The following is a 115,343-nucleotide window of genomic DNA, read 5'->3' as shown; positions in this document are numbered from 1 at the left end:
ACCGGCCCATCGTCGTGCTGTCGGACAACGATCTCGAACACCTGCAGGTGGCGCTGGGCGCCATGCTGGCGGGCGTGCCCTACGCCCCCATCTCGGCCGCCTATTCGCTGGTGTCGCAGGACTTCGCCAAGCTGGAACACACGCTCAAGGTGCTGACGCCGGGCCTGGTGTTCGTCTCGGACGCCACGGCCTATGCGCGCGCCATCGCCGCCAAGGTGCCCGCCGACGTCGAAGTCGTGGCCGTGCGCGGCGAGGTTCCCGGCCGCCGGCTCACCCGCTACGACGAACTGCTGGCCACCCCGGCCACGGACGCGGTCGATGCCGCGCATGCCCGCGTCACGCCCGACACCATCGTCAAGTTCCTGTTCACCTCGGGCTCGACCCAGTTGCCCAAGGCGGTCATCAACACGCAGCGCATGCTGTGCGCCAACCAGCAGATGCTGGTGCAGTGCCTGCGCTTCCTGGCCGAGGAACCGCCCGTGCTGGTGGACTGGCTGCCGTGGAACCACACTTTCGGCGGCAACCACAATATCGGCATCGCCCTGTACAACGGCGGCACGCTGTACATCGACGAAGGCAAGCCCACGCCGCAGGGCATGGCCGAGACGCTGCGCAACCTGCGCGAGATCTCGCCCACCATCTACTTCAACGTGCCCAAGGGCTTCGAGGAAATCGTCGCCGCCATCGAACGCGACGAAGCCCTGGGCCGCACTTTCCTGGCCCGGGTCAAGGCCTTCTTCTTCTCGGGCGCGGGCCTCTCGCCCCAGGTCTGGGAACGCCTGGACCTGGCCGCGCAGCGCCTGTGCGGCGAGCGCATCCGCATGCTGACCGGCCTGGGCATGACCGAGACCGCGCCGTTCGCGCTGTGCGCCAATTCGGATCTGGTGTTTTCCGGCGTCATCGGCCTGCCGGCGCCGGGACTCGAGGTCAAGCTCGTTCCGGTGCAGGGCAAGCTCGAGGTCCGCTATCGCGGCCCCACCGTCACGCCCGGCTACTGGCGCGCCCCGCAGCAGACGGCCGAGTCCTTCGACGAGGATGGCTATTTCCGCTCGGGCGACGCGGCCCGCCCCATCGATCCCGAGCGGCTGGAGCTGGGCCTGGCCTTCGACGGCCGCATCTCGGAAGATTTCAAGCTGTCCACCGGCACCTTCGTCTCGACCGGACCGCTGCGGGCACGCATCATCGCCGCCGGCGAACCGTATGTGCAGGACGTGGTCATCGCCGGCCTCAATCGCAACGACGTCGGTGTCCTGATCTTCCCTCGCATGGCCGAATGCCGCCAGCTCGCGGGCCTTGCGGCCGACGCCGCGCCCGCGCAGGTGCTGGCCGCGCCCGCGGTGCGCGAGATGTTCCAGGAACTGGTGGACCGGCTCTGGGCCTCGGGCACCGGCAGCGCGACCCGCGTGGCCCGCGCGCTGGTTCTCGACGCGCCGCCGTCCATCGATCTGGGGGAGGCCACCGACAAGGGCTCCATCAACCAGCGCAACGTGCTCAAGCACCGCGCCGACGCGGTCGAACTGATGTACGCCGGCACCGATCCGCGCGTCATTCTTCCCCATACCTCCCCCGGGAGCCCATCATGAAGATCGAAGGAATGGCCGCACTGGTCACCGGCGGCGCCTCCGGGCTGGGGGCGCAGACCGCGCGACTGCTGGCCGCGCGCGGCGCCCGGGTCGCGGTCCTGGACCGCAACGCCGCGCAGGCCCAGGCAGTGGCCGCCGACATCGGGGGCCTGGCGCTGCCCTGCGACGTGGCCGATGCCGACAGCGTGCAGCAGGCGCTGGACGCGGCGCGCGGGCAACACGGCCCCGCGCGCGTCCTGGTCAATTGCGCCGGGGTCGGCGGCGCGCACCGGATAACGGGAAAACAGGGGCCGATGCCGCTGGCCGATTTCAGCCGGATCGTGCAGATCAACCTGATCGGCACGTTCAACGTCATGCGCCTGGCCGCGGCCGAAATGACCGCCCTCGGCCCCCTGGACGACGGCGAACGCGGCGTCATCGTCAACACGACCTCCATCGCCGCCTACGACGGCCAGATGGGGCAGACCGCCTATGCCGCCTCCAAGGGCGGCATCGCCGCGCTGACCCTGCCGGCGGCGCGCGACCTGGCCCAGTTCGGCGTGCGCGTCATGGCCATCGCCCCGGGCCTGTTCCGGACGCCGCTGCTGGACGAATTGCCGCCGGAGGTCCAGACCGGCCTGGGCGGTTCGGTCCCTTTCCCCAAACGGCTGGGCCAGCCCGCCGAGTTCGCCGCGCTGGTGGCGCACATCGTCGAGAACGCCTACCTGAACGGCGAGGTAATCCGCCTGGACGGCGCGCTGCGCATGCCGCCGCGATGAGGCCCAGGCACCTGTAGTCGAACCGGCGCAAGGGCGTCCCAGACACGCCTCCCGCCTCATGCAAAACCCCAGAGGAGACATCATGAACCTACGCAAGCTGCTTCTTCCCGCGGTCGTCGCATTGCTGTTCCAACCCGCCGCTCGGGCCGAGATCATCATAGGCGTCAGCCTGCCGCTGACCGGCCCCGCCTCGGGCCTGGGCATCCCGTGCAACAACGGCCTGGCGCTGTGGCCCAAGTCCATAGGCGGCGAAACCCTGCGCGTCATCGTGCTCGACGATGCCTCCGATCCCACCGTGGGCGTCAAGAACGCGCGCCGCTTCGTGTCCGAGGACAAGGTCGACCTGATCGTCGGCTCGGCGGCAACGCCCGTCGCGCTGGCGATGTCGGACGTCGCCGCCCAGGCCAAAACGGTGCAGCTGGCGGCCTCGCCCATCGTGACCGCCCCGGGCAAGGACGAATGGTCGTTCCGGCTGGCCCAGTCCAACGCGGTCATGGCCATCCCCGTCGTTGCCCACATGAAGAAGCATGGCGTCAAGACGGTCGGCTTCCTGGGCTACTCCGACACCTACGGCGAAAGCTGGCTCAACGACTTCACCAAGGAAGCCAAGGCCGCCGGCATCACGGTGGTCGGCGCCGAGCGCTTCGCCCGGACCGACACCAGCGTGACCGCCCAGGCGCTGAAGCTGACCTCGGCCAACCCCGACGCCATCCTGATCGCCGCCTCGGGCAGCGGCGCGGCCATGCCCCACAAGGCGGTGGTCGACCGCGGCTATCGCGGCAAGATCTACCAGACCCACTCGGCCGCCTCGCGCGACCTGATGCGGGTGGGCGGCAAGGACGTCGAAGGCGCCTTCGTCGTGTCCGGCCCCGCCACGGTGGCGGATCAACTGCCCGACAGCAATCCGTCCAAGAAATTCGGCGTGGACTACATCGCCCGCTACGAGAAGATCCATGGCGCCGGTTCGCGCAACCAGTTCGCCGCGCACATGTACGACGCCGCCATCCTGCTCGAGAAGGCGGTGCCCGTCGCGCTGAAAAAAGCCCGCCCGGGCACGCCGGAATTCCGCGCCGCGCTGAAGGAAGCGCTGGAGAACGGCGGCGTGACGCCGGTCTCGCAAGGCATCATCAACTACACGCCGCAGGACCATTGGGGCTTCACCAAGGAAACCGGGCTGATCATGAAGGTCGTCAACGGCGACTGGAAGGTCGAACAATAAGCCACCCCGGCCGGCGTGCGGGCGCCGGCCTTTTCCACCCCAGACCAAGAGCTTGCACATGGACTTGACGATAGCCGGCGTCTTGACGCTGGACGGCCTGACCAACGGCGCGATCTACGCGCTGCTGGGCATCGCCACTGTCCTGATCTTCACCGTTACGCGCATCCTGTTCATCCCCCAGGGGGAATTCGTCGCCTTCGGCGCGCTGACCCTCGCCCTGTTCCAGACCGGCCAGGTACCCGGCACGGTCTGGTTGCTGTTGGTGGCCTGCGCCGCGGCCTTCCTGCTCGACCTGCGCATCCTGCTGCGCACGCCCGCCGCGTCGGGCCGCGCGCGGGCCGTCCTGCGCCTGGCGCTGGGCCAACTGGCCCTGCCGGCCGCGATCGCCGCCGTTTCCGTCTGGGCCGCCCCCAGGGACCTGCCCATCCTGCTCCAGGGCCTGCTGACGCTGCTGATCGTCACCCCGCTGGGACCGCTGACCTATCGCCTCGCCTACCAGTCGATCGCCGAAGCCAGCGTGCTGGTCCTGCTGATCGTCTCGGTGGGCGTGCATTTCGTGCTGCTGGGCCTGGCGCTGTTCTTCTTCGGCGCCGAAGGGTTCCGCAACCCTCCCTTCATCGATGCCCGCTATGCGCTGGGGCCGCTCAACCTGTCCGGACAGGTCATCGCGATCTTCGCCGCCTTCGTGCTGCTGATGGCCCTGCTCAAGCTCTTCTTCGGCCGCACGCTGTACGGCAAGGCCCTGCGCGCCACCGCCGTCAACCGCCTGGGCGCCCGTCTGCTGGCGATCTCGGCCGATGCGGCCGGCAAGCTCGCGTTCGCGATGGCGGCCTTCATCGGCGCGCTGTCCGGACTGTTGATCGGCTCGACCACGACGGTCTTCTACGACTCGGGCTTCCTGATCGGCCTGAAGGGATTCATCGCCGCCGTCGGCGGCGGGCTCGCCAGCTATCCGGCCACCGCCGTGGGCGCGCTGCTGCTGGGCGTGGCCGAGTCCTTCGGTTCGTTCTGGGCCAGCTCGCTGAAGGAAGCCATCGTCTTCACGCTGATCCTGCCGGTGCTGTTGTGGCGCTCGCTCTACACCCCTCATCACGAAGAACACTGATGAAGCCCCATTCCGACACCCTGCGCGCGCCCGGCGCCGGCATCGCCGGCCGGTCCGGCGCCTACCCGGCGCGCACCGCGGTCCTCGCGCTGTTCGTCGCCGCGCTGCTGGCGTTGCCGCTGCTGCCCGTGCCCGAATTCTGGATCACCCAGCTCAACTACATCGGCCTGTACGCCATCGTCGTGGTCGGCGTCGTGCTGCTGACCGGCATGGCCGGCCTGACTTCCTTCGGACAGGCGGCCTTCGTCGGGCTGGGCGCCTATGCCACCGGCGTGCTGTCGGTCACCTACGGCGTCTCGCCCTGGCTGGGCCTGCTGGCGGGGCTGGCGGTCACCGCCTGCGCGGCGCTGCTGATCGGCCCGCTTACCCTGCGCATGTCGGGCCACTACCTGCCGGTGGCCACCATCGCGTGGGGCCTGGCGGTGTTCTACCTGCTCAGCAGCATCGACTGGCTGGGCAAGTACGACGGCCTGATGGGCATCTCCCCCGTATCCTTGGGCGGCCTGGTCTTCGACACCGGCCGCTCGCAGTTCTACCTGATCTGGGCCTTCGCGCTGGCCGCCATGCTGGTGGCCGCCTGGCTGCTGGATTCGCGCAGCGGACGGGCCATCCGCGCGCTGCGCGACGGCACCGTGCTGGCGGAGGCCATGGGCGTGAACACGCTGCGCTACAAGATCGGCGTGTTCGTCCTGGCCGCGCTGTTCGCCTCGGTCTCGGGCTGGCTGTTCGCCCACTTCCAGCGCAGCGTGAACCCCTCGCCCTTCGGGCTGAACATGGGCATCCAGTATCTTTTCATGGCGGTGCTGGGCGGATTGGGATCGGTCTGGGGCGCACTGACCGGAGCGGCGGCGGTCAAGCTGATCGAGGACCAGCTCCAGGTGCTGATTCCCGCGCTGCTGGGCCGCACCGGCAGCTTCGAGGTCATCGCCTTCGGCATCATCCTGGTGCTGGTGCTCAAGTATGCCCGGCAAGGCATCTGGTCCTTCCTGGACGGACTCGCGCCGCGCGCCCGCCGCAAGCGCGACTGGGCCGAGGCCGCGCCCCTGCCGGTGCGGCCCAAGCCCGAGCGCGGCGCCGTCGTGCTCGAGGGCAAGGGGCTGCGGCGCCAGTTCGGCGGCCTGGTCGCGGTCAACGACGTGGACCTGGCGGTGCGCGCCGGCGACATCGTCGGGCTGATCGGCCCCAACGGCGCCGGCAAATCCACCACCTTCCACCTGCTGAGCGGCGTGCTGGCGCTGAGCGCGGGCGAGATCCTGCTGCATGGCCGGCGCGTGGACGGCCTGCCCTCGCGCACGATCGCCAGCCGCGGCCTGGCCCGCACCTTCCAGCACGTCAAGATGATTCCCGACATGAGCGTGCTGGAGAACGTCGCGCTGGGCGCGCACCTGCGCGGCGGCACGGGCGCCCTGCGCTCCATGCTGCGGCTGGACCGCCCGCAGGAGCGCAGCCTGCTGCGGGAGGCCGAGGCGCAACTGGCGCGGGTGGGCCTGGGCGACCATCTGCATGAGCCCGCCGGCAACCTGGCCATGGGCCTGCAACGACTGATGGAGATCGCGCGGGCACTGTGCAGCGATCCCGCCGTGCTGCTGCTGGACGAGCCCGCGGCCGGCCTGCGCCACTTCGAAAAGCAGGCCCTGGCCAAGGTGCTGCGGCAGTTGCGCGGCGAAGGCATGGGCATCCTGCTGGTCGAGCACGACATGGACCTGATGATGAACGTGGCCGACCGCATCGTCGTGATGGAGTTCGGCACCCGGCTGATGGAAGGCACGCCCGCCGAAGTACGGGCCAGCCCCGCGGTGCGCGCGGCCTATCTGGGCACCGAACATTGAAGGAACAGCGCATGAACCAGGCATTGCTGGACGTCTCCGACCTGCACGCGGGCTACGGACGGGCCGAGGTCTTGCACGGCATCACCCTGCGGGCCGAACGAGGCTCGGTCGTGACCGTGATCGGCCCCAACGGCGCGGGCAAGTCGACCCTGCTCAACACGCTGATCGGCGCGGTGGGCGCGCGCGGCCGCATCCGGTACGAAGACCGGGACATCACCCACATGCGCCTGGAGGACCGGGCCATGCTGGGCATCTCGCTGGTACCCGAGAAGCGCGAGCTGTTCTCCAGCATGACGGTGGAAGACAACCTCGTCCTGGGCGCCTTTCGCCAGGTGCGGCTGCGCAACCGCGCGTGCATGGACACGCTGGACGAGATCTACGCCATGTTCGGCCGGCTGCACGAACGGCGCCGCCAGCTGGCCGGGACGCTGTCGGGCGGCGAACGCCAGATGCTGGCCGTGGGGCGCGCGCTGATGAGCCGTCCCGAACTGCTGATGCTGGACGAGCCCAGCCTGGGGCTGGCGCCGCGTATCGTCGCCGAGGTGTTCGAGGTGATCGAGCGCCTGCGCCGCACCGGCGTCACCATCCTGCTGGTCGAGCAGAACGCCCGTGCCGCGCTCGAGGTGGCCGACTACGGCTACGTGCTGGAGATGGGCGAGATCTCGCTGCACGGCCCGGCGCGGGAACTGGCCGGCGACGGCCGCGTGGTCGACAGCTACCTGGGGGCCGCGCCGGCCCCCGCCATGTGAAGGGGGAACCCGTGCGACGCTACGTGCCGCCCCTGCAAGACATGCAGTTCGTGATCGAACGCGTGCTGGGCGCCCCGGCGCAATGGCCGGACCTGCCCGCGTTGGCCGACCACGACATCGAGACGGCCCGGCACGTGCTGACCGAGGCCGGACGCTTCGCCGCCGACGTGCTGGCGCCGCTGAACGCGGTGGGCGACCGGGAAGGCTGCACATGGACCGACGGACAGGTCGCAACCCCCGCGGGCTTCGCCGGCGCCTATCGCGCCTATGTCGAGGCCGGCTGGCCCAGCCTGGGCTGCGCGCCCGAATGGGGCGGCCAGGGCCTGCCGCACCTGCTGGAGGCCGCGGTCCAGGAAATGCTGGTGTCGGCCAACCACGCGTGGTCCATGTATCCGGGCCTGCTGCACGGCGCCTACGCCTGCCTCGCGGCCCATGGCGACTCTGCATTGAAGGCGCTTTACCTGCCCAGGCTGGCCAGCGGCGAATGGCTGTGCACCATGTGCCTGACCGAACCCCAGGCCGGCTCCGACCTGGGGCGCATACGCACCCGCGCCACCGAACGCGACGGCGCCTACGCCATCGACGGCGGCAAGATCTTCATCTCGGGCGGCGAACACGACCTGACCGACAACATCGTGCATCTGGTCCTGGCCCGCCATCCCGGCGGCCCGCCCGGGCCGCGCGGACTGTCGCTGTTCCTCGTGCCCAAGGTCCTGCCCGATACCGGCGAGCGCAACGCCGTGTACTGCGACGGCGTGGAAAGCAAGCTCGGCATACGCGGCAGCGCCACCTGCTCGATGCGCTTCGAGGGCGCGCGCGGCTGGCTGCTGGGCGAGCCCTGCAAGGGCCTCGCGGCCATGTTCGTGATGATGAACGCCGCGCGGCTGGGCGTCGGGCTGCAAGGGGTGGCCCATGGCGAAGCCGCCTACAAGCACGCGCTGCGCTATGCCCGCGAACGCATCCAGGGACGCCCCGCGCCCGGCGCCGCCGAGGGCACGGAGCCGGTGCCGATCGCGCGCCATCCCGCGGTGCACGCCAACCTGGCGGCGCAGCGCTGCGCGGTCGAGGGGGCGCGCATGCTGGCCTACTGGACGGCGCAGTTGCTGGACGAGTCCGAGTACGCGCCCACCCCCGACCAGCGACGCGACGCCCACGAACGCCTGGCCCTGCTGACCCCCCTGGTCAAGGCCTGGTGCACGCGGGCGGGATTCGAGGTGGCCGACCAGGCCCTGCAGGTGTTCGGCGGACATGGCTATATCGAGGAGACCGGCGCGGCGCAGGCGCTGCGGGACAGCCGTATCCCGCTCCTCTACGAAGGTACGAACGAAATCCAGGCGGTGGACCTGCTGGTGCGCAAGATCGTCGCCGACGGCGGCGCCGCCTACGGCCACCTGCTGGACGACCTGGAAGCCGCGGCCCGCCACGACGGCCGGGGCCTGGAGCAGCAGGCCGTCCAGCTGGATGCGCTGGCCGCGCATCGCCGCCTGCTGGCCGGCCTGATCCGGGAGTCGGCCGAGGATCCCGGCTACCCCTATCGCGCCGCGGACGACTTCCTGCGCGCCGCCGCCCTGCTCTGCCTGGGCCGCTGGTGGCTGAAGGTGCTGGCGCTGTCCCGCGGGGACGGCGCGGCGCCGCGCGGCAAGGCCGCGACGGCCTGCCATTTCTTCGATACCGTATTGCCTGGGATAGCCCATGTCGAACATCGCATACGGTGCGCCCGGCGCGCCCTGCCCGACCTCGATGACTGCGATTGAAGCCCCGGCCGCCGCGGAACGGCCGCACGACGGGAAAAGCCGGCGCGGCGGCCTGGACCGGCGCCGCCTGGACCATCTGCTCGGCTTCATGACCTCGCTGGCGGACGCCACGCTGCGCAAGGCCTTCGTCGCGCACATGGGCGACCTGAAACTGCGTCCGGTCGAGTTCTCCATCCTGGCGCTGCTGGCGGTCAACCAGCGGGTCACGCAGAAAAAGCTCTGCCTGGCGCTGGACACGCCCGCCCCCAACCTGGTCGTGGTCCTGACCCGCCTGCAGGAGCGCGGCCTGCTGCGCCGCATACGCAGCGAGGAAGACCGGCGCGAACAGCACGTGGAACTGACCGACGAAGGCCGGCAACTGGCGGATCTCGCCCACGCGCGCTCCCAGGCCATGGAGGCCGGGGCCCTGTCGGTACTGACCGCGGGCGAACAACTGCTGCTGTTCGAGCTGCTGCGCAAGATCGCCACCGGCGGGCGCCCGGCGTAGGCGCGCGCCCCGCGTGGGCGGGCGCAGCAAGACCGGCCGGTTCGCGCTACATTTCGGTTTTCGCTTCTGGACGACCCCCGCGATGACCGCCACCCGTTTCCCCACCCTGGGCACCCCGCTCTCCCCCGCAGCCGTGCGCGTCATGCTCCTGGGCTCAGGCGAGCTCGGCAAGGAGGTCATCATCGCCCTCCAGCGGCTGGGCGTGGAAGTCATCGCGGTCGACCGCTATGCCGACGCCCCGGGCCACCAGGTCGCGCATCACGCCCGGACCGTCACCATGACCGACCGGGACGCGCTCAAGGCGCTGATCGAGGCCGAGCGCCCGGACATCATCGTTCCCGAGATCGAGGCCATCGCCACCGACCTGCTGGTCGAGCTGGAAGCGGCCGGCGTGGCGCGCGTCACGCCCACCGCCCGCGCCGCCCAGCTGACGATGAACCGCGAGGGCATACGGCGCCTGGCGGCCGAGACCCTGGGCCTGCCCACCTCGCCCTACCGCTTCGCCGCGACCCGTGAAGAATTGCAGGCGGCCATCGACCAGCACATCGGCTACCCGTGCATCGTCAAGCCGGTCATGTCGTCCTCCGGCAAGGGCCAGTCCAAGCTGGACGGCCCGCAGGACGTGGAACGCGCCTGGCGCTACGCGCAGGAAGGCGGCCGCGTGGGCGCCGGCCGGGTCATCGTCGAGGGCTTCGTGCGCTTCGACTACGAAATCACCCTGCTGACCGTCCGCTCGCGCGGCGCCGACGGCCAGGACCGCACCGATTTCTGCGAACCCATCGGCCATGTCCAGGTGGACGGCGACTACGTCGAGAGCTGGCAGCCCCACCCCATGTCCCCCGCCGCCCTGGCCCGGTCCCGCGAGATCGCCGCCAAGGTCACCGGCGAGCTGGGCGGCTACGGCATCTTCGGCGTCGAGTTGTTCGTGGCGGGCGACGAGGTCTGGTTCTCCGAGGTCAGCCCCCGCCCGCACGACACCGGCATGGTCACCATGATCTCGCAGGTGCAGAACGAATTCGAACTGCACGCCCGCGCCTTCCTGGGCCTGCCCGTGGACACCTCGCTGCGCCAGCCCGGTGCGAGCAGCGTCATCTATGGGGGCATCGAGGCGGGCGCGGTAGCCTTCGACGGCGTGGCTCAGGCCCTGGCCGAGCCCGGCACCGACCTGCGGCTGTTCGGCAAGCCGGAGTCCTTCGTCAAGCGCCGCATGGGCGTCGGGCTGGCCTCGGCGGCTTCCGTGGACGAGGCCCGGGCCAAGGCCAAGCGCGTCTCGTCGGCGGTCAAGCCGCGCGCTATATCCGGCTGAGCAGGCCGCTCAGGTCGAATTCCCGCCCCGAGTATTCGCGGCTCGGGGTGACCTCGCCCCGCAGCAGGGCCTGGCTCCACTCCTCCACGGCCTGCCGCGTGGACGGCGCGGCCAGCGGACTGAGCGCCAGCCGGACGTATTCGGGGCACTCCACGCCATGGTCGACACGGGTGCCGAAAGGCAGATTGCCCCCGGCATGATCCTGGATGGCCGCCGCGATGCAGCGGCCGGTGTCGGCAATGGCGGAACCCACGAACAGCTTCGGATCGGTCTCGGTCCAGTCGACGATTGCACCAATCTGGCGCAGCCGGAATTTCTGGCAGGCCAGCACCGCACCCGGCCGGCCCCCATCGATGGCCGCGAACACCACGTCCACGCCGCGCTTGGCCATGGCCTCGCAGGTCTCGAAGGCCAGGCCTTCGTCGTCCTGGCTGCCGCAGAAGGACGTCATCATGCCCATGCCCGGCGAATGCCGCATCGCCCCGTCCACATAGGCCGCCCGGGCCGACAGCGCCGCGTCGGTCTTGACCGCCGACAGGTGCCCCAGGCCGCCGGTGCGGCTCTCGGCGGCCGCCGCGACGCCGGCCAGGAAGGCCGATTGCTCTTGCCTGACGCCATAGACCGCGCAGTTCTCGGCCAGGTGCGACCCCTGGATCACGACGAAATGGATGTGGGGAAAGCGCTCGGCGGCCATGGCCACCGGATAGTCGCCGGCGCTGCCGTAGGCGATCACCAGGTCGGCGCCGCGATGGCAGACGTCGATCACCCGCGCCGCGCGTATGGCCGGGCCGGTGGATTCTATCCAGATCAGCTCGACCTGGCGCCCGGCGCCCCGGGCGATTTCCACGCCGGCCACGCCGCACTGGTTGAAACTGCCGTAGCCGGGGGAACCGAAGAGCAGGACCTTGACGCGCATGGTTCAGCCCGCCGCGCCGGGGGCCCCCGGCGCCATGAGGGGGGCGATAGACAAAGATTTCCGCATCGTCTTCTCCTTGGCGGTGGAACGGATGCCACCGGACTCGAAGCAGACCAAGCAATCTTCGTGCCGTTCCGCCCCGGTCAGTCCTCGATGCCGCGCGAGGCCAGGTACTCGTCGTACGTGCCCTTGTAGTCGATCAGCTGGCCGTCGGGCAGTATTTCAATGATACGGCTGGCCAGGCCCGATACGAACTCGCGGTCGTGCGACACGAAGAACAGCGTACCCTGGAACTTCTCGAGCGCCAGTTGCAGCGACTCGATCGATTCCATGTCCAGATGGTTGGTGGGCTCGTCCAGCAGCAGCACATTGTGCTTGCGCAGCATGAGCTTGCCGAACATCATCCGGTTCTTCTCGCCGCCCGACAGCACGCCCACGGCCTTGCCGATGTCGTCGCTGGAAAACAGGAGGCGCCCCAGCACCGAGCGGATGGCCTGGTCGTCGTCGCCGGGCTGGCGCCACTGGCCCATCCAGTCGAAGACGTTGTCGTCGGTCTGGAAGTTGTCGGACACGTCCTGCGCCATGTAGCCCAGGTTGGCGTTCTCGGACCACTTGATCGTTCCCTGGTCGGGCGCCAGGTCGCCGGCCAGCATCCGCAGCAGCGTCGTCTTGCCCACGCCGTTGGCGCCGATGATGGCGATCTTCTCGCCGGCCTCGACCATGGCGGAATACTTCGGGATGACCGGGTGGTCGTAGGATTTGACGACGCCCTCGATCTCGACCGCCTGGCGGTGCATGACCTTGGCCAGCTCGAAGCGGATGTAGGGATTCTGGCGCGACGACGGCTTGACCTCGACGGTATCGGCCTTGAGCTTGTCGATCTGTTTCAGGCGCGAGGTGGCCTGGCGGGCCTTGGACTTGTTGGCCGAGAAGCGCCGCACGAAGTCCTGCAGCTCGGTGATGCGCTCCTTGGCCTTGGCGTTCGAGCTCATCAGGCGCTCGCGCGCCTGGGCCGAGGCCAGCATGTAGTCGTCGTAGTTGCCGGGGTAGATGCGCACCTCGCGGTAGTCCAGGTCGGCCATGTGGGTGCAGACCTGGTTCAGGAAGTGGCGGTCGTGGCTGATGATGATCATCGTCGACTGGTACTGGTTCAGGACCGTTTCCAGCCAGCGGATGGTGTTGATGTCGAGGTTGTTGGTGGGTTCGTCCAGCAGCAGCACGTCGGGGTTCGAGAACAGCGCCTGCGCCAGCAGCACCCGCAGCTTCCAGCCCGGCGCGATCTCGCGCATGGGCTGCTGGTGCTGCTCGACCGGGATTTCAAGGCCCAGCAGCAGCTCGCCGGCACGCGCTTCCGCAGTGTAGCCGTCGTATTCGGCGAACTTGGCCTCGAGATCGGCCGCCCGCATGTAGTCTTCGTCGGTGGCGTCGGGATTGGCGTAGATGGCGTCCCGGTCGCTCATGGCCTGCCACATTTCGGCGTGGCCCATCAGCACGACGTCCAGCACGCGCACGTCTTCAAAGGCGAACTGGTCCTGGCGCAGCTTGCCCAGGCGGGTATTGGGCTCGAGCGAGACGTTGCCGGCCGACGGCTCGAGATCGCCGCCGATGATCTTCATCAGCGTGGACTTGCCGCTGCCGTTCGCACCGATGAGGCCATAGCGGTTGCCTTCCCCGAACTTGACCGAGACATTCTCGAACAGGGGTTTGGGACCGAACTGGATGGTGAGGTTGGCGGTGGAAATCACGGCGGAAACGGGCTCGCAAGAAAAGATAAACGTCGCGCGCAGCCAGGGCGGAAGCGCAAAGATCAACCTATTAGTGTAACAGCCCTGATTCGGGTTGACCCGAATATTTACAGAATGGACATGGAGCGCCCGATGACCCACGCGCCCGCGCAGCATCGCACCGGCGTTTGTTACCATTGGGCGCATAGCCACGAAGCCGGAACTGCGGCCGGCCACGTGCGCAAGCCTCTCCCGGACACGATGGCGCAAGACCGAGCGCGGGATCCTGCCCGCCCCGTGGCCTGGCGAGGTTCGTTCTTTGTTGCTCGCTCCTGCGTTGCCCCACCCATACTTATATCAAAGAGAGTGACCGCCACCCATGTCCTTGCTGATTCTCCTAGCGCTTCCTTTCGCCGGCAGTGTCGTGGCGGCCTTGCTGCCCGCCAATGCCCGAAACCGCGAAGCATGGCTTGCTGGTTTGGTCGCATTGGCAGGGACGGTACAGGCCGCCCTGCTCTACCCCGAGATTTCGTACGGCGGCGTGGTCCGCTACGAGTTCGCCTGGCTGCCTTCGCTGGGACTGAATTTCGTCCTGCGCATGGACGGGCTGGCGTGGATATTCAGCCTGATGATCACCGGCATCGGCCTGCTCGTCGTGCTGTACGCGCGCTACTACATGTCGCCGGAAGATCCGGTGCCGCGCTTCTTCTCCTTCTTCCTCGCCTTCATGGGCGCCATGCTGGGCGTGGTCCTGTCCGGCAACCTGATCCAGCTCGCGCTGTTCTGGGAACTCACCAGCCTGGTGTCCTTCCTGCTGATCGGCTACTGGCACCACCGGCCCGACGCGCGGCGCGGGGCACGCATGGCGCTCACGGTCACGGCCGCCGGCGGCCTGTGCCTGTTCGCGGGCATCCTGGTGCTGGGCCACATCGTCGGCAGCTATGACCTGGAAACGGTGCTGTCCTCGGGCGACCTGATCCGTTCGCACCCCGTCTACGAGGTCGCGCTGGTCCTGATCGCGCTGGGCGCGCTGACCAAGAGCGCGCAATTTCCCTTTCATTTCTGGCTGCCCCACGCCATGGCGGCGCCCACCCCGGTGTCCGCCTACCTGCACTCGGCCACCATGGTCAAGGCCGGCGTCTTCCTGCTCGCCCGGCTGTGGCCGGTGCTGGCCGGCACCGAGGAATGGTTCTGGATCATCGGCGGCGCGGGCCTGTGCACCCTGCTGCTGGGGGCCTATACGGCCATCTTCCAGCAGGACCTGAAAGGGCTCCTGGCCTATTCCACCATCAGCCACCTCGGCCTGATCACGCTGCTGCTGGGGCTGGGCAGCCCGCTCGCGCTGGTGGCCGCGGTCTTCCACATCATGAACCACGCGACCTTCAAGGCCTCGCTGTTCATGGCGGCCGGCATCATCGACCACGAATGCGGCACCCGCGACATCCGCCGGCTCAGCGGGCTGGCCCAGGTCATGCCGATCACCGCCACGCTGGCCATGGTGGCCGGAGCCGCGATGGCCGGCGTGCCGCTGCTGAACGGCTTCATCTCGAAAGAGATGTTCTTCACCGAGGCCGTGGTGGTGGGCAACGCCGTCGGCATGAGCCATGCGCTGCCCATCGCCGCCACCGTGGCGGGCGCCTTCAGCGTGGCCTATTCGTGGCGCTTCCTGCACGACGTGTTCTTCGGACCGCCGCCGCACGACCTGCCCCGCACCCCGCACGAGGCTCCGCGCTGGATGCGCTTCCCCGCCGAGGTCCTGGCCTTCCTGTGCCTGGCCGTGGGGGTGGCGCCGGGCTATACCATCGCCCCCTTCCTGGCCACCGCCGTGCGCGCCATCCTGGGCGAAGCGGTGCCCAGCTACAGCCTGGCCATCTGGCACGGCTTCAACCTGCCGCTGGTCATGAGCTTCGTCGCGCTGGTGGGCGGATCGGCGCTGTACATGATCCTGCAGAAGACCCTGCGCCTGAGCACGGTCGAGCGCCTGCCGCTGTTCTACCGCTTCAACGGCAAGCGCGCCTTCGAGCGCATCATGACCCTCGCGACGGCGCTGGCGGACCGGCTCACCAACAGCCTGGGCGCGCGCGGCCTGCAATCGCAGCTGCTGGGCATCGTGGCCTTCGCCATCCTGGTGGCCGTCGTCACGCTGTACGGCCGGCCGCTGCTGATGCCCGCCGCTCAGACCTCGCCCATCGACCCGACCTTCGCCATCCTGTGGCTGATCGGCATCGCCTGCGCCATCGGCACCGCCTACCAGGCCAAGTACCACCGGCTGGCCTCGCTCATCATGATGGGCGGCGCCGGGCTGGTCACCTGCATCACCTTCGTCTGGTTCTCGGCCCCCGACCTGGCGCTGACGCAGTTGCTGGTCGAGGTGGTCACCACCATCCTGCTGCTGCTTGGCCTGCGCTGGCTGCCGCGCCGCAAGGAGCCCAGGGAACTGGGCATACGCGTGCCCGCCATCGCCTGGCTGCACCGGGTGCGCGACCTGGCCATCGCCGTGGCGGGTGGCGCCGGCATGGCGCTGCTGGCCTACGCCGTGCTGACGCGGCCCTATCCCGACACCATCTCCAACTACTTCCTGGAGCGGGCGCTGACCGAGGGCGGCGGCACCAACGTCGTCAACGTGCTGCTGGTGGATTTCCGCGGCTTCGACACGCTGGGCGAGATCTCGGTGCTGGGCATCGTCGCGCTGACCGTCTACGCGCTGCTGCGGCGCTTCCGTCCCGCGCCCGAGAGCATCGCCCTGCCGCACCAGCAGATCGACCAGGGCAAGACCGACGCCGCCGCGCGCGCGGGCGACGATCCGGCGGTGGGCTACCTGCTGATGCCGTCGGTGCTGATCCGGCTCGCGCTGCCCATCATCGCGCTGTTCGCCGTCTTCCTGTTCATGCGCGGGCACAATCTGCCCGGGGGCGGCTTCGTCGCCGGGCTGACGCTGTCGGTGGCCTTCATCCTGCAATACATGGTGGGCGGCACCGCCTGGGTCGAGTCCAAGATGCGGCTGCACCCGCAGCGCTGGATCGGCCTGGGCCTGCTGTTCGCGGTGCTGACGGGCATGGGAGCCTGGCTGTTCGGCTATCCCTTCCTGACCTCGCACGGTGCCCACCTGCACCTGCCCCTGGTGGGCGAGATCCACGTGCCCAGCGCCTTTCTTTTCGACCTGGGCGTGTTCAGCCTGGTCGTCGGAGCCACGATGCTTATCCTTACCGCCCTGGGCCACCAGTCCATACGCAGCCACCGCGCCGCGCAGCAGGCCGAGGCCGAGCTTCCCCGGGGAGGTGCCCGGTGGAAGTGATCATCGCCATCGCCATCGGCGCGCTGGGCGGCTCCGGCATCTGGCTGCTGCTGCGGCCCCGGACCTTCCAGGTCATCATGGGCATCTCGCTGGTGTCCTATGCCGTGAACCTGTTCATTTTCTCGATGGGCAAGCTGTCGCTGGACCAGATTCCCATCCTGCGGGCCAGCCGCGCCAGCGAGGTCGCCGACTACGCCGACCCGCTGCCCCAGGCGCTGGTGCTGACCGCCATCGTCATCGGCTTCGCCATGACCGCGCTCTTCCTGGTCCTCATGCTCGCCTCGCGCGGCCTGAGCGGCACCGACCACGTGGACGGCAGGGAGGGTGAATGATGCTGTCCTGGCATGACCATCTCATGATCGTCCCCATCGTCCTGCCCATGCTGGTGGCCGGCTTGATGCTGCTGCTGGGCGAGGGCCGCGCCACGGCCAAGGCCGTGGTCAACGTGGCTGCCACCGTCACCCTCCTGGCCGTGGCAATCGCGCTGCTGCGGCAGGCGGACGCCGGCCCGGTGCGCGTCGCGGTCTACCTGGCCGCCAACTGGCCGGCGCCGTTCGGCATCGCGCTGGCGCTGGACCGGCTGTCGGCCATCATGCTGCTGCTGACCGCCATCATGGCGCTGGGATCGCTGCTGTATTCGCTGGCACGGTGGCACCGTGCGGGCGTCCATTTCCATCCCCTGTTCCAGCTCCAGCTGATGGGGCTCAACGGCGCGTTCCTGACGGCGGACCTGTTCAACCTGTTCGTCTTCTTCGAGATCCTGCTGGCGGCCTCCTACGGGCTGCTGCTGCACGGCTCCGGGCCGCAGCGGGTCAAGGCAGGCCTGCACTACATCGCCGTCAACCTGGTCGGATCGTCGCTGTTCCTGATCGGCGTGGCGCTGATCTACGGCGTGACCGGCACGCTGAACATGGCCGACGTGGCCGTGCGCATCGGCCAGGTCGAGGCGTCCGACCGCATGCTGATGGAGGCCGGCGCCGCCATCCTGGGCGTGGCCTTCCTGACCAAGGCGGGCGCCTGGCCGCTGAACTTCTGGCTGCCGCCCTCGTACGCCGCCGCCTCGCCGCCCGCCGCCGCCCTGTTCTCCATCATGACCAAGGTGGGCGTGTACGTGATCCTGCGGCTGTCGCTGCTGATGTTCGGCGACCAGGCCGGCGAGTCCAGCGGCTTCGTCCAGCAATGGATCCTGTACATCGGGCTGGCGACGCTGACCTTCGGCACGCTGGGCATGCTGGCCTCGCAGAACACCGGACGGCTGGCCGGCTTCGCGGTCATCATCTCCTCGGGCACGCTGCTGTCGGCCATAGGCTTCGGCCGCGACAGCGTGACGGCCGCCGCCCTGTTCTACCTGGTCAGCTCGACGCTGGCGCTGGGCGCCTTCTTCCTGCTGCAGGAACTGATGGAGCGCAGCCGGACCTTCGGCGCCGACCTGCTGGCGGTCACGCTGGAAGCCTTCGGCCTGGACCGCCCGGTCGACGCCGAAGAGGACATGAGCACGACCGACATCGGCGTGGCCATCCCCGCCGCGATGGCCTTCCTGGGCCTGAGCTTCATCGCGTGCGCGCTGGTGCTGTCCGGCCTGCCGCCGCTGTCGGGCTTCGTCGCCAAGTTCGCGCTGCTGACCACCATCCTGAACCCCGATGGGCTTACGCCCGAGATCGGCAGCCCCGAGCCCGTGCTGGCCTGGGTGTTGCTGGGCCTGCTGGTGGTCTCGGGCCTGACCACCGTGGTGTCGCTGACCCGCATCGGCATACGCGCGTTCTGGGTGCCCTCCGGCCGCGCCCAGCCCCGGCTGCGCGTGATCGAGGTCTTTCCCATCGCCGCCATGCTGGTGCTGGGCATCGTGCTGATGGTCCAGGCCCAGCCCGCCATGCGCTATTTCACCGACACCGCCCGCGCCCTGCACCATCCCGACGACTACGTGCGCGGCATCATGTCGGCCCGGCAGGCCGGCCCAGGGGGCGCCACCCCATGATCCGACGCATCCTTCCCTGGCCGCTGACCTCGCTGTTCCTGCTGGCGATGTGGCTGCTGCTCAACCAGACGCTCTCGCTCGGCCATATCCTGCTGGGTGCACTGCTGGCCGTCGGCATACCGCTGTGGACCGCGCCGCTGCGGCCGGTCAGGGCGCGCCTGCGGCGGCCCGCGGTGGCCGTGAAGCTGTTGGGCGTCGTCATCCTGGACAGCATCAAGTCCAATTTCGACGTCGCCCGGGTCATCCTGGGCTCCAAGGCCAAACGCGACAACTCCGGTTTCATCCGGATGCCTCTGGCGCTTCAGGATCCGCACGGCCTGACCACCCTGGCGCTGATCCTGACCGCGATCCCGGGCACGGTCTGCATCGAACTGGCCGACGACAAGAGCTGGCTGCTGATCCACGTGCTGGACCTGAACGACGAGCAGTTCTGGATCGACACGATCCGGACCCGCTATGAACAACCGCTGATGGAGATCTTCGAATGAATGGCATGCTCGAATGGGCCAGCCTGTTCTCGCTGCTGTGCATCGCCGTCGCCATGCTGCTGGCCACGCTGCGGCTGCTGAAGGGCCCGGCCGCTCAGGACCGGGTGCTGGCGCTGGACACCATGTACATCTGCGCGATGCTGATGCTGCTGGTGCTGGGCATACGGACCGGCAGCACCGAGTATTTCGAGGCCGCGGTCACGATCGCGCTGCTGGGCTTCGTCAGTTCGGTGGCGCTGGCCAAGTTCCTGCTGCGCGGCGAGGTGATCGAATGACGGGCGAGATGATGCTGCCGCTATGGGCCGAGATCCTGGTCTCGCTGCTGCTGGCCGCGGGCGGCGTGCTGACCCTGGTCGGCTGCCTGGGGCTGTGGCGCTTCCATAGTTTCTACCAGCGCATGCACGGCCCGACGCTGGGCGCCACGATGGGGATGGTGTTCATCGTGCTGGCCTCGATGCTGTATTTCACGATGACCGACGAGGGGCCGGCGCTGCACGAGGTGCTGATCGCGGTGTTCCTGACCTTGACGGTGCCGGCGACGACGCTGATGCTGGCCCGGGCGGCCTTGTACCGGCATCGGCGCGCGGGCAAGGACGTGCCGCTTCCTGATGGAGCGACGACGGCCGCCCGGTTCCGTACGGACACGCTGGACGACGAACACTACTACTCCGTGGACGAAAAAAAGGGCCCTCCCCCCACGCCCTGACGGGCTTCACCTCGAGGGGGCGGCGCTGGGCGGACCGGCCAAGCCGGATCCGCGGCGCCCTGGCAAACTTCAATGTCCGTGCGGAAAAACCAGGTAGGCCATGCCGGCTTCGGTGGCCAGGCCGATCTTCGCTCCCACCGGAAGCGTCGCCTTGGTCTTCACGTGGCCGAACGGCAGGCCGGTCACGACCGGCACCTTCACTTCGCGGCGCAGCCATTGCACGACCGAGCGCAGGTCATAGCCGGCATCGTGCGGCGTGAGCTTGTAGTCGGTGAAGCTGCCCAGCACGATGGCCCTCTGGCGGGCCAGCACGCCGGCCTGGGCCAGCTGCACCAGCATGCGCTCGACCCGGTACGGGTGCTCGTTGATGTCCTCCAGGAACAGGATGCCCCGGGTGCGCGGGAAATACGGCGTGCCCAGCAGCGAGACCAGCACCGCCAGGTTGCCACCCCACAGCACGCCGCGGCAATCGACCGGGTCCGAATCCTCGGACTCGAAACTCAGGATCTCCAGTTCGCCGCGCAGGGTTTCGCCGAACATCGCCGCGGTCAGGTCGTCCACGCGCTTGCCGCCGAAGTCGAAGGCCGCCATGGGGCCGGCGTAGCTGACCGCGCCGGTCCTGGCCAGCAGGGCCAGCTGGAAAAAAGTGAAGTCGCTGTGCCCGACGAAGCGCTTGCCGCTGTCGGCCATGGCTCTCCAGTCTATGCGCGGCAGGATGCGCGACAGGCCGTAGCCGCCGCGCGTCGCCATCACGATGGGATGTTTCTGCGTGATCGCCCTTTCCAGCGCCGCCAGCCGCTGGTCGTCCGTGCCGGCGAAGCGTTCGTGGCGCAGCAGCGCGCCCCGGTCCGCCACCGGATGGAAGCCCTGGGCCTTCAGGTTGTTCCGCGCGCGCGCAATGACCTCGGAATCGGGCACCGCGCCCGAGGGCGAGACGAGGTAGACGCCGGGCCGGGTTCCCAGAGGCGGGAAATCCGTGCCGGAATCATGCTCGTGGTCATGATGATGCTCGCCGCCATCGTCGTGGTGGTGGCCGTGGTGCGCATCGTGGTCGTGGTGGGCGTCGGGGGAAGAGCGGCGTCGATTCATGCGGGCTCGGAAGGAAGTGGCGGGCCGCCGCGGGCGGCTTCGCGTTTCTGGCGGAAGAAGGCGCGGAGCAGTTCTCCGCATTCGGTGGCGAGCACGCCGCCCTCGACCCGGGTCTGGTGATTCAGCACGGCGATGGACGGCAGATCGAGAACGCCGCCGCAGGCCCCGGTCTTCGGGTCGGACGCACCATACACCACGCGCGCCAGCCGCGCGTGCAGCATGGCGCCCATGCACATGGCGCAGGGTTCGAGAGTGACGTAGAGCGTGGCGCCCGGCAGGCGGTAGTTGCCGGCGGCCAGGCAGGCCGCGCGCAGGGCCTGGATCTCGGCGTGGGCGGTGGGGTCGTGGCTGCCCACGGGGCGGTTGGCGCCCTCGCCCAGGATGCGGCCCGAAGCGTCGCAGACCACGGCGCCGACCGGCACCTCGCCGTCGCGCCAGGCTTGTTCGGCCAGCGCCAGGGCGCGCCGCATCAGGATGACATCGGGAGAGTCGGACATGGGAGGGAAGGAATGAACCGCCGCATTCTACCGCGCGGGGCGGCCCCGGTCGGCTTCGGGCGCCGCGCGGGCGGCCGGGAACCCTTACATATGACTGTCATGTTACTCCGCCATGATGCGGCGCTTGTCCAACCCACCCGACCGAACGATGACACTCGCCACCCAGCCCTCGCGCATGACGATCCTTGCCCGCAGCCTGTGCGCCCTGGCGGTCGCCCTTCCCCTTGCGGCCTGCCTGAGCGACGGCGGCGACGACGCGGCCCCCACCACGCCGCCCGTCACCCCGCCCCCCGTTGCCGAGCCGACGCCCAAGAGCATCAGCCTGAAAATGCTGGGTCGCTATTCCGCCGGACAATTCGGTGTCAGCGCCGCCGAAATCCCCGCGTTCGACGCGGCCAGCAAGCGCGGCTTCGTCGTCAACGCGCGCAACGGCGTGGTCGACGTGCTGGACCTGAGCACGCCCGCCAGCCCCAAGCATATCGGCACGATCGACGCCTCGACCATCTCGACCGGCGCCGAGATCAACAGCGTCGCCGTCCACAACGGGATCGTCGCGGTCGCCATCCAGGCGGCGAAAAAGACGGATCCGGGCTACGCCGCGTTGTACAAGGCCGACACGCTGGCCCTGCTGGGCAAGGTCGGCGTGGGCGCCCTGCCCGACATGCTGACCTTCACGCCCGACGGCAAGACCCTGCTGGTCGCCAACGAAGGCGAGCCCAGCGATGACTACCAGATCGATCCGGCCGGCTCGGTCAGCGTCATCGACGTCTCGAACCCCGCCGCGCCGTCGGCCCGGGTGGCCGGCTTCATCGCCTGGAACGGCAAGGAGGCCGAGCTGCGCGCCAAGGGCGTGCGCATCTTCGGCCCCCAGGCCAGCGCGTCGCAGGACTTCGAGCCCGAGTACATCGCCGTGTCCGCCGACGGCAAGACCGCCTGGGCCACGCTGCAGGAGAACAACGCCCTGGCGCGCATCGACATCGCCACCGCCACCGTGACCGACATCCTGCCTCTGGGCTACAAGGACCACGGCCTGGAAGCCAACGCGATGGACGCCAGCGACGAGCCCGCCAAGCTGGACATCCGCACCTTCCCCGGCGTGCGCGGCATGTACCTGCCCGACGCCATTGCCTCTTACACGGCCGGTGGCAAGACCTATCTCGTGACCGCCAACGAGGGTGACGCGCGCGCCTGGGGCGAAGACGACGACGCCTATTGGAATGGCGATGCCAGCAAAGGCTTCGTCGAGGAGTTCCGCGTCAAACACCTGGTCCATACCAGCGGCTTCGCCCGCCGCCGGGGCGACGACCTGCCGCCGCAGCTCGACGCGCTGGCCGCCGGCGCCCTGCTTAACCCCGAGACCTTCGCCTACTGCGGCGCCACGGCCGGCAAGCCGGGCGCCTGCCGCGACGACGACGTCCTGGGCCGCCTGCAGATATCGTGGACCATGGGCTATCGCCAGGACGCCACCGGCAAGCCGGTCAAGTTCAACGCCCAGGGCATCGAAGACCCCACGGGCGACCGCATCATGTACGACCACCTGTACGCCTACGGTGGCCGATCGTTCTCGATCTGGGACCAGGACGGCAAGCTGGTGTGGGATTCGGGCGCGCAGTTCGAGCGCATGCTGGCCAGCGACTCGTGCAAGCTCGGCCCCGACCGCGACGTGCCCTGCGCCACCTACTTCAACACCGGTCATGACGAAAAGGCCACCTTCGACAGCCGCAGCGACGCCAAGGGCCCCGAGCCCGAAGGCGTGGAAATCGGCGTGATGGGCAACAAGACCTTCGCCTTCATCGGCCTGGAGCGCATGGGCGGTGTAATGGTCTACGACATCACCGATCCCAAGGCGCCGGTTTTCATGGACTACTTCAACACCCGCGCCAACTGGACGGACGAGCCCTCGGACGAGAATCTCGCCAAGATGGGCGACCTCGGCCCCGAAGGCCTGAAGTTCGTGCCCGCCGCCAAGTCTCCCACCGGCCAGCCGCTGCTGCTGGTCGGCAACGAGGTCAGCGGCACGACCGCCATCTACGAAGTCGCGCGCGTGCTGGAGTAAACGGCACGCCGGGGCGCCGGCGTCAGGCGCCCCGGCGCGGCTCCCTGCCCATGCCGAACACGATGACGGCGAAAGAAAGGACGCAGGCGGCCAGGCCGGCCAGGAACGCCGCGCGGTAGCCGTAGGCGCCGATCAGCAGGCCCGCCAGCGGCCCGGTCACGCCCGAGGTGATGTCCACGAAGGCCAGGAATCCGCCCACCGCCACGCCCCGGCTCTCGGGCGGCACGCGGCGCATGGCTTCCACGCCCATGGCCGGGAACACCAGCGAGAATCCCACGCCCGTCAGGGTCGCGCCGGCCAGCGCGAAGCCGGGGCCGGGCGCCATCCACAGCAGGAACTGGCCCAGGGCCTCGATCACTAGCGATACCGCGGCGACCTTGCGCCCGCCCAGTTGATCGGGCAGCCGTCCGAAGAACAGCCGCACCAGGATGTAGCCCGCGGCGAAACCGGTCAGGGCCAGGCCCGCCCCTTCCCACCCGCGGCTGGCGAAATACAGCACGACGAAGGCCGTCAGCACGGCGAACGGCGCCGAAGCCAGCGACAGCGCGCCGCCCTGCCGCCAGATCATGCCGATCACGCGCAGGAACGGCACCTGTTTCCGGGCACCCGCGGCCACCGGCACGGGCGGCACGCGCGAGGCGATCGCCAGGCCCACCAGCGGGAAGGCCACCGTGGCCAGCCCCACCGCCAGGAAGTTCACGTTCTGCATGACCCATACGCCCAGGGGCGCGCCCAGGCCCAGCGCCGCGAACATGGCGATACCCTGCCAGGACATCACGATGCCCGTGCGCTGGGGCCCCACCCGGCCTATGCCCCAGGTCATGGTGCCGGTCAGGAACAGGCTTTCGGCCGGCCCCATCAGCACGCGGCCGGCAACCAGCACCGCCAGCGCGGCCGGCGGATGCGGGATCAGCGCCGAGGCCACATAGAGCAGGCCCGCCATGGCCGCCATGGGCAGGCCCATCATCACGGACTGGCGCGGGCCGTGCCGGTCGACGTAGGTACCGGCGAACTTGCGGGTAAGAATCGTGGTCAGCGGCTGCAGGCCGATGATCCAGCCCACCGCCAGCGGGCTGAAATCGAGCACGCCGTTCACGTAGAGCGGCAGCGCGGGCAGCGGCAGGCCTACGGCCAGGAAGCCGGAAAAGACGATCGCGACCAGCGGCAGCAGGCGTAGCGCGGATTCGTGGGAAGAGGGAGAAGAGACGGAAGGCGAGGCGTTGTTCATCATCGGACGTCGATAAGCGGCGCGCATGGACCCGGCGGGCCGGCGCGGCGTTCAGCGCGTTGGATGACGTTAACGCTTACGACTGCAAACAGGAAGACCGGGCCGCATCATACCACTGGCCCGAGGCCAGCATCCCTGTCGGGGCCGCCGCCTGGGGCGGATAGATCACGATGAAATCCGTCCGGAGCTCCCGCGCATTCAGCCAGACCAGGCAGAACGGCGCGGCCACGGCCGCGCACAGGATGAGTATCGCCAATAACCGTTCAGTCATTCGTACCACTGACTTCGTAAACAGCCCGCAGTCTACGCGCTCCCCTCGCCCGGCCCCGCCTGGGGTTCAGCCTTGTTTACCGTGGCAGGCAGCAGCAGCCGGAATTCGCTGCCCTGCCCCGGCGCGCTCTCGCACTCGATCCGGCCGCCATGCCGATCGACCACGGCCTTGACGAAAGCCAGGCCCAGTCCGAAACCCGGTTCGTCGCCGTCCTCGGCCCCGCCCACGCGCGAAAACTCCTGGAACAGGCGGGCCTGGTCGTCGGCGGCGATGCCCCGCCCCTGGTCCCGCACCGCGATGCACCACAGCTCGCCCCGGCGGACCAGGCGGCAGTCCACTCGCGTATGGGGCGGGCTGTACTTGATGGCGTTGCCGATCAGGTTGATCAGGGCGCGCGTCAGCTGCGAGCGGTCGCCGCGCAGCGGCGCGCCGTCGTCCGGCACGTCGGTGTCCAGCACGATGTGCCTGGCCTGGGCCAGGCTCCAGCACTCGTCGGCGGCGTCCAGGACCACGTCCGTGCCCTCGAGCAGGTCGTCGCGGACCGGCGCCGTTGCCACGCGCGCCAGCTCGACGAAGGACTCCGCCAGGGTCTGCGTGCGCAGCACGTAGCGCCGGATGCGAGCCAGCAGTTCGTCCTGCGCCAGCTCGCCGGGGTCGCTGCGATGCAGGTCCAGCAAGGCCAGGATGGCGCCCTGCGGCGATCGGATGTCGTGCGACAGGAAGCGCAGGGCCTGATCGCGCTTGCGCTCGGCCTCGCGCAGCGGATTGATGTCCACCAGGGTGGCGATCCAGGCCGTCTCGCCCCCCTCCTCGCCCGCGCATCGCGCGTACTCGAACAGGAAGGCCCGCCCGGCGGCATCGCGGCATTCGGCAAAATGTCCCGGCGCGACCGCCGCGGGCCAACTGAGCGGGCCGCCGCCCACCAGCGTGAAGCCGGCCAGCAGGCCCGCCATGTCCGCGCCCTTGGCGGCGGCCGCGCCGAACTGACGCACGGCCTGGCGGTTCGCCAGCAGGACCCGGCCGTCCTCGCCCACGGCCAGCGCCGCCTCGGGCAGGCTTCCTATCACCGACGACATGAAGGCCTGCACATCCAGCAAGCGCCCCGTGGCGCGGGACAAATCATGGATGCGCCGGTCGATGAGATCCCCGGCCTGCGCGGCCGCGTCCTGCGGCAGCACCGCGCCATGGCGTTTCAACCGGCCCAGCTCGTCGACCAGATAGCCGGCCGCGCGCTCCAGGCGCCGCCAGTTCCATGCCAGGTAGAAGGCCGCGATGGCCAGCACGGCCGCCCCGGGCGGCCACCACAGGCCATCGGCCAGCAGCAGGACGCCGCTGGCGGCTGCCGCCACGCCTATGCCCGCCACCGACGCGGCCAGCGCCCAGCCCGGCGCGAACAGCCACAGCGCCGGCAGCATCGCGGCCACCAGCAACGCCGTCAGCAGCGCGCCCGTCCACGGCGCGACGATGCGGCGCGCCGTGCCCGACATCAGGTTGTCGATCACGTTGGCCGAGATCTCGACGCCCGGCGTGAAGCGCTGGCGCGCCGACAAGGGCGTGGGATAGACGTCGCCCAGACCCGCGGCGGTGGATCCGACCAGTACGATGCGCCCGTCCAGCGCGCCGTCGGGCAGTTCGCCCGCCAGCACCTGGGCGGCCGGAATGGTGCGATAGGTACCGGCGGGCCCGGCATAGTCGATGTGTATCCAGAAATCGCGCCACCACGCGCCCGGCGCGGCCTCGCGGTCGGCCGGCGCGCGGTTCCCTGGCAGCGGATCGGCAACCGGCTGGCCGGCGACCTGCAGAAGCGCCAGCGCGAAATGGTTCCACTGGCGGTCCCGGGTGCCTTCGCGCAGGAAGACACTGCGCACCACGCCATCGGCGTCCGGCTCGACCGAGACATGCCCCAGCGCCCGCGCCGCGGAGGCCAGCGGCGGCACCGGCAGCATGGCCTGGACCCGCCCCGCCGTCTCGGCGGTGAACACGGGCAGCACCACGTTGCCGCTGCGGTGGATGGCCTCGGCCATGCGCAGGTCCACCGACGGATCGGCCGAAGGCTCGGACAGCAACAGGTCCAGGCCCAGCGCGGCCGGCGACTGCTGGGCGATGCGCTCGATCAGGTCGATCTGCTGGTCGCGGCTCCAGGGCCAGCGGCCCACCTTGGCCAGGCTGGCCTCGTCGATGGCCACCACCACGATGTCCTGGCTGGGCGCGGCGGGTTCCAGACGGCTGAAGAAGTCGTACAGGGCCGCATCCAGGCGGCCCAGGCCGTTCTGCCAGGCCAGCAACGCCGCCAGCAGCAAGCCTGCGACGACCGCGACGACCCGGGCCGCGGACCGCGTCCGCGCGGGCCCCGGACGCTGCGTGGCGGATGCTGCCTGACGGTCCATGCGCGTCAACGGGCCCTAGGGCAGCTGGATTTCCTGGCCGTCGCCCGAACGCAGCGAACCGTCTCCGCTGCGGACCGTGCGAGTGACGCGGAACCGCTGCGGACGCGTGAAATCGCGCACGTAACCGTCGCCGTCGGTGGCCTGGATGCGAACGAAATACTCGCCGGCGGGCAAGGATTCGAGCGCCCATTTGCGCTCCGCCGTGCGACGCTCGGCGGCGATGCCGGCAAAGCCGATGTCGCGCGCGACCTGGACGAGGTAGTTCTGGCCTTCCTCGCCGTCCCAGCTCAGCACGACTTCGTCGCCCTGCTGGCTCATGCCGAGCTTGCCGCCCACGGGCAGGCGCACCATGAAGCGGCGCGGATCGCTATAGGGCCCCGCGTCGGGCTTGCCGTCCTTGCCCTGGATGACCGTGCCCACGCGCCAGAAATAGTTGCCCGAGGCAAGCCCGCGCACGGCTTGGGAATCCGCGGACAGCATGCCTTCGTCGACCAAGGGCGCGGTGAACGCCTGGTCGCGCGACACCTGCAGGCGATAGCCGATGGCGCCTTCCGCCGCCGTCCAGCGCAGCACGGCCTCGGTCTGCTCGACCACGCCGCCGTCGGGCGGAGCGATGGTGACCGGGGGCTCGGGCCGGGCCTTGAGCCTGATCGGCCAGGTGACCGGACGGCCCTCGATGCCCTGCGCATCGACGCCATTGATCCGCACCACGTAGTCGCCATCCTCGAGTCCGGCGAAGCGCACGCGCGACGTGGCGGTCACGAGGTTGCTGGCCACCTGTTCGGCGGTATGGGCGGGCCAGATGAAGGCGCGATAGGAAACCGCGCCGGCCAGCGCGGGAAACGCCAGATCGATGATGGGACGCTGTTGCAGGGCCTGGACGCCGGACAGGTCCGGCGCCGCCAGCAGCGGCGTCAGCGTGGCCGTCGGCGCATCGGTGGCCACCGCGCCGCCCAGGCCCGCCGCGACCCGCGCGGTGGCACCCGAACGCGCCACCCGCAGTTCGACCTCCCCTTCCAGGACGTCGCTGGTGGCCGCGCTGCCTTCGCGCATCGACACGCCGAATTCCGTGCCGCGCACGCCGGCGGCCATCAGCGGCGTGTCGACCTGGAAGCGGCTGCGCGTGGGCCGCTGCGGCGATACGCGCGATTCGACGCGGCCCTTGTCCAGGACCAGCGAAGTGTCGGCGCGCTTCTTCGTCAGGTTGTATTTCAGGCGTTCCAGGCGCAGCTCGGAATCGCCTGCCACGCGCACCACCGAGCCGTCCGCCATCTCGAGCGTGGCGAAGCCGCCCGCATCGGTGCTCAGGCGATCGCCGTCGATCAGCCGCATGTCGCGCTCCAGCGCGCCGGTCGAGCCGCTGCGCGTGGTGTAGCGCACGCCTCCCGAGACGTGCACCACGCGCGCACCACCGGGTTTCTTGCGCAGCAGTGCGTCGGGCACCACGATGACGGAGCCGGGCTTGAGCCTGAGCGGATTGGGATTGCCGTTCTCGCGCGCCAGGGCCTGCCACTGGCCGGGATCTTCCAGGTAGGCCTGGGCGAGGTCATACAAGGTGTCGCCGTCGCGCACCAGGTGGCGCACCGGCTCGGCCTGCTGGGCATGGACGGCCGCCGCGCCGAACGCGCAGGCAGCGGCGACGGCCCACGCGGACAGCCGGATGCCGGCGCCCAGGCTGGGTAGATTCTTCATAGGGAGTCGTCGTTGGATTCGTTCGTGGCGGGCGGATCGGCCAGCATTTCGAAGCGGTAGCCCAGGCCGTAGACCGGCACGAGCCGCACGCCGTTATGGGGGCGCAGGTCGAGCTTGCGGCGCAGTTGGGACATGTGCGTGGTCACGGTGCGGGTATCGATGGCACTCGTGCCCCACAATTCTTCCAGCAGGTGTTCGTGCGTCAGCAGCCGTCCCAGGTTGCGGAACAGGTATAGCGCCAGTTCGTATTCCTTGGGCTTGAGTTCCACCGGTTCGCCCTTGACCCGGGCCTCCCGGCGGTGCAGGTCGAAGGTGTAGGCGCCAAAGCCCGGCTGGCTCGGGCGGGAGGCCTCGGGATAGGCCCGCCGCAGCAGCGCGGCCACGCGCGCCTGCAGCTCGATGGGCCGGATGGGCTTGGCCATGTAGTCGTCGGCGCCGGCCTGCAGGCCATCGACCACATCCTGTTCCTCGTCGCGGCTGGTAACGAACAGCACCGGCAGGTGCGGCGGCAGGTTGCGGCGGATCCAGCCCAGGATCTCGGGGCCCTCGATGTGCGGCACGTGCCAATCCAGCACGAAGAGGTCGTAGCTCTGGCGATGGAGGTCGCGCAACATCGCCCTGCCGTCCTCGAACAGATGGCAGTCGTGCCCCGCCTGCAGCAGCGTCTTTTCTATGATCCGGGCATGCGCCGGGTCGTCTTCCAGTATGGCGATGCGCACCTGGCCCCCCAAAGATCGATGTAAAGCCAGCACATTTTATAACGGGGCGCGCCGCGACGCCCGGAAAGCGCCACTTTCCGGTGAATTTCGCGGCAGATCAAGGGGGAGCTGCTACGGGAGGGGGGTCAGCGCATGCCCGGTCCGTCGCCGGGCCGGGGCATCGCCGGGCCCGGCGAGCCGGACGGCATGGCGGGAGAACCGGGCTCGGGCGTCACCACTTCCCGGTATTCCCGCAGCACGCCTCCGCCTTCCACGCTGCCGCTGACCGTCCCTCTTCCATCCACCCGGGCCATGCAGGCCGCGCGGTCGGCTTGCGGCAAGGCGTTGCAGCGCTGGGTGCGGTTCTGCTCGTAGGCCGAATCGCTGGCGCCGCGCAGGTTGCCTCGGCGCGACTCCTGCAAGGCCGCGCCGGCTTCCCGCCGGCATGTCGCCCTGTCCTGTCCGGATTGGCCGCTGTTGCAGCGGGCCAGTTCGTCCTGGTAGGTGGTGTCGGCGGCCGAAGCGGCCTGCGCCGAGGTAAACAGAACGGTGCCCAGGGCGACCGCGGCCAGTCCCAGGGCGCCATGCTTGGTCTTCGTGTTCATGCCTGACTCCTTTCGCGCAGGAAAGGCCCCGGCGCGCGGGGCCGGCGCGTCGATCCAGTGTAGGCGTGGCATGTCCGCCCGCGATGGGGGCGGATCGCGACTATGTAAGCGTTCCGTACAGCAAAGACCGCAGCCCCCGGGACCAGGGGGCTGCGGCCACGGCTTGTTACGAAGGTTGGCGCGCGGGCAACAGCGCCGCCGCGGGTGCCGGGGCCTGCCCCTCCCAGCCGCCGCCCAGCGCACGGATGAGGTTGACCGTGGAACGGGCCAGTTCCCCATCCAGGCGGGTCGCCACCCGGCGCTGCTGGAGCACGCTGCGATCGGCATCGATCACGTCCAGGTAGCTGACCGAGCCTTCGCGGTACTGGATCTGCGACAGCCGCGCCGCGCGCGCGGCGGACGCCACCGCCTCGTCCTGAGCGCGGTACTGGTCGGCCAGGATGCGCAGATTGGCCAGGTTGTCTTCCACCTCCTTGAAGGCGGTAAGCACCGTCTGCCGGTAGTTGGCGGCCTCTTCCTCGTAGGCCGCCCGCGCGGCCTGCAGCCCCGCCTCGCGCCGCCCGCCGTCGAAGATGGGCAGCGTCAGCATGGTGCCCACCAGCGGGCCCAGCAGGAAGGTGCGGCTGGACCAGTTGAACAAATCGCCCAGTTGCGCCGACTCGTAGCCCAACGCCCCGGTCAGCTCCAGCCTGGGAAAGAAGGCCGTGCGCGCGACGCCGACGCGGGCGTTGGCGGCGGCCATCGCGCGTTCGGCCGCGGCGATGTCGGGCCGGCGCTCCAGCAGCTCGGAGGGCAGCCCCGGGGGAACCGATACCGCCAGCCTGGCCAGCGGACGCGCGGGCAGGCTGAAGGTGGCGGGCGCCTGGCCCAGCAGGATGGCCAGCGCATGTTCGGCCGCGGCGCGCTGGCGGGCGATGTCCAGCGCCTCGGACCGTGCCGAGGCCAGCTCCGTGCGCGCCCGCGCCAGGTCCAGTTCGCTGATGTCGCCTTCGTCGTAGCGGCGCTGGATCAGCGCCAGCGTGCGTTCGCGCAGGGCCACCGTGCCGCCGTAGAGTTCCTGCCCCGCGTCCAGCTCCCGCACCAGGAAATAGGCCTGCGCGACGTCGGCCTGCACCGCCAGTTGCACCGAGCGCAGCAGGGCTTCGCCCTGTTCGGCCTGGGCCGACGCCGCCTCGACGCCGGCCGCGACCCGGCCGAACAGGTCCACTTCATAGGCCACCGAAGCCTGGGCCCGCCACAGCGTCGAGGGCGAGGTATTTGCCTCGGCGGGCAGCCCTCTCGAAGCCGGCGACGGCCGCTGCCGCGTGGGCCCCGCGCCTGCGTCCACCCGGGGATACAGATCGGCCCGCGCCTCGCCCAGCCGCGCCCGGGCCTGCGCCAGGCGCGCCACCGCGGCCTTGAGGTTCTGGTTCGCATCCGCGGCCCGCTCCTGCAACTGGTCCAGTACCGGATCGCCGAACACCGCCCACCAGCGTCCTCGATGGGCCGCCTCGGCCGGCTGGGCGGTCTTCCAGCTGCCGCCGGCCGCTTCCTTGAACGACGCCGGCACCTCGGCGCGGGGAGGATCGTAGGGCGGCGCCACCGCGCAGCCCGTCAACACGAGCAAGGCCGCCAGCGCCATGCCACGCAGACTTTTCTTCATGGAGTTCTCTTTCACTTCAGTGCCCCGCGTGATGGGGCGCCACGATGGGCGCCTCGTGCTGCGCGGCCGAGTGCAGCTTGCGCGCACCGCCGGCCAGCCGCAGCAATACATAGAAGACCGGTGTCAGGAACAGGCCGAACAGGGTCACGCCCAGCATGCCGAAGAACACCGCCACGCCCATGGCGTGCCGCATCTCCGAGCCTGCCCCGGTGGAGGTCACCAGCGGCACCACGCCCATGATGAAGGCGATGGACGTCATCAGGATGGGACGCAGGCGCAGCCGGCTGGCCTCGATGGCCGCCTCGACCACCGACCTGCCCTGCAGTTCGAGCTCGCGCGCGAACTCGACGATCAGGATGGCGTTCTTCGAGGCCAGGCCCACCAGCACCATCAGGCCGATCTGGGTGAAGATGTTGTTGTCGCCCCGCGTCAGCCACACGCCCGTCAGCGCGGCCAGGATGCTCATCGGCACGATCAGGATCACCGCCAGCGGCAGCGTCAGGCTTTCGTACAACGCGGCCAGCACCAGGAACACCAGCAGCACGCTGATCGGGAACACCCAGATGCCGGCATTGCCCGCCAGGATCTGCTGGTAGGTCAGGTCCGTCCAAGCCAGCTTCATGCCGCGCGGCAGGACCTGCTCGGCGATGCGCTCGGCGGCGGCCTGCGCCTGGTCCGAGGAATAGCCGGGCGCCGGCCCGCCGTTGATGTCGGCGGCGGTATAGCCGTTGTAGCGCACCACCATCTCCGGCCCGAAGGTCGGACGCACGTCCACCAGCGACGACAGCGGCACCATCTCGCCGGCGGCGTTGCGCGTCTTCAGCGCCAGGATGTCGTCCGGATGCGCGCGGAACGGCGCGTCGGCCTGCGCGCGGACCTGGTACACCCGCCCGAAGCGGTTGAAATCGTTCACGTACAGCGAACCCAGGTAGATCTGCATGGTGTCGAACACGTCGGTAACGGCAACACCCAGCTGCTTGGCCTTGACCCGGTCCAGCTGCACATCCAGCTGCGGCACGTTGATCTGGTAGCTGCTGAACGTCGGCCCGAGTTCCGGCGCCTTCTGCGCCGCCGCCACGAAGGCTTGCGCCGCCGCGTCGAGTTCGGCGTAGCCCAGCGCGCCCCGGTCTTCGATCTGCAGCTTGAATCCGCCCAGCGTGCCCAGCCCCATGACGGGCGGCGGCGGGAATACCGCGATGAACGATTCCTTGATGGCCGAGAACTGCTGGTTCAGCGCGTTCGAGATCGCTTCGGCCGAGACGTCCTTGCCCTTGCGCTCGTGGAAGTCCTTGAGCGACACGAAGACGATGCCGGCGCTCGAGCTGTTGGTGAAGCCGTTGATCGACAGTCCCGGGAACGCGATGGCGCTTTCCACGCCCGGCTGCTTGAGCGCGATGTCGGACATGCGGCGGATGACGTCCTCGGTCCGGTCCAGCGAGGCGCCGTTGGGCAGTTGCGCGAAGGCCACCAGGTATTGCTTGTCCTGCGCGGGCACGAAGCCCCCCGGCACGATGGACGAGACGCCCAGCGTCAGCGCCAGCAGCACGCCGTACACGCCCATGACCATGGCCTTGCGCGAGATGACGCCCGTGACCCCGGCGCCGTAGCGGTCGGAGGCCCGGCCGAACATGTCGTTGAAGCGGCGGAAGAACCCGCCGAACAGACGGTTCATCACGCGCGTCAGGCCATCGGGCCGGGCATCGTGCGACTTCAGCAGCAGGGCCGCCAGCGCCGGCGACAGCGTGAGCGAGTTGAACGCCGAGATCACCGTGGAGATGGCGATGGTCATGGCGAACTGCTTGTAGAACTGGCCGCTCAGGCCGGTCATGAAGGCCAGGGGCACGAACACCGCGACCAGCGTCAGCGCGATGGCGATGATGGGGCCGCTGACCTCGCGCATAGCGCGGTACGTGGCCTCGCGCGGCGTGAGCCCGGCCGCGATGTTGCGCTCGACGTTCTCCACCACCACGATGGCGTCGTCCACCACGATGCCTATGGCCAGCACCATGCCGAACAGGGACAGCGCGTTGATCGAATAGCCGAAGCCCAGCATCAGCGAGAACGTGCCGATGATGGAAACCGGCACCGCCAGCAGCGGAATGATGGACGCCCGCCAGGTCTGCAGGAACACGATCACCACCAGCACGACCAGGGCCACCGCTTCCAGCAGCGTGACCACCACCGCCTTGATGCTGGCGCGCACGAACTGCGTCGGGTCGTAGACGATGCGGTAGTCCACCGAGGGCGGGAAATCCTTGGCCATGTCCTTCATGGCCGCCCGCACCTGGTCAGACACCGCCAGCGCGTTGGCGCCGGGCGACTGCATGATGGCCAGCGCCACCGCCGGCTTGTTGTCCAGCAGCGAACGCAGGCCGTACTCGGCCGCCGCCAGCTCGATGCGCGCCACGTCCGACAGGCGCGTCACGCCGCCGTCGGGCGAGGTCTTGAGCACGATGTTGGCGAAGTCCGATTCGGTCTGCAGCCGCCCTTGCGTGTTCACCGACAATTGCAGCGACACGTCGGACGCGCTGGGCGAGGCGCCGATCACGCCCGCCGCGACCTGCACGTTCTGTTCGCGTATCGCCGCCACCACGTCCGAGGCCGTCAGCCCGCGCTGCGCGACCTTCTGCGGATCCAGCCAGACGCGCATCGAATAGTTGCCGGCGCCCCACAGCTGCACCTCGCCCACGCCGGGTATGCGCGCCAGGCGGTCCTTGACGTTGATCAGCGCGTAGTTGCGCAGGTAGGTGATGTCGTAGCGGTCGTCCGGCGAGATCAGGTGCGTCACCATCGTCAGCGTGGGCGAGCTCTTGATGGTCGTGACGCCCAGCCGCTGCACGTCCTCGGGCAGGCGCGGCAAGGCCTGCGACACCCGGTTCTGCACCAGTTGCTGCGCCTTGTCCGGGTCCATGCCCAGGCGGAAAGTGACGGTAACGGCCAGGTTGCCGTCGCTGTTGGCCTGGGACTGCATGTACAGCATGTCCTCGACGCCGTTGATGGACTCCTCCAGCGGCGAGGCCACCGTCTCGGCGATCACCTTGGGGTTGGCGCCGGGGTACTGCGCGCGCACCACGACCGAGGGCGGGACGACTTCCGGATACTCCGAAATGGGCAGCTGGAACATCGCCAGCGCGCCCGCCAGCAGGATCAGGACCGACAGCACGCCCGCGAAGATGGGCCGGTCGATGAAGAACTTGGAAATATTCATGATCGTGTCCAGGCCGCCTCAAACCTGCTTGGGCTGGCGCACGGCCGGCGTGCCGGCGGGAGCGCCGTCGGCCGGCGGGCCATCGCCCGCGAACCGGCCCGGCTGCCCGGCCATGGGAACCTCGCGCGGCGTTACCGGTTCGCCCGGACGCACGCGCTGCAAGCCGTTGACCACGATGCGCTCGCCCGCCTTCAGGCCATCGTCGACCACGCGCAGGCCGCCGCTGGCCGTGCCCAGGCGGACTTCGCGGTAGCGGGTGCGGTTGCCTTCGTCCAGCACCAGCACGAAACGCTTGTCCTGGTCGGTGCCGACGGCGCGTTCGTCGATCAGCAGCGCGTCGCGCGGCTTGCCGCCGCCCAGTTGCACGCGCGCGTACAGCCCGGGAATCAGTTGGCCGTCGGGGTTGTCGAACACCGCGCGCACGCGGATGGTGCCCGAGGCCACGTCCAGCCGGTTGTCGATGAAGCTGACCGTGCCCTTGCGGGGATGGCCCTCCTCGTTGGCCAGGCCCAGATAGACCGGAATGGCGCCCGAGCTCGCGCGGCTAGCCTGCGCCATCTTCAGGTAGGTGGGCTCGTCCACATCGAAGGCCGCATACATGCGCGCCGTCGAGACCAGCGTGGTCAACGGGGCCGACGCCGCCCCGGCCGCGACCACGTTGCCCACGGTGACCTGCGCGCGCGAGATGCGGCCGCTGACCGGCGCCGTGATGCGCGTGTATTCCAGGTTCAGGCGGGCGGCTTCCAGCGCAGCCCGGGCGGCTTGCAGGTTGGCCACGGCCTCGCGCGCGGCGTTCTGCTTTTCCTCGAAATCGCGCTTGGCGATCGCGTTGTCCGACAACAGCCGCTGGCCACGCGCCAGTTCGGAGGCAGCGTAGGCATCACGGGCCTCGGCCGCGGCAAGCTGGCCCTGGACCCGGGCGACCTCGGCCGCGTAGGGGCGCGGATCGATGGTGAACAGCACCTCGCCCTTCCTGACCAGGGCGCCGTCCTGGAAATGCACCGCGGTCAGCGTCCCGGACACCAGGGGCCGGATCTCGACGCGGTCGACCGCTTCCAGCCGCCCGGAATAGCCGCGCCAGTCCGTGATGGTGCGGCTGACGACCTCGGCCACGTCCACGGCCGCCGCGGGGGCCGGCGCGGCGGGGGTTTCCTGGCCGGCCAGGGCCGGCATCCTCTGCACGGCGATGCCGCCGGCAACGCCAAGCACGGCAACGCCCAGCGTGACCGCCAGGGCGCGTTTGCGAAAACGAAACATGAAAAACCTCGGGCTCGTATGGGTGAATACAGCGATGCCCGATTCTGAGTGTTATTGTGCTGCCGATAAATCCTGCGTTTTTACAAACACTATTCATCCAGAACGAATAATCGCCGCCCACCAGGCGGTAGGAGCCTTCCGTGGATAAATTTCAGGCCATGCAGGTGTTCACGCGCGTCGTCGAAGCCAACAGCTTCACCCTGGCGGCCGACAACCTCGGCTTGCCGCGCGCCACCGTCAGCACGACCATCCGCAATCTTGAACGAGCGCTGCAGGTCCGGCTGCTGAACCGCACCACCCGCAAGATCAGCCTCACGCCCGACGGCGCCTCGTACTACGAGCGCTGCATACGGCTGCTGGCCGACCTGGAGGAGGCCGAGACCTCCTTTCGCGATGTCGCGCGCCGGCCACGCGGCCGGCTGCGTATCGATACCCCGGCCTCGATCGGCCGTTCGATCCTGATTCCTTCGCTATGCGAATTCCATGAACGCTACCCGGACATCGAACTGGTGATCGGCATGAGCGATCGTCCGGTCGACCTGGTCCAGGAAGCCGTGGACTGCGCCATCCGCGTCGGCGAACTGCAGGATTCGTCCATGGTGGCCCGGCGCATCGGCACCTTCGAGAGCCTGACCTGCGCCGCGCCCTCCTACCTCGAAGCCTATGGCGAGCCGCGCACGCTGCGGGACCTGGAGCGCCACCACGCGGTGCATTATTTCTCCGCCCGCACCGGCCGCACCATCGATTGGGATTTCGTCGTGGACGGCGTTGCCACCGAGGTCAAGGTCAAGGGCATCGTCTCGGTCAACGATTCCGACGCCTACGTGGCCTGCGGCCTGCAGGGCTTCGGCCTCATCCAGCCCGCCCGCTACATGGTGCGGCCTCACCTGGAGTCCGGCCTGCTGCGCGAGGTGCTGACCGACTGGAAGCCCTCCCCCATGCCGATCTCGGTGGTCTACCTGCACAACCGGCACCTGTCGCCCAAGGTGCGGGCCTTCGTGGACTGGGTGGGCGAACTGTTCAGCCGGTGCCCGCTGCTGGGCGGCGAATGCCACGCGGACGACATGCCGCAGGAATGCGAGTTCGCCTGCCAGCCCAGCGGCCATACGGTGCGCTCGGTCATCGAACAGCACAACCTGGCCGAAAGCGTCTTCTAGCGCCTCCGGGCCCGTCGACCCTAGCCCCGGGCGCCGCCCCCGTCCGTCCGGGCCTCGACCGCCGCGCGGCACGGCGCCAACATGTCCAGTCGCTGCCTGTACACGTTCGTCCGCACCTCGAACATTCCCAGGACGGAATGGAACAGGTTGTCGTGGCTGTAGGGCTGGTCGCGGCGGGCGGCCAGGCAGGACCGGTCCACGCCCCAGTCGCGCGCCGCGCCGGGCGACACCCACATCACCATGGGCACGTGGGTCTGGGCGCGCGGCGCGATCGCATACGGCGCCGCGTGCAGGTACAGGCCGTTCTCGCCCAGCGATTCCCCATGGTCGGACACGTAGACCATGGCCGTATCCCGCGTGGCGGCCTGCTTCTGCAACAGGCCGACGACCTGCGCCAGGAAGTGGTCGGTGTAGAGAATGGAGTTGTCGTAGGCGTTGACCAGCGCTTCCTGCGGGCAGTCGCCCAGCTGGTTGGTGCGGCAGACGGGCTTGAACCGCTCGAACTCCGGCGGATAGCGTCGATAGTAGGCCGGACCGTGGCTGCCCATGGTGTGCAGCACGATGAAGGCGTCGCCCGGATGGGCGTCCATGTACGCGGACAGCCCCTCCAGCAAGGCCTCGTCGCGGCAGCCCTCGGCGTCGCAAGAGGGATGGCTGGTGTTGCCCATGACGCTGTCGTTGGGCACGCGCAGGCAGGTGCCCTTGCAGTCGCTGTTGTTCTCGCGCCAGTAGACCGCGACCCCGGCCCGCTGGAGCACGTCCAGCAGGCTCTCGCGCGTCTTGGCCGACCGGTCCGAATAATCCGCCCGGCCCAGGTCCGAGAACATGCAGGGCACCGATACCGCCGTGGACGTGCCGCACGAGGCGACGTTGGAGAAATTGAGCACGCCCAGGCGCGACAGCTCCGGCGTCGTGTCGCGCGCATAGCCGTTCAGGCCGAAGTGGTCGGCGCGCGCCGTCTCGCCCACCACGAACACCACCAGGGATTTGCGGGGCCGCGCCGCGGCGGCGGCCGAACGGGCGGCATCCAGGCCGATGGGCGCCACGACCAGGGCGGCCTCCTTGGCGCCCCAGCGCTGGCGCGCGTACTTGCCCAGGGCGTACAGGTAGCTCGTGGGATTGATTTTCTGGGTCACTTGCCGGTGCTCGCGGAACAGCGGCGCATACACCGAGTAGAAACCGCCCAGCATCGCCAGGCCCGTCACCAGGCAGGCCGCGGCGACCAGCAGGCGGGCCGCCACGCCCCGCGCGCCCGCCGCGTACTCCACGCGCAGGCGCCACAGGCCCGCCACGGGCAGCACGCCCAGCACCAGCAGATAGCCCAACAGCCCCGGGCTCAGCAAGGCGCCGGCCTCGCGTACGTCGGTCTCGGCCAGGTTCTGCACCATGACGTTGTCGATCGAGATGCCGTAGGTGCACATGAAATAGGCCGCCACGGCGGAAACGGGCAGCAGCAGCGTCAGCAGCGGCTTGAACACCGTCCTGAACGAGCACAGCGTCAGCAGCAGTCCGAACGCCGACCACATCAGGATGGCGAAAGACAGATAGAAGACGGCGGAGGCCGCCCCGTTCCAGGGAACGATGCGCAGGATCTCGCGCCAGACCGCGACGTTGTAGAAAAGCATCAATCCGGCGGCGATGGCGAGCGCCAGCCGCGTGCTGCGCCGGAGTCCCCAGCCGCGGTCCCGGCCGGCCGCGACCAGGCCCCGAATGAACGCCCCCGAGCGGCGTTCGTGTAGTACGGAAGACAAACCGGTGCTCCCTTGAAGCAATGCCGGCAAGCCTATCGGGGGCGCCATCGAAGAAACGTCGAAGGCTTGTCGAATTTTTGTCGAATCGACAAATCATTCACAAGCAAATAGTTTGCATGCTAATATTTTGCATGGACAAAATTGACAGACAGCTCGCCACCCTGACCATGGCCCTGGGCCGCACGGCCCGCGCCTACAAGTCGGCTGCCGACACCTTGACCGCCGATTTCGGCCTGTCCCAGGCCACCGCCTGGCCCGTGGTCATGATCGGCCGCCTGGGCGACGGCGCCCGCCCCGGCGCCGTCGCCGACGCGCTGGGCATCGAGCCCTCGTCGGTGGTGCGCGTCATCGACCGCGTGGTCGAGCTGGGCCTGGTCGAGCGACGCGAAGACGCCTCCGACCGCCGCGCCAAGTCCCTGTATCTCACGGCCGCCGGCCGGCAGTGCGCCGACCGGGTCGAAGCCGCCCTCATCCCCTTCCGCCGCGCCCTGTTCGCCGGCAGGAGCCAGGACGACATCGAAGCGTGCCTCCGCACGCTCGAAGGCTTGCAGACCGCGATCGAACAACTCGCCCGGGAGTCCGGTTCCGCGTCGTCCTCATGAAGCCCCCCACCCTTTCCGAAACGCTGTTCTCGCTCAAGAGCTACGCCGCCGCGGTCCTCGCCCTGTATCTCGCGATGCGCATGGGCCTGCCGCGTCCGTTCTGGGCCATGACCACCGCCTACGTGGTCAGCAGCCCGCTGGCGGGCGCGGTGCGCTCCAAGGCCGTCTACCGCGTCACCGGCACCACGCTGGGGTCGGCCATGGCCCTGGCGGCCGTGCCGCTGCTGGCCAACGCGCCGGAACTGCTGTCGCTCGCATTCGCGTTGTGGGTCGGGCTGTGCCTGTACATTTCGCTGCTCGACCGCACGCCCAGGTCCTATCTGTTCATGCTGGCGGGCTACACCGCCGCGCTGATCGGCTTTCCCGCCGTCACGCAGCCCGAGCTGATCTTCGACACCTCGCTGGCGCGCGTGGAGGAAATCCTGCTGGGCATCGCCTGCGCCACGCTGATCCACAGCCTGGTGATGCCGCAGGGTATCGGCCCCGTCCTCGTCTCCCGCGTGCAGCGGGCCTACGACGACGCCCAGCGCTGGATCGCCGACACGCTGGGCGGCAAGGCCGACATTGGCCAGCTGGACCGCCGCAAGCTGGCCGCCGACGTCACCGACCTGCGCCTGATGGCGACCCATCTTCCCTTCGATACCTCGCACCTGCGCTGGACCTCGAATGCCATCCACGCCGTGCAGGACCGCATCTCGCTGATGATGCCGCTGCTGTCCGCCATCGAGGACCGCCTGGCCGTGCTGCGGGCCATGCCCGCCGGCCTGGCCCGCGGCTGGGAAACGGTGATGCGGGACGTGGCCGCGTGGATCGGCGATCCCCCGGCCCGGGACCCGGCGCGGCTGGCCGGGCTGGTGCGCACCATCGACGCGAACCATCCTGCTGTCTCGCCGGACATGGGCTGGCGCGAGATGGTCGAACTCAGCCTGGGCTCGCGCCTGAAGGCCCTGATCCATGCCTACGCCGATTCCGGCGCGCTGCGCACGCATATCGAGGCGGGCCTGCACGACGCCCATTCCGACGCCATCCGCGAACAGCCCAGCTCGCCGCGCGTGTTGCACACCGATCGCGGGCTGGCCCTGTTGTCGGCCTTCGCGGCCACCGTGGCCATCCTGGCCTGCTGCCTGTTCTGGATCGCCACCGCGTGGCAGGCCGGTTCGGGCGCGGCCCTGATGGCCGCCATCTTCTGCTGCCTGTTCGCCACCATGGACAACCCGGTGCCGGCGATACAGGTGTTCCTGAAGTTCACGCTGCTGTCCATCCCGTGCTCGGCCTTCTATCTGCTGGTCGTGCTGCCGGCCGTGCACAGCTTCGAGATGCTGGTGCTGACCACCGCGCCACTGTTCCTGCTGCTGGGCGTCCAGATCGCGCGCCCGCCCACCACCGGCCGCGCGATGGCCTTCCTGTTCGGCGTGACCTCGGCGCTGGCCATGCACGACACCCAGACCGCCGATCTCGTCTCTTTCGCCAACAGCATGCTGGCGCAGGTGGCGGGCATCGTAGCCGCCGCCGTCTGCACGCGGCTGTTCCGCACCATCAGCGCCGACCGCAGCGCGCTTCGGCTGCTGCGCGCGAACTGGCGGGAACTGGCCGAACTGGGGCGCGCCGACTCGGCCCGCAACATCGTCGTGACCGAGATCTCGGCCCGCATGCTTGACCGCCTGGCGCTGCTTGCGCCCCGCATGGCGGCCGCCCGCGCCAATGCCGACCTGCGGGGCGCGGACGTGCTGGCGGACCTGCGCGTGGGCCTGAACATGACGCAGTTGCTGCGCCTGCAGCCCGAACTGGACCGCGAACAGGTCCGCGTGCGGCCCCTGCTGGCCGCGCTGTCCTCGTTCTTCGCCGGCCGGCGCCTGCCCACCCAGCGCCCCGCCCCCGATTTGCTCGCGCGGATCGACGCCCTGCTGCGCGCCGTGTGCGCGCTGCCGGCATCGAACGCACAGCGCGACGCCGTGGCCGCGCTGTGCGGCATCCGCCGCGACCTGCATCCCGATGCCGACGACTACCGGCCGGCGTCCTCCCTGCCGGAGCCCGACCATGTTCGCTGAAATCAATGTCTATGGCCTGTACGTGCCTGCCCTGCTGTTGCTGACCTTCGCGGCCATCGTCGTGGCGCGGCTGCTCGGGCGCGGGCTGGCCCGCCTCGGGCTGTACCGGCTGGTCTGGCATCCGCCGCTGTTCGACGCCTGCCTGTTCGTCATCACCCTGGCCTGCCTGTCGTTCCTTTTCACCCGCGAGTTCTGACGTGATACCCAAGATTTCATTGCCGGCTCTGGGCCGGTTCGCATTGACCCTACTGGTCCTGGCCATCGCCATCGCCGCCGGCTGGACCCTGTGGCAGCGCTACGAGGTGCGTCCCTGGACGCGCGACGGCCGTGTAAAGGCCTATGTCGTACAGGTCGCGCCCGATGTCACCGGCCCTGTCACCAAGGTGATGGTGCGCGACAACCAGGCCGTCCGCGCCGGACAGGTTTTGTTCGAGATCGACAAGGCCCGCTACGAGCTGGCCGTGCGCCAGGCCGAGGCCGCCGTGCAGTCCCAGCGCGCGGCCCTGGCCCAGGCCACGCGCGAAGTCCGCCGCGACGGCGAACTGGGCGAACTGGTGGCCCGGGAAAGCCGCGAACAGGCCCAGTCGCGCGCCGAGCAACTGCGTGCCGCGCTGGCCCAGGCGCAGGCCAACCTGGACCTGGCCCGGCTGAACCTGGCCCGCAGCACGGTGGTCTCGCCCGTCAATGGCTACGTGACCAATCTGGACCTGCAAGGCGGCGCCTACGTCACCGCCGGCCGTGCCGTCATGGCGCTGGTCGATCGCGACTCGTTCTACGTCGAAGGCTATTTCGAGGAAAACAAGCTGCCGCGCATCCACGTCGGCGACCAGGCATCGGTTCTGCTGATGGGCGCCGGCCAAGCGCTGGAAGGCCACGTCGAGAGCTTCTCCGAAGGCATCGCCGACCGTGACCGCAGCACCGCCGCCAACCTGCTGCCCAACGTCAACCCGACCTTCAACTGGGTGCGGCTGGCCCAGCGCATTCCGGTGCGCGTGGCCATCGACCGTGTGCCGGACTCGGTCAGGCTGGTGGCCGGCCAGACGGCCACGGTGGAAGTGCGCGAACCGCCCGCGCCCCGCCGTCCCGAAGGAGCGGCTTCATGAAGACCCATGCCTTGCGCTGCCTGGCCGCCGCGCTGCTGGCGGCGATGGCGGCATGCTCGACCGTCGGCCCCGACTACCGGGTTCCAGGACAGGCCATGGTCAAGCTCGATGCCGCCAACGGCCCGCTTGCCGGCCTGGAAGCCTCGTCCGCCCGGTCGGCGCCGTTGCCGGCCCACTGGTGGCGCTTGTACGACGACCCGGTGCTGGACGATCTGGTCGGGCAGGCCTTCGCCGCCAATACCGACCTGCGCGTGGCCGCCGCCAACCTGCAACGCGCCGCCGCCGTCGTCGATGAGGCCGGTGCCGGCCGTCGTCCGAACGTCTCGGTCAGCGCGGCCCCAGCCTATGGGCGGGCCTCCGGAGCGGCCAAGGGCGTGCCCTATGCGCTGCCCGACATGGGCACCTACGACACGGGCGCCTCCGTGTCCTATCAGGTCGACCTGTTCGGCAAGCTCTCGCGCGGCCTGGAGGCCGCCCATGCCGATGCCGACGCGGCCCAGGCCGCCTACGACCTGGCCCGCGTCAACGTCGCGGCGGGCACGGTGCGGGCCTATGCCGACACCTGCGCCGCCGGCCGGCAACTGGACGTGGCCCGCCGTTCCGTCGCGCTGCAGGAACAGTTCGCCGATCTCACCCGCAAGCGCGCCGGCATGGGCCGGGGCACCTCGCTGGACATCAGCCGCGCCCAGGGCCAGCTCGAACAGTTGCGGGCGGCCGTGCCGCCGCTGGAGGCGCAGCGCGCCACCGCGCTCTACCGGCTGGCCGTCCTGGTGGGCAAGGTGCCGGGCTCGCTGCCCGCGTCCCTGGCCGCATGCCATGTCCCGCCCACCTTGCGCGACCCCGTCCCTGTGGGCGACGGCGCGGCGCTGCTGCGCCGGCGGCCCGACATCCGCCAGGCCGAACGCGCGCTGGCCGCCGCCACTGCCCGTATAGGCGTGGCCACGGCCGAGCTGTATCCCAGCATTTCGCTGGGCCTGTCGGCCGGCAGCACCGGCACGCTGTCGCGCTTGGGCGCCGACAACAGCCTGCGCTGGAGCCTGGGGCCGCTCATCTCCTGGAGCCTGCCCAATACCGGCCTGGCGCGCAGCCATATCGAACAGGCCGAGGCCGGCAGCGCGGCGGCGCTGGCCCGCTTCGATGCCACGGTCCTGAACGCGTTGCGCGAGACGTCCAGCGCGCTAACCGTGTACGCCCGCGACCTGGACCGGACCGACGCGCTGCGCGCCGCGCGCGACCGCAACCGCGAAGCCGCGGAACAAGCGCGCACGCTGTACCGCCTGGGGCGCACCGACTTCCTGACGGCGCTGGACGCCGACCGCACCCTGGCCGGCTCGGAAAGCGCGCTGACCGCCGCCCAGGGGCAACTGGCCGCGGACCAGGCCGCGCTGTTCCTGGCGCTGGGCGGCGGCTGGGAATAGGCGCCGGCTACTTCTTGCCGCTCTTCTTCGCCTTGCCCTTGCCCGCGCCGCGCTTGGCGGCGGGCCCGGGCCGGCCTTTGCGGTAGTCCGCGTAGAACTGTTCGGCCATCTGCCGCAAGGCCCTGCCGATCGCGGCGTATTCGTATTCGTTCAGGTTGGCCAGCGATACGCGCCCGGCGGGCCGCAAGGTACCGAAGCCGCTGCCCGGCAGCATCACGATGCCGGTCTCGTCCGCGATACGGAACAAGAGATCGGTGGGCGCCACGTTCTTCTGCACCCAGGCCGCGAAATCCGGGCCGTACAGGTCTTTCGCGATGGCGCCCAGGTCAAGCAGCGTGTAGTAGTCGACCGCGTTGTCGTCGTGCGGCTGGGCGATGCCCAGTTCGCGGTACAGTGCCGCCTGCCGCCGGCGTATCAGCTTCTTGAGTTCGGCCTTGTAGCCATCCTGCTCGTCCATCAGCGCGAACAGCGAGAACAGGGCCATCTGCACCTGCTGCGGCGTGGACAGCCCGGCCGTGTGGTTCAACGCCACGGACCGGCTGTCGGCCACCAGCCGGTCGATGAACTTCAGCCCGGGCACGTCCGGCGTCAGCGAGGCATAGCGTTCGTTCAGCGCCTTCTTCGTCGAGGCCGGCAGGCCGCGCAGGATCTCGTCCATGACGTTGTCCTGGTGCACGGCGATGGCGCCCAGCCGCCAGCCCGTCGCGCCGAAGTACTTCGAGTACGAATAGACCAGGATGGTGTTGCGCGGGCAGGTGGCGAACAGCGACTGGAAGTCGTCGGCGAAAGTCCCGTAGACGTCGTCGGTCAGCACGATCAGGTCGCGCCGCCGGCTCTCGATGATGCCGCGTATGCGCTCGAGCCCATGGCCGTTGATCTTGTAGGACGGCGGATTGCTGGGATTGATGCAGAAGAAGACCTTCACCGCCGGATCGAGCAGCTTGTCGATCTCGGCATCGGGATATTGCCAGCCCTGGTCGGGGTCGGCGTTGATGTAGACCGGCTCCAGCCGGTAGTCGTTCAGGCGCGGGATCTCCATGTAGGGCGTGAAGGCCGGCATGCCTATCGCCACCTTGTCCCCCGCCTTGATCAGCCCGTTCTCCTTCATGGTGTCGAAGACGTAGGTCATCGCGGCGGTGCCGCCTTCGGTGGCGAAGACATCGATGCGCTGGTTGCTCAGGAAGCCGCCTATCATTTCCTTGACCAGATAGGTCCGGACGATTTCCTCGGTGATCCGCAGCATGCGCGGCGGCACCGGGTAGTTGTCGCCCAGCACGCCCTCGACCATCTCGTGCAGGAACTCGGAAGCGGACAGCCCCATCTGGTCGCGCACATAGCTCAGGGCGCGTCCCAGGAACACCACGCCCTCCTGGTCGCGGTTCTCGGAGATATAGGCATTGAAGCGATTCTCGATGCCCTCGATCCGGGGCAGCCCGCCTATGCCGTGCGGCATGTACGAGAAGGACAGTTCCGACTCCTGCGCCGCGAACAGTCCCAGCCTGAAGAACGCGCGCCGCGGCACGATGGCCAGGAAGTTGGGATTGCCCCGTCCGGCGTTGAGCATGAGCCGGTTCTGCTGGCTGGACGCCAGTTCGATGAGCGCGTCCTTCAGTTCGAAAGGACTCAGTTTGGCGTACCTGCTGTAATCCGCTGTCGACATGACGGCCTCCGTAAGAGGGATGGCTTGCGTTGGAACCCCTGAATCTAGGCAAAGGCGACGACCAGCGGCCCGAGCAGGGTCAGGAAGACATTGGCCAGGGCATAGGTCACGGCGAAAGGCACCGTGGGCACGGAGTTGCCGGCCTTGTCCAGCACCTCGCCGAAGGCCGGGTTGGCGCTGCGGGACCCGGACAGTGCGCCGGCGAACACCGCCACGTTGTCGTAGCGCAGCACGTAGCGGCCGAACACCATGGTGATGAGCAGCGGCACGATGGTGACCGCCACACCGATCAGGAACAGGGACAGGCCGCTGGTGCGTATGGTGTCGACCGCCTGCAGCCCGGATTGCAGCCCGACCACGGCGACGAAGCCCGCCAGGCCCAGGTCCCGCAGCAGCGTCGAGGCGCCGGTGGGCATGTTGCCCAGGCTCATCCGCCGCGTGCGGTACCAGCCGAACAGCAGCCCGGACAGCAGCGCCCCGCCCCCGCTGCCCAGCGTGAGCGGAATGGACCCGATGCGCAGCACCGCCAGCCCGATGATCAGCCCCACCGCCAGGCCCAGGCCGTGATAGACCCAGTCGGTCTTGTCGCTGGGCACGATGACGGTGCCCACGCTGTGGGCCGCGCGCTGGATGTCGTTGCCGGTGCCGAACAGCACCGCCACGTCGCCCGCACGGATCACCGTATCGGGCTCCATGGCCAGCGGCCGGCCGTCGCGCTTCAAGCCCAGCACCACGATGCCGTGGCGGATGTCGGCGGCGATGCCCGTCCGGATCTGGGCGACGGTCTTGCCCAGGTAGTCGGTGCCGGTGATCAGCACGTCGCGGGTGACCATGACCATGTCCATGCCGCTGGACGACAGCACTTCGTCCCCCAGCGCCTGGCGCGCCGCCAGCACCGCCGCCCGCCTGCCGGCCAGCAGCACGATGTCGGTGGCGTGCAGCTTCAGGTCGGCCTGCGCCGGGATGATCTGGCCGTCGCGCTTGATGCGCTCGACCGTCACCGCCATGCCGTCGGGCGCCAGCGCCTCGATCTCGGCCACGGTGCGGCCCGCGCCCGGGCCGGCGCGGTAAAGCCGTCCCACCACCTCGGGCGCGGCGAGCTGCTCGCCCGCGCCGGGCACGATCATGCCGGCGCTCATGGCGGTCTCGGCCTTCACCGCATCCTCGCGGATATCGCGGCCCATGAACTTCGGCAGCACGTTCACGCAGATGATGATGGCGCCGAACGACCCGAAGATGTAGGTCACGGCGTAACCGATTGCCACGTTGGCCTGCATGCGCTGCAGTTCGTCGGGCGGCAGCCCCAGCTTGGCCAGCGCCGAGCCGGCGGTGCCGATGATGGCCGATTGCGTCAGCCCCCCCGCCGCCACGCCGGCGGCCAGTCCCTTGTCCAGGCCGAACAGGCGCGCCAGCACCACCACGGTCACCAGGCCGGTGATGGCCAGCACCGCCGCCATGGCGATTTCCTTCAGGGATTGGCGTCCAAGGGACTTGAAGAACTGGGGGCCGCTCTCGAAACCGACGGCATAGATGAACAGCGCGAAAAGCACCGCCTTGACGCCGTTGTCGATGGAGACGCCGAGCTGGCTGAACAGCACGGCCACCAGCAGCGAACCGGCCACGCCCCCCAGCTGGAACCTGCCGAACTGGAACCTGCCTATCCAGAAACCGATCGCCAGAGAAAGAAACAGCAGGATTTCCGGCGACTGCCTGATGGCCTCAAGTACCCACGTCATGACCTGCCCCCGTACGAATGCTTCGGTCCATCACCCGCGGCATTCGTAATACCGGGGCTAGGACAGGGAAACCAACCGGTAACGCGACAAGGCACTGCATCCAGCCCGGATACTGTATCCGAAGTCATCACAACGTGCTACCTGTGCACGTTGCTTCATAGGAGACGGGCGTTCAGGCCCGCCTGCGCCGGCCCGAGGCGCCCGGCCGCGGGAAGGCCGCGCGCAGGGCTTCCACCTCCTTCCTGCAGGCGCAATCCGGTCCGTGGTCGTTGACCATGCCGACGGCCTGCATCAGCGAATACATCGTGGTCGGCCCCACGAAGCGCCAGCCGCGCCGCTTCAGTTCCTTGGACAGGGCCTTCGATTCCGGCGACTCGGCGCGCGGCGGCCCCTCGTAGGCGCTGGCCGGTTCGTAGCGCCACAGGAAGGCCGCGAGCGAACCCTCCTGGTCGCGCAACTCGCGCGCCCGGCGTGCGTTGTTGATCACGGCCTCGATCTTGCCCCGGTGCCGCACGATGCCCGCGTCGGCCAGCAGGCGCTCGACGTCGCGGGAGCCGAAGGCAGCGACCTCGTCGATCTCGAAACCGGCGAAGGCCTGCCGGAAGGCCGGCCGCTTGCGCAGGATGGTGAGCCAGCTCAGGCCGGCCTGGAAACCTTCCAGGCTGATGCGCTCGAACAGCGCCGCCTCGCCGTCCAGGGGACGGCCCCATTCCTCGTCATGGTAGGAAACGTACAGGGCATCGTTGCCGGCCCAGGCGCAGCGGCGCGGCGGTTCATCGTGGTCGTTGGCTTGCATGGGCATGGGAGACGCAAAAGGGAAATCCGATATATTCTCGCCCATGAACACCACGCGGCGCCCACCGGCGCCCGCTTTTTTTCCCCATGGAACAGATCGACATCGACGACGGCACCGCCGACCGCTTCCTGCTGGACGCACCCGGCACCTCGCTGCTGGTCTTCACCAGCGACACCTGCCCCAACTGCCGGCTGGCGCGCGCCCAGTTGCCCGACATGAGCCTGCCGGTGGCGCGCATCTGCTGGATCGACGCCGGCCGGAACCGGGGGCTGGTCGAACGCTACGAGGTGTTCCACCTGCCCTCGATGTTCGTGGTCAAGAACGGGGTCTACTACGGCGCGGTGCAGGCCACCCTGGCCGATTGGGACATCCGCCGCCAGGTCTCGCTGGCGCTGGACAGCTATCCGGCCGAACTGCCTTAGCGCCTGCCCACCCCGATCAGGCGTGGGCCGGATCCCAGCTCCGCCACAACGCCGCCCCGCCGGCCAGCCCGGCATCGTTCGAGCCCACGCCGACCCGGCGCGGCAGGCTGCCCGCCTCCACTTCCCGCGCATTGCCGCCGCCCAGGTGGATGCGATCCGGCTTGAGCAGGATGTCGACCAGCGCCAGCGCGCGCGACAGGCGCCGGTTCCAGCTCTCCCTGCCCTCGGCCCGCAGCGCCGCGTCGCCCAGGCATTCCTCGTAGGTCTTGCCGTCCTCCATGGGATGGTGCGCGAGTTCCAGGTGCGGCATCAACTGGCCGTCGCGGAACAGCGCGGTGCCCACGCCCGTGCCCAGCGTCATGACGAATTCCAGGCCGTCTCCCGCAGCCAGGCCATAGCCCTGCATGTCTGCGTCGTTCACCATGCGCGCCGGGCAGCCCAGCCGGTCGCCCAGCGCCTGCGCCAGCGGAAACCCCTGCCATGCCGGCGATCCGAGATTGACGGCCGTCAGCACGCGCTGCCGCCGGACCACCCCCGGAAAGCCGATGGAAATCCGGTCGTAGCCGCCCAGTGTCGCGGCCATGCGCGCCACTTCGTCCAGCAGCCGGTCCGGCGGGCAAGGACGGGGCGTGGGGACCCGCAGGTGCTGGCCCAGCAGCCGGCCCGCATCGTCGATGACGGCGGCTTTCAGCCCCGTGCCGCCGATGTCGACGGCCAGGATGCCCGGCGCGGGCGCGGCATTCACGCACCGCCTCCCTGCGCCGGCGCGGCCGGCTGCGGCCCGGTGCGCGGCAACGGATCCTGACGCAGCGTCTGCAGGATACGCTGGCCCACGCGGCCGTCGACGGTCAGGCCCGCCCGCAATTGCTCGGCGGCCACGGCGTCGCGCGTGCGGCTGCCCGGGATGCCGTCCGGCGCGCCGACGTCGTGGCCACGCGCCAGCAGCAAGGCCTGCAACTCGCGGATCTCGGCGCGCGACAGCCCGGGGTCGTCGGTCGGCCAAGGCGTGGCGATGGGCGGTTCGCCGCGCAACCGGTCGATCAGCAGGCTGACCGCCAACGCGTACTTGTGCGAACTGTTGTAGCTCAGGATGGCGTCGAAATTGCGCGTGGCCAGGAAGACAGGACCGCCCGCCCCGGTGGGCGCGAACAGATAGGCGGGCGATTCCGGGGCCGGTTCGCCGCCGCGCAGCCGGTCCGGCCTGCCGCCGTCCACGCGGGTCACGCCGCGGGCCGTCCAGTCGGCCAGCGTGCGCCGCTCCGCACCCGCGAACTCCTGGCCGGCGGGCACGCCCGCCGCCACGCCCGCGGGCAGCTTGACCTCGATCACGGGCAGCAGGCCCCGCGTCCATCGCGCGCGCCGCTTGCGCAAGTGGCTGGCCGTGGAGGCCAGCGCGTCGGGCAGCGACCCGTACAGGTCTATCCGTCCATCTCCGTCGCCGTCGGCCGCGAGTTCATAGTACGAAGTCGGAATGAACTGGGTCATGCCGAAAGCGCCGCTCCACGATCCCACGAAGGTGTCCGGCTGCACGAGCCCGTCGCGCAGCATCCGTATCGACGCATAGACGTTCTTGATCCACAGCGGCTTGTTCTCGGTGCACGCGCGGGTCAGCCACGCATCCAGCACCCGGGTCTTGCCCAGCACCCGGCCGAAGTTGGTCTCGATGCCGAAGATGGCCACCATCACCTCGCCGTCCACCTCGTAGCGCGCGGCGATCTCCGACAGCGGCGCGGCCTCGGCCTCCATCAGCTTGCGTCCGTCGGCCACCCGTTCTTCGTCCACGGTCTTGGCCAGGTAGTCCCACCAGGTTTCCTTGCCCTCGGGCTGCGCGCGGGCCGAGGCCACCGTCGAAGCCAGCAGCGTCGCGCCCTGCGTGTAGGTATCGAAATCGGCCACCTGGATGCCGTTGGCCGGGGCCGCCGGCCGCAACCGGGCCAGGCAGGCGCCGGTATCGAGTTGGGCGTGGGCCTGGGCGGCGGCCAGCATCGCCAGGCTGGCGGCCAGCAATCTGGTCCGGGAAAAAACCTGCGTGGAAATGGCGGTCTCCTTGATCGAATCGTGGATGGGGATGACGGTTACCGTGCATCCGCGGATGCCGGGGCCAGGCGCTCGAAGAAGCGCCGCATGATCGCGTGGGACACGGGCGTCTCGGCCACGCCCGCGCGCAGCGCCGGCACGTCCAGGCCTTCGTCGGCCAGCCCGGCCTGCATCACGTCGAAATACGCGCGCATGACGGGCACGGTGAATTCGGGGTGGAACTGCACCGACACCGCGTCCGGACCGTAGCGCAGCATCTGGTGGCTGTCCTTGCCGTTGCGGGCCAACACGGCCGCGCCGGCGGGTGGCTCGGCCACGGTCTGCTCGTGGATGAAATGGGCGGCGAAGATCGACGGCATGCCATCCAGCAGCGCATCGCTTGCGCCCTGGGCGGTCAGCTCGACCTGCCGGGTGCCGATCTCGCGCCCTCCTTTTAGATAGTCCACGCGCCCGCCCAGCGCATGGCTCATCAACTGATGGCCATAGCAGATGCCGAACAGGGGCAGCGACGCATCCATGGCATCGCGCACCCAGCCCGCACAGGCTTCGCTCCACGGCGCATGGTCGGTCACGTTGGCGCGCGAGCCGGTGATCAGCGCCGCGGCATAGCGTGACGGCGCCTCCGGCGTCTCGCCCTTGTAGGCGGCCACGCGGGCCAGGCGCGCGGGATTCAGGCCGGCCACCTCGCCCACCATGCGATCGAAGCCGCCGTAGGCCGCACCGACCGCCTGCGGCGGGCCGCCGGTCTGAAGGATGAGGATGGGAAGCATCTGGGGTACCTCTGCCATGGACATCCTTCCATGACACCTTATTTCCCGCGTCGCGGCAACCTCAGGCAGGCGTGCCTGCTTCGCCTATCAGTCCGCCCAGCAACAGCACCGCCAGCAGGAACCAGAAGACGGCGCCCAGTATCGAGCGATTCATCAGCGAACGTATGCCGGCGTAGAGCAGCAACAGCCCCAGGACCAGCAGCGCGAAATTGAACAGGGTCGGGCTCATGCCCAGCGCCTCGGCCAGGCCCGAGGAAAACGCGCCGACGGCTTCGCCGAAGCCGCCGAACACCGTCTTCAACGCGGCGACGATGGTGCGGATGGCCTCGCCCAGCATGGCCCCCATCCATTCGAAAGTGGATTCGCTTTTCATGTGCGGCGACGTGGTTGGGACGCGGCCATTATGGCGCATGCGCCGCGGCCCCACGCCCGCCGACATCGTTGGAAACATCGATGTCGGCGCCAGTTGCAAAACCTTACAACCCATCTGGGCGGCGGACATGTGGTCGGCCACCGAAAGCCACCATACTGGCCGGTGATCCTTTCCATGGAACATCGACCGACTCAAGGAGGCATCATGGTTCGAGCTTTCGTCCACGCCACTTGCGCCGCCGCGGTCCTCGCGGCGGGCTGCTCATCGCTGATGGTGAGCGAGCCCGCGAAGATCAGCGACGGCGCGATGGTGGCCCCCAACGGCATGAGCCTGTACACCTTCGATCGCGATCCCGTGGGCCAGAGCGCCTGCAACGGCGTCTGCGCGCAGAACTGGCCGCCCCTGACCGCCCCCTCGGGCGCCACCCGCACCGGGGACTGGATGGTCATCACGCGCCAGGACGGCGTCCGGCAATGGGCCTACCGCGGCAAGCCGCTGTACTTCTGGACCAAGGACCGGGCACCCGGCGACCGCACGGGCGACGGAGTCAACGGCATCTGGCACCTGGCCCGGCCCTGAGGGACCGGGCTCAGGCCGCCGGCGCGCCGCCCGCCGGCCCCGTGTCGGCGCGCGCGGGCAGGTGTTCGGCCTCGTCGCTGGGAATGGGGGCATAGTCCGGGCCGAACGACACCTCGCCCAGCTTCCATCCCGCCGGCCGTCGCACGGCTCCCCAGAAACGCCGGGCGGCCTGCCACTGCTGGCCCACCAGGCCACGGTCGTTGTCGGCGTCGACCATGGGGTCGCTGACGCCGGTCGGACGGATCTTCTCGCCATACAGCGCCGTGCCGAACAGGATGTCCCAGATGGGCAGGACCTGTCCGAAATTGCAGTTGTGCAGCGAGGGACGCTCGGGGTCCCGCACCATGTGGTGCAGGCGATGGAACTTGGGATCGACCAGCACGCGTTCGCCGATGCGGCCGAAGCCGAAGCGCACGTTGGTGTGCGACAGGTTCTGCACCAGTTCGCTCAAGAGGCCCAGCAGCGCGAACTCGGAAGGCTCCACGCCCATCGCCAGGCCGACGGTGGCCAGGATGAAGGATTGCAGCACGCCGTCGATATAGCTGCCGCGGTCGTTGGTCCAGCAGCTCATCTGACGCTGGCTGTGGTGCATGCTGTGCAGCGCCCACCACCACGGGATGGCGTGCTGGGCCCGGTGCATCCAGTAATAGACGCAGTCGTAGACCAGGTAATAGACCAGGAACAGCAGATAGGGATGGTCCTCGAACCACGGCACCCAGTGCTTGAGCCCGGAGGACACGGCGGGGCCGGCCTCGGCCTCGCCTCCCAGCCCGCCCAGCATGTTGGCGAACGGCGTCAGGACCAGGTAGCTGAACAGCGGGAACAGCCCCAGCAGCATCAGCAGCGTGTACAGCCGGTCGATGCGGGTGAGCCCTCGTTCCTCCCAGCGCTCGGCCGGTGCGAGGGTCTCCAGCGGGCGGAAGATGAAACCGATGATGAAGAGCTGCAACAGCGCGATCAGCAGCGCCTCGGAGATCTCCAGCGGATTGCCCGCGGTATCGGCGATGTGCAGGAAGACGACGGCCGGTTCGACGAGATGGGTGCTGACCCAGGCGATCAACTGGGTCCAGAGCGATGCCAGGTGCGACATGGAAAATCGGTATCGGGTTCGAGGCTGCGCATACTGTAGCACCAGGCCGGCCGGCGCTAGCCTGGCTGCCCGGGCTTCTGATAAGGTATATTAAAAATATATCTTTATGAGTGCCCCCAATGCTCGACCTCAATCTGTGCACCGACGAGGAAATCGCGCGCCTCGTCTCGGCCTTCTATGCGCGAGTGCGGCGGGACGACAAGCTGGGCCCCATCTTCGAAGCCCACGTCGACGACTGGGACAGCCACCTGTCCAAGCTCACCGACTTCTGGTCCTCCATCCTGCGCGGCACGCGGCGCTACGGCGGCACGCCCATGACGCGGCACGCCGCCCTGCCCGACCTGGACGAAACCCTGTTCGCGCGCTGGCTGGAGCTGTTCGACCTGACCGCCGGGGAACAGCAGAACCAGGCCATGGCCGCGCGCGCGCGGGTCATGGCCCGCCGCATCGCCCAAAGCCTGTGGCTGGGCTACCAGATGCAGCGCCACCCCGACCGCCTGGCGCGCGAGCTGCCATGCGCCTGACGGTACAGAGCGACTACGCGCTGAGGCTGCTGATGCATGTCGGCGCGCATGCCGGCAGACTGTGCACGATCGCCGAGGTCGCGCAGGCCCATGGCATTTCCGCGGCCCACCTGATGAAGGTCACGCATCGCCTGGGGCAGCTGGGCTATCTGGAGACGGTGCGCGGCAAGGGCGGCGGCATGCGGCTGGCCCGTCCGCCCGAGCGCATAGGCCTGGGCGACGTGCTGCGCGACCTCGAGCCGGACTTCCATCTGGTCGAATGCCACGCCACCGGCAGCACCTGTGCGCTGACCGGCCGCTGCCGGCTGACGGGCATCCTGGATGCCGCCCTGCAGCGCTTCCTGCAACACCTGGACCACTACACGCTGGCCGATCTGCTGCCGGCGGGCGAACTCCCTCTTCTCCCTTCGTTTCCGACCAAGGCCGTATCATGAGTCTGCAAACACTGCTGGGCATCTCCCTTCCCGTCATCCAGGCACCCATGGCCGGTTCGCAGGCCAGCGCGCTGGCGATCGCCGTATCGAACGCGGGCGGCCTGGGCTCCCTGCCCTGTGCGATGCTGGGGCCCGACGCGCTGCGCGCCGAACTCGACAAGCTGCGCGCGGGCACCGAGCGCCCCTACAACGTCAACTTCTTCTGCCATACGCCCCCCGTGCCCGACGCCGCGCGCGAGGCGCAATGGCGCCAGGCCCTGGGGCCATACTACGCCGAGTTCGGCATCGATCCGGCCGGCATCCAGCCCGGCCCCGGACGCGCGCCGTTCACGGCCGAGATCGCCGACCTGGTCGAGCCCTACCGGCCTCCGGTGATCAGCTTCCATTTCGGCCTGCCTTCGGCAGACCTGCTGGCCCGAGTGAAATCCTGGGGATCCACGGTGCTGTCGTCGGCCACCACCGTCGCCGAGGCGCGCTGGCTGGAGGACCACGGCGCAGACGTCATCATCGCGCAGGGCAACGAGGCCGGCGGCCATCGGGGCATCTTCCTGTCCGACGACCTGGACACGCAGTCGGGCACCTTCGCGCTGCTGCCGCAGATCGTGGCGGCCGTGCGCGTGCCGGTGGTGGCGGCCGGCGGCATCGCCGACGCACGCACGGTCGCGGCCGCGCGGGCACTGGGCGCGGCCGGCGTGCAGGCGGGCACGGCCTACCTGCTCTGCCCCGAATCGACGATCAGCGCCGTCCACCGCGCCGCGCTCAAGCACCCCGCCGCCCATACCGCGCTCACCAACGTGTTCTCCGGCCGCCCGGCGCGTGGCATCGTGAACCGCGTGATGCGCGAACTCGGCCCCATGTCGCCGGCGGCGCCGGCCTTCCCGCTCGCGACCTCGGCGATCGCGCCCCTGCGCGCCAAGGCCGAGGCGCAGGGCTCGGGCGATTTCTCTCCGCTCTGGTGCGGACAGAATCCCGGGGCCTGCCGCGAACTGCCGGCCGCCCAGGTCACGCGCGAACTCGGCGCCGCCTGGGGCTGACCGCCGCGCGCCTATCCCGACACCCCGTCCGGGGTATTGTGGACACTGTACACAAAATTCGCTACGCTGCGCGTCTGCCTGTCCGGCGGCATCCGCCGGACGTCCCGCTTGTCAGGAAAACGCCAGCATGAGCCGAACGATAGACGTCTGCACAGTCCGGCATCTTCCCGTGCCCGCCGAATCGGTCTTCGATGCCTGCATGGCCGCCCTGGCCCAGCGGCGGACCGACGGCGAAGCCGGGTGCCGGGACAACTACCTGATCAAGGACCGGCCCTATTGCCTGGCCTTCGAATGGCATGCGGCGGACGCCCCCCGGGCGGACCTGGTGACCGTGGCGCTGATCGACGCCGAGCCCGGCTGCAAGATCAAGGTCACGCAACAACTGGATGCCGATCGGGCGGCCGAAGCCGAACGCGTCCGCAAGGACTGGGCACGCATGCTGGACGCCATGTCCCGGACGCTGCGCGCGCGGGCCTGCGCTTAGGACGCCTTTTCCCGGACGCCGCGAGGCCCGCGTGTTTACACGCCAGGCGGGGTGGCCGACAATCGCCTTTTCGTTCGTCCGCATAGCAAGGGGGTCCGGGTGCACGAACCCGCCAGCCGCTCCGTGCCGCCACCGGCCGCCACGGGCAATCGCTACGACCGCATGGAATGGGCGGGCGCCTTCGGCGACCTCGGCACCCTGATTCCCTTCGTCGCCGCCTATATCGGCGTGCTCAAGCTCGATCCGTTCGGCGTGCTGTTCGCTTTCGGCCTGTGCATGCTGGCCTGCGGCCTCCACTACAAGACACCCATTCCCGTGCAGCCCATGAAGGCCATCGGCGCGGTGGCCATCACCCAGGCCGCCCAGACCGCGGTGGTCACCCCCGGGGCAGTCTACGGTGCCGCGCTCGCCACCGGCGTCGCCTGGCTGTTCCTGGGACTGAGCGGCATGGCCGCGCGGGTGACGCGCCTGGTCCCGCCCGCCGTGGTGCTGGGCATCATGCTGGGCCTGGGTTTCGGCTTCATGCTGGAAGGCGTGAAGATGATGCAGACCGACTGGCCCATCGCGGCGCTGGCGGGCGTGGGCACGCTGCTTCTGATGGGCAACCGCACGCTGCCGGCGATGTTCGTGCTGCTCGTCTTCGGCGCGGCGGTGGGCGCCTGGCGCCAGCCCGCGCTGCTGCACGAACTGGCGCAGGTTCCCCTGGGTCTGCCTTCGCCGTCGTTCGCGCTGTCGGACATCAGCCTGCACGAACTGGCGATAGGCGCGGCGCTGCTGGCCCTGCCCCAGCTCCCGCTCACGCTGGGCAACGCCGTCATCGCGGTCAAGGAAGAGAACAACCGCCTCTTTCCCGGACGCCCCGTGACCGAAAACGGCCTGGCGACCTCGACCGGCATCATGAACGTGTTCAGCTCGGTGGTCGGCGGAGTACCCATGTGCCACGGCGCGGGCGGCATGGCCGGCCACGTGGCCTTCGGCGCGCGCACGGGCGGCGCGCCGGTCATCCTGGGGGTCATCCTGCTGGTGCTCGCGCTGTTCTTCAGCGCCGGCGTCTCGCTGCTGTTCAAGCTCTTCCCGCTGTCCATCCTGGGCGTGATCCTGTTCCTGACCGGCGCCCAGCTGGCGCTGGGCAGCAGCGTCCTGCCGGCGGACAGGAATCAGCGCCTGGTTGCGCTGGCCACCGCCGCCCTGTGCATGTGGAACGTCGCCGCCGGCTTCCTGCTGGGCCTGGCCCTGCACGTCATGATCGCGCGCGGCTGGGTCAGGATGTAGCGGCCGCCGGCTCGGTGGCCCGGGCCTGAGCGGCCAGCAGCGCATACAGGTTGCGCGGGTCCGCGAGGTCGGGCACGAGCTGCACGTCCTGCCCGGCCCCCGTGGCCTGGGCCAGGTCCAGCAGGCAGCGCAGAGCCGAGAAGTCCTCCAGCGCGAAGCCCACCGAATCGAACACCGTGATCTGTTCCGGCGTTTCCCGTCCCGGCCGCGCGCCGGACAGCACCTGCCACAGCGGCACCACCGGCGCGCTGGCCGGCAGTTGCTGGATCTCGCCCTCGATGCGGGTCTGGGCCTCGTACTCCACCACGATGCGGGCCTGCCGCAGGATGGCCGGATGCAGCTCGGTCTTGCCGGGGCTGTCGCCCCCCACCGCGTTCACATGGGTGCCCGGCGCCAGCCACTGCGGCCGCAGCACCGAGGCGCGGCGCTTGTCGGCGGTCGCGGTGGTCACGATATCCGCGCCCCGCACGGCCTCCTCGGCCGAGCCCGCGGCGATCACGCGCAGCCCTTCGACCCCGGCCAGGTTGGTCATGAGCTTGTCGGTGGCATGGCGGTCGATGTCGTAGGCGCGGATCTCGGTGATACCCACCAGGGTATGGAAGGCCAGCGCCTGGAATTCGCTTTGCGCGCCGTTGCCGATCAGCGCCATGGTCCGTGCGCCCGCGCACGCCATGGCGCGCGCCGCCAGCGCCGAGGTCGCCGCGGTGCGCAGCGCCGTCGCCAGGGTCAGGTCGGCCAGCAGCAAGGGATATCCGGTCGCCACGTCGGCCAGGACGCCAAAGGCCAGCACGGTGGGCAGGCCGCTCAGCGCGTTGCCGGGGTGGCCGTTGACGTACTTGAACGCATAGCGCCTGCCATCGGACACCGGCATCAACTCGATCACCCCCATGCTGGAATGATGCGCCATGCGGGCGCACTTCTCGAACTCCGGCCAGCGCAGATAGTCGTCGCGGATATCGCGCGCCAGCAGTTCGATCACGCGCACCGTTCCGTATCCGCCGATCATGCGGGCCACCGCGCCCGCATCCAGATAGCGCGTCTTCATATGCCCTCCTCAGGCCGTCGCGGCCTCCCTGGCGGGCGCGGGCTCGGCGCCATCGGCCAGGCTCGCGCGATCCAGGCGCAAGGTCATGCAATAGGCGCCCCCGCCGGACATCATGAAGGGCGCGAGATCCACCGGCGTCACGTGGTAGCCACGCTCGGTCAGCACGGCCCGCAGGCGGTCGGCGGGCGTGGCCATGACGATTTGCCGGCCGACGCTGACCGCGTTCACGCTGAAGCGGGCCAGATCGTCTTCCGTGGCCTCGATCAGCAGGTCCGCCGGCACGCGCTCGCGCAGGTTGCGCAGGGCCTGGGCGGTCAGCGCGGGCGGAAAGTACAGGATCTCGCCGCCGGCAAGCGGGCAGAAGCACACGTCCAGGTGGTAGCAGCGATCGGAGACCAGTTCCATCGCCACCGTTTCCTTGCCGAAGAACTCGCGCACGCGGGCCAGCGAATCGCGCGACGAGCGGGGACCGTAGGCGGCCCAGAACCAGTCGCGGCGGGTATCCCAGATGGCGTCGCCCGCCCCCTCCTGGAAGCATCCTTCGGGAAGCTGCGCCACCTCCGCCAGCAGTCCCTCGTCGCGCAGCGCGTGGAACATCGCAAGGAAGGCTGCTTCCTCGCCCTGGCGCTGCGGATAGCGGAAGCGGGCCAGCAGGGCACGCCCGTCGAGCACGATGGCAGCATTGGCGGGAAAGACCATGTCGGGCAGGCCGGGGCTGCCCGCTCGCACGACGACCTCGCAGCCGGCGCGCGCCAGCGCGCGGCGCAGGGCCTGCGACGCGTCGTTCGCGGCGGCCGCGCAACCTTTGGGGTCGCGCGCCCATGCATCGGGTTGCATCCACGGATTGATGCGATAGCTGACGTCGAAATACCTGGGCTCGACCATCAGGATCCTGGCTTCGGTCTTCACGTGCGCTCCTTTCCATCGGGGCGGCCGGACTGGCCTTTCCACTATTCTGCTCGTCCGTGCCGTCAAGAAGGAGTGCAAGAATTGGGCATTTCTGCCCATAGATTGCCATAACGCCAGACTCTGCTATCGTTTTGCCATCCTCCTACGCATCGGGGACATGCCATGGACGACGTCGACCATCGCCTGATCGCCCTGCTGCGCGACAATGCGCGCACGCCGGTCTCCACCCTTGCCCAGAAGCTTCACGTTTCGCGCGGCACGGTCCAGAACCGCCTTGCCCGCCTGGAGGAACAGGGCGTCGTCGTCGGCTACACCGTGCGCCTGCGGCCCGATGCCGAGCCTCGCGGCATACGCGCGTGGATGAGCATAGAGATCGAAGGCAACACGGCCCGCCGCGTGCTGCAGTCCCTGCGCGGCGAACCGGCCATTCAGGCCCTGCACACCACCAACGGCCGGTGGGATATCGTGGCCGAGCTGCGGGCCGAGAACCTCGAGGACTTCGACCGCGCGCTCGAACGCATCCGGCTGATCCCCGGCATCGCCAACACCGAAACCAATATCCTGCTTTCCAGCTACGTCTGATTCGATACGCCCATGACGACACCTGCCCCCGCCTTTCACGACTTCAGCCAGGTGGACGTGTTCACCGCCGTCCCGCTGCGAGGCAACCCCCTGGCCGTGGTGCACGGCGCCGACGGCCTCGATGACGCCCGCATGGCCGCGCTCGCCCGTTGGACCGGACTGAGCGAGACCACCTTCCTGCTGCGCCCCACCCAGGCTGGCGCGGACTACCGGGTACGCATCTTCACACCCAGCGGCGAACTGCCCTTCGCCGGCCACCCGACCTTGGGCAGCTGCCATGCCTGGCTGCGGGCGGGCGGCCAGCCCCGGGGCCCGGACATCGTGCAGGAATGCGGCGTGGGGCTGGTCCGGATAAGGCGTGCGCAGGGGCGCCTGGCATTCGCGGCGCCGCCCCTGCGGCGCGCCGGCGACGTCGACCCGGCCACGCTCGCGCAGGCCGCGCGGGGCCTGGGCATCCCACAGGAAGCCATACGCGCCGCCAACTGGGTGGACAACGGGCCGGCCTGGGTGGCGGTCATGCTCGCCTCGCGCGCGCAGGTCCTGGCCGTGAAACCGGACCACGCCGCGCTGGGCATGCTCAAGCTCGGCGTCGTCGCGCCCTGGGATCCCGCCGCGGACGGGACCGAGGCCCAGTTCGAAGTACGCGCCTTCGCCCCGGGCCTGGGCGTGCCCGAAGACCCCGTGACCGGCAGCCTGAACGCCGGCATCGCGCAGTGGCTGATCGGCGCGGGCCTTGCCCCCGACCGCTACGTCGCCAGCCAGGGCACCGCCCTGGGCCGGGCCGGACGGGTGCACGTCAGCCGCGAAGCGGACGACATCTGGGTGGGCGGCGACGTGGCCGACTGCATCGAAGGCCGGATCCTGCTCTAATCCGCTCCGACCGTATCCGCCTTCCCGCTTCACCCCATGCCTGACGACAATCATTTCTCCGAGACCCTGCTTGCCGAAGAATGGCGAGACCTGATGGACCGCCTATCCCCTGCCGGCCGCGAGCTGCTGTCCGGCATCGTCCACGGCAGCGTGCGCGAGCTGGCCGACGACTTCTACGCCCACATGCTGGCCGATGAACAGGCCTCGGCATTCCTGTCCAGCCAGCAGGTGCACGAACGGCTGCACGCCTCGCTGCAAAAGTGGCTGCTGGATGTGCTGACCAGCGCCGACCCGCAGGCCATCGAAGGCCTGATCGCCGCGCAGCGGGTCATCGGCGATGTCCATGCCCGCCTGGGTATCCCGGTCACCCTGGTGGCCCGGGGCGCGCGGCGCCTGAAGCTGCGCCTGCTGGAACGGCTGGCCGGCGACGGTCCGCGCGAGCGCGACCGCCAGACCGCCATGCTCTACGTCTCGCAGGTGCTGGACCTGTCGATGGAGGCCATGACCGCCTCGTACTCGCGTTCGCATGAACGCTCGGCCCGCAGCGACGAGGCCTACCGGCTGTTCTCGCTGATGCAGAACCTGGGCACCGAGCGCGAGCGCCAGCGGGCATCGCTGCTGGACTGGGAAAACGGCCTGGTCTATCAGATCGCGACCGACGGGCCGCTGGCCGACGTGCAGGATCTCTCGGCGTCCACCTTCGGACTGTGGTTCACGCACAAGGGCCAACCCAGCTTCGGCGACACGCCCGAGATCCAGGCGATCAGCAGCCTGATCGACGCCACCGACGCGCAGCTCCACGGCGCGCGCACGGCCGCAGGACAACCCGCGCCCCGCGGGCAACTGCTGCGGGCCGTGCGCGAAAACGTGTCGCAGATCAAGCACGTGCTGGGCGTGCTGTTCGAGCAGATGTCGGAACTCGAGAGCGGCCGCGACTCGCTGACGCAACTGATGAACCGGCGTTTCCTGCCCACCGTGCTCAGGCGCGAGGTCGCGCTGGCGATGCGCTCGCGGACCTCGTTCGCGCTGATCATGGTGGACGTCGATCACTTCAAGTCCATCAACGACCGCTACGGCCACCACGCGGGCGACCTGGCGCTGCGCGCCGTCGCCAGCGTCCTGCTCAACGGCATGCGCAGCAGCGACTATGCCTTCCGCTACGGTGGCGAGGAATTCCTGCTGGTGCTGGTGGAAACCAACGAGGAACAGGCCTGGCAGATCGCCGAGCGGCTGCGCCAGCAGGTGGCGGCCGAACGCATCATGCTGCCCGGCGACGTCTCGCTGCAGGCCACCATCAGCCTGGGGCTGGCCATGCACACCGACCACCCCGACTACGAACGCCCCCTGTCGGCGGCCGATGCCGCGCTGTACGCGGCCAAGAACCTGGGCCGCAACCGCGTCGAGCGCGGCAGCCTCGGCGCGGTTGCGACTGCCAGGGCTTAGGGCAGAAGGTCGAGCACCGTCTCCATCGGCCGGCACAGCCGCGTGCCACGCGGCGTCACCACAATGGGACGGTTGATCAGGATGGGGTGCTGCATCATGAAGTCGAGCAGTTCGTCATCGCTCCACTTCGGGTCGCCCAGCCCCAGTTCCTCGTAGGGGCTGCCCTTGACCCGCATCGCCTCGCGTACCGGCAAGCCCATCGCGGCGATCAGGCCCTTGAGCGTGTCGCGGCTGGGCGGCGTCTTCAGGTACTCGACCACGGTGGGCTCGAGGCCGCGCTCCTCCAGAAGAGCCAGGACCTTGCGCGAGGTGCCGCACGCGGGGTTGTGATAGATGGTGATGTCGCTCATGGGGCCTCCGTCATGGTTCCGGTGCCGCGGCCCTGTGAGAAGGACCGCGTTCTCGCCCCGCATCATAGCCCGGGGCCCGTGGCCACGTTTTTGTGCGCTGCAACTTGCACCTGCTAAGCTATCGGACTCGTCCTTGCCGCGTTCGCGCGGCCACATCGTCCCTTCCATGCACGCCCCCTCCTCCCCGCCTTCCGCCCTGCCTCCTTCCTTCGGCCGCGCCCTGCTCGCGCTCGGACTGGGCGGGTTCGGCATCGGCACCGGCGAATTCGTCATCATGGGTCTGCTGCCCGACGCGGCCCAGGACCTCGGCATCTCCATCCCCTCGGCCGGGCACCTGATCAGCGCCTATGCGCTGGGCGTCGTCGTGGGCGCGCCGGTGCTGGCGGTGCTGGGCGCCCGCATGCCGCGCCGCGCGCTGCTCGTGGCCCTGATGGTCTTCTTCGCGCTGGGCAATTTCGCCAGCGCGGCGGCGCCCGGCTATCTGTCCATGATCCTGATGCGGCTGATGACCGGCCTGCCCCATGGCACGTATTTCGGCGTGGCCGCCCTGGTGGCGGCGCACCTGGCGCCGGCGGGCCAGCGCGCGCGGGCCGTGGGCTACGTCATGCTGGGCCTGACCGTGGCCACGCTGATCGGCGTACCGCTGGCCACGGGCCTGGGCCAATGGCTGGGGTGGCGCGCGGCCTTCGCGCTGGTGGGCGTCATCGGCGTGCTGGCCTCGCTGCTGGTCTGGCGCTGGATTCCCGACATCCCGGCCAGCGAAGGCGCCAGCCCCTGGCGCGAACTCGGCGCGCTGCGCCGCAAGCAGGTCTGGCTGACGCTGGGCATAGGGGCCATCGGCTTCGGTGGCATGTTCGCGGTGTTCAGCTACATCAAGCCCACGCTGATGGAACTGGCCGGCCTGCCGGTGCACGGGGTTCCCTTCGTCCTGGCGCTGTTCGGCGTGGGCATGGTGACCGGCAACCTGGTCGGCTCACGGCTCGCGGACAAGGCGCTGATGCCCACCATAGGCGGGCTGCTGGTCTGGTCGGGCCTGGTGCTGGGGCTGTTCTGCCTGACCGCCTCCAGCATCTGGCTGGGCGCCTTCAACGTCTTTCTGATCGGCACCGTCGTGGCCATCGGCCCGGCCTTGCAGATCCGGCTGATGGACGTCGCCGGCGACGCGCAGACGCTGGCCGCGGCCCTGAACCACTCGGCGTTCAACCTCGCCAACGCGCTGGGCGCGTGGCTGGGCGGCCTGACCATCTCGGCCGGCCTGGGCTGGGCCTCGACCGGCTGGGTCGGCCTGCTGCTGGCCGTGGGCGGACTGGCCATCTTCGGCCTGGCCTATGCCGACATGCTCCGCGCCGCTCCACCTGCCGCCGGAGCCAGCCGGCCATGAGCGCCGCCGCGCGGCCCACGCCGGCCCGGGCGTCCAGCGCCGGCCTGCTGCTGTATCGCCATGGGGCGCGCGGCTGGGAAGTCCTGCTGGTCCATCCGAGCGGCCCCTTCTGGCGCAAGCGCGACGCCGGCGCCTGGTCCATCCCCAAGGGCGCGCCCGAGCCCGGCGAGGACGACGCCGCCGCCGCGCTGCGCGAATTCCACGAAGAAACGGGCAGCCTGCCCGCAGGCACCCCCGAGCCGCTGGGGCGGGTCCGGCAGAAGGCCGGCAAGGAAGTCGTGGCCTTCGCCCTGCAAGGCGATTTCGATCCCGCCATGCTGCGCAGCAATAGCTTCGAACTGGAATGGCCCCCGCGCAGCGGCCGCCTCCAGGCCTTCCCCGAAGTCGACCGCGCCGAGTGGTTCGACCTGGAGGCCGCGCGCGAAAAACTGCTCGAGGGGCAGCGCCCCCTGATCGAGCGGTTACAAGATTTGCTGCGCGCGGCCGGCTAGACGCTGGTACCGTATGCGGTGGATACACCGCGCATGGGGACACGCGGCGTGCCGAACCACGGAGGGAACAGACATGGCGGATGCTCCGAATCCCACGCCCGTACCGGGTGACGTCGACTTGACCGAGACCTTGAAATCGCTGGGCGCCCGATGGGGCTGGTTCGTCGCGCTGGGCGTGCTGATGCTGGTACTCGGCTTCGTGGCCGGCGCCTACGTGCTGGCCGCCACCGTTGCCAGCGTCCTGTTCGTCGGCGCCATGATGCTGGTGGCCGGCATCGGGCAACTGGTGCAGGCCTGGCGCGTCAAGGACTGGCGCGGCTTCCTGTTCTGGACGCTGGGCGGCCTGCTCTACGCCATCGCCGGCGGCGTCGCGCTGTACAACCCGATGGCCGGCGCGGCGGTACTCACGCTGTTGCTGGGCGCCTTCCTGATCGCCTCGGGCGCCCTGCGCCTGTGGATCTGGTTCCAGCACCGCAGCCAGCAGGGCTGGGGCTGGCTGGCGCTGTCGGGCGCCGTCACGCTGCTGGCCGGATTGCTGGTGGCCATGGGCTGGCCCGAGAACAGCCTGTGGATACTGGGCCTGCTGCTGTCGCTGGACCTGCTGTTCCAGGGCATCACGCTCGTCATGCTGGGCCTGGCGCTGCGCAAGGGGCAGCCGCCCGCCTCCCACGCCTGAGCGCGCGCCGCCGCCCGGCGGCGCCCATGCCGCGTGCGTCATAATGGAGCCTGCCGGCGCGCCCGCCGCCGGCCATCGCCCATCGTATGAGCCGCACAGAAATCTCCTTCCTCCGCACGCTGTCCAGCCTGCGCTGGCTTGCCATAGGCGGCCAGGCCGCCACCATCTTCATCGCCAGCGGACCGCTGGGCGTGGACCTGCCCCTGGCCATGCTGTGGAGCGGCGTCGCCACCCTGGTGCTGTTCAACCTCTACGCCGGCTGGCGCCTGCGCACCGGCGACGAACCCTCGCACGCCACCGCCTTCCTGCACATGCTGGTCGACATCGTCGTGCTGGCCTGGATGGTGGCCTGGAGCGGCGGCATCAGCAATCCTTTCGGCCTGCTGTTCCTGGTCCTGATCGCCCTTGCGGCCATGGCCCTGCCCAACCGCTGGGCCTACGCCACCGCCGGCGCGGGCGTGATCGGCTATGCCGCGGCGGCCATCTTCGGCCATCCGCTGCACGCCCCGGGCGACGCCTATGAATTATTGCTGTGGGGCATCGCCGCCAGCTTCCTGATCTCGGTCAGCGTGATCCTGATCTTCTCGACCCGGCTGGCCGCCGACCTGCGCAACCGCGAACGGGAACTGGCCGACCTGCGCGAACGCTTCGCCCGCAACGAGGGCATCGTCGCGCTGGCCACCCACGCCGCCTCGATGGCGCACGAACTGAACACCCCGCTGGCCACCATGACCCTGCTGGCCGACGAGATCGCCGCCCAGGCCGATACCGACGACCTGCGCGCCGACACCGAGATGCTGACCGAGCTGCTGGCCCTGTGCCGGGAACGCGTGCGCAATCTGGCTGTCCCAACCGAAGTGGAACTGGAACGCGTGGTGGAACAGTGGAAGCTGGTCCGCCCCACGGTCGAAATGCACCGCACCGGCGTCCTGCCGCGCGGCCTGCGCGTCGAACCCTCGGTCGCCCACCTGCTCCAGGCCCTGCTGAACAATGCCGCCGATGCCGGTGTCCAGGCCGGCGCTCCCTACGTGGACCTGCACCTGGAATGCAAGGGCGGCATGGTGCGCGGCGTGGTGCGCGACTACGGACGCGGCCTGAACCCCGACCAGCCGCTCCTGCCCGCCACGCTGTTCCGCAGCGGCAAGCCCGGCGGCCTGGGCGTGGGCCTGGCGCTGTCGCACGCCACGGTCGAACGCCTGGGCGGCGACATGACCATGACTGCCGCCGAAGGCGGCGGCGTGCGCATCCAGTTTCAACTGCCCGTGGAAACCACTGTGACCTCATGATGACTGACCTGGATATCGGCCTGCTGGTCGACGACGACGAACTCTACCTGCGCACCCTGCAGCGCAGCCTGGCCCGGCGCGGACTCGAAACCCGCACCGCCACCACCATCGCCGAGGCCCTGCGCATCGCCGACGAGATCCGCCCCGGCTTCGCGCTGGTCGACCTCAAGCTCAGCAGCGACGACTCGGGGCTGACGCTGATCAAGCCGCTGCGCGCGCTGCGCGCCGACATGCGCATCCTGCTCGTGACCGGCTACGCCAGCGTGGCCACCGCCGTCGATGCCATCAAGCGCGGCGCCGACGACTACCTGCCCAAGCCCGCCACCGCCGACATGATCCTGCGCGCGCTGGGACGGGAAAAAGCCGAGGCCGTCGCGGTGGAGTCGACCATGATTCCCCTGCATCGCCTGGAGTGGGAACACATCCAGCAGGCGCTGCACGAAACCGGCGGCAACGTCTCGGCCGCCGCCCGTCTGCTCAACATGCACCGGCGCTCGCTGCAGCGCAAGCTGGCCAAGCGGCCCGGGCCCGAACGCGGCCCCGAGCCCGAATAAGCACGCGCATCGGCTCAGGCCCCGCGCCTGACCAGCACGGACTTGTCGTTGCGGAACACTTCCTCGCCGTGCTGGTTGTACACGTGGTCGCGCATGACGATCAGGCCGCGATCGGGCTTGGACGTCGAGCGCTTGGAAACGATTTCGACCTCGGTGCGCAGCGTGTCTCCCGGCCGCACGTGCTTGAGGAAACGCGCCTCGTCCACCCCCACCAGCGCGATCACGCAGTTCTCCAGCAAGTCGCCCGTCATGGCGGTGGAAAACGACATCACCAGATGACTCGGGCAAATGCGGCCGGGCAAGCCCCGGCTGCGCGCATGGCCATCGTCCAGGAACAGCGGCACCTCGTAGCCCACCAGCCGACAGAAGGCATCATGGTCCGCATCGGTGATCAGGCGCGTGCGCGTGGGATAGCGGGCACCGACCTCGAAGTCCTCGAAGTAACGCTTGGGGGCATAAGACATGATGGCGACGCGCGTTCCAATTGACTCGATGAAACCAAGCATGTATGGTTTTGAACGCAAAGTCAAATTCAAGACATTCACCTGGATTCTGGAGACGATCGACATGCAGGAAGCCCGCGAAATCCTCACCCAGGGCAAGCCCTGGCCCGACCGCTACACCTATGTTCCCGCCCTGCGCATAGGCAACATGGTCTGGCTGTCGGGCACCACGGGCACCGACGAAACCGGCACCATCACCGCGCCCGGCGACATCGTCGAACAGACGCGCCAGATCTTCCGCAAGTTCGACGCCCTGCTCAAGGCCGCCGGCGGTTCCTGCAACGACATCGTCCAGACCCACGACTTCTTCGTCACCACCGAGAACTACGCCGGCACGGCCGACGTGCGGCGCGAGTTCTTCACCACGGCGCGCCCCACGTCCAGCGGCGTCAAGGTCGCGGCGCTGCTGCGCAAGGACGCCCTGATCGAGATCTCGGCGATGGCCGTCATCGGTTCGGCCCCCGCTGCCTGACACGCGGCCCAACGGCGGATGCGGGGTACGGCATGGGCCGTACCCCGCATCCGGTGCATCGATCGGGAAACCTCAGCGGGCGCGCCGCGCCGCCGGGCCTTGCGAGACGAATTTCACGCTCATGTAGCCCTGCAATCCCTCGATCCCGCCCTCCTTGCCGTAGCCGCTGTCCCCCACCCCGCCCCACGGCGTTTCGGGACCGCTGACGGTGAACGTATTGATGCCCACCAGGCCGGCCTTGAGCGCCTGGGACGCACGGGTTGCCCGGTCCAGGTCCGAGGTGAATACGTAGGACGCCAGGCCATAGCGCAGCGAGTTGGCCTCCACCAGCACCTCGGCTTCGTCCCGGAAACGGATCAGCGAAGCGATCGGCCCGAAGGGTTCCTCGTGCAGGATGCGGGCCGAAGCGGGAATGTCGGTCACCACGGTCGGCTCCCAATAGAACCCGGGACCTTCGCGCCGGGCGCCGCCCGCGCGTATCGCCGCGCCCTTCTCCCGCGCATCCGCCACGTACTCGCCCATGGCGGCCAGCCGCCGCGGATTGGCCAGCGGCCCCATCGCGTTGCGCTCGTCCAGCCCCGAGCCGATCTGCATGGCGCGGGTCTGCTCGATGAAATGCGCCACGAACTCCTCGTAGATGCCGTCCTGCACGAAGATCCGGCTGGGCGACACGCAGACCTGTCCGGCATTGCGGAACTTGGACGCAACAGCCAGGCGCGCGACGGCCGCCGGATCCACGTCGTCATAGATCAGCACCGGCGCGTGTCCGCCCAGTTCCATCGTGGTCGACTTCAGCCCCTTCGCGGCCAGGCCGGCCAGATGCTTGCCCACGGCCGTGGAGCCGGTGAAGGTCAGCTTGCGCACGATGGGCGAGCCGATCAGATGGTCGGATACCTCGGCGGGCACGCCGAACACCAGGTTGAACACGCCCGGCGGAACGCCCGCGTCGTGCAGCGCGCGCGTCAGCTCGATGGCCGTGCCCGGAGTTTCCTCCGAAGCCTTCAGGATGCAGGCGCAGCCGGCGGCCAGCGGCCCGGCCATCTTGCGCGAAGGCGTGGTTCCCGGGAAATTCCAGGGCGCGAACGCCGCCACCACGCCGACCGGCTCCTGGTGCACGCTCCAGTGCAGGTCGGGATGGCGCGCCGGCACGATGCGGCCGTAGGCACGGCGGCCCTCCTCGGCCATCCATTCGAAGATGTCGGCCGTCAGCGCGATCTCGATCCGGGACTCGCGCAGCGGCTTGCCCTGCTCCAATGTCAGGACTCGTGCGATGTGCTCGAGCCGCTCGCGGATCAGGTCCGCCGTCCGCTTGAGCAGGCGTCCGCGCTCGAACGCCGGCGTGGCGGTCCAGGCGGGCATGGCGCGCGCGGCGGCCGCCAGCGCCCGGTCCAGGTCCGCGGGCGATGCGTGCGGCAGATGGCCGAGGACCGCCTCGGTCGAAGGATCGATCACGGCTTCGGTCTGTCTGCCGCCGCCGTCCAGCCATTGTCCGTCGATGTATAGCTGGAGTGAGGTATAGAGGGTATGGGACATGTCGGTTCGGTCACTGAAAGGGTTGGAGGTCAGAACGCCGTGATCTGCACGTGCAGGATCGACGACCGGCCCGACCTGACCGCGGCGACGCAGTCCTGGACGGCCTGGGCCAGGCGTTCGGGTTCGGTCACCTTCACGCCATGGGCGCCGAAGGCTTCGCCGATCCGGGTGTATTCCACGCCCTGCGGCAGCTCCGCCTCGAACGCGTCCTGGGCCTGCGCCTCGCCCTCCGGATAGACGCGCAGCGTGGATTGCTTGACGGCCGACCAGCCGCCGTTGTCCAGCACCACGGTCAAGAGCGGCAACTGGTAGCGGCGCGACACGGCGAAGACGGAGCTCGGATTGTTGAAATAGAAGCTGCCGTCGCCCACGACCTGGATCACCATCCGGTCGGGGCAGGCCAGCTTCGCCCCCAGCGCCATGCCGCCGGAAGCCCCCAGCCCCCCGCCGCCCACGCGCACCATGGTGCCGGGAACGGGCCGCGGAATCTGCGCCGCCAGGGCCGGCGCGTTGCGCACGGCCTCGTTCATGATGATGTCGTGGTCGCCGATGTGGCGCGCCAGTTCGGCGAACAGGAAATGCGGATTGATACGTCCGGGGGCACCCGGATCGGCCGCCTTCCTGGCCGCGTCGTCGCGGACCCGGCGGCGTTCCTCGGCGATCTGGACGCAGCGGGCGCGCGCGGCGGCCTCCAGCCCGGGCGGGCCGCGGCGATTGATTTCCTCCAGGACCTGCTCCAGCACCCGGGCGCTGTCGGCCTGCACCCGCAGGTTCGCGGGAAAGGTCCACATGGGCGAATCCTGCTTGAGCACGTCCACGTCGATCTGGACCCAGAAGGTCTGCTCGTTGAACTGGACGTCCCGCGGAAACCAGGGCACGTCGACGTCCACCATGAGGGCCACGTCGGCCCGCGCCAGGTGCGGACCGGGCTGGCCGCCGCAGAAGCATGGCCCTTCGTGCGACATGTTGTTCACCATGTTCGATTCGAACACCCGGATGCCCGCGCCCAGCGCCAGGGCCTCGATGGCGGCGGACGTCCGGGGGCTGCGGCCGGCGTAGGCCGTCACCAGGATGGGATGCTCGGCGCCCAGCAAGGCGTCGGCGATGCGCCCGATCACCTCGGGGTCGGCGCCCCCCGCTTCCAGGGGGCCGAACTGTTCGGCCGGATACGCGCGCACGCGATCGTCGGGCCAGGTCTCGGTCAGCGTCTCGCGCGGCAACATCAGATAGACCGGCCCTTTCGGTTCCGAATGCATCACGCTGTGCGCCCGGCGCAGCGTTTCCTTCACCACCACGCCCGACGGCAGCGTCCATTCCCATTTCACGTAGGGGCGAACCAGCGCGCCCTGGTCGAAGGGTTCCTGGATGAAATGCACGTAGGTATCGCGGCTGCCCAGCAGTTCGCCGGAGGTCGTGAAAGGCGCCTTGCCCGCCATCAGCAGCACCGGCAGGCGGCTGCGCAGCAGGTTGTGCATGGCCATCGACGCGTTCGCGGTTCCCACGTCGACGTGGACCAGCACCCCCTGGCCCCTGCCCGTGACCGCCGCGTAGCCGCCCGCCATGTGCGCGGCGGTGCTTTCGTGCGGGCACAGGAAGACGGCCGGCGACTTGCGCCCCTGCTTGCGGCGCTCGGCCAGCTCTTCGATGATGGGCGCGTGGTCGGTGCCCATGTTGCAGAACAGATAGTCGATCCCCACTTCCAGCAGGCCGTCGAGGAAGTGGCTGGACGTGCTTCGGTTTTCCGGCGCGGATGGGTTCATCGCTTGCTCCAGGAATCAGTGGTTGCCGCCTCGATGTCGCTCGCGCTCAGTCCCGCTTCGGCCAGGATTTCGCGCGTATGCTGGCCCGGCGTGGGCGGCGGCGTGCGGATGGTGGCGGGCGTTTCCGAGAAATAGACCGGAACGGCGGTGGTCATCATGGGGCCGACCTCGGGGTGCTGGTAGCGATGAAAGAAGCCGGTGTCCTTCAGGTAGGGATCGTCCATCAGTTCCTCCAGCGTGTTCATCGCCCCGGCCGGCACGTCGCCGGCGTCGAGCCGGGCGCGCAGCTCGGCGGTGCCGTAGTGGGAAATGCGTTCGGCGATGATCGAATACAGCTCGTCGACGTTGCGCGCCCGCGCCTCCAGCGTCGCGAAACGGGGGTCGGCGCAGGCTTCGGGTATGTCCAGGGCCGCCAGCAGCGCTTTCCAGTGCGCATCGGTGTTGGCCATGATGCAGATGTAGCCGTCGCGCGTCGCATAGGGCCGGCGATGCCGGGTCAACAGGCGCGTATAGCCGAGCGTGCCCGTGTCGCCGTCGAAGGCGCGCGTCCACAAATGCTCCACGAACAGGAAGGACAGCATCGTCTCGAACATGGGCACGTGCACCTCCTGGCCCTTCCCCGTCCGCTCCCGGCTCAGCAGGGCCATGGCGATGGCCGACGCCAGCATGTGTCCTGTGAACTTGTCGGCGATCACGGTCGGGATGTAGCGCGGTTCGCCCGAGGTCTTGCCCACGAGCCCGGCCAGGCCGCACTCGCCCTGGATGATGTCGTCGTAGGCCGGCAGGTTGGCGCGCGGGCCGTCGTGCCGGTAGCCCGACGCCGACCCGTAGACGATGGCCGGATTGCGCCGGGAGATCGCCGCATAGTCGATGCCCAGCCGCTCGGCCGCCTTGGGGCGCATGCCGTGCACGAACACGTCCGCGGTATCGACCAGCCGCATCAGGGCATCCAGCGCGGCGGGCTGCTTCAGGTCCAGCACCACGCTGCGCTTGTTCCGGTTCACGTTGGCGAAGAAAGCCGCCATGCCGGGACGGGGGGCCGGGCCTATCTGGCGGTTGAGGTCGCCGATGGGCGACTCTATCTTGATTACGTCGGCGCCCATGTCGCCCAGCGTCTGGGTCGCCAGCGGTCCCAGGATGGTGGTCGTCAGATCCAGGACGCGGATGCCCTGCAGCGGCCCTGTCGCCGCGGCCTGTCTGTCTGTGGCGGGTTTGCGGTCTAGCATTGTCGGGTCTTCAAGTAAGGAGGGAACGTGGCGCGGCGTCGCCGCCGCCCGGGAAGTCCTGCATCAATCCAGGCGCACGCCGGTCTTGCGGACGATGTCGCCCCACTTCTGGGTATCCCGCCGGATCAGCGCGGCGAATTCCCCGGGCGTGTTGCCCACCGCCACCGCCGAATACGAGGCCATGCGCTCCTGCACGTCGGGCATCCTGGCGATCCTGGCTATCGCCTTGGCCAGCTTGTCGATGATGGCGGGCGGCGTCCCGGCGGGCGCCACCAGCCCGTTCCAGACCGCGGCCTCGAAACCGGGAAGCCCCTGCTCGGCCACGGTCGGCAGATCGGGCATTTCCGCCGAACGCCTGGCCCCGGTGTATCCGAGCGCCTTGGCGCGCCCCGCCTTGATGGTCGGCAGGCCGCTGCCGCTGAACATGAACTGCACGCGCCCGGCCGCCATGTCGACCTCGGCCGTGCTGGTTCCCTTGTACGGGACGTGCACCACATCGATGCCCGCCATCGACGCCAGCAGCGCGCCGACCAACTGGGGCGAGGTCCCGGTTCCCGGCGAGGCGTAGTTCAGCTTGCCGGGCTGGGACTTGGCCAGCTTGATCAGCTCCTGGACATTGTTGGCGGGGAGCATGGGGCTGGCCATCAGGTAATAGGGGTTCTCCGCCATGACCGAAACCGGTTCGAAATCCTTGATGGGGTCATAGGGCATCTTGGCGAACAGGCTGGGGTTGATCGCCAGCGTGGTGACCGACGCGGTCAGCAGGGTATAGCCGTCGGGCGCGGCCTTGGCCACCGCATCCGCGCCTATCATCGTGCTGGCGCCCACCTTGTTCTCGACGACGACCGGCTGGCCCAGCTCGATGGCCAGCTTTTCGGCGAACAGGCGCGAGATGGCATCGGATGTCCCGCCCGCCGCCTGGGGATTGATCAGACGTATGGGCCGGCTGGGGTAGCCCGGATCGGCCGCGGAACCGGCGGCGGGCAGCGTGGCGGCGACAGCGGCGAACAGAATCGGAATGGCAAATCGTTTCATGTGATGCTCCTGAAGGGTTGAGTACCAGCAAGAGAGCTCCGCTCAGCGGATGGACGCCAGGGGCTCGGTCCAGGCGTCGTAGCCGTACACCCAGTCCGGGTTGGTGTCGTTGCGCATCCAGTTGTTGGCCTTGGCCGAGAGCTGAAGCTTCGATGTGCGCGGCAGCCGCGTGTCGGCATAGCGCCGCAACGCCGCGGGCGCGGTCGACTTGCTTGCCTCGCCCAGGCAGCGCGCCAGGATGGCGGCGTCCTCCAGCGCGGCGCTGGCGCCCTGCGCCATGTATGGCGGCATCGGATGGCAGGCATCCCCCAGCAGCGCGACGCGCCCCTGCGTCCAGCGAGGCAACGGATCGCGCGCCAGCAGCGCCCATTTGTAGACTTCCGGACACGCATCCAGGACCGCCCGCACCTGCGGGTGGAATTGCGCGAACGCCGCGCGCAGTTCGCCCAGGTCGCCCTTGGTGGACCAGGATTCGCTGGTGGCCCACTTGCCGTCGTCGGGCACGCTGGTGGTGAAGTACACCTCGTCGGCGGCCGCGGTCGTGTAGTACATGACGATGTGGCGGTCCTTGCCCCACCACTTGATGCGCGAACGCTCGATGCGGTGCCCGCCCAGGCGCTCGGCCGGAAAGGTCGCGCGGTAGGCGATGCGGCCGGTGAACACGGGCTGCTCGGGGCCCAGGATGATCTCGCGCACCAGCGAGTGGACGCCATCGGCGCCGATCACGACGTCGGCGCTGGCCCGCGAGCCGTCGGCGAAGGACAGCGTGACGCCCCGCTCGTCCTGGCTTAGCGACTCCAGCTTCCTGCCCAGCGAGATGTCCTCGGCGGGAACCGCCGACTCCAGCGCGGCATGCAGGTCGCCGCGATGCAGGCACAGGAAGGGCGCGCCGTAGCGGGCTTCGACGTGGCCGGCGATGGGAAACTCATTGGTGACGGCGCCGGTGTCGTAGTCGCGGTTCAGGCTGGACTCCGGAACCAGGGCGTGCTCGCGCAACCGGTCTTCCACACCGATCCGGCGCAGCACCTTGCACGCATTGGGCGCCATCTGTATGCCGGCGCCGACGCGGGCGAAGCGCGGCGCCTGCTCATAGATGTGGACGGCGATACCAGCCTGCCGCAACAGGGCCGCGGCCGCGAGGCCGCCTATGCCGGCGCCGACGATGGCGACGCTGATCCGATCAGTCATGGCCCTGCTCCTCCTGCCCCGGAACGATGATGCGATAGCAGTGGAATCCCTCCAGCAGGGCCCGGCCGTCCTGGTTCTCCAGGCGAGTGGCCACCTTGCAGTATTTGCGGTGGCCTTCCTCCCAGATCTTCTCGATGACGAAGCACGGGCGAACCGTATCGCCCACCGCCGCCGGATGCAGATAGCGGCAGCCCTGCTCGACCAATACGAAACCCTCGATGTGGTCGCGCAGTTCCGAGGCGCCGAGCGCGGTCAGGGAGGCAAGCAGCAGGCCATGGGCCAGCGGCTTGCCGAACCGCGTATTCTTTGCGTACTCGACGTCGTAGTGACTACGATGCACGTCCCCGGTAATACCGGAGAACAGCAGGAAGTGCGCGTCGTTCAAGGTTTTGGACGGACCGTGGAAAGCCAGTCCTTCGGACAGTGGTCGGGCCAGGTTTTCCAAGGCCGAGCCACCGGACAATGCTGCGCTGCCGGGCATGAGCAAAGACTCCGAGTTGACGCATCTGGCGATGCGGAATATAGTTTTTGAACACAAAGTCAAAAACCAACGTCGGCACTCTATCTTCGATTTGAACCAAAAGTCAAATACAAAATTTCCTATGCCAGAAGACACTTCCAACACGACCCCGGCCGCGCGCTGGGACGGACGGCGCGTCGGCAAGGCGACACGCCGCGACGCCATCCTCAACAGCGTGGCCAGCGTGCTGAGCAGCGGCCGCCTGTCCACGCTCACGATGCAGGACATCGCCGACGAACTGGGCATCACCAAAGGCAATCTCTACTACTACTTCACCGACAAGCAGGACATCCTCTACCAGTGCCACATGCGCGCGATGGACGCGAGCCTGGAAGCGCTGCGCCGCGCACGCCAGGCCAAAGGGTCGCCGGGAGAACGGCTGCAGCAGCTGCTGGCGGCCCATATCGTCGGCATCCTGAAGGATGGGCTGGGCAGCGTGCTGCTGACCGACCTGGAAAACCTGCGGCCCGAGAACCGGGACGTCTACGTGGCGCGCCGCGACGAGTTCGAACGCGGCGTGCGCAAGCTCATCGAGGAGGGCATGAAGGCCGGCGAGTTCCATTGCGACGACAGCCTGCTGGCGGGCTTTTCCATGCTCGGGGCCATCAACTGGATCACCAAGTGGTTCCGCGCCGACGGCCGCCTGAGCGTCGACGACGTGGCCGCCGGCATGAGCCGCTTCCTGATGGGCGCCCTGTACTGCCCGCCCGGCATGATTCCCGCCCTGGTCGCCGCGCCGCCCGAAGCCGACGCCCCGCCTCCGGCGAAGGCCAAGGCCAAGGCCGCCCGCCCGGCAAAAACGGCAGCCAAGGCCGCCGCCAAGGCGGCGCCCGGGCCCAGGCGTGGCGAAGCCGGCCGCAAGGCGGCCAAGCCATGACGCATCCCGTCCGGGACGACGCCCTTTCCGCCCTGCCCGACGACTGCCGGGCCGAACTCGCGAGCATCGTGGGCCACGAGAACCTCGTCCTCGACCCGCGGGCGCTGGCCCTGGCCTCGTCCGACCTCATCGACTGGCCATGGCAGCGGCCGGCCCTGGCCGTGGTCAAGCCTCGCTCCACCGAGGAAACCGCCCGCCTGGCGGGTGTCGCCGGCCAGCACGGAATCCCGCTCATCGCCCGGGGCGCGGGGTTGTCCTATTCCGGCGGCGGCGTGCCCGGCGGCGCGGCGATCGTCGTCGATACCGCCAACCTGGCCTCGATCGACATCCATGCCGATGACCGCCATGCGCGGGTCGGCGCTGGGACGCCCTGGGAAGCCCTGGCGCAGGCCCTCGCTCCTCACGGCCTCAAGCCGGCCCAGCCCATGCCCATCTCCGGGGTGCACACCACGGTGGGCGGCGCGGCCTCGCAGGGCATGCCCGGCGGCCTGGACGGCATCATCGGCCTGACCGTGGTGCTGGCCGACGGCACCGTCGCGCGTACCGGCTCGGGCGCGCGGCGGCACGGATCCGCCTTCCAGCGCTACTGGGGGCCGGACCTGACCGGCATTTTCCTGGGGGACTGCGGCGCCCACGGCATCAAGACCGAGATCAGCCTGCGGCTGGCGCCGGTGCGGCCGCTACGCTTCGCCTCCTTCTCGTGCCCCGACGGCGCGACCGGCCTCGGCCTCATGACCGGCCTGCTCCAGGCGGGCCTGGCCACGCGCGTCGTGGCCAACGGTCCCGGCAACGGACCCGGCGCCGGCGCGCCCTGGACCCTGCACGTCACGGTGGAAGGCGCGACCGAGGGCGCCGCCGACAGCGTGCTGGCCGCCGTGCGCGCCGACTGCGCGCGGCGGGCCACGGAAATCGATGCCGACGTCCCCCGCCGGCTGCACGCCAGGCCCTTCTCGATCCGCGGCTTCGTCGGACTGGAAGGGGAACGCTGGCTGCCGGTCCACGGCGTGCTGCCGCTGACCCGCGCCCCTTCCTGCCTGGCCGCGTTGCGGCGCCTGCTGGCGGACCGCGCGGACGAACTCGAGGCACACGGCATCCGCTACGCCTGGACGCTCTCCTCCACCGGGCCCTACGTCACCCTCGAACCCATGTTCTACTGGGACGATGCCCTGACGCCGCTGCACCTGTACTATCTGTCGGACAGGCACAGGGAACGTTTCTCGGGCCGGCGCGATGCGGCCCCGGCGCGGGTCCTGGTGCGGCAGATCCGGGACGACGTCCGCCAGGCGATGGACGCGCATGACGCGGTCCACGCCCAGCTCGGGCGCTATTTCCCCTACCGGTCCGCCCTCGGGGACGGCGCCGGCGAACTGGCGGCACGGATCAAGCGCGCGCTGGATCCGGATGGGCGGATGCACCCGGACACGCTGCAAGCCTAGGGCTGGAACCGTCCCCGCTTTCCGCGGTGCGACATATTGTCGCAGGGCTACTCCCTAGGGCCGCCGGTCACAATTCGCCACAAATGGTGCGATGCAAGGCGTGGCCGGCCGCCTCGCCCCGGGCGGACCTTCCCGGCCCATGCCGCGCGCGACTATTTGTCGCAGGCCCCCTCTAGGCACGTTCAGTAGGATGCGGAACTGGCGGATTTCGCCAACGTTTCTACACACCAAGGCTGGACGTGAGTAAATCCTTCTTCGCGAACGCGGGACGCACACTGTGTGTCAGCGCCATGATGTTGCTGCTGGCTGGCTGCAACATGGACATCCTGAATCCCAAGGGCGACATCGGCGCCCAGGAAAAAACCCTGCTCCTGACCGCGACCGGGCTGATGCTGCTGGTGGTCGTGCCGGTCATCATCCTGACCCTGTGGTTCGCCTGGAAGTACCGCGCCTCCAACACCAAGGCCAAATACGACCCCACGTGGTCGCACTCCACCGCCATCGAAGTGGTGGTCTGGACCATCCCCTGCATCATCGTCGGCATCCTGGCGGTGCTGACCTGGAAGAGCTCGCACGCGCTGGACCCCTACCGGCCCCTGCAATCCGAGGTCAAGCCGGTCGAGATCGACGTCGTGTCGCTGGACTGGAAGTGGCTGTTCATCTACCCCGAGTACAAGATCGCCACCGTCAACGAGATCCAGTTCCCGGTGGACACGCCGGTCAACTTCCGCATCACGTCCGCCTCGGTCATGAATTCCTTCTTCATTCCCCAACTGGGTAGCCAGATCTACTCCATGGCGGGCATGGAGACCAAGCTCCACCTGATCGCGCGCGAAGCCGGCACCTACGCGGGCATCTCGGCCAACTACAGCGGCGCGGGTTTCTCGGGCATGCGCTTCAAGGCCATCGCCAGCAGCCAGACGGACTTCGAAGAGTGGGTCCGCAATGCGCAGGCTTCGACCAGCAAGATGACGCCGGAAACCTACCAGGCCCTGGTCTCGCCCAGCGAGCACGAGCCCGTCGCCTATTACTCGGGCGCCGAACCCACCATGTTCGACGGCATCATTTACCAGTACATGGCCTCCGCAGGCATGGATACCGGAATATGCACGCCTGCCAACACCCCCAAGATTGCCTTGTCGGAGTAAATCGATGTTCGGGAAACTGACCCTGGATGCCATCCCGTACCATGAACCCATCGTCATGGTCACGCTGGCCGCGGTCGTCATTCTGGGTGCCGCCATGCTTGGCGCCGTCACCTATTACGGCAAGTGGACCTACCTGTGGAAGGAATGGCTGACCACGGTGGACCACAAGCGCATCGGCATCATGTACATCATCGTGGCGCTGATCATGCTGCTGCGCGGATTCGCCGATGCCATCATGATGCGCACGCAGCTGGCCATCGCCTCGAGCGACTCGGCCGGCTACCTGCCGCCGCACCACTACGACCAGATCTTCACCGCCCACGGCGTGATCATGATCTTCTTCATGGCCATGCCCTTCATCACGGGCCTGATGAACATCGTCGTGCCGCTGCAGATCGGCGCCCGCGACGTGGCCTACCCGTTCCTGAACTCGCTCAGCTTCTGGCTGTTCGGCGGCGGCATCGTGCTGATCATGATGTCGCTGTTCGTGGGCGAATTCGCCGCCACCGGCTGGCTGGCCTATCCGCCGCTGTCGGGGCTGGACTACAGCCCGGGCGTGGGGGTCGATTACTACATCTGGGCCTTGCAGTTGTCAGGGCTGGGAACGACGCTAAGCGGCATCAACTTCATCGTCACCATCCTGCGCATGCGCGCGCCCGGCATGACGATGATGAAGATGCCGGTGTTCACCTGGACCGCGCTGGTCACCAACATCCTGATCGTCGCCGCCTTCCCGGTGCTGACGGCCACGCTGGCGCTGCTGACCGCCGACCGCTACCTGGGCATGCACTTCTTCACGAACGAGCTCGGCGGCAACGTGATGATGTACGTGAACCTGATCTGGATCTGGGGCCACCCCGAGGTCTACATCCTGATCCTGCCCTGCTTCGGCGCGTTCTCGGAAATCATCGCCACCTTCTCGCGCAAGTCGCTGTTCGGCTACAAGTCCATGGTCTACGCCACGGCCGCGATCGGCGTGCTGTCGTTCCTGGTCTGGCTGCACCACTTCTTCACCATGGGCTCGGGGGCCAACGTCAATGCCTTCTTCGGCATCGCGACGATGATCATCTCGGTGCCCACGGGCGTGAAGATCTTCAACTGGCTGTTCACGATGTACCGCGGCCGGGTCGAGATCACCACCCCCGTGCTGTGGACGCTGGGCTTCATGATCACCTTCGTGATCGGCGGCATGACCGGCGTGCTGATGGCGATTCCCGCGGTCTCGTTCGTGCTGCACAACAGCCTGTTCCTGATCGCCCACTTCCACAACACCATCATCGGCGGTGTCGTGTTCGGGTGTATCGCCGCCATGGTGTACTGGTTCCCCAAGGCCTTCGGCTTCAAGCTGAACGAGCGCCTGGGCAAGTATTCGTTCTGGTGCTGGTTCATCGGCTTCTTCATGGCCTTCATGCCGCTGTACATCCTCGGCTTCATGGGCATGACGCGCCGCCTGAACCACTACGACAACCCGGCCTGGCAACCGTACCTGATCGTCGCCTGGGTGGGCGCGGTCATCATCGCGCTGGGCATCTTCTTCCTGCTGCTGCAGATCTTCGTCAGCATCCGCGACCGCAAGAAGAACGTCGACTTCGACGGCGACCCCTGGGGTGGCCGTACGTTGGAATGGTCCATTCCCTCTCCTCCGCCGTTCTACAACTTCGCAAAGGTGCCCCAAGTGTCCCACCTCGATCAGTTCTGGCATGACAAGGAAACCGGCGTCGCCTACCAGCGTCCCGCCCGCTACGAAGACATCCACATGCCGCGCAACACCGGCGCCGGCGTCTACATCGGCGTGGCGGGTACCCTGCTCGGCTTCGCCCTGGTCTGGCACATCTGGTGGCTGGCCGGCCTGGGACTGGCCGGCATGATCGGCGCCTTCATCGCCCGCGCCTACGACCGCGACGTGGACTACTACGTCAAGGCCGACGAGGTGGCGCGCATCGAGAACGCCCACTACGAGTCGCTGAAGCAGGCGGCGTAGAAAATCCCCCCTACGCGCTTACGCGCGCCCCCCAGGGGGCGATGCGGGTGGACCGGCAAAGCCGGATCCACCGCATCCTGGGTCGTGTAGCAGTGTCTCGGTGCGAAGCGCCGGTTTTTTAAAGATTGATATGAGTAGCGCAGCAATTCTTCATACGCATCGCCAGGATGGTGGCGATCATCATGCCCATGGGGGGCATGAGCATCACGACGATGGATCCAAGACCGTACTGGGGTTCTGGATCTATCTGATGAGCGATTTGCTCATTTTCTCGGTGCTGTTCGCGACGTTCGCCGTGCTGTCGGGCGCGACCGCTGGCGGGCCGCATGGCAGCGAGCTGTTCGACCTGTCGTTCGTGCTGACCGAGACCATGCTGCTGCTGGTCAGCAGCGTGACCTTCGGCATGGCCATGCTGGCTCTGCATGCCGGGCAACGCGGCAAGGTGCTGGCCTGGATGGCGGTCACCTTCCTGTTCGGCGCCGGCTTCATCGGCATGGAAATCTATGAATTCCATCACCTGATCGCCGAGGGTGCCGGCCCCCAGCGCAGCGCCTACCTGTCGGCCTTCTTCACCCTGGTCGGCACCCACGGCCTGCACGTGACCTCGGGCCTGATCTGGATGGCCGTGATGATGCACATGATCAGCCGCCATGGCCTGGACCCGATCGTGCGCCGGCGCATGGCCTGCCTGAGCCTGTTCTGGCACTTCCTGGACCTGGTCTGGATCTGCGTGTTCACCTTCGTCTACCTGATGGGAGCCCTGTAATGGCGCAACACTCTTCCACCGCCGAAGGCCACGATTCCCACGCCAGCCACGGTTCAGTCAAGTCCTATCTGGTCGGATTCGTCCTCTGCATCGTGCTGACCGCGCTGTCCTTCGGCGTGGTAATGACCGGCGCCCTGACGGGCTTTGCCGCCGTCTCGGCCATCGTCGTGCTGTGCGTGCTGCAACTGCTGGTCCAGCTGGTGTTCTTCCTGCACATGGGCACTTCGCCCGAGCAGCGCGAGAACCTGTCGTCCTTCGTCTTCACCGTGCTCATCATCGCGATCATCGTGGGCGGCTCCGCATGGGTGCTGCACAACATGAACGCGAACATGATGCCTATGTAGGCCCCCCCCTACGCGCTGACGCGCGCCCCGAATGGTGGGCCCCCAGCCGCTACGCGGCAGCCCCCCAAGGGGGCCGGGACCCGCCTTGGGGCGGCCCGGCGCCGGGTCCCGGGGGCGATGCGCGAGGACCGGCGGAGCCGGATCCTCCGCATCCTGGGGTACCAATAGGCTGGCGGGGGGGCGAATCTGCGGTTCGCCTTTCCTGTCGCTCTCCTGGGGTGTTTTTTGGCCGGAGCTTGCTCCGGCTTTTGTTTTTCCAGGGGTGCCGGGGTTCGCGTTGAGCATAGGCGTCTTCGCCAGCTCCCGGGCCAAACCGCCTATTGCCAGCCGTAGCGGCGCACATAGAGGCCCTTCATCTCCTGGGTCAACCCCATGTACGCCAGCAGGATGACCGGCAGGAACACGAAATACAGCGGCGGCAACGCCTGCAGCTTGAAGTAGTGCGCCAGCGGTCCCATCGGCAGGAAGATGCCGATCGCCATGATGGCGGCCGTCATTACCATCAGCGGCACGGCGGCGCGGCTCTGGATGAACGGGATCCGGGGCGTGCGGATCATGTGCACGATCAGGGTCTGCGTCAGCAGTCCCACCACGAACCAGCCCGACTGGAACAGCGTCTGGTGCGCGGGCGAGTTCGCGCCGAACACGAACCACATCATCGCGTAGGTCGTGATGTCGAACACCGAGCTGATCGGCCCGAAGAACACCATGAAGCGGCCGATGTCCCCGGGCTGCCAGCGCTGCGGCTTTTGCAGCAGTTCGTCGTCCACGTGGTCGAACGGAATGGCGATCTGCGAGATGTCGTACAGCAGGTTCTGCACCAGCAGGTGCATGGGCAGCATGGGCAGGAACGGGATGAAAGCCGAGGCCACCAGTACCGAGAACACGTTGCCGAAATTCGAGCTGGCCGTCATCTTGATGTACTTCAGCATGTTGGCGAAAGTGCGGCGCCCTTCCTGCACGCCCTCCTCCAGCACCATCAGGCTCTTTTCGAGCAGGATGATGTCGGCGGCTTCCTTGGCGATGTCCACCGCCGTGTCCACCGAGATGCCGATGTCCGCGGCGCGCAGCGCGGGCGCGTCGTTGATGCCGTCGCCCAGGAATCCCACCACGTGGCCGTTGGCCTTGAGCAGGCGCACGATGCGCTCCTTGTGCGTGGGGGTCAGCCGGGCGAAGACATTGTGGCGCTCGACCGCCTGCGCCAGCTCGCGATCGTCCATGCCTTCGATGTCGCCGCCCAGCAGCAGCCCCTGCTGCGCCAGCCCCACCTCGCGGCAGATCTTGGCCGTGACCAGTTCGTTGTCGCCGGTCAGCACCTTGACCGCCACACCGTGCCGGGCCAGCGCCTCCAGGGCCGGCGCGGTGGACTCCTTGGGAGGATCGAGGAAGGCCACGTAGCCGATCAGGGTCAGATCCCGCTCGTCGGCCACGCCGAAGGCTTCCTGTCCGGGCAACTGCTCCCGGGCCGCCACCGCGACCACCCGCAGCCCTTCCCCGTTGAACCCGGCCGTCACCCGGCGGATGTCCGCCAGCACCGCGGGAGTCAGGGCATCGGTGTCCGCGCCGCGGCGCACCCGGGTGCAGACCGACAGGATTTCCTCGACCGCGCCCTTGGTGATGATCAGGTGATGGTCGTCATGCTCGGCCACCACCACCGACATCCGGCGCCGCTCGAAGTCGAACGGAATCTCATCCACCTTGCGGAAGTTCGCGGCGGGTTCCAGTTCGCGCTGCATCTCGGCGTGTTCCAGCACGGCCACATCCAGCAGGTTCTTCAGCCCCGTCTGGTAGTAGCTGTTCAGGTAGGCCAGCTCCAGCACGGCATCGGCATCCTCGCCCCAGGCATCGACGTGGCGGGCCAGGAAGATGCGGTCCTGCGTCAGCGTGCCGGTCTTGTCGGTGCACAGGACGTCCATCGCGCCGAAGTTCTGGATGGCGTCGAGCCGCTTGACGATGACTTTCTTGCGCGACAGGAACACCGCGCCCTTGGCCAGCGTGGAAGTCACGATCATCGGCAGCATCTCGGGCGTCAGACCGACCGCGATGGACAGCGCGAACAGCAGCGCCTCCATCCAGTCGCCCTTGGTGAAGCCGTTGATCAGCAGCACCAGCGGCGCCATCACGAACATGAAGCGGATCAGCAGCCAGCTCACCTTGTTCACACCGGCCTGGAACGAGGTCTGGCCCCGGTCGACTGCGGTGACGCGGCCGGCCAGCATGCCGAAATAGGTCTGGTTGCCGGTGCCCACCACCACCGCGGTGGCCGCGCCCGAGACCACGTTGGTCCCCATGAACAGGATGTTCTCCAGCTCCAGCGGGTTCAGCGTCCTGGCGTTGCGATGAAGCGCGAATTTCTCGACCGGCATGGCCTCGCCCGTCATCGCCGCCTGCGATACGAACAAGTCCTTGGCCGACAGGATGCGGCAATCGGCCGGAATCATGTCGCCCGCCGCCAGCGCGATCACGTCGCCCGGCACCAGCATCCAGATCGGCAGCTCCACGCGCCGCGCCGGGCGGGCGCGCAGGTGGACGCCGTAGTAGTGCTCGAACAGCGGCGCGGCATCCTCGGCGGCATCGCGCCGCACCACCGTGGCGGTATTGCCGACCATGGCCTTGAGCGCGTCGGCGGCGCGGTTGGATTTGCCTTCCTGCCAGAAGCGCAGCAGCGTCGACAGCACGATCATCGTGCCGATGACGAGCGCGGCCTTGGTGTCCTCGGTCAAATAGGAGATCGCCGCCAGCAGGGTCAACAGGAGGTTGAACGGATTCCGGTAGCAGTGCCACAGATGCATCCACCAGGGCAGCGGCTTCTCGTGTTCGACTTCGTTCGGACCCACGCGCTCGCGTATGGCCTCGGCCTGGTTTTCCGACAGGCCGTCCTCGTGGCTGTCCAGGTGTTTCAGCAGTTCGCTGGCGTCACCCTTGGCCGCGGCGACCAGCGTTTTCGTCAGGCCCGGCGGCAACTCGCGGCTGACGCCGGTGCGGGCCAGCGTATCCAGCAGCGCCAGCCGGCGGAAGTGGCGGGAGATGTGGCGGGTACGAAGAAAACCCGCGAAAAAGGCCTTGAGCAGCATGAAGTTCATTGTTCTTCTCCGGTAGTCGGCCTGCCTGCTTCACGCTGCGTCGCGCGTTCAGGCAGGCGGTGAATGTCCTGGGTCGGGCATGGTTCTCGTGTATCGATGAAAAATGCGTCAGGGCAGGAAGGCTGGCGACAGCAGGCGCAGGCCGAGGGAGATCCATCGTTCCTCCCTGCCCGCCCCCATCCGGTTCCCGTAGGTCACGTCGATCTGCACGCGGTCCGGCACCAGCCAATGGCGCAGGCCGAACTGGTAGGACGGCTTGCGCCGGTCGTGCCCGAAGGTCTCGGCAATCAGCCACGTGCGTTCGGCCAGCCGGGTCTCGGACCCCAAGCCCCAGGTCGCGTGGCGGCTGCCCGCGTCGGCCGCGTCCATCCATCCCAGGTTGCCGTGCACGACCACCCGATCGCCGGCAAGGGAAACGCTGGCCGGCACGTAGGCATACCAATCGCGCGACGCCCCCGCCGCATGGGGATGGCGGACCGTCCCGGCCGCCACGCCCACGCCCCAGCCGTCCGTCTCCAGCGGCTTGAGCAGCGTCTTGACCTGGAACTGCACGTCCGTCGTGCGCACGCGTCCATCCAGCCGGCCGCGCGCGCCGCCCAGCGTCAGTTCCAGGTTGCCGGTGGGATTGCAGGCCGGCATGGCCCAGTATTCGGTGCTGTCGTCATTGCGCCGGACCCAGCTTTCCACCTGGCAGGACTTGGCATCGACGATGCGGGCATCGTCGGTGATCATGGGGCGGGCCGCCTGGGCGGGGCTGGCGCCGCAGCAGGCCGCGAGGGCCAGCGCCAGCCGCCACCGCGGCGGACCGGCGGCACGGTGGCCGCGAAGCGGGAAACGATCGATGCGCACGGATCCTCCTCGGGAATCGGGGTGGAGGCACGACATGGGCATGGCGGAGCCGCCGCGCCTGGCGGCAGACAGTATCAGGAGGGGGGGATGGGCCGCGCGCGAACGCCGCGGCTGGAGCCGCCTCCCGCCTTGCGGCGAGACGGCGGCGAAGGAAACCTGCGCGCTATCTCGCCGAGGGTTCGCCGATCACGAGGACCGGCCGACTACTGCCACTCGTACAAGTACCCACGTCAGGGCCTCCACAGTTGATGAACGGCGCGATTCTATCCGCAGGACGGTTACAGGTCCATGACTATTTGGCCATGCCACCCACACGCGGGCGACATTTCCGGGCCGCATGCCGCTTGGACCTGTCAGGCCGCGCGTCGGTTCCGCGCTGCGCCTACTCCTCCTTGATACCGAATTCCGCCACGACGCTGCCATAGCGGTCGTACTCCGCCTTCACCTCCCGAACCGCGTCCTCCACCGATCCTCCCAGCGTCTCGACGCCCGAGGCACGCATCTTTTCCCTGACCTCGGGCGCCTGCATGATCGCGCCGATTTCGCGGTTCAGGCGCCGGATCGCCGCGGCCGGCGTGCCGGCTGGTGCCAGCACGGGGAAAAACACGTTCAGCTCCACGCCATCTATACCTGCTTCCGTCAGGGTCGAGACGTTGGGCAGCAGGCTGGTACGCCGCTTCTCCGCGACTGCCACCGCCACCAGCTGGCCGCCGTCGATGAACCCGCCGACCCCTCCCAGCGCGCCGAAAGCCAGCTTGATCTGCCCGCTTACCGTATCGGTCACCGCGGGCATGACCCCCTTGTACGGCACGTGGATCATCGTGGTTCCGGTCGCCTTCATGAACAGCTGGCCCGCGATGTGCTGGGGCGATCCGTTGCCCGAGGATGCGTAAGGCAGACCGGGATGCTTCTTCAGGTAGGCCACCAGTTCCTGCGGCGTCCTCACCCCGAGCTGAGGATTGGCGAGGATGACCAGCGGCGAGGAGGCCGTCTTGACCACCGGCGCCAGATCCCGGATCACGTCGACGCCGCCGCCCGCGCCCTTGGGCAACACATGGGGCGCGCCGAACAGCGTGCTGGCGCTCAGGAGCAGCGTATGTCCGTCCGGCTCGGCACGCGCCACGGCAGCCGCGCCGATCAGGCCGCTGGCGCCGGGCCGGTTGGTGACCACCACGGTCTGCCCCAACGCCGGCGGCAGCCGCTCCGCCAGGATGCGGGCGAGGATATCGGTGCTCGAACCCGGCGGCACAGGCACGACGATGGTGATCGGCCGGGAAGGACTCCACGCCTGCGCCTGCGCGGCCATCGGCGCGATCATGCCCAATGCGGCGCACAGGCCGCCCAGAAGTTGTCTCATATCGTTATCCTTGTCTGCCGGCCATGCCGGACTCAATACACGATGTTGATGTTCTTTCCCTGCGTATAGGAAAGCAGTTCCTCGATGGACTCGTCGCGGCCGATACCCGATTGCTTGTAGCCGCCATAGCTGGTCCCCAGGAAATGCGGACCGGCATGATTGACCCAGACGAAACCCGACTGGATGCGTCCGGCCGCCCGGTGGGCCTGCGCCAGGTCCCGGGTGAAGACCGCCCCGGTCAATCCGTATTCGACGGCGTTCACCTGTTCGAACAGGGCTTCTTCGTCCGACCACTTCAGCACCGACAGGACCGGCCCGAAGATCTCCTCGTTGGCGATACGCATGTCGGCCGTCACGCCGGTGAACACGGTGGGCTCGACGAAGAAGCCCCTGGCCAGCTCAGGGTTCCGCGGCCGCTTGCCGCCGTAGGCCAGGGTTGCGCCTTCGCCGATGCCGATGTCGATGTAGCCCATGATCTTGTCCAGCTGGGCCTGCGAGACGATGGCTCCCATGGTCGTGGCCGGGTCGGTCGGCATGCCCGGCCGGTAGTGGCGGATCTTCTCCAGCACCCGCGCCACCACCTCGTCGTGGACGGACTCGTGCACGAACAGGCGCGAGGTCGACCCGCAGGACTGCCCGCTCCACGTGAAATTCATGCCGGCCACGGCGCCCGAGCTGGCGCGTTCGAGATCCGCGTCGGGATAGACGATGCAGGCATTCTTGCCCCCCAGTTCGAGCGTGATGCGCTTGAGACGCTCCGCGCCCGCCCTGGCCACCGCTCGCCCGGTGCCCACGCTGCCGATCAGCGAGACGAAGGGAACATCGGGATGGACCGCCAGCGCCGCGCCGCATTCCGTTCCCCCCGTGACGACGTTGAGCACGCCCGGGGGCAGGATGCCGTCGATCAGTTCCATCCATCGATAAGCCGACAACGGCGCCTGCACCGGCGGCTTCATCACCACCGTATTGCCCGCCGCCAGCGGCGCCGCGCTCTTGGCGGCGGTGAACATCAGGGGATGGTTGTAGGCCACGATGCGCCCCACCACGCCATAGGGTTCGCGCACCGACATGTTCACCATGCCCTCGCCCATGGGAATGGTGTCGCCCTTGATCTCGGTCACCAGGCCGGCGAAGAAATCGAACTGCGCGGCGGCAAGCATCGCGTCGCGCACCATCTCGGCCACCGGGCTGCCGCAATTGGCGGCATCCAGCATGGCAAGCTCGCCGGCATGCTCGCGCAACACGCCGGCCACGCGCCGCATCCGCGCGGCGCGCTCGAGCGGCTTCATGCGGCTCCAAGCGGGAAAGGCCGCGCGCGCCGCCTGCACGGCGGCATCCACGTCCTCGGCATTGGCTTGGGCGCAATCGCCCAGCGACTCCCCTGTCGCGGGATTCCAGGTCGGCGCGTAGCCGCCCCGCGGACGTTGCCACTGTCCGCCGTAGTAAAGCTCGCGACGAGCCGGCAACGCCGGCGAAGGGGGAATGACGACTTCTGAGGCAAGCTGGGGTCCCGACATGTTTCTTCCTTGTATCGATGCTCGATCGGGCGGCTATACCGCCACAGCCGGCCATCTTAGGAAGCAGCCCCTACCCGGTCCAATGGAAAGTCTGAATGGTGGAAATGGACGATGCGGATATCGAGGGATATCCCTGAACTACCGCGACGCGTGTCGCGACACTCAGCACCCTGCGCAGTAGTTGGCGGCGAACATCTGGCGGAACCAGGCATTGCCCGGGTCGCGGTGCATGCGATCGTGCCACTGCATGTTGAGATCGATGGGAGGCAGCTCAACGGGCAGCGGCACGATGCGCAGTTCCTGCTGGCGCGACAGAGACAATGCGGGCCCGTGGGGCACCGTCAGGACCAGGTCCGACTGTGCGATGGTCGCGGCCAGTCCGCTGAAGTACGGCACCGACAACACGACCCGCCGGCGCACTCCCTGCCCCGAGAACTGGCTCTCCAGCAGTGCGTCGAGCGACGCGTGGATGGAGGCCGAGGGACGATAGCTCAGGTGCGGCGCGTCCAGGTACTGGTCGCGGGTCATGGACGTGCCAATGAAGGGATGGCGGGCGCTGACCAGACATACCCAGCGTTCCGTGAACAGTGCCTGCCGGTGGAAATCCGCGCCCAGGTCTGGCAGAAAACCCACTGCCAGATCGAGTTCGCCGTCGGCCATGGCCTGGCGCGCCTCCCGCAGGGGAAGCGACAGGCTGATCAGGTCCACCCCCGGCGCCTGGGCGCGCATCATGGCCACGAAGGTTGGCAGATGCGAGTGCTGGGCGATGTCGCTCAACAGCAGCCGGAAGGTGCGGCGCGAAGCGGCCGGATCGAACTGGCGGTCGCGCTCGACGGCGAAGCGCAGTCGATCCAGCGCGGCGCGGATATCTGCCTCCATGTCCAGCGCGAGCGCCGTGGGCTGCATGCCCGCGGGCGTTCGCACGAACAGCGGATCGCCGAAGGCCTGGCGCAGGCGCTGCAGGGAATTGCTGGTGGCCGACTGCGACAACCCCACTCGCTCTCCGGTCTGCGTGACGCTGCGGGTGCGCATCATCGCATCGAAGATCAGGAGCAGATTCAGGTCGAGCTGGTTCAGGTTCAAGGTGGCCCCCCTCAAGCGCCATGCGCCCTTCGAGGGGCGGGCCTGGTGCCCGCATTGTGACATGACCCGTGCGCCCTGCGCACGGAGCGGTCACCGGCTGGGCATATCCTTGTCCGTATAAACCAGCTCGCTGCGGGCATCGGCCGGAATCGCGCCGAAGACGGCATCCCAGTCGTCGCAACGCGACCGCATCCTGGCCAGGCGCTCGGGCTCGCGGCGCGCCTGGTTGGCCCGTTCGCGCTCGTCCACCGACAGGTCGAACAGGTACTCGTTGCCCTCGACCGCCAGGTACTTCCACGGCCCGTCGCGCAAGGCGCGCTGGCTGCGGTAGTTCATGCGCCAGAACAGCTCGCGCGGGAACTCGTGTGCCGGCTCGCGCAGCACCGGCAGCATGGACACGCCGTCGAACGGATAATCGGGATGGGCGGGCACGCCGGCGATGTCCAGCATGGTCGCGGTCCAGTCCATCGTCATGCACTGCTGCGCCGATACCGAGCCGGGCGCGATCCGGTCGCCCCACTGCACGATGTAGGGGACGCGGATGCCGCCTTCGGTCAGGTCCATCTTGCCCCCCACCAGCGGCCAGGTGTCCGAGAAGCGTTCGCCGCCGTTGTCGCTGGTGAAAATGACCACCGTGTCCTCGGCCAGGCCCAGGTCGTCCAGCGCCTTCAGCACCCGTCCGCAGCCTTCGTCCAGCGCCTTGATCATCTCGCCGTAGACGTGGACGGAACCGCCGTCCAGGTGGCGGATGTCCTGGTCGGTCTCGGGATTGGATCGCCCTTGCGCGCGGGTCTCCCAGGGCCAGTGCGGCGCGGTGTAGTGCAGGCTCAGCAGGAACGGCTGGCGGTCGCCTGCGCGTGCGCGCAGATAGGTCTCGGCTTCGTCGGTAAGCAGGTCCGTCAGGTAGTGGCCGTCGTAGTTGACGGGCTCGCCGTCGCGCACCAGATCGTGTTTGCCCATGCGGTCCACGTGGCTGAAGTAGCTGACGCCGCCCGACAGGGGGCCGATGTGATACTCGTAGCCGCTTTTCTCCGGACCGAAGTGCGGCGGATAGCCCAGGTGCCACTTGCCGATCAGCGCGGTGCGATACCCCCGCTCGCGCAGCAGCGACGGCAGCGTGGGATGCGCCGGCGGCAGGCCGATCTCGGTGCTGCCCCGGAACCGGCCGGTCATGGGTTCCTCGGCCGCGCCGCGCAGGCGGTACTGGTAGCGGCCGGTGATCAGGCCGAAGCGCGTGGGCGAACACACGGGGGAATTGGAATAGCCCTGCGTGAAGCGGATGCCGCGCGCGGCCATGCGGTCCAGGTTGGGCGACACGGGCTTGCGGCCGCCGTAGCAGCCCAGATCGGCGTAGCCGAGGTCGTCGGCCAGGATGAAGATGAAGTTGGTCATGCGAACTGTACCGGCTCCGTTGTCAGTCGACCTTCATGCCGGCCGACTTGATGATCTTTGCATAGCGTTCCCGCACGCTGGCCAGTTCCTTGGCCGCGGCGTCTCCGTCCAGGGTACCCAGCGTGAAATCCATCGCGCGCAGGCGCTGCTGCACGTCGGGCTGCGCCAGCACCTGCTCCATCGCCTTGCGCAGGGTCTGGACGACGGCGTCCGGCGTCTGCGCCGGCACCATCGCAAGATACAACACATCCTGGCGCACCTCCGGATACCCCAGTTCGGCCGTGGTCGGCACCGACGGCAGCAGCGGCGAACGCTGGCTGCCGGTCACGGCCAAGGCCTTCAAGGTGCCTGCGTTGACGTGCTGCAGGAGGCCCGGCGTGGCCAGCGCGGCGGCCTGGACCTCGCCCGACACCAGCGCCAGCACCGCCGGCGCGTTGCCTCGATACGGGATGTGGTTGATCTTCATCCCGGTGGCCTGCTGCAACATGCTCAGGCTCAGGTGGCCGGGCGAACCGTTGCCCGCCGAGCTGAACGTGACCGGATCCTTGTGGCCGCGCTCGACCAGCCCCTTCAGCGTATCGGCCTTGGCCGACGGGTGGGCGGCGATCAGCATGCCCGAGGACGCCAGGCGCATCACCGGCTTCAACTGGTCCGGGCTGAAACCCTGCGACGCATACAGGCTGGGATTGACCGTGAAAGTCGAATCCAGGCCGATCAGCACCGTGTAGCCGTCGGGCGCGGCGTTGGCCACCGCGGCGGCGCCAATGTTGCCGCCGCTGCCGGTCTTGTTCTCGACCACGAAGGGCTGCTTGAAGATCGCGTTGAGGCGCTCGCCCATCATGCGCGCCATGATGTCCAGGGGACCTCCGGCGGTGAAGTTGACGACGAACCGGACGGGCTTGTCCGGATAACCGCCCTGCGCCGACGCCGCGCCCGAGGCGGCCGACAATGCCAGCGCCAGTCCCAGCGCGCGCACCATGGATTTCGACATTTCCCACTCCTCCTGATTGTGCGGATGCCCAGCCATCGGACATCCTTCTGTCCGCGCCATCATAGAAGCGTGGGCCATAATATTGGTTGATCTTTTGGCAAATTGATTGAGCAGAAGGAAATCATGTTACGCCCTCTCGACCCTCGCCTGCGTTTGCGCCACCTGCAATGCCTGATCGCCCTGGCCAGCCATCGCAGCGTGCTCAAGGCCGCAGACGCCCTGGCGCAGACGCCGTCGGCGGTGTCCAAGAGCCTGGCCGAACTGGAAGCGATCGCGGGCGAGACGCTGGCGCTGCGGCACCGCAAGGGACTGGAGCTGACACCCGCCGGCCATACCCTGCTGCGCCACGCCGCTCAGGCCATCGGCGCGCTGCGCGACGGTTTCGAACTCCTGGGCGCAGGAGAAAAGGCGCCCGAACACGTGCGCATAGGCATCCTGCCCACCGCGGCTGCCAACCTGGTGCCGAACGCGATCCGCCAGATGCAGGCGCGCTACTCCCACCTGGTGGTCACGGCGCACGGCGGCACCAATGCCGATCTGCTGGTGCGCCTGAAGCTTCGGGAACTGGACCTGGTCATCGGCCGCATCAGCCATCCGTCGGAAATGGTGGGCATCTCCTTCGAGCACCTGTACATGGAGCCGCTGGTCATGGCCGTGCGTCCCGGCCACCCGCTGCTGGACACCGCCGCGCTCCAGCCGGCCGACGTGCGGGCCTACCCCATGGTGCTGCCCATGAAGGGCACCTACATCCGGCCCGCGGCCGAAACCTTTCTGCAATCGAGCGGCATAGGGATGCCGCAGCAGTTGGTGGAGACGCTGTCGTCCACCATGGCGCGCAGCCTGATGCGCACCGGCGATGCGATCTGGTTCGTGCCCTACGGCGTGATCGAAAACGACCTGGACGATGGCCAGGCCAGGACCCTGCCGGTGGACACCAGTCCCACCGCCGCCGCGGTGGGACTGACCACGCTCGGCACGGATGAGCTGCCCGAGGGCGCGCGGCTATTCATCGACGTCATGCGCGAAGTGGCCGGCGAGATGCGCAACCGCAACCGGCGCTCGCTGATGCAACAGGGATGACGGTGCCGCCAGGAGATAACTGGAAACAAAAATGCGCAAAATGAACACCCTCCCCCGGGCACCCTTCCCTACCATTCCATCTGTGGCTGTTGTCAAAACGATACGCGGATGACGCGTCAACGGACGATGACCGGATCGGAAGCACGCAGACCTCCCCCGCCGGACCTGGCGCAATGCGCCCTGTTCCTCGACCTGGACGGCACCCTTGCCCCCATCGCTCCCAGCCCGGAAGCGGCGCGGGTGCCCGGCGCCACCCTGGCGCTGCTGGGGCGCCTGGCCGCCGCCACGGGCGGCGCGCTGGCCGTGGTCTCGGGCCGCTCGATCGACGTCATCGACCGCCTGCTGCATCCGCTGCGCCTGCCTGCGGCAGGCCTGCACGGCGCCCAATGGCGCGGCCCCGGCGGCCAGGCATGGGAACTGCCGGTGGACCGCGAACGGGCGGCCGGGCTGCTGGCGCGGCTACGAGACGTCGTTGCCGGACAGACGGGCATATACGTGGAGGACAAGGGTATTTCATTCGCCATCCACTACCGCCATGCGCCACGGCAGGAAGCGCGTATCCGCGCGGAAGTCGCCGCCGTGGCCGCGGACTTCGCGCCGGACTACGCGCTGCAGTTCGGCAAGATGGTGGCCGAGGTCAAGCCTCGGGGCGTGGACAAGGGAAGCGCCGTCGAGCGCTTCATGGCCGTCGCGCCCTTCGCGTCCCGCCTGCCCGTGATGGCGGGCGACGACCTGACCGACGAGGCGGCCTTCGCCGTCGTGGCGCGCCTGGGTGGCGTCGCGATCAAGATCGGCGACGGCGACACCTCGGCGCCCTGGCGGCTGCCCGATCCCGCCGCCCTTGCCCGCTGGCTGGACGACCTGTCCGCGCGGGGGCCGGCCGGCGCCCCGCGCGACGGATAAAGGACCAGGACATGAGCAGACTCGTGATCGTTTCCAATCGTGTGGCCTCGGCGGCCGAGGGCAAGCGCAGCGCCGGAGGCCTGGCCGTGGGCGTGCTGGATGCGCTCAAGCGGCAGGACGGACTCTGGTTCGGCTGGAACGGCAAGATCGAGGACACCGCCGACCCCGAGGTCGCCTTTCACCGCATCGGCCGCATAGACTGCGCCACCACGGGCCTGTCGCGCAGCGAGTACGACCTCTATTACCGGGGCTTCGCCAACGGCACGCTGTGGCCCACCTTCCACTACCGCATCGACCTGAGCCGCTACGATGCGCGCGAGTACGCGGGCTATCTGGCCGTCAACGAGAGGCTGGCCGGCATGCTGAAGGAACTGGTCGGCGAGGACGACCGGCTCTGGATACACGACTACCATCTCATCCCCTTCGCCCGCGCCTGCCGCCGCCTCGGACTGCGCAACCGCATGGGCTTCTTCCTGCACACGCCCTTTCCACCGGAAGGCATCCTGCGCACGGTGCCGCCCCACCGCGACCTGGCCGAGGCGATGTGCGAATACGACCTGCTGGGCTTCCAGACCCGCGGCGATGCGCAGGCTTTCCTCGACTATGCACAGCGGCGCCTGGGCCTGCCCCGGGACGGCGACACGCTGCGCGGGCCGTCCGGACCGGTGCGCGTGGGCCACTACCCCATCGGCATCCTGACCGACGACGTGCAGAGCAAGTCCAAGGCGCGCAGCCGCTCCAAGCTGGTCGCCACGCTCAAGCAGGGATTGCAGGAGCGCAAGCTCATCATCAGCGTCGACCGCCTGGACTACAGCAAGGGCATGGTCGAACGCTTCAATGCCTTCGAGCGGCTGCTGGAATCTCGGCCGGCGTACCGTGGCCACGTCAGCTTCGTGCAGATCGCGCCGCCTTCTCGCTCGGACGTCGAAGGCTATCGCCACATCCGGCGACAGCTCGAAAGCACCGCAGGCCACATCAACGGCCGCTGGACCGAGCTTTCATGGACGCCCATCCGCTACATGAACCGCGCCTACGAACGCGCCGCGCTGCTGTCCTTCTTCCGGGCCTCGCAAGTGGGCTTCGTCACGCCGCTGCGCGACGGCATGAACCTGGTGGCCAAGGAATACGTGGCGGCGCAGGATCCCGAAGATCCCGGCGTACTGGTGCTGTCGGAATTCGCGGGGGCCGCCGACGAACTGGCCGACGGCGCGATCATCGTCAACCCCTACGACATCGACGCCATGGCCTGCGCCCTGGACCAGGCCCTGGACATGCCGCTGGTGGAAAGACGCGAGCGCCACGAACACATGATGCGAGTACTCAAGGACAACAGCATCAAGGAATGGCGCGATCACTTCCTGACGGACCTGGAACCACCCGCCGTCGCCGCCTGAGCGCGCCTGCCGGTCAGCGCTGACGCGCCGCCTCCTCCAACAGCCTGTCCGCGATCTCGATCGCGATATCCACCATCCTGTGCATGTGCTGGCGGGCGAAATGCTCGGCCGCCACCGGATCGCCATGCAGCACCGCGCGGGCGATGTCGACGTGGTCCGACAGGTTGAGCAGCCAGTTCTCGCGGTTCAGGTCGCGGAAATAGATGGTGTGCAGGATCGGGTAGTTGTACTGGTCCAGCAGTTCACCCACGTCCGGGATGCCCGACATGTTGTTGATGGCCCGGTGGAAGCGGCCGTTCTCGGCACGATGGTTGCGCGGATCGTCGGCGCGCCGCTGGGCCTCGATGTCGTCCAGCAGTTCCTGGACGATTTCCCGGTTGCCCGGCTCGTGCGCATGCTCCGCGGCGGCGCGCGCGCCCAGGCCGGAGATTACCTCGCGGATGCGGAACTGGGCGACGATGTCCTCACGCCGCGGCGTGGCCACCGTTGCGCCGCGATTGGGTTCGATGCGCACGAAGCGGTTGGTTTCCAGGCGCCTGAAGGCTTCCCGGACCGAGCTGCGGCTGACGCCCAGGTCGCGGGTGACGTCCGCCTCGACAATGCGCTGCCCCGGCTTGTAGACCCCGTCGACGATGCGGCGCGCGATCTCGTTCAGCACGAAGTCCGACACGCTGCCCGAGCGGGCCGGCTCGGCCTGCGGCGGCTGGTAGAAGGGAACGAAGGAGGTCGGATCTTTCGCCATGCTCGGAAGGGACGAACCGCAAAGGGAACACGGAATTGTAGGACAAGATGCATCTTCCTCCAGGCACCGCGATCCGGCAAGCGCGCTTTCCTTCTCGGACCGGGTAGTTTTCCCGATATGGAATATCGCCATTTCTGTCCGACAATATTTTCAATTCAACCAAAAATTCCTGGATTACAGGAAATAAACCGAAAATGTTGTCCGACAATACAACCGGCCCATCCGCCTCGGAAACGCCCCACTCCGGCACCGAACTGGATCGGCAAGTGTCCGCGCTGGTCGCCGACCTGTCGGACAGCGCCGGTTTCCTTTCCTCCGGCAATGCCGGCCCTCGCTACCAGGAAGATTGGACGGGCGCCTTCGGCGCTTCGGCGCCGGTACTGCGCCCTCGCACCGTCGCGGCCCTGGCCGAAACGGTACGCCGCCTGCACGGCGCGGGGCTGCGCATCGTCGCCCAGGGCGGCATGAGCGGCCTGGTCGGCGGCGGCGCGCCGATGCGCGGCGAAGTGGTCGTGTCGCTGGAACGACTCAACCGCATCGAATCCTGCGACCTGTACGGCGCGACCATGACGGTACAGGCGGGCGCCACGCTGCAGGCGGTGCAGGAAGAAGCCGAGCGCCAGGGCCTGTTCTACCCCGTGGACCTGGGCAGCCGGGGCAGTTGCACGGTAGGCGGCAACATCGCCACCAACGCCGGCGGCAACCGCGTCCTGCAATACGGCATGACGCGCGCCTCGGTACTGGGCCTGGAAGTGGTGCTGCCCGACGGCACCCTGGTCTCCCGCATGGGCCGGGTGGCCAAGGACAACGCCGGCTACGACCTCAAGCAGTTGTTCATCGGGTCCGAAGGCACGCTGGGCATCGTGGCGCGCGCGGTCCTGCGGCTGCATCCGCTGCCGCGCCAGCGCTACACCGTGGCGCTCGGCCTCCAGGACCTGGACCAGGTGCTGCGCGCGCTGGCCGCCTGTCGCGCGGACTTCGGTCCCATGCTGACCTCGTTCGAGGTCATGTGGCGCGACTTCGTGGATTTCGTCGCGCGCGGCCTGGGCATAGGCCGCGACCCCTTCGCCGGCGCCTGCGGCTACGTCGTGCTGATCGAGCTCTCCTGCTACGACCGCCATCCCGAGCGCGACGAGGCACGGATCATGGATGCGCTGGAAGCCTTGTCCGAGAACCTGGGCACGCCCCATGTCGTAGTCGCCAAGTCCCTGTCCGAGGCGGCCGGGCTCTGGCGCATGCGCGACGCCTCCGGCGAGGCGGCGCGCCACCTGGGTGCCTACCTGTCGTTCGACGTCAGCATTCCGACCGGCGAGCTCCAATCCTGCCTGCCGCGCATCTACGCCGGCCTGGATGCCATCGACCCCGCGCTGCGGCGCCTGACCTACGGCCACCTGGGCGACGGCAACGTGCATCTGCTGGTCGGCTGCGCAGGGCCCGCCGCCGAACATGTCGAGCATCTGGTCTACCACGAAGTGATGCGCTGCGGCGGCTCGATCTCGGCCGAACACGGCATCGGACTCGAAAAGAACCAGGTCTTCCAGCGGCTCTATCCGGCCGCGGAACTCGACGCCATGCGCCGCATCAAGCTTGCCTTCGACCCCGGCGCCCTGCTCGGCCGAGATCGCGTCTTCGGCCTGTCCTGATCCCCTCCTCCACCCGTCCTGCCCCGGAGCTGCCATGAAGCCTGCCCTGATCCTCCAAGCCGCGCGACTCGCCGCCTGCGTGCCGCTGGCCTGTGCCGCCTCGCTCGTCCACGCCCAGCAGACCTACAAGGTCGCGATCGCGCAGTTCGGTCCCGACCATACGCTAGACACACTGGTGTCGAGCTTCAAGAAGGAATTGGCCAGGCAGGGGCTGAAGGTGAGCTACGACGAAGGCCACGTGAACTTCGACCGCTCGCTCGCGCCGCAGTTGCTGAACCGCGAGGCCGCGGGCAAGCCCGACCTCATGCTCACCATCACCACGCCGCTCACGCAGACCGCCAAGCAGGTGCTGGCCAACCGCAGCTTCCCTATCGTGTTCGGCGCCGTCGCCAACCCCGTCGCCGCCAAGCTGGTACCGTCCTGGGACCGCGGCGACACGCTGATGACCGGTGGCTCCAACCTGCCCAATATGGACGCGTCGGTCGGATTCATCAAGCAGCTCACGCCCGGCGTCAAGCGGCTGGGCATCATCTACAACCCCGGCGACGATGCCGACCTGGGCTACCTGAACGCGCTGGAGAAGGTCGTCGGCAAGTACGACCTCACCCTGGTGAAGGTAGGCGTGGACAACGCCAACGACATCCCCACCCGGGTCGCCTCGTTGCAAGGGCGCGCCGATGCGCTGATGGTGCCGGCCTCCAGCATGCTGATTCCCGCCGCCGCGGCCATCGCCTCGGTCACCAACCGCATCAAGCTGCCCACCTACAGTCCCAACGTCGACAACGTGGCCCAGCACCACTTCCTGGCCGCGATGACGGTCGAATACACCAGCCTGGGCACCAGCGTCGGCCGCATCGCCGCCGATGTCCTGCGCGGCAAGAAGCCGGCCGACATCCCCGTGTCGGTGCCCGCCGCGGAAGACCACGCGGTCAAGATCAGCGGACGCCGGCTGAAGGATCTCGGCATCGCGCTGCCGGAATCGCTGAAGAACTGCAACTGCGTCGTCGACTGACGCGCCGGAGTCCCGCATGATCGAGCTTGCAGCCGTCGACGTCGTGTTCTATCCGGGCACTCCGGATGAACGCATCGCGCTCGACCGACTGGACCTGACCCTGGAGAACGGCAGTTTCTGCGTCGTCGTGGGCACCAACGGCGCCGGCAAGAGTACCCTGCTGAACGTGCTGGCCGGCGCCGTCCGGCCGCGCACGGGCCGCACCGTCATCGACGGCGCCGACGTCTCGTCCTGGCCGGTGCACCGGCGCGCGCAATGGGTCTCGCGCGTGTTCCAGGACCCGATGGTCGGCACGGCGCCCGCGCTATCCATCGAGGAAAACCTGGCTTTCGCCGCCATGCGCGGCCGCCGGCGCGGACTGCGCATGGCGCTCAACCCCCGCAACCGGGCCCATTTCCGCGATGAACTGGCGCGCTTCGGCCTGGGGCTGGAGAACCGCATGGGCGCCGCCGCCGGCCTGCTGTCGGGCGGGCAGCGGCAGGTGCTCGCGCTGCTGATGGCGGCGCTGAACCGCCCCCGCATCCTGCTGCTGGACGAACATACCGCCGCGCTGGACCCGCGCACGGCGCAGCTCGTCATGGACGCAACGCGCCGCATCGTGGCCGAGCAGCGGCTGACCACCCTCATGATCACGCACAACATGGCGCATGCGCTGGAATACGGCGACCGCCTGCTGATGATGGAGTGCGGGCGCATCAAGCTGGACATCGGTCCCGCCGAAAAGCCGCGCCTGACAATCAACGACCTGGTCCAGCGCTTTGGCCAGGCCGACGACCAGATCCTGCTGCAGGCCAGCGCATGAACGCATCCCAGCGCATGCCCGCCGCCCTACGGAGCTGAACGTGGAAGTCCTGAACACCTTCTATCACCTCGTCCCCATCACGGCGGTCCAGGGACTGCTGTATGCCTTCGTCGCCATGGGCGTGATGATTCCCTTCCGGCTGCTGAACGTGCCGGACCTGACCGCCGAGGGCGCCTTTCCACTGGGCGGCTGCCTGGTCGCGGCACTGATCGCCGCCGGGCTGCATCCCTTCCTCGGCACGCTGGCGGCGGCCGGCGCAGGCTTCCTGGCCGGCGCCGTCACCGCGCTGATCCACCTGAAGTTCCGCGTCCATTCGCTGCTGGCCGGCATCCTGACCATCACCATGCTGTGGAGCGTCGACCTGCGTGTCATGGGCAAGCCCAACACGCCCCTGTTCGGACTGCCCAACCTGTACGACTGGATCTCGCCGGCCATCATGCAAAGCCTGGCGCTGCAAGGCGTCCTGCTGCTTGCGGCGCTGGTAGTGCTGGTGCTGCTGCTGTGGTGGGGCCTGCACACCGACGTGGGCCTGGCCCTGCGCGGCGTCGGCGCCAACAACCAGCTCGCGCCCGCGCTCGCGGTCAACTCCACGCGCTACATCGTGGTCGGCCTGGGGCTGGCCAATGCCATCACCGCGGCCGCCGGGGCGCTCCTGGCCCAGAGCCAGGGCTACGGCGACGTCAACATGGGCTTCGGCATGCTGATCAACGGCCTGGCCGCGCTCATCATCGGCGAGGCCCTCATCGGCCGCCGCACGCTGCTGCGCCAGTTGTGCGCGCCGGTGGTCGGCTCGCTCTTGTACTACCAGCTCAGTTCGCTGGTGCTGTCCTTTGGCCTGATGCCGTCCGACCTCAAGCTGGTCACCGGCCTGTTCGTCCTTGCCACCATAGGCTGGCCCATCCTCCGGGGCCGCGCCCGCGCCGGCTCGATCGCCGGATGAGCCCTCCGTCCACCCACACAGGAGCCCACCCATGACGGAAATGCTGCAACAGCCCTATACCGGCCCCAGCGCCTGGACCCGCCCCCAGATGGAGGCAGACAGAAGCTGGATCTACACGCTGTCGCCGGCCGAGGTCGCCGAGATCCGCGCCGCGGTCTCCGCCGCCCTGGCCGCGGGCAAGCCGTTGGAATCCATCTCGCGCGCCGATTTTCCGCTTGCCAGCCTGGCCGGCCGGCTGGCGGAGCTGGGCGAAGAGCTGGAGAACGGCCGTGGCTTCGAGATGTGGCGCGGCCTGCCGGTCGAGGATTGGAGCCTGGAAGAACGCAGCATCGCCTATTGGGGGCTGGGGCAGTACCTGGGCGATGCGGTGGTGCAGAACGCGCGCGGCGAACTGTTCGGCCACGTGCGCGACACGACGGCCGGCGCCGACCCGCAGACCAATGCCAACACGCGCTTCTACCACACCAACCGCGCGGCGCCCTTCCACGTGGACGGCGCCGACATCGTCGGCCTGATGTGCGTGCGCACCGCCAGGGCCGGCGGCGCCAGCCTGGTGGTCAGTTCCACCAGCATCTACAACGCGCTGCTGCGCGACCATCCCGACATGATCCCGCTGCTGTACGAACCGCTGTGGTTCGACCACCGGGGCGAGCACAACGCGGTCACCGGCAAACCCTATTGGGTCACGTCCATCTGCGGCTGGACGAATGGCAAGCTGTCGATGATGTACCTGCGCAATTTCATCGAATCGGCGCAGCGCTACGACGGCGCGCCGCCGCTGACCGGGCGCCACCGCAAGCTGCTGGAACTGATCGACCACTACGCCGAATCGCCGGAGCTGTGCCTGTCCATGGAGTTCCTGCCCGGCGATATCCAGTGGCTGAACAATCACATGACGCTGCACTCGCGTACCGAGTTCCTGGACTGGGACGAGGACGAGCGCAGGCGCTGGCTGATGCGCCTGTGGCTGAACCGGCGCGAGCGCAACCGCTACACCGACACCTACGGCTACTACGGTATCGCGCCCGACGCGAGATGACGGCCGGCGGGAGGTTCAGGCCTTGCGTTCCCGCCCCGCCAGTTCGGCGCCGCAGTGCTTGCAGTAGTTCGCATCGTGGTCCTGCCCGGGCGTCAGGCACACCTGGCAGGTACGCGCCGCGACCCGGCGCCGCGCGCTCTCGGCCAGCGTCATCTCCATGGTGACGATGCCCGTCGGCACAGCCAGGATGCCCCAGCCCAGCAGCATCATGACCGAGGCGATCAGCCGCCCCAGCGCCGTATGCGGCGTGATGTCGCCGAAGCCCACCGTCGCGATGGTCGAGATCGCCCAGTAGACGCCCACCGGAATGCTGGTGAAGCCGTACTGCGGGCCTTCGACCACGTACATGATCGTGCCCATTACCAGCACGATCAGCAGCACCACGGACAGGAAGACCATGATCTTGCGGGACGAGGCGCGCAGCGCCCGGGCCATCATCAGGTATTCCTCGGTGAACAGGCGCAGCTTGAACACGCGGAAGATGCGCAGGAGGCGCAGCACGCGGATGCCGATCAGGAAGGCCAGGCTGGGCGTCAGCAGCGCCGCGTAGGTGGGCAGGAACGCCAGCAGGTCCACCACGCCGTAGAAACTCGTGGCATAGCGCAGCGGGCGCCGCACGCACAGCAGCCGCAGCACGTATTCGATCGTGAAGAGCACCGTGAAGGCCCATTCCAGCGGACCGAACAGACCGCCCAGGCGCTGCGACAGGAAGGCCACGCTATCGGCCATCACCACCGCCAGGCTGGCCAGGATGAGCACGAACAGCAACTGGTCGAATCGCCGGCCGGCGGACGTGCCGGTTTCGAACATCACCGCGTACAGCGACCGCCGCCATCCCTCCTCGGGCCTGCCGAAGGCCTCGGCGATGTCATGGTCGCGCTTCGTCGACGGAGTTTCCTGGACCACGTCCGCTCCCGCGCCAGCCGCGGCCCGGCGGGCCGGCATCCTCTGGCATGGGAATCATAGGGGAAGCGCCGGGCGCCCGCCAAGGCGCCCCGTCGGACCGGAAAGGCTCAGGCGGCCATGCGCTCGCAGGCATCGGCGCAACTGCGGCAGTCGGCGGCACACCGGTCCATGCCATCCAGGCCGTCGCAACTGTCGGCGCATTGACGACAGATCGAGGCGCAGTCGGCGCACACGTGGCGGTGCTGCGGAACGCCGGTCAACATGAAATGGGCCGCAGTGCGGCACATCTCGGCGCAGGCCATCATCAGGCGGAAATGGGGCGGTGCGACATGCGCGCCGCCCCGCTCCAGGCAGTGGTTCATGGCGGATCCCAGGCAGGACTGGTAGCAACGCAGGCAGGCGTCCACGCACAGCTGCATTTCCTTGGGCACGGCATTCATCATTCACCTCCGGGCAACGTCGAACGGATACCCCGCCAGGCAGCACGTTCCGTTCCCGGATCCCCAAGCCTCAGCCCTTGCGCGACTCCAGCAGTTTGACCAGGCTGTGCAGTACGCGGTTGGCCGGCGTCGGCACGCCCAGTTCGCCGCCCCGGCGAACGATGTAGCCGTTCAAATGATCGATCTCGCTGGGCTTGCCGCGCGCCAGGTCCTGCGCCGTCGACGACAACTGGGTCGGCATGCTGCGGCTGATGCGCATCACTGCCTCCCAGGTGTCGCCGGGCACCGTCACGCCCGAGGCCGCCGCCACCGCCAGGCACTCGTCCACCACGTCGCGCATGACGTCCAGCACGCCCTCGCCCTCGACCAGCCGGCCATAGGGCAGCTGGGTTGCGGCCGACAGCGCGTTGTAGGCGCAGTTCAGGATGAGCTTGGCCCAGAGTTCGCCCACCGCGTTGCCGGACACCGTGGCCGGAATGCCGGCCGCGCTCAGCACGCCGGCCGCTTCCTCGCTGCGGGGCGACGGCCCCAGCACGAGTTCGCCGCGCCCATGGTGGCGCACGTGGCCCGCGCCCGCCATCTCCACCGCCACGTAGACCACCGCCGGCACCACCAGTTGCGGCAGCAGGGCCTGCAGGCGCTCGGCATTGTCGACCCCGTTCTGCAAGCTGAGCACGACGGCGTCGGCATCCAGGTACGGCGCGATCTGCCTGCCGGCATCCTCGGTGTCGGTGGATTTCACGCAGAACAACACGAGCTTGGCGCCCGCCACCTCCCGGGGATGCTCGCCGGCCCGCGCCGGCACGTGGCCGTGGAAAGACTGCGTCTCCAGCAGCAGCCCCTGCCGCCGGACCGCCTCGACATGCGCGGGGCGCCCCACCAGCGCCACGTCGTGGCCGGCGCGGGCCAGTATCGCGCCGTAGTAGCTGCCGACCGCGCCGGCTCCCATCACTGCAATCTTCATGTTCGTCCCCGAAACTGGAATCCTTCATTCCGGCAGGCCGTGCCCGCAGCGGCAAGTGTATGCCGACGGCCACACCCTTCCGTTGCCGCCGTTGCCTCGCCCGGCATGGACTGATAGACTTTACATTCGGCTTTCTGCCTTCACATCCATCACCCCATCCAAGGAGACGCAAAATGATCAACACGCGCATCGTCGTCTCCGGACCGGCTCCCCGGCACCTCTAGGTTGCCCCCCCGCGGGCGGTTTTCCTGCCCGCACACACTCCCGGACGGTTTTTGCCCCACGCACGCCACAAGCGCGCGATGGCCCGTCTGTTCTCTGTTCCGACTTTGGAGACCCCGCTCCACCGCGAGCCGGGGCTGTCGCAAATGGCATCGAAGAAACTCGACTTCCGTGGACAGTCCTACAAGGACGTACTCGGCTTTACTTTCCGCCACTGGGCCGAACAGCCCTGGCGCATCCTGACCATCATCGTCGCGGTACTGCTCTCGACGCTGGCCAGCGTGGTGACCCCGCTTTACGCGGGTCGTCTGGTCGACGCCGTGGCGTCGGGCGCGGCCAGCGACCCGGGCGCCTGGCACGCCGCCATCGCCGCCTTCTGGATACTGGCCGCGCTGGGCGTGGGCGCCACGGCGCTGCGCCAGGTGGTGTTCCTGAGCCTGACCTTCCTGACGCTCAAGATGATGAGCAAGATCGCCGCCAACGCCTTCCATCGCGTGCAGCGCTTCTCGACCGACTGGCACGCCAACAGCTTCGCCGGCTCCACCGTGCGCAAGGTCACGCGGGGCATGTGGGCGCTCGACCTGCTGAACGACACGCTGCTGGTCGCCCTGCTGCCGTCGCTGGTCATGCTGGCCGGCGCGACCATCCTGCTGGGGGCCACCTGGCCGCTGATGGGCGCCGTCATCGGCGTCGGATCGCTGCTGTACGTGGCGCTGACGGTGATGCTGTCGCTGGGTTTCGTCGCGCCCGCCGCGCGCCTGGCCAATGCCTGGGACACGCGCATGGGCGGCGCGCTGGCCGACGCCGTCACCTGTAACGCGGTGGTCAAGGCCTTCGGCGCCGAGGAGCGCGAGGAAACCCGCCTGGCGCGCGTGATCGGCAAGTGGCGCCTGCGCACCCGCCGTACCTGGGTGCGCGGCACGATCAACGGCGGCGTCCAGGGCGCCATGCTGGTGCTGATGCAGGCCGCCATCCTGGGCACCGCGCTGCTGCTGTGGTCGCGCGGGCAGGCCAGCGTGGGCGACATCACCTTCGCGCTGACGACTTTCTTCATGCTTCAGGGCTACCTGCGCGACGTGGGCATGGACATCCGCAACCTGCAACGCTCCATCAACGACATGGAGGAACTGGTCGCGCTGGAACGCCAGCCGCTGGGCATCGAAGACCGCCCGGGCGCGCCGGCCATCGCCATCGGCCCCGGCGAGATCCGCTTCGAGCACGTGGACTTCCGCTACGGCACCCACGACACCCCGCTCTACCGCGATTTTTCGATACGCATCGCGCCGGGCGAGCGCGTCGGGCTGGTCGGCCACTCCGGCTCCGGCAAAACCACGTTCATCAAGCTGATCCAGCGTCTGTACGACGTCACTGGCGGCCGCATCACCATCGACGGGCAGGACATCTCCCAGGTCCGCCAGGCCTCGCTGCGCCAGCAGATCGCCATCGTGCAGCAGGAACCCATCCTGTTCCACCGCTCTCTGGCCGAGAACATCGCCTACGCCCGGCCGGACGCCACGCGGGCGCAGGTCGAGCGCGCCGCGCGCCTGGCCAGCGCGCACGACTTCATCATGGCCCTGCCCCACGGCTACGAGACCGTGGTGGGCGAGCGCGGCGTCAAGCTGTCCGGCGGCGAACGCCAGCGCGTGGCGCTGGCTCGCGCATTCCTGGCCGATGCGCCCATCCTGATCCTGGACGAGGCCACCTCCAGCCTGGACAGCGAAAGCGAGGTGCTGATCCAGCAGGCCATGGAGCGCCTGATGGAAGGCCGCACCACACTGGTGGTCGCGCACCGGCTGTCCACCGTGCGCGCGCTGGACCGGCTGCTGGTGATGGACAAGGGCCGGGTCATCGAGGAAGGCACGCACGAGGCGTTGATCCGCATCAAGGACGGCGTTTACCGCCGGCTGTTCGAGAAGCAGGCCCTGGAACTGACCAAAGGCCTGTTGCTGGACGGCAACGCGCTGCGCCGCGCCGACGACGAAGAGTGGCTGGCCGAACCGGATGCGTTGATGGAGAACCCCGCCGACGCGCCGACGCCGCCCGGCAGGTAGCCGCCGGCGGGGGTTGCCCCGCTAGCGGCGCGCCTCGGTGGCCATGCGCACGGCCAGGCCCGCCAGCACCGTGCCCATCAGCCAGCGCTGCGCGACCAGCCACAGCGGGCGGCGCGCCAGGAAGGCCGCGATCGAACCGGCCATGATGGCCACCGTCGCGTTGATGCTCATGCTGATCGCGATCTGCGTCGTGCCCAGCATGAACGACTGCATCAACACGCTGCCCTGCTCGGGCCGGATGAACTGCGGCAGCAGCGACAGATACATCACCGCGATCTTGGGATTCAGCAGATTGGTCAGGAAGCCCATCGCGAACAGCTTGCCCGGGCCGTCGCGCGGCAGTTCGCGCACCTGGAACGGCGAGCGTCCGCCCGGCTTGACCGCCTGCCACGCCAGATACAGCAGATAGATCGCGCCGCCCGCCCGCAACGCGTCATAGGCATAGGGCACCGCCATGACCAGCGCGGTGATGCCCAGCGCCGCGCACAGCATGTAAAACACGAAACCCAGCGCCACGCCGCCCAGCGAGACGAGCCCGGCGCGCGGCCCCTGCGAGATCGAGCGCGATATGAGATAGATCATGTTGGGGCCTGGCGTGAGCGCCATTCCCAGGGCCACCAGGCCGAAGGCAAGCAGGCTGGACGTATCGGGCATGGTCATCTCCTGGCGCGGGTGCGCGGATACCCTTGGGATGTGCCCGCCAGCATACGCCACCGGGATCCACCCCGCGATTCCGACAAGAAAAGTAGGCGGCGCGGGCGTTTCCGGCTATCTTAAACCGCGTGTTCGATACCCCGGCCGGGCCGCCACCCCACCATGCCATCCGACATCCACCGCCATCCCCCGCTACGCCACCGCGACGGGCATCACGCCCGCGTCACCTTCGAAGAACTGTTCTTCGACCTAATCTACGTCTTCGCCGTCACGCAAATCAGCCACCAGCTCCTGCACCACCTGACGCTCGCCGGCGTGATCGAATCGCTGATCCTCTGGCTTGCCGTGTGGCTGGGCTGGCAATACACCTGCTGGGTGACGAACTGGTTCGACCCGGAAACCCCGCGCATCCGGGGCCTGCTTTTCGCCACCATGCTGCTCGCGCTGTGCATGGCGGCCAGCCTGCCCGAAGCCTTCGGCGACCGGGCGCTGCTTTTCGCCGGGGCCTATGCCGCGATGCAGGTGGGCCGTACCGCCTACATCGTCTGCCTGTTGCCGGCCGGCCATCCGCTGGCCGCCAACTACCGCCGCATGCTTGGGTGGCTGCTCATCGCGGCGGTCTTCTGGATAGCCGGGGCGCTGGCCGAAGGGCATGCGCTGCGCGCGCTGCTGTGGCTGGCCGCGGTGCTGTGCGAATACGGTTCGCCCATGTTCGGCTTCGCCCTGCCGGGCATGGGCCGCTCCCATACCCGCGACTGGACCATCGAAGGCGGCCACCTGGCCGAACGCTGCCAGTTGTTCGTGATCGTGGCGCTGGGCGAAACGCTGCTCGCCACCGGCGTCATGCTGGCCGACACCCCGGCCTGGACCGCCGCCATCGTCTCCGGCGTACTGGCCACCTTCCTCGGCACCCTGGCGATGTGGTGGCTGTATTTCGGCACCTCCAGCAAGGACGCCACCGAGGCCATCACGCGCTCGGCCGACCCCGGACGCATCGGCGCCTACTTCCACTACATCCACGCCATCCTGGTGGCCGGCATCATCGTCACCGCCGTCGGCAACGATCTCGTCATGGCCCATCCGCACGAGGCGCTCGGCACGGCGCAGGTCATCGTGCTGGTGGCCGGCCCGGCCATCTACCTGCTGGGCAGCGCCATCTACAAGAAGGTCGTCTACGGTTCGATCCCCGGTTCGCACCTGGCCGGTGCGGCGGCCCTGCTCGTGCTGGTGCCCGTGGGCTACGCCGCCACGCTGCTCATCATGGGCTGGCTGACCACCGCGGTCCTGAGCGCCGTGGGCCTGTGGGAGACGCGGCTGCTCAGGCAGCGACGCGCCCGGCAGCCCGCGCCGCCGCTGGCGCACTGAACCGGCCCGGCGCCCACACCACACAAGGGATACACGTGTCGCAAGAAAGCTTGACCGCCAGACTGGAGCAACCGGTGGATGACGCGCGGGATCACATCCTCGGTCCCGCCGACGCCGCCATCACCCTGGTCGAATACGGCAGCTATGCCTGCCCCTATTGCCGGGCCGCCAACGAACGCATCGCCGAGATCCGGCACCAGCTGGGCGACCGGCTGCGCTATGTGTTCCGCCACTATCCGCTGCCGGGCAGCGACATCGCGCGCCGCGCGGCGGAACTGGCCGAACACGCGCGCGATTCCCATCAGTTCTGGGACGCCCACGTTACGCTGATGACGCATTCGCGCGCGCTGTCCGAGGAAGACCTGTCCCTGGTGGCGAGCGAACTCGGCGTCCCGCCCGCCGGCGCGCAGCAGGCGGCCGACGACGAACAGGCCCGGGCCCGGGTCGATGCCGACGTCGCCGGAGCGCGCGCCAGCCGGGTCATGGTCACGCCCACCTTCTTCATCAACGGCCGCCGCTACGACGGCCCCTGGGACGAGAGCTCGTTCACCGACGCCATGCTGCGCACGCCGGGCCATCGCCTGCGCAGCGTGGCGCAGGACTTCGCCGGCTGGGCGCCCTCGGCGGGCGTGCTGCTCCTGCTGGCGGCCGCCCTGGCCGTCCTGCTGACGAACTCCGGGCTGGGCGAAGCCTTCGCCGCGCTGTGGGAGACCCCGCTGGCGATCTCGTTCGGGCAGGCCGGCTTCGGCATGTCGCTGCTGCACTGGATCAACGACGGCCTGCTGACGATCTTCTTCCTGGTCGTGGGGTTGGAGATCAAGCGCGAGTTCACCGTGGGCCACCTGGCCAACCTGCGGTCGGCCGCGCTGCCGGTCGCGGCGGCCCTGGGTGGCATGCTCGTGCCCGCGCTGGTCTACAGCCTGGTCGTTCCCGCCGGCCCGTGGTCGCACGGCTGGGGCGTGCCCATGGCCACCGACACCGCCTTCGCCATCGCGCTGATCGCGATGATGGGCAGCCGCGTCCCCACCGCGCTGCGCGTGTTCCTGACCGCCGCGGCCATCGTCGACGACATCGGTTCCATCGTGGTGGTGGCGCTGTTCTATTCCGGCGCGCTGAACCTGGGCTATCTGGCTGCCGCGGCGGCGCTGGTGGGCGTGCTGGCGCTGCTCAACAAGGCCCACATCTATCGCGTCGCTCCCTATGCGCTGACTGGCATCCTGCTGTGGGCCTGCGTCCACGCGAGCGGGCTGCACGCGACCATGGCCGGCGTACTGCTGGCGATGTTCATCCCGACGCGGCCGCCGCCCAACCTGCCCACCCTGGTGGCACAGGCCGACGCCATTCTGACGGCCGAGGCGCGCCGCAGCGGCGAAGTCCTGCGTCAAGGGCCGTCGCTGCCCGCGCTGGCGGCGTTCGACGCCATCCACGACCGGCTGGAGTCGCCCGCCGACCGGCTGCTGCGCACCACGGGCGCGCGATCCAGCTATGTCGTGCTGCCGCTGTTCGCGCTGGCCAATGCCGGCGTGGCGCTGGCGCCCGACGTGCTGTCCAGCCACGGCCAGTTGTCGCTGGCCATCATCGCCGGGCTGGTCGTCGGCAAGCCGCTGGGGCTCGTGCTGGCCTCGGTCATCGCCGTCCGGCTGGGCATCGCGCGCAAGCCCGCCGATTACTCGTGGCGTCAGTTGGTGGGCGCCGGCGCGCTGGCCGGCATAGGCTTCACCATGTCCCTGTTCATTTCCGGGCAGGCCTTCCCGGTGGACACCGACTTCGCCGCGGCCAAGGTCGCGGTCTTCATCGGCTCCATCGTGTCCTCGCTGATCGGCGTGGCCATCCTGTGGGGCGCGAACCGGCCGTCGTCCGCAAGCTGACGCTAGCGCAACGCTGGCAGGTGCCTGGGCCGCATGTCGGCGGGCGGCGTATAGGCGGCTCGCATCGAACGCGCGGCGCCGTCCGCCGGCGTGATCCGCAGGATACCTTGCAGGTCGTTGGCATGATGCAGCGTCGCCGCCGCCACCGCCCTGCTGTTCAGCTCCAGCGCGGCAGGGTCCAGGTTCGACAGGTTGTCGCAGGCGGCATGGTAGCAAGGGTCGAACGTGATGCCGGCGGTCCCGCCCCACAGCGCGACGTCCGCCTCGGTCTTGGTCTCGTCCACGCCCGACGAGATGCCGCCGGCGGGAATCCCCAGCCCGATGAACGGGCCATAGTCCGAACGGCCGTCGAACGGCGTACCCTTGAACGGCGTGTTGCGGGCGGCATAGAAACGCTCGAAGGTCCGCTCGATCACTTCCGAGCCGGCCGGCCCCGGCCCGTCGCTGCGGCCGTCGGAGTTGTCGCCGTCATAGATGAAATAGCCCGGATTGGGCGATCCGATCATGTCGAAGTTCAGGTACATCGCGATCTTCGCCAACGCTTCGGGCGCCAGCTTGCCGACGTAGTCGGCGGAACCCAGGACGCCGTCCTCCTCGGCGCCCCACAAGGCAAAGCGCAGCCTGTACCGCGTCGGCGTGCGCGCCAGTTGCACCGCGGTCTCCAGCACGGCCGCCGAGCCGCTGCCGTTGTCGTTGATGCCTGGACCGGCCTGGACCGAGTCCAGATGCGCACCCACCATGACCACGTGGCTATCGTCGCCGCCGCGGCCCTCGGCGATCAGGTTGAAGGTGGTCGCGGGCTCGCGCCGGGTCGAGGCGGCAATCCGCAGCACCAGGCCGGGCGTGCCGACCAGGTGCCGGCCCACGGCCTGCGTGGCCTCCAGTACCGGAATGTCGGCGGCCAGCTCCGGGGTCAACGCGCCATGGACCATGCCCTCGGCGTTGTTGTAGACCACGGCGCCCGCGGCACCGGCTTCGCGGGCAAGACCGATCTTCCGGTCGAAGCTGCAATCGCCCCGCTCGATCAGGGCGATGCCGTTCGCCGGGAATCCGGTGTAATCCTCGGCCGTACAGCCCCGGGCACCCACGATATGCGCTTGCGCCGATACATCGCCGGAGCCGGAATAGTCCATGACCCGATGTTCGAAGTCGGCCGCCGGCCCCGGTCCGGCCTGGCGCAGCAGGCTCCCGCCCAGGTCCTCGTATCGGACGAAATCGAAGGACTCGCGCGCGACCGCATAGCCGGCGCCGCGCAGCACCTGCTCCGCATAAGCCCCCGAAGCCTCGTAGCCGGACGATCCCGAGGCCCGATGCCCGCCGTTAGCCTTTGCGATGCGCTCGAACTCGCGCAGATGGACCATGACGCCCTCCAGCGTCATGCAGGCCAGCAGTTTGCCTTCGGTGTCGTTGACCTGTTGGGCACAGGCGGTCCCGGGCACGACGGCCCCGTCGCCGCCGCAGCTTGCGAGCGCCAGCACCGCGGCGGCCAGCGCCGCCAGCCTGGCCAGGCGGGGTTCGATGATTTGCGAAGCCAATGGAGCATCCTTGAAGAATCGACGGCGATCGTAACAGAAGGTATCCGCAACGCCCCCATCGAATCGTTCAAGGCCGCAGCTGTCCTGGCCCGGCCGCAAGCACGGGCCGCGAATTGACGCCACCGGATTTCCTGCCCATACTGCCGCGTCTCCCGGGCCCGCCGGCCCGATCGTTCCCGACTCGAGCATGCATCGGCCATCCCTCCGATTCTCCAGGCAGGACCGCCATCGCGGCATCGCGATGCTGGTCCTGCTCGCGCTGCTCTGGGGGATGCTGGCGCCGGCCATCGCCAACACGCTGGCCCGCCCGTCCGACACCTGGGTCGAACTTTGCAGCGTCTACGGCCCGAAACAGGTCAAGCTGTCGGACGACGGCTCCCAGCCGTCGCAGGACGACTCGGCCACCACGTCCGCCGACTGCCCGTATTGCCGGCTCCATGCCGCCGTCGCGCTGCCGTCTCCCGGTGGCGGTCTCGTGCTGGTCGGCTTCGTCGTCTCGGCCGAGGCGCCGGCGCTTCCTCCCGCTCCGCTCCTGGGCACGACGCCCATCTCGCGTCCGCCGCCCTCCCGCGCGCCACCCCTCACGGCCGCTTCCTGATCCCGCCCGGCCCTGCCCGCGTGGCAGCGCCGCTTCGCCCTGCCGCGCCCGCGCGCGGCCGACCAGGAGTCGTTCGTGTCCACTTCCGTCTTTCCGATGCGCCCGCGCGCGCATCGCGCCGCCCCGCGCCCATCCCGTTCCGGCCCGGCATGCGCCGGCCTGCTCGCCGCCTGCCAGGTGCTTGTGGCGCCCGTCCATGCCCAGGCCGCCCCTGAACAGGCCCTGCCAGCCGTCGAAGTCCGTAGCCGCGCCGACACGCCCAACGGCAAGCTCAACCTCGACACGCCGGCCTCGGCCGCCAGCAATCTCGGCCTGACCGCCCGCGAGACCCCCGCCTCGATCACCGTGGTCGATCGCGCCACCATCGATGCGCGGGGCGCGCAGAACACGCAGGAGATTCTGCGCGCCATCCCGGGCGTGACCTCCCACGACGCGCCCGGCAACGTGGGCGTGAGCTATCGCGGCTTCGGCACCGGCTCCATCGGCCAGTTGTTCAACGGCATCAATGTCCAGTATTCGATCGCCGCCCGTCCCGTGGACAGCTGGATCTACGAACGCGTCGAGGCCATCGGCGGCCCGTCCAGCTTTCTATTCGGCGCGGGAGCCGTGGGCGGATCGATCAACTATGTGACGAAGCTGGCCCGGCGCGAGGACATCTCCGAAGGCCAGCTGCGCCTGGGCAGCAACGGGCTCAAGGAAGCCTCCGTCGGCCTGAATCGGCGCATCGCGGGCGAGGCCGGCGGCCCGGGCCACTACCTGCGCCTGGACCTCAATCATCGCGACGCCGACAGTTGGGTGGACGGCACGGGCACGCGCGCCACGCAGCTCGCGGCCTCGGTACTGTCCGATTTCGGCAATGGCTTCACCCACACCCTGGCCTATGAATACCAGCACGAGCACGTCGACCGTCCCTACTGGGGCACGCCGCTGCTGAACCCGATCGCCGGCACCGCGCGCATCGACGATGGCACCCGCTTCAAGAACTACAACAGTGCCGACGGGGTGTACATCCAGCGCGTGCAATGGCTGCGATCGATCGCCGAATGGCGGACCGGCGACAAGCTGCAATGGCGCAATACCTTCTACGTCTACGACGCTCTGCGCGACTACCGCAACGTCGAGAACTACCGCTTCAACGCCGACAACACCCAGGTAATCCGGTCCAGCGCGCTGCTGCAGCGGCACGACCAGCACCTGGTGGGCAACCGCATCGATGGCATCTACCATGGCGAGATCGCCGGCCTGAAAAGCGACTGGGCCTTCGGCGCGGACGTCAGCGTGAACCGCCAGACACGCTTTCCGAACAGCCTGTCCGGCACGATCGGCACAGTCAATCCCTACGACTACGGCACCGAGCGCTTCTTCGACATTCCCGGCATGTCGCCGGGTTTCCGGCCCGACCGCGACAACAAGGTGCGCACCCTCGCGATCTATGCCGAGAACCGCACCGCGCTGCGGCACGACCTGCACCTGGTCACCGCGCTGCGCCACGAGCGCATCCAGCTCGACCTGACCAACCGGCGCGAGATCACCGCCGCCAACCCGGCCGAGTTCCGCCGCAGCTATCACCCGACCACGGGGCGCATCGGCCTGGTCTGGGACGTCACGCAGGACGCGGCGCTCTACGCCCAGTACGCCACCGCCGCGGATCCGCCCTCGGGCGTGCTGTCCACCGCCTCGTTCGCGGACGTACGCAACAACAGCGAACTGACCTCCGGCCGCCAGGCCGAGGTGGGTGGCAAACTGGATTTCTGGGAAGGCAAGGGAACGGCCACGCTGGCCGCCTATCGCATCTCGCGCCGGAACATCGCCAGCCAGGATCCGAACGACAGCAGCCTGACCGTGCTCGTGGGCGAGCAGTCGTCCCGGGGCATGGAACTGGCCGTGGGCCTGCAGCCCGACCGACGCTGGTCCGTCCAGGGCAACGTCGCCTACGTCGATGCGCGCTACGACGACTACACGCAGGGCGGCGTGTCGCTGGCGGGCAAGCGTCCGACCAACACACCGGCCATGGTCGCCAACCTGTGGGTGTCCTATGCCGTCACGCCCGCGCTGCAGGCCAGCGTCGGACTGCGCCGCGTGGGCCGCGTGTACGCCGACGCGGCCAACACCGTGTCCTGGCCCGCCTATCTGCTGGTGGACCTGGGGGTGAGCTACCGCATCGACCGCCGCACCGCGATCGTTGCGCGCATCCGCAACCTGACCGACAAGGTCTATGCGGCCAACATGACGCCGACCATGGCCTACCTGGGCGCCCCGCGCACCGCCGACGTCAGCCTGCGGATCGCGTTCTAGGAGGCGGCCATGCATTCACGCCTCAAGCGCTGGCTCTATCTGCTGCATCGGTGGCTGGGCATCGTGATGTGCGCGTTTTTCGTCATGTGGTTCGCCTCGGGCGTGGTCATGATGTACGTCGGCTATCCCAGGCTTACGGCGGCCGAGCGCCTGCAGCACCTTCCTTCCCTGGACCCGGCGGCGCCTCTGCTCGGACCCGCGCAGGCGCTGGCGGCGGCCGGCATCCCCTCGATGCCGCAAGACCTGCGGCTGTCGGCGGCCAGCGCCGGCCGGCCGGTCTACCTGGCCACGCTGGCGGATGGCTCGCGGATCGGCGCGCCCGTGGCCATCGACGCCGCGACAGGAACGATGCTGCGCGCAATCGACGCCGCCCATGCCCTGGCCAGCGCGGCCGCCTACGCCGGCGGCGGCGTCCAGGCGCACTATGC

Annotated in this window: 102 protein-coding genes and 1 pseudogene (2 of these 103 cut by a window edge); 58 read left to right on the top strand and 45 right to left on the bottom strand. The window is 68.8% G+C overall.

The window, feature by feature from the left end; genetic code table 11:
- The 9 genes from EV675_RS17785 to purT all read left to right on the top strand — a co-directional run.
- On the top strand, positions 1-1,583 hold the 3' portion of the coding sequence (locus tag EV675_RS17785; RefSeq protein ID WP_130358544.1) for a feruloyl-CoA synthase. The gene continues 289 nt to the left of window position 1, outside the view; only the last 1,583 of its 1,872 coding nucleotides appear in the window; the start codon falls outside the window, past its left edge; its stop codon occupies positions 1,581-1,583.
- Positions 1,580-2,341 carry an SDR family NAD(P)-dependent oxidoreductase gene (locus tag EV675_RS17780; protein WP_130358543.1) on the top strand — a complete coding sequence of 254 codons (762 nt, stop codon included), beginning with the start codon at positions 1,580-1,582 and terminating at the stop codon, positions 2,339-2,341. The genes EV675_RS17785 and EV675_RS17780 overlap by 4 nt, the downstream gene beginning before the upstream one ends.
- An 82-nt stretch (positions 2,342-2,423) precedes the next feature.
- A complete protein-coding gene (locus EV675_RS17775; RefSeq protein ID WP_130358542.1) occupies positions 2,424-3,560 on the top strand; it encodes an ABC transporter substrate-binding protein in 1,137 nt (378 codons plus the stop codon).
- A gap of 58 nt (positions 3,561-3,618) precedes the next feature.
- Positions 3,619-4,665, top strand: coding sequence for a branched-chain amino acid ABC transporter permease (locus EV675_RS17770; protein WP_130358541.1), 1,047 nt, complete (start codon positions 3,619-3,621; stop codon positions 4,663-4,665).
- Complete coding sequence (locus EV675_RS17765; protein ID WP_130358540.1) at positions 4,665-6,494, top strand: branched-chain amino acid ABC transporter ATP-binding protein/permease; 1,830 nt, start codon at positions 4,665-4,667, stop codon at positions 6,492-6,494. The genes EV675_RS17770 and EV675_RS17765 overlap by 1 nt, the downstream gene beginning before the upstream one ends.
- An 11-nt stretch (positions 6,495-6,505) precedes the next feature.
- A complete protein-coding gene (locus EV675_RS17760) occupies positions 6,506-7,243 on the top strand; it encodes an ABC transporter ATP-binding protein (protein WP_130358539.1) in 738 nt (245 codons plus the stop codon).
- A gap of 41 nt (positions 7,244-7,284) precedes the next feature.
- Entirely contained in the window at positions 7,285-8,997 is a 1,713-nt protein-coding gene (locus tag EV675_RS17755; RefSeq protein ID WP_130360180.1) for an acyl-CoA dehydrogenase family protein, read from the top strand.
- Positions 8,936-9,484 (top strand): MarR family winged helix-turn-helix transcriptional regulator, encoded by a 549-nt coding sequence (locus EV675_RS17750; RefSeq protein WP_130358538.1) that lies wholly within the window; start codon positions 8,936-8,938, stop codon positions 9,482-9,484. The genes EV675_RS17755 and EV675_RS17750 overlap by 62 nt, the downstream gene beginning before the upstream one ends.
- 82 nt (positions 9,485-9,566) lie before the next feature.
- On the top strand, positions 9,567-10,790 hold the full coding sequence (purT, locus tag EV675_RS17745) for a formate-dependent phosphoribosylglycinamide formyltransferase (RefSeq protein ID WP_130358537.1): 1,224 nt from the start codon (positions 9,567-9,569) through the stop codon (positions 10,788-10,790).
- Here purT and EV675_RS17740 read toward each other — a convergent pair.
- Both EV675_RS17740 and EV675_RS17735 read right to left on the bottom strand, forming a co-directional pair.
- A complete protein-coding gene (locus tag EV675_RS17740) occupies positions 10,777-11,706 on the bottom strand; it encodes a BMP family lipoprotein (RefSeq protein ID WP_130358536.1) in 930 nt (309 codons plus the stop codon). The two genes, purT and EV675_RS17740, sit on opposite strands and share 14 nt — an antisense overlap.
- 143 nt (positions 11,707-11,849) lie before the next feature.
- Positions 11,850-13,451: an ABC-F family ATPase gene (locus EV675_RS17735; RefSeq protein WP_165404642.1), complete on the bottom strand. Its 1,602-nt coding sequence runs from the start codon at positions 13,449-13,451 to the stop codon at positions 11,850-11,852.
- Between the two features lie 358 nt (positions 13,452-13,809).
- Here EV675_RS17735 and EV675_RS17730 point away from each other — a divergent pair, with 358 nt between their 5' ends.
- The 6 genes from EV675_RS17730 to mnhG are packed head-to-tail and all read left to right on the top strand — an operon-like array spanning position 13,810 to position 19,894.
- Positions 13,810-16,725 (top strand): monovalent cation/H+ antiporter subunit A, encoded by a 2,916-nt coding sequence (locus EV675_RS17730; RefSeq protein ID WP_130358535.1) that lies wholly within the window; start codon positions 13,810-13,812, stop codon positions 16,723-16,725.
- Positions 16,716-17,057, top strand: a complete 342-nt coding sequence (locus EV675_RS17725; protein WP_124689566.1) for a Na+/H+ antiporter subunit C — start codon at positions 16,716-16,718, stop codon at positions 17,055-17,057. The genes EV675_RS17730 and EV675_RS17725 overlap by 10 nt, the downstream gene beginning before the upstream one ends.
- Positions 17,054-18,700, top strand: coding sequence for a monovalent cation/H+ antiporter subunit D (locus tag EV675_RS17720; RefSeq protein WP_242621484.1), 1,647 nt, complete (start codon positions 17,054-17,056; stop codon positions 18,698-18,700). Before EV675_RS17725 ends, EV675_RS17720 begins: the two co-directional genes overlap by 4 nt.
- Complete coding sequence (locus EV675_RS17715) at positions 18,697-19,188, top strand: Na+/H+ antiporter subunit E (protein WP_207221994.1); 492 nt, start codon at positions 18,697-18,699, stop codon at positions 19,186-19,188. Before EV675_RS17720 ends, EV675_RS17715 begins: the two co-directional genes overlap by 4 nt.
- The gene (locus EV675_RS17710) at positions 19,185-19,463 is read left to right on the top strand and encodes a K+/H+ antiporter subunit F (RefSeq protein WP_130358534.1); all 279 of its coding nucleotides are present in this window, start codon (positions 19,185-19,187) and stop codon (positions 19,461-19,463) included. The genes EV675_RS17715 and EV675_RS17710 overlap by 4 nt, the downstream gene beginning before the upstream one ends.
- Entirely contained in the window at positions 19,460-19,894 is a 435-nt protein-coding gene (mnhG, locus tag EV675_RS17705; RefSeq protein WP_130358533.1) for a monovalent cation/H(+) antiporter subunit G, read from the top strand. Before EV675_RS17710 ends, mnhG begins: the two co-directional genes overlap by 4 nt.
- 69 nt (positions 19,895-19,963) lie before the next feature.
- Here the strand turns inward: mnhG and EV675_RS17700 are convergent, their stop codons facing one another.
- On the bottom strand, positions 19,964-20,983 hold the full coding sequence (locus EV675_RS17700; RefSeq protein ID WP_130358532.1) for an LD-carboxypeptidase: 1,020 nt from the start codon (positions 20,981-20,983) through the stop codon (positions 19,964-19,966).
- On the bottom strand, positions 20,980-21,480 hold the full coding sequence (gene tadA / locus EV675_RS17695; RefSeq protein ID WP_130358531.1) for a tRNA adenosine(34) deaminase TadA: 501 nt from the start codon (positions 21,478-21,480) through the stop codon (positions 20,980-20,982). Before tadA ends, EV675_RS17700 begins: the two co-directional genes overlap by 4 nt.
- A gap of 148 nt (positions 21,481-21,628) precedes the next feature.
- Here tadA and EV675_RS17690 point away from each other — a divergent pair, with 148 nt between their 5' ends.
- Entirely contained in the window at positions 21,629-23,536 is a 1,908-nt protein-coding gene (locus EV675_RS17690; protein WP_242621483.1) for a choice-of-anchor I family protein, read from the top strand.
- Between the two features lie 22 nt (positions 23,537-23,558).
- Here EV675_RS17690 and EV675_RS17685 read toward each other — a convergent pair whose 3' ends face one another.
- The 9 genes from EV675_RS17685 to EV675_RS17645 all read right to left on the bottom strand — a co-directional run bounded on the left by EV675_RS17685 (position 23,559) and on the right by EV675_RS17645 (position 36,524).
- Positions 23,559-24,767 carry an MFS transporter gene (locus EV675_RS17685; protein ID WP_242621482.1) on the bottom strand — a complete coding sequence of 403 codons (1,209 nt, stop codon included), beginning with the start codon at positions 24,765-24,767 and terminating at the stop codon, positions 23,559-23,561.
- Between the two features lie 73 nt (positions 24,768-24,840).
- A complete protein-coding gene (locus EV675_RS17680) occupies positions 24,841-25,035 on the bottom strand; it encodes a hypothetical protein (protein WP_130358530.1) in 195 nt (64 codons plus the stop codon).
- Positions 25,036-25,067: 32 nt separating this feature from the next.
- A complete protein-coding gene (locus EV675_RS17675; RefSeq protein WP_130358529.1) occupies positions 25,068-27,422 on the bottom strand; it encodes a CHASE2 domain-containing protein in 2,355 nt (784 codons plus the stop codon).
- 15 nt (positions 27,423-27,437) lie between these two features.
- Positions 27,438-29,114, bottom strand: a complete 1,677-nt coding sequence (locus EV675_RS17670; protein ID WP_130358528.1) for a FecR family protein — start codon at positions 29,112-29,114, stop codon at positions 27,438-27,440.
- Positions 29,111-29,833, bottom strand: coding sequence for a response regulator transcription factor (locus EV675_RS17665; RefSeq protein ID WP_130358527.1), 723 nt, complete (start codon positions 29,831-29,833; stop codon positions 29,111-29,113). The genes EV675_RS17670 and EV675_RS17665 overlap by 4 nt, the downstream gene beginning before the upstream one ends.
- Positions 29,834-29,958: 125 nt before the next feature.
- Positions 29,959-30,417, bottom strand: a complete 459-nt coding sequence (locus tag EV675_RS17660; protein ID WP_130358526.1) for a hypothetical protein — start codon at positions 30,415-30,417, stop codon at positions 29,959-29,961.
- A gap of 166 nt (positions 30,418-30,583) precedes the next feature.
- Complete coding sequence (locus EV675_RS17655) at positions 30,584-32,059, bottom strand: efflux transporter outer membrane subunit (RefSeq protein WP_130358525.1); 1,476 nt, start codon at positions 32,057-32,059, stop codon at positions 30,584-30,586.
- Positions 32,060-32,075: 16 nt separating this feature from the next.
- Complete coding sequence (locus EV675_RS17650; protein WP_130358524.1) at positions 32,076-35,267, bottom strand: efflux RND transporter permease subunit; 3,192 nt, start codon at positions 35,265-35,267, stop codon at positions 32,076-32,078.
- A gap of 18 nt (positions 35,268-35,285) precedes the next feature.
- Complete coding sequence (locus EV675_RS17645; RefSeq protein WP_130358523.1) at positions 35,286-36,524, bottom strand: efflux RND transporter periplasmic adaptor subunit; 1,239 nt, start codon at positions 36,522-36,524, stop codon at positions 35,286-35,288.
- A gap of 140 nt (positions 36,525-36,664) precedes the next feature.
- Here EV675_RS17645 and EV675_RS17640 point away from each other — a divergent pair, with 140 nt between their 5' ends.
- The gene (locus EV675_RS17640; RefSeq protein WP_130358522.1) at positions 36,665-37,681 is read left to right on the top strand and encodes a LysR family transcriptional regulator; all 1,017 of its coding nucleotides are present in this window, start codon (positions 36,665-36,667) and stop codon (positions 37,679-37,681) included.
- A gap of 20 nt (positions 37,682-37,701) precedes the next feature.
- Here EV675_RS17640 and EV675_RS17635 read toward each other — a convergent pair whose 3' ends face one another.
- Positions 37,702-39,432, bottom strand: coding sequence for a phosphoethanolamine transferase (locus EV675_RS17635; RefSeq protein WP_207221993.1), 1,731 nt, complete (start codon positions 39,430-39,432; stop codon positions 37,702-37,704).
- 131 nt (positions 39,433-39,563) lie between these two features.
- Here EV675_RS17635 and EV675_RS17630 point away from each other — a divergent pair, with 131 nt between their 5' ends.
- The 5 genes from EV675_RS17630 to EV675_RS17610 are packed head-to-tail and all read left to right on the top strand — an operon-like array spanning position 39,564 to position 44,603.
- Complete coding sequence (locus EV675_RS17630; RefSeq protein ID WP_130358520.1) at positions 39,564-40,034, top strand: MarR family winged helix-turn-helix transcriptional regulator; 471 nt, start codon at positions 39,564-39,566, stop codon at positions 40,032-40,034.
- On the top strand, positions 40,031-42,082 hold the full coding sequence (locus EV675_RS17625) for an FUSC family protein (RefSeq protein ID WP_130358519.1): 2,052 nt from the start codon (positions 40,031-40,033) through the stop codon (positions 42,080-42,082). Before EV675_RS17630 ends, EV675_RS17625 begins: the two co-directional genes overlap by 4 nt.
- Positions 42,072-42,278, top strand: coding sequence for a DUF1656 domain-containing protein (locus tag EV675_RS17620; protein ID WP_130358518.1), 207 nt, complete (start codon positions 42,072-42,074; stop codon positions 42,276-42,278). Before EV675_RS17625 ends, EV675_RS17620 begins: the two co-directional genes overlap by 11 nt.
- Before the next feature lie 43 nt (positions 42,279-42,321).
- On the top strand, positions 42,322-43,185 hold the full coding sequence (locus EV675_RS17615) for an efflux RND transporter periplasmic adaptor subunit (RefSeq protein WP_242621481.1): 864 nt from the start codon (positions 42,322-42,324) through the stop codon (positions 43,183-43,185).
- Positions 43,182-44,603, top strand: coding sequence for an efflux transporter outer membrane subunit (locus EV675_RS17610; RefSeq protein WP_130358517.1), 1,422 nt, complete (start codon positions 43,182-43,184; stop codon positions 44,601-44,603). Before EV675_RS17615 ends, EV675_RS17610 begins: the two co-directional genes overlap by 4 nt.
- Positions 44,604-44,610: 7 nt before the next feature.
- On the opposite strand, the gene EV675_RS17605 is transcribed toward EV675_RS17610, so the two are convergent.
- The 3 genes from EV675_RS17605 to EV675_RS17595 form a co-directional block, all read right to left on the bottom strand.
- A complete protein-coding gene (locus EV675_RS17605; RefSeq protein WP_130358516.1) occupies positions 44,611-46,263 on the bottom strand; it encodes a bifunctional aspartate transaminase/aspartate 4-decarboxylase in 1,653 nt (550 codons plus the stop codon).
- 44 nt (positions 46,264-46,307) lie between these two features.
- On the bottom strand, positions 46,308-47,999 hold the full coding sequence (aspT, locus tag EV675_RS17600; RefSeq protein WP_130358515.1) for an aspartate-alanine antiporter: 1,692 nt from the start codon (positions 47,997-47,999) through the stop codon (positions 46,308-46,310).
- A gap of 172 nt (positions 48,000-48,171) precedes the next feature.
- On the bottom strand, positions 48,172-48,795 hold the full coding sequence (locus EV675_RS17595; protein WP_207222022.1) for a DNA-3-methyladenine glycosylase I: 624 nt from the start codon (positions 48,793-48,795) through the stop codon (positions 48,172-48,174).
- Between the two features lie 86 nt (positions 48,796-48,881).
- On the opposite strand from EV675_RS17595, the gene EV675_RS17590 reads away from it, so the two are divergent.
- Entirely contained in the window at positions 48,882-49,217 is a 336-nt protein-coding gene (locus EV675_RS17590) for a thioredoxin family protein (protein ID WP_087840277.1), read from the top strand.
- A 16-nt stretch (positions 49,218-49,233) separates the two neighbouring features.
- On the opposite strand, the gene EV675_RS17585 is transcribed toward EV675_RS17590, so the two are convergent.
- The 4 genes from EV675_RS17585 to EV675_RS17570 form a co-directional block, all read right to left on the bottom strand.
- Positions 49,234-49,962 carry an ROK family protein gene (locus EV675_RS17585; RefSeq protein WP_130358513.1) on the bottom strand — a complete coding sequence of 243 codons (729 nt, stop codon included), beginning with the start codon at positions 49,960-49,962 and terminating at the stop codon, positions 49,234-49,236.
- Entirely contained in the window at positions 49,959-51,224 is a 1,266-nt protein-coding gene (locus EV675_RS17580) for a lytic murein transglycosylase (RefSeq protein WP_242621480.1), read from the bottom strand. The genes EV675_RS17585 and EV675_RS17580 overlap by 4 nt, the downstream gene beginning before the upstream one ends.
- A gap of 68 nt (positions 51,225-51,292) precedes the next feature.
- Complete coding sequence (locus EV675_RS17575; RefSeq protein WP_207221992.1) at positions 51,293-52,042, bottom strand: glutamine amidotransferase; 750 nt, start codon at positions 52,040-52,042, stop codon at positions 51,293-51,295.
- A 43-nt stretch (positions 52,043-52,085) separates the two neighbouring features.
- Positions 52,086-52,397 carry a hypothetical protein gene (locus EV675_RS17570; protein WP_130358512.1) on the bottom strand — a complete coding sequence of 104 codons (312 nt, stop codon included), beginning with the start codon at positions 52,395-52,397 and terminating at the stop codon, positions 52,086-52,088.
- A gap of 204 nt (positions 52,398-52,601) precedes the next feature.
- Here EV675_RS17570 and EV675_RS17565 point away from each other — a divergent pair, with 204 nt between their 5' ends.
- Entirely contained in the window at positions 52,602-52,976 is a 375-nt protein-coding gene (locus tag EV675_RS17565) for a COG4315 family predicted lipoprotein (RefSeq protein WP_130358511.1), read from the top strand.
- A gap of 10 nt (positions 52,977-52,986) precedes the next feature.
- Here EV675_RS17565 and EV675_RS17560 read toward each other — a convergent pair whose 3' ends face one another.
- Complete coding sequence (locus EV675_RS17560; RefSeq protein WP_130358510.1) at positions 52,987-54,066, bottom strand: sterol desaturase family protein; 1,080 nt, start codon at positions 54,064-54,066, stop codon at positions 52,987-52,989.
- Between the two features lie 119 nt (positions 54,067-54,185).
- Between EV675_RS17560 and EV675_RS17555 the strand changes: the two genes are divergently transcribed.
- From EV675_RS17555 to EV675_RS17535, 5 genes are all read left to right on the top strand, one after another.
- On the top strand, positions 54,186-54,590 hold the full coding sequence (locus EV675_RS17555; RefSeq protein ID WP_130358509.1) for a group III truncated hemoglobin: 405 nt from the start codon (positions 54,186-54,188) through the stop codon (positions 54,588-54,590).
- Positions 54,581-55,024 carry an RrF2 family transcriptional regulator gene (locus EV675_RS17550; RefSeq protein WP_130358508.1) on the top strand — a complete coding sequence of 148 codons (444 nt, stop codon included), beginning with the start codon at positions 54,581-54,583 and terminating at the stop codon, positions 55,022-55,024. The genes EV675_RS17555 and EV675_RS17550 overlap by 10 nt, the downstream gene beginning before the upstream one ends.
- Positions 55,021-56,058, top strand: a complete 1,038-nt coding sequence (locus tag EV675_RS17545) for an NAD(P)H-dependent flavin oxidoreductase (RefSeq protein ID WP_130358507.1) — start codon at positions 55,021-55,023, stop codon at positions 56,056-56,058. The genes EV675_RS17550 and EV675_RS17545 overlap by 4 nt, the downstream gene beginning before the upstream one ends.
- A 127-nt stretch (positions 56,059-56,185) precedes the next feature.
- On the top strand, positions 56,186-56,542 hold the full coding sequence (locus EV675_RS17540; RefSeq protein WP_130358506.1) for an SRPBCC domain-containing protein: 357 nt from the start codon (positions 56,186-56,188) through the stop codon (positions 56,540-56,542).
- A 99-nt stretch (positions 56,543-56,641) separates the two neighbouring features.
- A complete protein-coding gene (locus tag EV675_RS17535) occupies positions 56,642-57,814 on the top strand; it encodes a putative sulfate/molybdate transporter (RefSeq protein WP_242621479.1) in 1,173 nt (390 codons plus the stop codon).
- On the opposite strand, the gene EV675_RS17530 is transcribed toward EV675_RS17535, so the two are convergent.
- Both EV675_RS17530 and EV675_RS17525 read right to left on the bottom strand, forming a co-directional pair.
- Positions 57,804-58,859, bottom strand: coding sequence for an ornithine cyclodeaminase (locus EV675_RS17530; protein ID WP_130358505.1), 1,056 nt, complete (start codon positions 58,857-58,859; stop codon positions 57,804-57,806). The genes EV675_RS17535 and EV675_RS17530 overlap by 11 nt on opposite strands.
- A 9-nt stretch (positions 58,860-58,868) precedes the next feature.
- Positions 58,869-59,744, bottom strand: coding sequence for a dimethylarginine dimethylaminohydrolase family protein (locus EV675_RS17525; protein WP_242621555.1), 876 nt, complete (start codon positions 59,742-59,744; stop codon positions 58,869-58,871).
- Between the two features lie 186 nt (positions 59,745-59,930).
- Between EV675_RS17525 and EV675_RS17520 the strand changes: the two genes are divergently transcribed.
- From EV675_RS17520 to EV675_RS17510, 3 genes are read left to right on the top strand one after another with little or no spacing between them, the layout of a single operon-like run.
- A complete protein-coding gene (locus EV675_RS17520; RefSeq protein WP_130358503.1) occupies positions 59,931-60,350 on the top strand; it encodes an Lrp/AsnC family transcriptional regulator in 420 nt (139 codons plus the stop codon).
- 12 nt (positions 60,351-60,362) lie between these two features.
- Positions 60,363-61,220 (top strand): PhzF family phenazine biosynthesis protein, encoded by an 858-nt coding sequence (locus EV675_RS17515; protein ID WP_130358502.1) that lies wholly within the window; start codon positions 60,363-60,365, stop codon positions 61,218-61,220.
- A 36-nt stretch (positions 61,221-61,256) separates the two neighbouring features.
- Positions 61,257-62,663 carry a GGDEF domain-containing protein gene (locus tag EV675_RS17510; RefSeq protein WP_130358501.1) on the top strand — a complete coding sequence of 469 codons (1,407 nt, stop codon included), beginning with the start codon at positions 61,257-61,259 and terminating at the stop codon, positions 62,661-62,663.
- Here EV675_RS17510 and arsC read toward each other — a convergent pair.
- Positions 62,663-63,013, bottom strand: a pseudogene (gene arsC / locus EV675_RS17505) (arsenate reductase (glutaredoxin)); the annotation flags it as partial. The gene EV675_RS17510 and the pseudogene arsC overlap by 1 nt on opposite strands.
- Positions 63,014-63,179: 166 nt before the next feature.
- Between arsC and EV675_RS17500 the strand changes: the two are divergent.
- The 5 genes from EV675_RS17500 to EV675_RS17480 all read left to right on the top strand — a co-directional run bounded on the left by EV675_RS17500 (position 63,180) and on the right by EV675_RS17480 (position 67,401).
- Positions 63,180-64,394, top strand: coding sequence for an MFS transporter (locus tag EV675_RS17500; RefSeq protein WP_130358499.1), 1,215 nt, complete (start codon positions 63,180-63,182; stop codon positions 64,392-64,394).
- The gene (locus tag EV675_RS17495; protein ID WP_130358498.1) at positions 64,391-64,885 is read left to right on the top strand and encodes an NUDIX hydrolase; all 495 of its coding nucleotides are present in this window, start codon (positions 64,391-64,393) and stop codon (positions 64,883-64,885) included. Before EV675_RS17500 ends, EV675_RS17495 begins: the two co-directional genes overlap by 4 nt.
- 73 nt (positions 64,886-64,958) lie before the next feature.
- Positions 64,959-65,561: an HdeD family acid-resistance protein gene (locus tag EV675_RS17490; RefSeq protein WP_130358497.1), complete on the top strand. Its 603-nt coding sequence runs from the start codon at positions 64,959-64,961 to the stop codon at positions 65,559-65,561.
- A gap of 86 nt (positions 65,562-65,647) precedes the next feature.
- Entirely contained in the window at positions 65,648-66,847 is a 1,200-nt protein-coding gene (locus EV675_RS17485) for an ATP-binding protein (RefSeq protein ID WP_130358496.1), read from the top strand.
- Positions 66,847-67,401, top strand: a complete 555-nt coding sequence (locus EV675_RS17480; protein WP_124692356.1) for a response regulator transcription factor — start codon at positions 66,847-66,849, stop codon at positions 67,399-67,401. The genes EV675_RS17485 and EV675_RS17480 overlap by 1 nt, the downstream gene beginning before the upstream one ends.
- A 14-nt stretch (positions 67,402-67,415) precedes the next feature.
- On the opposite strand, the gene EV675_RS17475 is transcribed toward EV675_RS17480, so the two are convergent.
- Positions 67,416-67,865, bottom strand: coding sequence for a MaoC family dehydratase (locus tag EV675_RS17475; protein WP_165404641.1), 450 nt, complete (start codon positions 67,863-67,865; stop codon positions 67,416-67,418).
- Positions 67,866-67,968: 103 nt separating this feature from the next.
- Between EV675_RS17475 and EV675_RS17470 the strand changes: the two genes are divergently transcribed.
- Positions 67,969-68,376 carry a RidA family protein gene (locus EV675_RS17470; RefSeq protein ID WP_130358494.1) on the top strand — a complete coding sequence of 136 codons (408 nt, stop codon included), beginning with the start codon at positions 67,969-67,971 and terminating at the stop codon, positions 68,374-68,376.
- Between the two features lie 72 nt (positions 68,377-68,448).
- Here EV675_RS17470 and EV675_RS17465 read toward each other — a convergent pair whose 3' ends face one another.
- The 6 genes from EV675_RS17465 to EV675_RS29740 form a co-directional block, all read right to left on the bottom strand.
- Positions 68,449-69,909 (bottom strand): NAD-dependent succinate-semialdehyde dehydrogenase, encoded by a 1,461-nt coding sequence (locus EV675_RS17465; RefSeq protein ID WP_130358493.1) that lies wholly within the window; start codon positions 69,907-69,909, stop codon positions 68,449-68,451.
- A 29-nt stretch (positions 69,910-69,938) separates the two neighbouring features.
- Positions 69,939-71,669, bottom strand: a complete 1,731-nt coding sequence (locus tag EV675_RS17460; protein ID WP_130358492.1) for a thiamine pyrophosphate-requiring protein — start codon at positions 71,667-71,669, stop codon at positions 69,939-69,941.
- Entirely contained in the window at positions 71,666-72,895 is a 1,230-nt protein-coding gene (locus tag EV675_RS17455; protein WP_130358491.1) for a CaiB/BaiF CoA transferase family protein, read from the bottom strand. Before EV675_RS17455 ends, EV675_RS17460 begins: the two co-directional genes overlap by 4 nt.
- A gap of 63 nt (positions 72,896-72,958) precedes the next feature.
- Positions 72,959-73,930 carry a Bug family tripartite tricarboxylate transporter substrate binding protein gene (locus tag EV675_RS17450; RefSeq protein WP_130358490.1) on the bottom strand — a complete coding sequence of 324 codons (972 nt, stop codon included), beginning with the start codon at positions 73,928-73,930 and terminating at the stop codon, positions 72,959-72,961.
- A 42-nt stretch (positions 73,931-73,972) separates the two neighbouring features.
- Entirely contained in the window at positions 73,973-75,118 is a 1,146-nt protein-coding gene (locus tag EV675_RS17445; protein ID WP_130358489.1) for an FAD-dependent monooxygenase, read from the bottom strand.
- Positions 75,111-75,599, bottom strand: a complete 489-nt coding sequence (locus tag EV675_RS29740) for a MaoC/PaaZ C-terminal domain-containing protein (RefSeq protein WP_165404640.1) — start codon at positions 75,597-75,599, stop codon at positions 75,111-75,113. Before EV675_RS29740 ends, EV675_RS17445 begins: the two co-directional genes overlap by 8 nt.
- Positions 75,600-75,720: 121 nt before the next feature.
- Here EV675_RS29740 and EV675_RS17435 point away from each other — a divergent pair, with 121 nt between their 5' ends.
- The 6 genes from EV675_RS17435 to cyoD all read left to right on the top strand — a co-directional run bounded on the left by EV675_RS17435 (position 75,721) and on the right by cyoD (position 82,190).
- Positions 75,721-76,515, top strand: coding sequence for a TetR/AcrR family transcriptional regulator (locus EV675_RS17435; RefSeq protein ID WP_165404639.1), 795 nt, complete (start codon positions 75,721-75,723; stop codon positions 76,513-76,515).
- Positions 76,512-77,951, top strand: a complete 1,440-nt coding sequence (locus EV675_RS17430; RefSeq protein ID WP_130358487.1) for an FAD-binding oxidoreductase — start codon at positions 76,512-76,514, stop codon at positions 77,949-77,951. Before EV675_RS17435 ends, EV675_RS17430 begins: the two co-directional genes overlap by 4 nt.
- A gap of 239 nt (positions 77,952-78,190) precedes the next feature.
- Entirely contained in the window at positions 78,191-79,099 is a 909-nt protein-coding gene (gene cyoA / locus EV675_RS17425; RefSeq protein WP_423213229.1) for a ubiquinol oxidase subunit II, read from the top strand.
- A 4-nt stretch (positions 79,100-79,103) separates the two neighbouring features.
- Positions 79,104-81,080: a cytochrome o ubiquinol oxidase subunit I gene (gene cyoB / locus EV675_RS17420; protein WP_130358486.1), complete on the top strand. Its 1,977-nt coding sequence runs from the start codon at positions 79,104-79,106 to the stop codon at positions 81,078-81,080.
- Between the two features lie 130 nt (positions 81,081-81,210).
- The gene (cyoC, locus tag EV675_RS17415) at positions 81,211-81,846 is read left to right on the top strand and encodes a cytochrome o ubiquinol oxidase subunit III (protein ID WP_130358485.1); all 636 of its coding nucleotides are present in this window, start codon (positions 81,211-81,213) and stop codon (positions 81,844-81,846) included.
- Positions 81,846-82,190, top strand: coding sequence for a cytochrome o ubiquinol oxidase subunit IV (gene cyoD / locus EV675_RS17410; protein WP_087840082.1), 345 nt, complete (start codon positions 81,846-81,848; stop codon positions 82,188-82,190). The genes cyoC and cyoD overlap by 1 nt, the downstream gene beginning before the upstream one ends.
- Before the next feature lie 317 nt (positions 82,191-82,507).
- On the opposite strand, the gene mgtA is transcribed toward cyoD, so the two are convergent.
- The 7 genes from mgtA to EV675_RS17375 all read right to left on the bottom strand — a co-directional run bounded on the left by mgtA (position 82,508) and on the right by EV675_RS17375 (position 92,462).
- Positions 82,508-85,273, bottom strand: a complete 2,766-nt coding sequence (mgtA, locus tag EV675_RS17405) for a magnesium-translocating P-type ATPase (protein WP_130358484.1) — start codon at positions 85,271-85,273, stop codon at positions 82,508-82,510.
- Positions 85,274-85,381: 108 nt separating this feature from the next.
- On the bottom strand, positions 85,382-86,122 hold the full coding sequence (locus tag EV675_RS17400; RefSeq protein WP_242621478.1) for a hypothetical protein: 741 nt from the start codon (positions 86,120-86,122) through the stop codon (positions 85,382-85,384).
- Between the two features lie 382 nt (positions 86,123-86,504).
- Positions 86,505-87,479 carry a Bug family tripartite tricarboxylate transporter substrate binding protein gene (locus tag EV675_RS17395; protein WP_130358483.1) on the bottom strand — a complete coding sequence of 325 codons (975 nt, stop codon included), beginning with the start codon at positions 87,477-87,479 and terminating at the stop codon, positions 86,505-86,507.
- A gap of 32 nt (positions 87,480-87,511) precedes the next feature.
- Positions 87,512-88,996, bottom strand: a complete 1,485-nt coding sequence (locus EV675_RS17390) for an aldehyde dehydrogenase family protein (protein WP_130358482.1) — start codon at positions 88,994-88,996, stop codon at positions 87,512-87,514.
- Between the two features lie 162 nt (positions 88,997-89,158).
- Positions 89,159-90,079, bottom strand: a complete 921-nt coding sequence (locus tag EV675_RS17385) for a LysR family transcriptional regulator (RefSeq protein ID WP_165404638.1) — start codon at positions 90,077-90,079, stop codon at positions 89,159-89,161.
- Positions 90,080-90,169: 90 nt separating this feature from the next.
- On the bottom strand, positions 90,170-91,471 hold the full coding sequence (locus EV675_RS17380; protein ID WP_130358480.1) for a sulfatase family protein: 1,302 nt from the start codon (positions 91,469-91,471) through the stop codon (positions 90,170-90,172).
- A gap of 22 nt (positions 91,472-91,493) precedes the next feature.
- Positions 91,494-92,462, bottom strand: coding sequence for a Bug family tripartite tricarboxylate transporter substrate binding protein (locus EV675_RS17375; protein ID WP_130358479.1), 969 nt, complete (start codon positions 92,460-92,462; stop codon positions 91,494-91,496).
- Between the two features lie 123 nt (positions 92,463-92,585).
- Here EV675_RS17375 and EV675_RS17370 point away from each other — a divergent pair, with 123 nt between their 5' ends.
- The 3 genes from EV675_RS17370 to EV675_RS17360 all read left to right on the top strand — a co-directional run bounded on the left by EV675_RS17370 (position 92,586) and on the right by EV675_RS17360 (position 95,839).
- Entirely contained in the window at positions 92,586-93,542 is a 957-nt protein-coding gene (locus EV675_RS17370) for a LysR substrate-binding domain-containing protein (protein ID WP_130358478.1), read from the top strand.
- A 108-nt stretch (positions 93,543-93,650) separates the two neighbouring features.
- Complete coding sequence (gene otsB / locus EV675_RS17365; protein ID WP_130358477.1) at positions 93,651-94,445, top strand: trehalose-phosphatase; 795 nt, start codon at positions 93,651-93,653, stop codon at positions 94,443-94,445.
- Between the two features lie 11 nt (positions 94,446-94,456).
- Positions 94,457-95,839 (top strand): alpha,alpha-trehalose-phosphate synthase (UDP-forming), encoded by a 1,383-nt coding sequence (locus tag EV675_RS17360; protein ID WP_130358476.1) that lies wholly within the window; start codon positions 94,457-94,459, stop codon positions 95,837-95,839.
- Between the two features lie 13 nt (positions 95,840-95,852).
- Here EV675_RS17360 and EV675_RS17355 read toward each other — a convergent pair whose 3' ends face one another.
- Positions 95,853-96,581: a GntR family transcriptional regulator gene (locus EV675_RS17355; protein ID WP_130358475.1), complete on the bottom strand. Its 729-nt coding sequence runs from the start codon at positions 96,579-96,581 to the stop codon at positions 95,853-95,855.
- Positions 96,582-96,775: 194 nt separating this feature from the next.
- Between EV675_RS17355 and EV675_RS17350 the strand changes: the two genes are divergently transcribed.
- Genes EV675_RS17350 through EV675_RS17330 form a run of 5 tightly spaced genes read left to right on the top strand, consistent with a single transcriptional unit; the run spans position 96,776 to position 102,017 of the window.
- On the top strand, positions 96,776-98,224 hold the full coding sequence (locus tag EV675_RS17350; protein ID WP_130358474.1) for an FAD-binding oxidoreductase: 1,449 nt from the start codon (positions 96,776-96,778) through the stop codon (positions 98,222-98,224).
- 34 nt (positions 98,225-98,258) lie between these two features.
- Positions 98,259-99,236 (top strand): ABC transporter substrate-binding protein, encoded by a 978-nt coding sequence (locus tag EV675_RS17345; protein WP_130358473.1) that lies wholly within the window; start codon positions 98,259-98,261, stop codon positions 99,234-99,236.
- Positions 99,237-99,252: 16 nt separating this feature from the next.
- Entirely contained in the window at positions 99,253-100,038 is a 786-nt protein-coding gene (locus tag EV675_RS17340; RefSeq protein ID WP_130358472.1) for an ABC transporter ATP-binding protein, read from the top strand.
- 40 nt (positions 100,039-100,078) lie between these two features.
- The gene (locus EV675_RS17335) at positions 100,079-100,978 is read left to right on the top strand and encodes an ABC transporter permease (RefSeq protein ID WP_130358471.1); all 900 of its coding nucleotides are present in this window, start codon (positions 100,079-100,081) and stop codon (positions 100,976-100,978) included.
- 31 nt (positions 100,979-101,009) lie between these two features.
- Positions 101,010-102,017 (top strand): TauD/TfdA family dioxygenase, encoded by a 1,008-nt coding sequence (locus tag EV675_RS17330; RefSeq protein ID WP_130358470.1) that lies wholly within the window; start codon positions 101,010-101,012, stop codon positions 102,015-102,017.
- A gap of 15 nt (positions 102,018-102,032) precedes the next feature.
- Here the strand turns inward: EV675_RS17330 and EV675_RS17325 are convergent, their stop codons facing one another.
- From EV675_RS17325 to EV675_RS17315, 3 genes are all read right to left on the bottom strand, one after another.
- Entirely contained in the window at positions 102,033-102,923 is an 891-nt protein-coding gene (locus tag EV675_RS17325; RefSeq protein WP_242621477.1) for an ion transporter, read from the bottom strand.
- 107 nt (positions 102,924-103,030) lie between these two features.
- On the bottom strand, positions 103,031-103,366 hold the full coding sequence (locus EV675_RS17320; RefSeq protein WP_242621476.1) for a four-helix bundle copper-binding protein: 336 nt from the start codon (positions 103,364-103,366) through the stop codon (positions 103,031-103,033).
- A gap of 67 nt (positions 103,367-103,433) precedes the next feature.
- Positions 103,434-104,327, bottom strand: a complete 894-nt coding sequence (locus tag EV675_RS17315; protein WP_130358468.1) for a ketopantoate reductase family protein — start codon at positions 104,325-104,327, stop codon at positions 103,434-103,436.
- Positions 104,328-104,695: 368 nt separating this feature from the next.
- On the opposite strand from EV675_RS17315, the gene EV675_RS17310 reads away from it, so the two are divergent.
- Positions 104,696-106,600 (top strand): ABC transporter ATP-binding protein, encoded by a 1,905-nt coding sequence (locus tag EV675_RS17310; RefSeq protein ID WP_130358467.1) that lies wholly within the window; start codon positions 104,696-104,698, stop codon positions 106,598-106,600.
- A gap of 21 nt (positions 106,601-106,621) precedes the next feature.
- Here EV675_RS17310 and EV675_RS17305 read toward each other — a convergent pair whose 3' ends face one another.
- Positions 106,622-107,254 carry a LysE family translocator gene (locus tag EV675_RS17305; protein ID WP_130358466.1) on the bottom strand — a complete coding sequence of 211 codons (633 nt, stop codon included), beginning with the start codon at positions 107,252-107,254 and terminating at the stop codon, positions 106,622-106,624.
- A gap of 162 nt (positions 107,255-107,416) precedes the next feature.
- Here EV675_RS17305 and EV675_RS17300 point away from each other — a divergent pair, with 162 nt between their 5' ends.
- On the top strand, positions 107,417-108,619 hold the full coding sequence (locus EV675_RS17300; RefSeq protein ID WP_130358465.1) for a low temperature requirement protein A: 1,203 nt from the start codon (positions 107,417-107,419) through the stop codon (positions 108,617-108,619).
- Positions 108,620-108,669: 50 nt separating this feature from the next.
- Complete coding sequence (gene nhaA, locus EV675_RS17295) at positions 108,670-110,487, top strand: Na+/H+ antiporter NhaA (protein ID WP_242621475.1); 1,818 nt, start codon at positions 108,670-108,672, stop codon at positions 110,485-110,487.
- 2 nt (positions 110,488-110,489) lie between these two features.
- Here the strand turns inward: nhaA and EV675_RS30195 are convergent, their stop codons facing one another.
- The gene (locus EV675_RS30195) at positions 110,490-112,022 is read right to left on the bottom strand and encodes a M28 family peptidase (RefSeq protein WP_165404636.1); all 1,533 of its coding nucleotides are present in this window, start codon (positions 112,020-112,022) and stop codon (positions 110,490-110,492) included.
- 187 nt (positions 112,023-112,209) lie between these two features.
- On the opposite strand from EV675_RS30195, the gene EV675_RS17285 reads away from it, so the two are divergent.
- The 3 genes from EV675_RS17285 to EV675_RS17275 form a co-directional block, all read left to right on the top strand.
- Positions 112,210-112,620 (top strand): DUF2946 domain-containing protein, encoded by a 411-nt coding sequence (locus tag EV675_RS17285; protein ID WP_130358463.1) that lies wholly within the window; start codon positions 112,210-112,212, stop codon positions 112,618-112,620.
- Between the two features lie 96 nt (positions 112,621-112,716).
- On the top strand, positions 112,717-114,915 hold the full coding sequence (locus EV675_RS17280; protein WP_130360147.1) for a TonB-dependent receptor: 2,199 nt from the start codon (positions 112,717-112,719) through the stop codon (positions 114,913-114,915).
- 9 nt (positions 114,916-114,924) lie between these two features.
- On the top strand, positions 114,925-115,343 hold the start of the coding sequence (locus tag EV675_RS17275) for a PepSY domain-containing protein (RefSeq protein ID WP_130358462.1). Its footprint extends 1,087 nt past the window's final position; only the first 419 of its 1,506 coding nucleotides appear in the window; it begins with the start codon at positions 114,925-114,927; the stop codon falls past the right edge of the window.

The organism is Pigmentiphaga kullae (genome assembly GCF_004216695.1).
GTDB lineage: Bacteria > Pseudomonadota > Gammaproteobacteria > Burkholderiales > Burkholderiaceae_B > Pigmentiphaga > Pigmentiphaga kullae.
This window is presented reverse-complemented; position numbering and strand designations above follow the sequence as displayed.

Coding starts and splice junctions, on each gene's coding strand:
- EV675_RS17780 (WP_130358543.1), top strand. CDS start 1,580: ATGAAGATCGAAGGAATGGCCGCACTGGTCACCGGCGGCGCCTCCGGG.
- EV675_RS17775 (WP_130358542.1), top strand. CDS start 2,424: ATGAACCTACGCAAGCTGCTTCTTCCCGCGGTCGTCGCATTGCTGTTC.
- EV675_RS17770 (WP_130358541.1), top strand. CDS start 3,619: ATGGACTTGACGATAGCCGGCGTCTTGACGCTGGACGGCCTGACCAAC.
- EV675_RS17765 (WP_130358540.1), top strand. CDS start 4,665: ATGAAGCCCCATTCCGACACCCTGCGCGCGCCCGGCGCCGGCATCGCC.
- EV675_RS17760 (WP_130358539.1), top strand. CDS start 6,506: ATGAACCAGGCATTGCTGGACGTCTCCGACCTGCACGCGGGCTACGGA.
- EV675_RS17755 (WP_130360180.1), top strand. CDS start 7,285: ATGCAGTTCGTGATCGAACGCGTGCTGGGCGCCCCGGCGCAATGGCCG.
- EV675_RS17750 (WP_130358538.1), top strand. CDS start 8,936: ATGTCGAACATCGCATACGGTGCGCCCGGCGCGCCCTGCCCGACCTCG.
- purT (WP_130358537.1), top strand. CDS start 9,567: ATGACCGCCACCCGTTTCCCCACCCTGGGCACCCCGCTCTCCCCCGCA.
- EV675_RS17740 (WP_130358536.1), bottom strand. CDS start 11,706: ATGCGCGTCAAGGTCCTGCTCTTCGGTTCCCCCGGCTACGGCAGTTTC.
- EV675_RS17730 (WP_130358535.1), top strand. CDS start 13,810: ATGTCCTTGCTGATTCTCCTAGCGCTTCCTTTCGCCGGCAGTGTCGTG.
- EV675_RS17720 (WP_242621484.1), top strand. CDS start 17,054: ATGATGCTGTCCTGGCATGACCATCTCATGATCGTCCCCATCGTCCTG.
- EV675_RS17715 (WP_207221994.1), top strand. CDS start 18,697: ATGATCCGACGCATCCTTCCCTGGCCGCTGACCTCGCTGTTCCTGCTG.
- EV675_RS17710 (WP_130358534.1), top strand. CDS start 19,185: ATGAATGGCATGCTCGAATGGGCCAGCCTGTTCTCGCTGCTGTGCATC.
- mnhG (WP_130358533.1), top strand. CDS start 19,460: ATGACGGGCGAGATGATGCTGCCGCTATGGGCCGAGATCCTGGTCTCG.
- EV675_RS17700 (WP_130358532.1), bottom strand. CDS start 20,983: ATGAATCGACGCCGCTCTTCCCCCGACGCCCACCACGACCACGATGCG.
- tadA (WP_130358531.1), bottom strand. CDS start 21,480: ATGTCCGACTCTCCCGATGTCATCCTGATGCGGCGCGCCCTGGCGCTG.
- EV675_RS17690 (WP_242621483.1), top strand. CDS start 21,629: ATGACACTCGCCACCCAGCCCTCGCGCATGACGATCCTTGCCCGCAGC.
- EV675_RS17685 (WP_242621482.1), bottom strand. CDS start 24,767: ATGATGAACAACGCCTCGCCTTCCGTCTCTTCTCCCTCTTCCCACGAA.
- EV675_RS17680 (WP_130358530.1), bottom strand. CDS start 25,035: ATGACTGAACGGTTATTGGCGATACTCATCCTGTGCGCGGCCGTGGCC.
- EV675_RS17675 (WP_130358529.1), bottom strand. CDS start 27,422: ATGGACCGTCAGGCAGCATCCGCCACGCAGCGTCCGGGGCCCGCGCGG.
- EV675_RS17670 (WP_130358528.1), bottom strand. CDS start 29,114: ATGAAGAATCTACCCAGCCTGGGCGCCGGCATCCGGCTGTCCGCGTGG.
- EV675_RS17660 (WP_130358526.1), bottom strand. CDS start 30,417: ATGAACACGAAGACCAAGCATGGCGCCCTGGGACTGGCCGCGGTCGCC.
- EV675_RS17655 (WP_130358525.1), bottom strand. CDS start 32,059: ATGAAGAAAAGTCTGCGTGGCATGGCGCTGGCGGCCTTGCTCGTGTTG.
- EV675_RS17650 (WP_130358524.1), bottom strand. CDS start 35,267: ATGAATATTTCCAAGTTCTTCATCGACCGGCCCATCTTCGCGGGCGTG.
- EV675_RS17645 (WP_130358523.1), bottom strand. CDS start 36,524: ATGTTTCGTTTTCGCAAACGCGCCCTGGCGGTCACGCTGGGCGTTGCC.
- EV675_RS17630 (WP_130358520.1), top strand. CDS start 39,564: ATGGACAAAATTGACAGACAGCTCGCCACCCTGACCATGGCCCTGGGC.
- EV675_RS17625 (WP_130358519.1), top strand. CDS start 40,031: ATGAAGCCCCCCACCCTTTCCGAAACGCTGTTCTCGCTCAAGAGCTAC.
- EV675_RS17620 (WP_130358518.1), top strand. CDS start 42,072: ATGTTCGCTGAAATCAATGTCTATGGCCTGTACGTGCCTGCCCTGCTG.
- EV675_RS17610 (WP_130358517.1), top strand. CDS start 43,182: ATGAAGACCCATGCCTTGCGCTGCCTGGCCGCCGCGCTGCTGGCGGCG.
- EV675_RS17605 (WP_130358516.1), bottom strand. CDS start 46,263: ATGTCGACAGCGGATTACAGCAGGTACGCCAAACTGAGTCCTTTCGAA.
- aspT (WP_130358515.1), bottom strand. CDS start 47,999: ATGACGTGGGTACTTGAGGCCATCAGGCAGTCGCCGGAAATCCTGCTG.
- EV675_RS17595 (WP_207222022.1), bottom strand. CDS start 48,795: ATGCAAGCCAACGACCACGATGAACCGCCGCGCCGCTGCGCCTGGGCC.
- EV675_RS17590 (WP_087840277.1), top strand. CDS start 48,882: ATGGAACAGATCGACATCGACGACGGCACCGCCGACCGCTTCCTGCTG.
- EV675_RS17575 (WP_207221992.1), bottom strand. CDS start 52,042: ATGGCAGAGGTACCCCAGATGCTTCCCATCCTCATCCTTCAGACCGGC.
- EV675_RS17570 (WP_130358512.1), bottom strand. CDS start 52,397: ATGAAAAGCGAATCCACTTTCGAATGGATGGGGGCCATGCTGGGCGAG.
- EV675_RS17565 (WP_130358511.1), top strand. CDS start 52,602: ATGGTTCGAGCTTTCGTCCACGCCACTTGCGCCGCCGCGGTCCTCGCG.
- EV675_RS17560 (WP_130358510.1), bottom strand. CDS start 54,066: ATGTCGCACCTGGCATCGCTCTGGACCCAGTTGATCGCCTGGGTCAGC.
- EV675_RS17555 (WP_130358509.1), top strand. CDS start 54,186: ATGCTCGACCTCAATCTGTGCACCGACGAGGAAATCGCGCGCCTCGTC.
- EV675_RS17550 (WP_130358508.1), top strand. CDS start 54,581: ATGCGCCTGACGGTACAGAGCGACTACGCGCTGAGGCTGCTGATGCAT.
- EV675_RS17545 (WP_130358507.1), top strand. CDS start 55,021: ATGAGTCTGCAAACACTGCTGGGCATCTCCCTTCCCGTCATCCAGGCA.
- EV675_RS17540 (WP_130358506.1), top strand. CDS start 56,186: ATGAGCCGAACGATAGACGTCTGCACAGTCCGGCATCTTCCCGTGCCC.
- EV675_RS17530 (WP_130358505.1), bottom strand. CDS start 58,859: ATGAAGACGCGCTATCTGGATGCGGGCGCGGTGGCCCGCATGATCGGC.
- EV675_RS17525 (WP_242621555.1), bottom strand. CDS start 59,744: ATGGTCGAGCCCAGGTATTTCGACGTCAGCTATCGCATCAATCCGTGG.
- EV675_RS17520 (WP_130358503.1), top strand. CDS start 59,931: ATGGACGACGTCGACCATCGCCTGATCGCCCTGCTGCGCGACAATGCG.
- EV675_RS17515 (WP_130358502.1), top strand. CDS start 60,363: ATGACGACACCTGCCCCCGCCTTTCACGACTTCAGCCAGGTGGACGTG.
- EV675_RS17510 (WP_130358501.1), top strand. CDS start 61,257: ATGCCTGACGACAATCATTTCTCCGAGACCCTGCTTGCCGAAGAATGG.
- EV675_RS17500 (WP_130358499.1), top strand. CDS start 63,180: ATGCACGCCCCCTCCTCCCCGCCTTCCGCCCTGCCTCCTTCCTTCGGC.
- EV675_RS17495 (WP_130358498.1), top strand. CDS start 64,391: ATGAGCGCCGCCGCGCGGCCCACGCCGGCCCGGGCGTCCAGCGCCGGC.
- EV675_RS17490 (WP_130358497.1), top strand. CDS start 64,959: ATGGCGGATGCTCCGAATCCCACGCCCGTACCGGGTGACGTCGACTTG.
- EV675_RS17485 (WP_130358496.1), top strand. CDS start 65,648: ATGAGCCGCACAGAAATCTCCTTCCTCCGCACGCTGTCCAGCCTGCGC.
- EV675_RS17480 (WP_124692356.1), top strand. CDS start 66,847: ATGACTGACCTGGATATCGGCCTGCTGGTCGACGACGACGAACTCTAC.
- EV675_RS17475 (WP_165404641.1), bottom strand. CDS start 67,865: ATGTCTTATGCCCCCAAGCGTTACTTCGAGGACTTCGAGGTCGGTGCC.
- EV675_RS17470 (WP_130358494.1), top strand. CDS start 67,969: ATGCAGGAAGCCCGCGAAATCCTCACCCAGGGCAAGCCCTGGCCCGAC.
- EV675_RS17465 (WP_130358493.1), bottom strand. CDS start 69,909: ATGTCCCATACCCTCTATACCTCACTCCAGCTATACATCGACGGACAA.
- EV675_RS17460 (WP_130358492.1), bottom strand. CDS start 71,669: ATGAACCCATCCGCGCCGGAAAACCGAAGCACGTCCAGCCACTTCCTC.
- EV675_RS17455 (WP_130358491.1), bottom strand. CDS start 72,895: ATGCTAGACCGCAAACCCGCCACAGACAGACAGGCCGCGGCGACAGGG.
- EV675_RS17450 (WP_130358490.1), bottom strand. CDS start 73,930: ATGAAACGATTTGCCATTCCGATTCTGTTCGCCGCTGTCGCCGCCACG.
- EV675_RS17445 (WP_130358489.1), bottom strand. CDS start 75,118: ATGACTGATCGGATCAGCGTCGCCATCGTCGGCGCCGGCATAGGCGGC.
- EV675_RS29740 (WP_165404640.1), bottom strand. CDS start 75,599: ATGCCCGGCAGCGCAGCATTGTCCGGTGGCTCGGCCTTGGAAAACCTG.
- EV675_RS17435 (WP_165404639.1), top strand. CDS start 75,721: ATGCCAGAAGACACTTCCAACACGACCCCGGCCGCGCGCTGGGACGGA.
- EV675_RS17430 (WP_130358487.1), top strand. CDS start 76,512: ATGACGCATCCCGTCCGGGACGACGCCCTTTCCGCCCTGCCCGACGAC.
- cyoB (WP_130358486.1), top strand. CDS start 79,104: ATGTTCGGGAAACTGACCCTGGATGCCATCCCGTACCATGAACCCATC.
- cyoC (WP_130358485.1), top strand. CDS start 81,211: ATGAGTAGCGCAGCAATTCTTCATACGCATCGCCAGGATGGTGGCGAT.
- cyoD (WP_087840082.1), top strand. CDS start 81,846: ATGGCGCAACACTCTTCCACCGCCGAAGGCCACGATTCCCACGCCAGC.
- mgtA (WP_130358484.1), bottom strand. CDS start 85,273: ATGAACTTCATGCTGCTCAAGGCCTTTTTCGCGGGTTTTCTTCGTACC.
- EV675_RS17395 (WP_130358483.1), bottom strand. CDS start 87,479: ATGAGACAACTTCTGGGCGGCCTGTGCGCCGCATTGGGCATGATCGCG.
- EV675_RS17390 (WP_130358482.1), bottom strand. CDS start 88,996: ATGTCGGGACCCCAGCTTGCCTCAGAAGTCGTCATTCCCCCTTCGCCG.
- EV675_RS17380 (WP_130358480.1), bottom strand. CDS start 91,471: ATGACCAACTTCATCTTCATCCTGGCCGACGACCTCGGCTACGCCGAT.
- EV675_RS17375 (WP_130358479.1), bottom strand. CDS start 92,462: ATGTCGAAATCCATGGTGCGCGCGCTGGGACTGGCGCTGGCATTGTCG.
- EV675_RS17370 (WP_130358478.1), top strand. CDS start 92,586: ATGTTACGCCCTCTCGACCCTCGCCTGCGTTTGCGCCACCTGCAATGC.
- otsB (WP_130358477.1), top strand. CDS start 93,651: ATGACGCGTCAACGGACGATGACCGGATCGGAAGCACGCAGACCTCCC.
- EV675_RS17360 (WP_130358476.1), top strand. CDS start 94,457: ATGAGCAGACTCGTGATCGTTTCCAATCGTGTGGCCTCGGCGGCCGAG.
- EV675_RS17355 (WP_130358475.1), bottom strand. CDS start 96,581: ATGGCGAAAGATCCGACCTCCTTCGTTCCCTTCTACCAGCCGCCGCAG.
- EV675_RS17350 (WP_130358474.1), top strand. CDS start 96,776: ATGTTGTCCGACAATACAACCGGCCCATCCGCCTCGGAAACGCCCCAC.
- EV675_RS17345 (WP_130358473.1), top strand. CDS start 98,259: ATGAAGCCTGCCCTGATCCTCCAAGCCGCGCGACTCGCCGCCTGCGTG.
- EV675_RS17340 (WP_130358472.1), top strand. CDS start 99,253: ATGATCGAGCTTGCAGCCGTCGACGTCGTGTTCTATCCGGGCACTCCG.
- EV675_RS17330 (WP_130358470.1), top strand. CDS start 101,010: ATGACGGAAATGCTGCAACAGCCCTATACCGGCCCCAGCGCCTGGACC.
- EV675_RS17320 (WP_242621476.1), bottom strand. CDS start 103,366: ATGATGAATGCCGTGCCCAAGGAAATGCAGCTGTGCGTGGACGCCTGC.
- EV675_RS17315 (WP_130358468.1), bottom strand. CDS start 104,327: ATGAAGATTGCAGTGATGGGAGCCGGCGCGGTCGGCAGCTACTACGGC.
- EV675_RS17310 (WP_130358467.1), top strand. CDS start 104,696: ATGGCATCGAAGAAACTCGACTTCCGTGGACAGTCCTACAAGGACGTA.
- EV675_RS17305 (WP_130358466.1), bottom strand. CDS start 107,254: ATGCCCGATACGTCCAGCCTGCTTGCCTTCGGCCTGGTGGCCCTGGGA.
- EV675_RS17300 (WP_130358465.1), top strand. CDS start 107,417: ATGCCATCCGACATCCACCGCCATCCCCCGCTACGCCACCGCGACGGG.
- EV675_RS17285 (WP_130358463.1), top strand. CDS start 112,210: ATGCATCGGCCATCCCTCCGATTCTCCAGGCAGGACCGCCATCGCGGC.
- EV675_RS17280 (WP_130360147.1), top strand. CDS start 112,717: ATGCGCCCGCGCGCGCATCGCGCCGCCCCGCGCCCATCCCGTTCCGGC.